The organism is Novosphingobium sp. FG137, from assembly GCF_057809735.1.
Genome location: NZ_JBMDKN010000007.1, coordinates 1 through 112579, shown reverse-complemented (window position 1 = coordinate 112579; position 112579 = coordinate 1). Strand labels below are relative to the sequence as shown.

Here is a 112579-nt window from a genome sequence, read left to right as displayed (position 1 = left end):
CTTGCGGCACCGGCCAAACCATGAAATCTGGCTCCATGAAGTTCGGTATCGATCGCCTGCTCGCCGACCCGGCGCTGCGCGCGCCGCTTGAGGGCAAACGCGTCGCGCTCGTCGCTCATCCTGCCTCGGTGACGGAGGGTCTCACGCATTCGCTCGATGCGCTGGCCGCCTGCCCGGGGATCACATTGTCCGCGGCGTTCGGGCCGCAGCACGGGCTGCGCGGGGACAAGCAGGACAACATGGTCGAGACCGAGGACTTCATTGATCCTGCACTCGGCATCCCGGTGTTCAGCCTCTACGGCGAAGTGCGGCGGCCGACGGCGCGGATGATGGACAGCGCCGATGTGTTCCTGTTCGACCTGCAGGACCTGGGCTGCCGGATCTACACCTTCGTGACGACGCTGCTTTATCTGCTTGAGGCCGCAAGCGGGACCGACAAGGCCGTGTGGGTGCTCGATCGGCCCAATCCGGCGGGCCGACCGGTGGAAGGCACCACGCTGCTGCCCGGCTGGGAAAGCTTCGTCGGCGCAGGGCCGATGCCGATGCGGCATGGGATGACCTTGGGAGAAATGGGCCGCTGGTTCGTGGATCACTTCAAGCTCGATGTGGATTTCCGCGTGGTGGCGATGGAGGGCTGGGAGCCGGAAGGGCCGGGGTTCGGCTGGCCGCAGGACCGGATCTGGATCAATCCGAGCCCGAATGCGGCGAGCCTGAACATGGCGCGGGCTTATGCAGGCACGGTGATGATCGAGGGTGCGACGCTTTCGGAAGGGCGCGGGACGACGCGGCCGCTGGAAGTGCTGTTCGGTGCGCCCGACGTCGATGCCAAGGCGGTGCTGGCCGAAATGCAGGCCTACGCGCCGGAGTGGCTGGCGGGGTGCGCCATCCGGGAGTGCTGGTTCGAGCCGACTTTTCACAAGCATGTCGGCAAGCTCTGCAATGCGCTGATGATCCACGCCGAGGGCGCGTTCTACGATCACCACGCGTTCCGGCCGTGGCGGCTGCAGGCGCTGGCGTTCAAGGCGGTGCGGCGGCTCTATCCGGATTATCCGCTGTGGCGCGATTTTCCGTATGAATATGTCACCGACAAGCTGGCGATCGATGTGATCAACGGCGGGCCGGGCCTGCGGGAGTGGGTAGACGATCCGGCGAGCACGCCCGCCGATCTGGAAGCACTGGCGGGGCCGGACGAGGCTGCGTGGATCGAGACGCGGGCGCCGTTCCTTCTGTACTGAAGCGGGACAGAATCCCGGCAAGTTGACACAGTTGACACAGTCCTAAGAGGAAACTCCGAGGGCTTTTTTCAGACGTTTGACGCACCTGCGCAAGCCGAGCCTGATGCTTCGACAAGCTCAGCATGAGCGGGTTTGGGTCGGGTTCACGAGGTTCAAAGAGCAGGCCTCGATGATACGCGAACCGGTGGGTTGTAGGACAGCGGTTTGTGCTGTCCGGCAGGCAGCCCAACCCCGGGTCAAGCCCGGGGTGACGATGTGGAGGGGCGGCTGAGGTGAGGCGGGTGCCGTCTCAACTCGCATCATGAAAGATGATCCCCAGCGTCTGGCGTTCGCCGGAAAGCACGGTGCTGACGCCGTGGCGCATCGCCGATTTGGACCAGCCGGTCGAGGCAAGGCGGGGTTTGTCGCGGACCGGGATCAGCGCGATCTGGCCTTGCCGGATGGGCACGATTTCGACGCGGCTCTGCAGGCGGGGGCGGTTTTCGACCAAGGTCAGCGCGCCGCCGGTGTAGCTTTCGTCACCGCTTAGCATGACGATGGCTTGCAGGGGGAAGTGGATCGGCCCGTAGAGGTCCTGATGCAGGCAGTTGTAGTCGCCCGCGCGGTAGCGCAGCAGGAGCGGGGTGGGGCGCGGCTGGCCAAAGGCGTGGCAGCGCGCGAGAAGGGCCTCGTGTGTGGTGGGCCAGATGTCCGGCTGGCCGAGGCGCTCTGACCATGTGTTGGCGATGTGCGCAAGCGGGGGATAGAGCGCGGTGCGCAGGGCGGTTACCACATCGGGCAGCGGATAGGCGAAGTAGCGGTATTCGCCCTTGCCGAAGCCGTGGCGGGCCATGGTGACGGTCGAGCGGAAGAGGCTGTCGTCGTGGTAACTGGCGGCGAGGGCGGCGCAGGTTTCGGTGTCCAGCACGCGCGGGGTGAGGGCGTAGCCGAGGTCGTCGAGGCTTTGGGCGAGCGCGGGCCAATCGAGCGCGGCGATCCGGTTTTTCAGGTTTTGCATGGCGGACGACTTAGCCTGACCGACGGGGCGGCACACTCCGGCTATTGCGGTCGAACTCGCCGCGCCGCGCACCCCCACCCGGCCTCCCCCGAACGGGGGAGGGGAAGAAGAGGGGGCGGGGGGGATGAGCCTTCCTTAAGTTTTGTGCAGTAGGTGCCGAGGCTTGGACGACCATCGGGATGACCTGCGTGACCTGCAACAACTGTGGAACGGCCGGCGCGGCGCATCTGTTCCGGGCCAAGGGCTATGATCTGGTGCGCTGCTCCGGCTGCGGGCTGGCCTATATCGCCAACCCGCCAAGCGCGGAGGAACTGAAGGTGCTCTATTCGGCGGGGGCTTCCTATCACGCGGCGCTGTGCGATCCGGCGAGCGAGACCTTTGCGACACAGGACCGGATCGCGGTGCGGCACCTTGCCGAGACGCTGAGGGGCGTGAAGCGGGGGCGGCTGCTCGATGTGGGCTGCTCGATCGGACAGTTTGCCGCGCGGGCCAAGGCGGCGGGTTTTTCTGCAATGGGGCTTGAGATGAACGAGGCGAGCGCGGCATTTGCGCGCTCGCACTTCGGGCTCGAAGTGGCGGAAGGCACGATCCACGATGCACCGCAGGCGGCGGGCTCGCTCGACGTGCTGACGATGTTCGACGTGATCGAGCATGTGCCCGATCCGCTGGGCGATCTGCGCAAGGCGTTCGATCTGCTCGCGCCGGGGGGCACCATCGTGCTGTCTACGCCCAATATCGACGGCCTGTTTCCCAAGGCCTCGCTGCCGCTGGCCAAGAAACTGGACTACTGGCCGCATCCCGAGCCGCCTTATCACCTCTACCAGTTCTCGGTGAAGACGCTGGGGGCGATGCTGGAGAAGGCGGGCTTTGCGGTGGCGGAAACCCGGCATTTTGCCATCGATCTCGCCTATACTTTCGGCCAGATGCAGACCCTGCTCAAGATGCCGAAGCGGCTGGCCTATGCCGGGCTGTTTGCGCCGCTGGCGGCTCTGGGGCCGATGATCGGGCAGGGCGACTGGATCTATGTGACGGCGCGCAAGGCCCCGTGATTGCCCTGTAACCTGATTGCCCTGCTGGCTGGTTGACGGAAGGCAGCCGGAGCCCGACCTTGGCCAGCGAAGGAGATTGGCATGGTCGAGGCAAGGTGGAACGGCGCGGTGATTGCGCGCAGCGATGATACGGTGGTGGTTGAGGGCAACCACTATTTCCCGCTTGAGGCGGTGGACGCGGCGGTGCTGAAGCCCAGCGCGACGACGAGCATGTGCCCGTGGAAGGGGACGGCGCAGTATTATTCGCTGGTGGTGGACGGCGCGGAGAACCGCGACGCGGCGTGGTACTATGCAGAGCCCAAGGATGCCGCGAAACAGATCAAGGGGCGGGTGGCGTTCTGGAAGGGTGTGACGGTGGGGTAGGAGGAAGTACCCCTCCGACCCGCCTGCGGCGGGCCACCTCCCCATTTGTCCCTGCGGGAAAAATGGGGAGGACCTTTTCCGTTCCTCCCCATTTTTGCGAAGCACAAATGGGGAGGTGGCAGCCCGCAGGGCTGACGGAGGGGTTCTTCAGCGCCAGACCGGCGCGCGCTTCTCCAGAAACGCTTCGATCCCCTCCGCCGTGTTCTCGTCCATCATGTTCTGCGCCATGACTTCGGCGGCGAGCGCATAGGCTTCGGCGCGGTGGACTTCGCGCTGGGCGTAGAACAGGGCCTTGCCGCGGCGGATCGCATCGGGGCTCTTGGCGGCGATGGTCTGGGCGAGGGTGTCGATCTCGGCATCGAGCTTGTCAGCCGGGACGGCGTGATTGATGAGGCCCCAGCTTTCGGCGGTCTGTGCGCTGATGAATTCGCCGGTGACCAGCATTTCGAACGCGGGCTTGGCAGGGACATTGCGGGTGAGCGCGACCGCGGGGGTCGAGCAGAACAGGCCGACATTGATGCCCGAGACAGCAAAGCGCGCGTCCTGGCTGGCGATGGCAAGATCGCAGGCGCCGACGAGCTGGCAGCCGGCGGCGGTGGCAATGCCGTGGACGCGGGCGATGACGGGGACGGGCAGCGCGACGATGGCTTCCATCACTTCGGCACAGGCGGCGAACAGTGTGCGGTAATAGTCGAGGCGCCGCTGGCCGTGCATCTGGCGCAGGTCATGCCCGGCGCAAAACGCCTTGCCGGCGCCCGAAAGCACGACGCAGCTGATCGAGGTGTCGCTCGCGAGGCTGGTCAGCTCGGCTTTCAGGGCGGCGAGGAGGTCCTCGCTCAGCGCGTTGTACTGGTTCGGTCGGTTAAGGGTGAGATCGACGCGGGTGCCGGTGCGGGCGCTGGTAAGGATTTCGTTATCGGACATGGCGGCTGCCTCTCTTGTTTTTTCGCAGACTACGCCTGTGTGGGCGGAGATCAAGTCAGGCAGAATACCCCTCCGTCATCGGCTTCGCCGATGCCACCTCCCCATTTGTCCCTGCGGGAAAAATGGGGCGGACCTTCTTGATCCTCCCGATTTTTGCGAAGCACAAATGGGGAGGTGGCTCGCGAAGCGAGACGGAGGGGTTCTTCTTCAGTGCTTCTTGCGCGTCAATTCCCGCATCGCCCCATCGAGGCCCTCAAGGCTGAGGGGGAACATCGAGCCGCCGACGAGATCCTTGATCATCTTGGTCGACTGCGAATAGTTCCACTGCTTTTCGGGCACCGGGTTGAGCCAGACGGTGGCAGGGTAGGTCTGCGCGACGCGGTGGAGCCAGATGGCGCCGGCCTCCTCGTTGAAATGCTCTACCGAGCCGCCGGGGTGGCTGATCTCGTAAGGGCTCATCGCCGCATCGCCGACGAACACGATCTTGTAGTCGTGGCCGTACTTGTGGAGGATGTCCCAGGTGTTGGTGCGCTCGGACCAGCGGCGCTTGTTGTCCTTCCACACGCCTTCGTAGAGGCAGTTGTGGAAATAGAAGAACTCCATGTTCTTGAATTCGGCGGTGGCGGCGCTGAACAGTTCCTCCACCAGCTTGATAAACGGGTCCATCGAACCGCCGACATCGAGGAACAGGAGCAGTTTGACCGCATTGCGCCGTTCGGGGCGCATGCGGATATCGAGCCAGCCCTGCTTGGCGGTACCTTCGATCGTGCCGGGCAGATCAAGCTCGTCGGCATGGCCTTCGCGCGCGAAGCGGCGCAGGCGGCGCAGCGCGATCTTGATGTTGCGGGTGCCGAGTTCCTTGGTGTTATCAAGATTGGCAAACTCGCGCTTTTCCCAGACCTTGATCGCGCGTCCGTGCTTGCCTTCGCCGCCGATGCGCACGCCTTCGGGGTTGTAGCCGCCGTGGCCGAAGGGGCTGGTGCCGCCGGTGCCGATCCACTTGCTGCCGCCCTCGTGGCGCTCTTTCTGTTCTTCGAGCCGCTTCTTGAGCGTCTCCATGATCTCGTCCCACGAGCCGAGGGCCTTGATCTTCTCCATTTCCTCTTCGCTGAGGAACTTTTCGGCGACGGCGCGCAGCCAGTCTTCCGGAATGTCGACCGGGCGCTGGCCGTAGTCGGTGAGGAGGCCCTTGAAGACCTTGTTGAACACCTGATCGAACCGGTCGAGCAGGCCCTCATCCTTCACGAAGGTGGCGCGGGAGAGGTAGTAGAACGCCTCGGGCGTCTGCTCGATCACATCCTTGTCGAGCGCTTCGAGAAGGACGAGGTGTTCCTTGAAACTGGCCTTGATGCCTGCTGCGCGCAGCTCGTCGATGAAGTTGAAGAACATGGTGGCCTCGCTCGCGTCTTAACCGGGTGATTAAGGCGAATGCGGGGCTTGGGCAAGCGCTACGAAGAGGTGGGCGGCGGGGGCGGTTGCTTCGCATGGCGTTCGACGCCCTCGGGGAACACGGCCCAGGCGGGGGCATCGTCGGTCCAGATCACCATCTGCGGGGTGAGATCGTGCGGCGGCTGGATGAAGCCGACGCGCATGGTGCGGAACTGCGGGCGGGCGGAGACTTGCGCCATCACCGGGGTGCCGCAGGCGGGGCAGAAGGATTGGGTGAGGGTGTTGCCGCTGGCGGCGGTGTAGGCGTGGGTGGCGAGCTGGCCGGTGATCGTTACGTCGGTGGTCAGGAACATGGCATTGGTGCTGTGCGATCCGCCGGCGAGCTGCTGGCACTGGCGGCACCAGCACTGGCGCACCGCGATGGGCGCTTCAGCGGCGATTGCGGCGGTGACGGCTCCGCAGGCGCAGGTTCCGGTGTAGGCCATGGCAAGTCCCTCACTTTTGGGCCAAGATTCAGGATTGTTAGTCTTACTTACAATTTGTAGGCTGCGGGCAACCGGAGAGGACGACCACAACCATGCTCAAGCTCTACAGTTTCGGACCTGCCGCCAACTCGCTGAAGCCGCTGCTCACCTTGTATGAGAAGGGTCTGGAGTTCGAGAAGAACCGGCTCGATCCGGCAAAGTTCGAACACCATACCGACTGGTTCAAGGCGATCAACCCGCGGGGCCAGGTGCCTGCGTTGGTCGATGGGGCGCATGTGATCACCGAGAGCACGGTCATCTGCGAGTATCTGGAGGACGAATATCCGACCGAGGTTTCGCTACGGCCCGCGACGTCGGCGGGCAAGGCCGCGATGCGGGTGTGGACCAAGTGGGTGGACGAGTACTTCTGCTGGTGCGTCTCGACCATCGGCTGGCACCGCTATGTGGGGAATATGGTGAAGGGCCTCTCGGACGCCGAGTTCGAGGAGAAGGTGGCCGCGATCCCGGTGGTGGAGCAGCAAGTGAAGTGGCGCCGCGCGCGCGAGGGCTTCCCGCAGGACATGCTGGATGAGGAAATGCGCAAGATCGGCTATTCAGTCGAACGGCTGGATGCGCATTTGCGGGAGCACGAGTGGCTGGTGCCGGGGCAGTATACGCTCGCCGATATCTGCAACTTCGCCATCGCGAACGGGATGCAGCACGGTTTTCCGGAATTCGTCAGCGCGGAGAAGACGCCGGGGCTGGTGCGCTGGATCGAGCAGATCAAGGCGCGCCCGGCGGTGCAGCGGATGTATGCCGAAGTGGAGCTGGAGCTACTCGGGCCTCGGGAGTGAGAGCGCGGGATTGATTGGTTCGCGCAGAGGCGCAGAGGCGCAGAGAGGTTTTGCTCTCGGCGCAGCCGCTGTTCTTTGCAGCCTTCCGCAGTTGAAGGGCCTACGGCCGGGCATGACATCTTCGCGCCTCTGAGCCTCTGCGCGAAAATTCCTCTCTGTCAGACCGGCGGCGGGCCCTTCGGGTGCCGGGTGAAGTGATCGGGGATGGGCGCCCAGCTGGGGGCGCTTTCCGTCCAGATCGCAGCCGTGGGCGCGCAGAGTTCCGGATCATCGAGCGTGCCCGCCCGTACGCGCATCGGCAGGCCCTTCGGCGTGACGGTGCGGCTGTAAATCTGCGCGCCGCAGACCTTGCAGAAGCCGCGCTCCACGGTGTTGCCGCTGTCCGCGATCATCGTGAACAGGCCAAGATCGCCGGTGATCGCAACCGCTTCCTCCGGAAACAGCACGTTGACCGTGGCCGAGCCGCTGGCAATGCGTTGGCAATCGCGGCACCAGCACATGCGCGCGCCGACGGGCTCTGCGGCGATGGTATAGCGCACCGCGCCGCAGAGGCATCCGCCGGGGTGTGACATCAGTTGCTCGGCCGCCGCGCCATGAACGCAAGCCGTTCGAACAGCATCACGTCCTGCTCGTTCTTGAGCAGCGCGCCGTGCAGCGGCGGGATCGCCTTGGTCGGATCGCGGTTCTGGAGGACGTCGAGCGGCATGTCCTCGTTGAGGAGGAGCTTGAGCCAGTCGAGCAGTTCGGACGTGCTCGGCTTCTTCTTGAGGCCGGGGACTTCGCGCACTTCATAGAAGATATCCATCGCCTTGCTGACGAGGGTCTTCTGGATGTTCGGGAAGTGGACGTCGATGATCGACTGCATCGTCGCCCGGTCGGGGAACTTGATGTAGTGGAAGAAGCAGCGGCGCAGGAACGCGTCGGGCAGTTCCTTCTCGTTGTTCGAGGTGATCACGACGATCGGGCGCTCCTTGGCGGCAATCGTCTCGTGCGTTTCGTAGACGTCGAAGCTCATCCGGTCGAGCTCCTGCAGGAGATCGTTCGGGAATTCGATATCCGCCTTGTCGATCTCGTCGATCAGGAGGACGGGGAGCTGCGGCGAGGTGAAGGCCTCCCACAGCTTGCCACGGCGGATGTAGTTCGAAATTTCGTGCACGCGCGGATCGCCGAGCTGGCCATCGCGCAGGCGGGCCACTGCGTCGTATTCATAGAGGCCCTGCTGCGCCTTGGTGGTGGACTTGATGTTCCACTCGATCAGCGGCGCGCCAACGGCCTTGGCGATTTCGTGCGCGAGGACGGTCTTGCCGGTGCCGGGCTCACCCTTCACCAGCAGCGGGCGGCGCAGCAGCACCGCGGCGTTGACTGCCACCTTGAGATCATCGGTGGCGACGTAATTGCTGGTGCCTTCGAAGCGCATGTCCTGTCCCTGTATGGCGTCAAGTTGTTGGGTACGGTCTTAACCGAGCGGTTAGATCGTAGGGGCCTCGCGCAGTGCAGGCAAGAGCTTCAATGGAGAGCGGGCGCGCCCCTCTCAATTCGGACTGCGGCACTTGCCCGTGGTAGTGCGTTCGATGGTGCCATCATCATCATAGCGGATCTGCATGGTAAGCCCGTCGCTCGCCAGCCAGCGTATCCTTGCGCCGTACCAATTCCCGTCCTTCCACTGGCATTCGATCGCGCTGCCCACACGCCAGTCGAACGCACGGACTTCGTCGCTGATCCGGGTTTCGCGGGTCCCATCGTCGAACTGGATTGTCAGCGAGGAGCCGCTTTTGCCCACGACCACACCGGGAAAGGTCTGCGTGCTGTCGCGCCAGGGGGCAAGCACCCAATCGCCGACATCGTGCGCCAGTACCGGCGCGGCAGGGGCGAGGGAGCAGAGGGCAAAGGCTAGGGCCGCTGGCAGCAGCCGGCGCAGTGGCACGTGATCAGACATCGGTTCCCCCCAAGTGAACCACGGGTGGCACCCTCGCACGGACTGCGATGCGCCCCACCAGTGAAACTACGTAAGGTTATGGCACTAGATGGCGCTACGCAACGGCCGTTGCTGATCGCACGTGGCGGTCTGACCGGCTTGTCGCGACATACTGATACAGTGCAGGGCGTTGCCGCACCGGCACCGCACGTGTAGGCGAAGCGCCATGCCGTCCGTTCCAGCTGCCAGCGCCGCGCGCTACGCTCCGTCGCGCCGCGACCGGGTCGTATCTTTCGTGCTGGCGGTGGTGACCGGGTGCTTCCTGATTGCCGTGCTGGTGTTGATGACCGGCGTTGTCGGTGGCGGCGGCCCGGAGGGCGGGCAACTGGTCGCGATCAATATTGCGCCGCCTTCTGCCGAAAAGGAAAAGCAGAAAGCCGCGCCCAAGCAGGACGTTAAGCAGGAGCAGGTGCAGACGGTGACGACCCCGCCGCCCAAGCTGCCGCCCCGCGTCGAAATCCCCAGCAAGAATCAGGTCGAATGGCCGCCGGGCTTCATCAAGCTGAGCCGTGAGGACCTTGCCAAGGCGGATATCAGCCGGATCAAGCCTGCTGGTGGCGGCGGTTCGACCGGAGCTTCGGCCGGCGGGGGCGGCAATGCCGAAGGCACCGGCGACGGCCCCGGCGGCGCGCGCGTCTACAATGCGGAATGGTATCGCGAGCCGACGCGGGCCGAAATGTCGCCCTACATGGGCGCGGCGCGCGGCGGCGGGGCTGGCGATTGGGCGATGATCATCTGCCGTACGGTCGAGCGGTTCCATGTCGAGGATTGCCGCGAGGTGGACGAAAGTCCGCGGGGATCGGGGCTTGCCCGCGCGCTGCGGCAGGCGGCTTGGCAGTTTCTGGTGCGGCCGCCGCGCGTTGACGGCAAACCGCAGCTGGGCACCTGGGTGCGCATCCGTTTCGATTTCAAGGCAGCCAAGGCACCGGATGGTGCGGCCGACCAAGACTGAACCTGGCCGGCCTGAGCCCACGCCTTCGCACAAGGCGTAGGCCCAATTTGGGACCCAATCGAGCAATCAGAATTCCGACCAGTTGTCCTCATGGAGTTCGAGCGCGAGATTGCCGTGCACCGGCGCGGGTGCCGCGGCCGCGATCAGACGCGGGGCTGAAGCCGGTGCCGGGTGGCGCGGGGGCGGCGGGGCCGCGAACGTGGCGGCTGAGGCGCTGATGCCTGCGCCCCGGAAGCGCGCGACGAGATTGGCGAGATTGGCCGCCTGGCCTGAGAGATTGCGCGAGGCGGCCGCGCTTTCCTCGACCATCGCGGCGTTCTGCTGAGTCATCCGGTCGAGCTCGCCCATGGTCACGTTGACCTTGGAAATGCTGGCCGCCTGATCGACGGCGGCGGTTGCGATGCCTTCGACCAACGTGCCGATCTCGGCCACCTGGGTGATGATCGCATCGAGCGCCTCGCCGGTTTCACCAACGAGGTGCACACCCAGCTCGACATGCTGCGCGCTGCCGCTGATCAGGCCCTTGATATCCCGCGCCGCCTCGGCGGAACGCTGGGCGAGGGCGCGCACTTCATTGGCGACGACCGCGAAGCCGCGGCCTGCCTCGCCGGCGCGTGCGGCTTCGACGCCTGCGTTCAGGGCAAGCAGATTGGTCTGGAAGGCGATGCCATCGATCAGGTCGATGATCTGGGTAATCTGCTTCGAGCTGTCGACGATCGAATCCATCGCGCCGACCGCTCGCTTGACCACATCGCCCCCGGCATTGGCGCGATCGGTGGCGCGCACGATGGTTTCGCGCACGGCGCCGGCGTTCTGGGCGCTCTGCTCGACCTTGGCGGTGACTTCGCGCATCGCGTTGGCGGCGGACTCAAGGCTGGCGGCCTGCTGTTCGGTGCGGCTGGCGAGATCGTCGGAGGCGGCGCGGATCTCGGTCGAGCCGGTCTGGACACCGCTGGCAGTGCCCGCGACCGAGCCGATGACTTGCTCCAGTTCGCTCGCCATGGCGTTGAAATCGGTCTTGAGGCGGACGAAGGGGCCTTCGAGTGCGGCGGTGACGCGTGCCGCGAGATCGCCTTCCTTGAGCCGGGCGAGCGCGGCACCCAGTGTGCTGACGATAAGCTCGACCTGTTCGGTCTTGCTCTTTTCTGCGCGGGCGAGCTGATCCTGCAGGGCGCGCATGGCGCGGCCGAGCGCGCCGATTTCGTCCTGCGTATCGGCCACATGGAGCGCGCTATCGAGGTGGCCATCGGCAAGGTCCTGGATGGCATGGGTGATCTGGCCGACGGGACGAGCAACGAGGCGCACCATCATCACATAGATTCCGCCAAGCGTGGCGAGCAGCGCCAGGGTTGTGAAGACGGCGGCCCACAGGGCAAGCGTGTAGCCCGATTGGGACTGCTGAACGGCCACCTCGATATGGTGTTTCTGGTATTCGGCAAGATCGACAAGGGATTTGGCGGTGGCTTCGACGGGTTCGGACGAGGTGGCCAGCCGCGCCAGTGCTTCGGCAGTGCGGCCCTCGCCAGAGAGCTGGAGAATCTGCGTGGTATCCTGGCTCATCTGCTGCCAGCCGGCCTTGAACGCCTTGAGATAGGCCCTTTCCTTGTCGTCGAGGTCGGTCGCCTCGAAAGCTGCGGTCTGGGTGCTGATGATCTTCTGGTTGGTGGCGATGATCTTCTCGGCTTCGGCGCGCTCGTATTCATCTGCCGCAAGCAGATGTTTTCGCAGCCCGTTCTCAAATTCAGCCATGGCAATGTTGATCTTGTCCGCCGAGAGCGCCTGGGGGACGTGATCTTCCGCCACTTCGATTTCGGCGGCGCGCATGGCGCCCATGCGCCAGACCATGGTGCCGATTGCCGCAACGATGACCAGCGAAAGCACGGCGAACATCACCGCGAGCTTGCGTCCGATCGGAGCGTTCCTGAGATAGTCCATGCCGATTGAGCCCGTAACTGCCGCCGCGCGGGACTGCGAAGCGAATGCTGGCCCGTTCTAGACACGCGGTGACTGCGATGGAGTTGGGCCGGGACTAGGGTGAAACCCGGGGGGCGCGGTTAAAATCCGGTGAAGGGCTCAGGCGGCGGGTGCGCCGATCGCATCGAGCGCGGCCATGTCATCGGCAGAGAGCGTGATGCTTGCTGCCGCCAGATTTTCGCGCAGGTGCCCGCGTGAGGACGTGCCGGGGATCAGCAGCACATTGGGCGCGCGGTGGAGCAGCCAGGCGAGCGCCAGCTGCATCGGATTGACACCGAGCCGCGCCGCATGGGCATCGAGCGTGGCGGATTGCAGCGGGGAGAAGCCGCCGAGCGGGAAGAACGGCACATAGGGTATGCCGTCTGCGCCAAGTGCGTCGATCAGGGCATCGTCGGTGCGCTGCACGAGGTTGTAGGCGTTTTGGACGCAGGCGACCTCGCCGATGGCGCGGGCCTCGGCGATCTGGGCGGCGGTGACGTTGCTGAGGCCGATGTGGCGGATCTTGCCTTGCTGCTTGAGGTCCATCAGCGCGCCGAAGCGTTCCGCCAGGCTGGTCTCGTCGGTGCTGAAGGCGTGGCCGATGCGCATGTTGACGACATCGAGCGCCTCCACGCCAAGGTTGCGCAAGTTGCCGTGGACCTGATCGACCAGCGCGGCGGGCTCCGGCGTCATGATCCACGCGGCATCGGGGCCGCGCCGGGCGCCGACCTTGGTGACGAGCACAAGATCAGCGGGATAGGGCGCCAGGGCCTCGCGGATCAGCTTGTTGGTGACTTCGGGGCCGTAGAAATCGCTGGTGTCGATATGATTGACCCCGCTTTCCACCGCCTCGCGCAGCACGGCGATGCACTCGGCCGGATCGCGCGGGGGGCCGAACACGCCGGGGCCGGCAAGCTGCATGGCGCCGTAGCCCATGCGGTTTACGGTGAACTGGCCGAGGGGGTGAGTGGCGGGGTGCATCACGCGTCGATCAGTTCCGGATCGAGTTCGCCCGCGCGGTTCTGGATGAACATGAAGCGCTGGGCGGGATCGCGGCCCATGAGGCGGTCGACGAGGTCCTTCACGGCGGCGCGGCCTTCGTATTCGGGGGGCAGGGTGATGCGGATCAGGCTGCGGGTGGCGGGGCTCATCGTCGTCTCGCGCAGCTGCTGCGGGTTCATTTCGCCGAGGCCTTTGAAGCGGCCGACTTCTACCTTCTTGCCCTTGAACTTCGTGGCCTCCAGCTCGGCCCGGTGCGCCTCGTCCTTGGCATAGACCGAGGTAGCACCGTTGGTGAGGCGGTAGAGCGGGGGCTGGGCGAGGTAGAGGTGCCCGCGCCGGACGATTTCCGGCATTTCCTGGAAGAAGAAGGTCATCAGCAGCGTAGCGATATGCGCGCCGTCGACATCGGCGTCGGTCATGATGATGATCCGGTCATAGCGCAGCGCATCTGCGTTGCAGTCCTTGCGCATGCCGCAGCCCAGGGCGAGCGCGAGGTCGGCGATTTCGGCATTGGCGCGAATCTTGTCGGCGCTGGCGCTGGCGACGTTGAGGATTTTACCACGGATCGGCAGGATCGCCTGCGTTTTCCGGTCGCGCGCGTGCTTCGCGCTGCCGCCGGCCGAATCGCCCTCGACGATGAACAGCTCGGTCTCACCGCTGCCTTCGCCGCTGCAATCGGTGAGCTTGCCGGGGAGGCGCAGCTTGCGCGCGTTGGTCGCGGTCTTGCGCTTGACCTCGCGCTCCGCCTTGCGGCGCAGGCGTTCGTCCATGCGTTCCATGACCGAACCGAGCAGCGCCTTGCCGCGCTCCATGTTGTCGGTGAGGAAGTGGTCGAAGTGATCGCGCATCGCGCTCTCGACCATGCGTGCGGCTTCGGGGCTGGTGAGGCGGTCCTTGGTCTGGCTCTGGAACTGGGGATCGCGGATGAAGATCGAGAGCATGATCTCGCTGCCCGTGAGCATGTCTTCGGGCGCGATGTCCTTGGCCTTCTTCTGGCCGACGAGTTCGCCAAAGGCGCGGATGCCCTTGGTAAGCGCAGCGCGCAGGCCCGCTTCGTGCGTGCCGCCATCGGGGGTGGGGATGGTGTTGCAGTACCAGCTGTACGATCCGTCGGACCACAGCGGCCAGGCGATCGCCCATTCGGCGCGGCCCATTTCCTCGCCGTTTGGCCCTGCCGGAAAGTCCTGGCTGCCAGTGAACGGCACCGTGGTCACGCATTCGCGGCCCGCGACTTGTTCGGCCAGGTGATCGGCAAGGCCGCCGGGGAACTGGAAAACGGCTTCGGCGGGAATGTCCGTCCCAGCGATCAGGGTGGGCGCGCACTTCCAGCGGATTTCTACGCCGGCGAAGAGATAGGCCTTCGAGCGGACGAGGCGGAACAGGCGCGCGGGTTTGAAGCGGGCTTCGGATCCGAAGATCTCGCCGTCGGGGATGAAGGTGACGGATGTGCCGCGCCGATTGGGGGCCGCGCCGACGCGCTGGAGCGCGGTGGTGGGCAGCCCGCGCGAGAATTCCTGCGCGTAGAGCTCCTTGTTCCGCGCCACTTCGACGCGGGTGAGCACCGAGAGCGCATTGACCACCGAAATGCCGACGCCGTGGAGGCCGCCAGAGGTGGCATAGGCCTTGCCGGAGAACTTCCCGCCCGAATGCAGCATGGTGAGGATCACTTCGAGCGCCGACTTGCCCGGATACTTCGGGTGCTCGTCTACCGGCATGCCGCGGCCGTTGTCAGTGATGGTGATCTTGCCCGCGGTGCCGTCCGGGCCTTCCTCGAGCGTGACCTCGATGCGGTTGGCGTGGCCCGCAACGGCCTCGTCCATCGCGTTGTCGAGCACTTCGGCGGCGAGGTGATGAAGCGCGCGCTCGTCGATCCCGCCGATGTACATGCCGGGGCGGCGGCGGACGGGTTCGAGCCCTTCGAGCACCTCGATGGCGCTGCCGTCGTAGCTTTCCTCGGTGCTGCGCGGCGGCAGCTTTTCAAACAGGTCGTCGGCCATGGGAACGGCTATAGAACACGCCGGAATCCGGGGGCAATGGGGGGATGGTGCTTATCCCGGGGTTTTGTGGGCGGACAGCGGGGCGTTCGCCGCAAGATGAAGATGGTTCGCGCAGAGGGCGCAGAGAGCGCAAAGAGGTCTGGAGTTGTGGCCAAGGCTGTGCCCAGCGACCATATCCACCTGCGGCTTCGCCGCCCTGTTCAGTCTTCTCTGCGGTCTCTGCGGCCTCTGCGCGAACCAACTCTTCTTCAGGGCGCAAACTTCGCCGGTGCCGGGCTCGCCGTCACGAAAGTCCCTGCGCCGACTTCGCGCACTTCCATCGCGCGTTCGGCGACGCCATTGGCTTCGAAGCGGAACACGCCGTCGAGCCCGATGAAGCCATCGCGCGTATAGAGCTTGGCGGTGGGGAACAGGGTGCCCGGCTTCCACCCGCGCGCGACATTGAGCGTGAGGAGCACGGAATCGTAGCCCAGCGTGGCAAGGCGCGAGGGCGAGGCGCCGAAGCGGGTGCGGTAGGACTGCTCAAACTGGCCGAAGCGCTTGTCGGAAACGGCGGCGAACCAGGCCCCGCGCATCGAGGGGCTCTTGGCGATCGAGGCATCGCCGTTCCACAGCTCGGTGCCGAGAAGCTGCGTGCCATTGGCAGCCGGCGCGGCCATCAGCGCGATGCGGCCGCTATCGCCGATCAGGAGGGCATCGACCGGCCCCTTGGCAAGCACGCGGCGCACCGCGCTCGAGACCGAAGTGTTGGAGCGGTCGTAGCTTTCGATCGCGGTAACGGTGAGCCCGCGCGAGCGTGCGGCGACCATGAGCGCGGAGGACACGCGCTGGCCGTAGGCGCCGGTGGGAATGATCGCGCCGACCGACTTCAGCCCCTTGTCCTGCGCGAAGCCGATCACGCGGGCGATGGCCTGTGCGGGCACCTGGCCGAGCACGAAGACATCGCGGTCGGCAACGGTCGCATCATTGGAATAGGTGATCATCGGCACCTTGGCGGGCCGCGCAACACTGGCGACCGCGACGACTTCATCGGCGAGCAGGGGGCCGAGGATCAGGCGATTGCCATCGAGGATCGCCTTGTTGGCGGCAAGCCCGGCGCCCAGCGCGGTATCGTAGGTCGTGATGCGCACGTTCTGCGCATTGGTATCGAGCAGCGCCATGGTGGTGGCATTGGCGATGGCCATGCCAACGGGTGCGTTAGGGCCGCTCATCGGCACGAGCAGCGCGACGCGGTGGCGATCGGCGTCTGTCGGCAGGACATTGGCATCGGGCGTCACTTCCACCGGCTTTGGCGGGGGCGGCGGCGCGGCGGGTTTGGGGATCACGGCGCAGCCGGCGAGCAGGGCAAGCGCCCCGCACATGATCCAGCGCCGCAGGTTCCCGCCTGCTGTCCGCCCGCTTCCGATCATCATTGGCTTGCCGCTCCCTGGTAGCCGGTCCATTGGACTGCGTATGGATACGCCCCTGCTCGAACCCGGTCTCTATATAGTCGCGACCCCGATTGGCAATCTCGGTGACGTCACCCGGCGGGCAATCGACGTACTTTCACGCTGCGCCGTTGTTGCCTGCGAGGATACGCGGGTGACAGGCAAGCTCTTGCATCATCTTGGAATCAAGCGGCCGCTGCGGCGCTATGACGATCACGCGAGCGATGCGGCCCGCGAGGCGCTGCTGGGGGAGATGACGCGCGGGGCCGTGGCGCTGGTCTCTGACGCGGGAACGCCGCTGATTTCCGATCCCGGCTACCGGCTGGTGCGCGAGGCGCGCATCCGCGGGATTGCGGTGACGACGATCCCCGGTGCGAGCGCGCTGGTGGCGGCGCTGACGCTGGCGGGGCTGCCGACCGACCGCTTCCTGTTTGCAGGCTTCCTGCCGAGCAAGGACAAGGCGCGCGGCGATGTGCTGGCGGAACTGGCCGCAGTACCGGCGACGCTTGTGTTCTATGAGACGGGGCCAAGGCTGGTTGCCTCGCTGGACGCGATGGCGCGGGTGCTGCCGGGGCGGGAGATCGCGGTCGCGCGCGAGCTGACCAAGCTGCACGAGGAATGCCGGACGGGCACGGCGGCGGAACTTGCCGCGCACTACACCGCGCATCCGCCGAAGGGCGAGATCGTGCTTCTTGCGGGGCCGCCGGGCGCGGCGGAGAAGCCGGGCGAGGCCGATGTGGATGCACTGTTGCTGGCGGCGCTGGCGGACTTGCCGGTTTCCAAGGCAGCGGCGCAGGTGGCCAAGGCGCATGGGCTGGACCGCAAGGCGCTCTATGCACGGGCGTTGGAATTGCGGGGGTGAGCCGCGAGGAGGCCGAGCGGCGTGGGCGGCGCGGGGAGAGCCTTGCAGCGTGGTACTTGTGGCTCTGCGGCTGGCGCATTCTCGCCAGGCGGCAGCGCGTGGGCGCGGGCGAGGTCGACCTTGTGGCGCGCAAGGGGCGCACGGTCGCGTTCATCGAGGTGAAATGGCGCAGCAGCCGGGCTGCGCTGGATCAGGCAATCGATGAAAGGCGGCTGCGGCGCGTGGCGCGTGCGGCGGAGGCGCTGGTGCCGCGCTTTGCTGGGCCGGGCGACGATATAAGGATCGACGTGATCCTCCTTGCGCCGAGGCACTGGCCGCGCCACATGGCCAACGTCTGGCAGCCTTAGGTCCCGATGTCTCGACTTCGCTCGACACGAACGGGAACTGAGAAGCCAATCCGTTCGTGTCGAGCGAAGTCGAGACACAGTGCACAGGAATAGCCGCATGACCCTTCGCGTTGCCGTCCAGATGGACCCGCTGCATTCGATCAATATCAACGGCGACAGCTCGTTCGCGCTGATGCTGGCGGCGCAGGCGCGGGGGCATGAGCTCTATCACTACGACGTCGGCGCGCTCTCGCTCGACGAGAATGACAGGCTGACGGCGCGCGCGGTGCCGGTGACGGTGCAGCACGTGGCGGGCGATCACTACAAGGCGGGCGAGGCGCGGCGGCTCGATCTGGGGCGTGATATCGATGTGGTGCTGATGCGGCAGGATCCGCCGTTCCACATGGGCTATATCACCGCGACGCATCTGCTCGAGCGGATCGAGAGCGAAACCTTGGTGGTGAACAACCCGCGCAGCGTGCGCAATGCGCCCGAGAAGGTGATGGTGCTCGACTACCGGCGCTTCATGCCGCCGACGCTGGTGACGCGTTCGGTGGAAGAAGTGCGCGCGTTCCAGAAGCGCCACGGCGCCATCGTGATCAAGCCGATCCACGGCAACGGCGGCAAGGCGATCTTCCGCGTTTCGGAAGAGGGCGAGAACCTCGGCGCGCTGCTCGAAGTGTTCAACCAGACCTGGCCCGAACCGCACATGGTGCAGGCCTTCCTTCCCGAAGTGACCGAGGGCGACAAGCGCATCGTGCTGGTGGATGGCGAAGTGGCGGGCGCGATCAACCGCAAACCTGGCGAGGGTGAGTTCCGCTCAAACCTTGCGGTGGGCGGCTATGCCGAGAAGACCGCGCTGACCCCGGAAGAGCAGGAAATCTGCGCCGCGCTGGGGCCGGAACTGAAGCGGCTGGGGCTGATCTTCGTCGGCATCGACGTGATTGGCGGCAAGTGGCTCACCGAAATCAACGTGACATCGCCGACGGGGATCGTGGCGATTGATCGGTTCAATGGGACCGATACGGCGGGGATGATCTGGGATGCGATCGAGGGGCGGGTTTGACGGGCGCCTTTATTCCTCACCTGGTTAGCCGTCCTGAAGTCGTAGACCTGCACGCATTGAGGACACGACATGACGGCAATCGGACCTGCGGGCGGCTCCTACGTCTATCCGTCCAACGTCATGCGGTTTAACGATGGTAGCGTAATCGCTACCGCCGAATTGAAGCTGGAAGATAGGAATGCTTGGGCACAGGCCGCAGCCGATTCCTACAATCGATCTGATGATGGCAAGATTCATCCCAAAACCGTCGAAGAGGTTCTGCGCCAGGATGATGAGTCCGAGCGAATGAAGTTGAAAATGGCTCTCGGCATGGAAGCCTTCCTTGCGGGCGAAGGCGTGCCAGTGAATGGCACCACGCAGGAGATGTACGCCCGCGCGATCGAAGAGGTCAGCGCGGCCAGGGGAAAGCCCTACAGGTATCATTCCGGCCCTGTCGTGATCGAAGCCTTGAATGTCAGTTCCGCTGTCAATGCGCAGAAGGCGCTTACTGGCGGTGACCTGAAACTCCTGACGAGGTATGGCCAGTACTTGCGAAACGAAGTGGCTGCTGCGACTAAAGTCCGTTCTGACGTTTCGTTCCGAGGTGTTTGGGGCAAGGACCGCGTCACCAGCGATGTGAACGAATACATCGGCTGGCTGATGCAGGTGATGAAGCAGAGTTCGACGGACGGAGCCGGGGCAAAGGTGGCCCAAGCGTAAGAACATCCTACCTTTTTTCACGAAGTGCAAACGGGGAGGTGGCAGCCCGTAGGGCTGACGGAGGGGTTCTTTGCTGGCGTATTTACCCCTCCGACCCGCCTGCGGCGGGCCACCTCCCCATTTGTGCCTGCGGCAAAAATGGGGAGGATTTTGCCATATCGGCTCTTTCTCCTTCTGGTCCTCCCCGTTTTTGCGCAGCACAAACGGGGAGGTGGCATTGGCGCAGCCAATGACGGAGGGGTTATTGCCAAGGTCGAAACAACCGCGCGATGTATCCTTGGCGCGCAAGCTGCGCGCGGAACTGAGCTTGCCCGAGACGCTGCTTTGGCGGCATTTGCGGCTTCAGCCGGATGGTGTGAAAATCCGGCGGCAGTATCCGATTGATGCTTGGGTGCTGGATTTTTACTGCGCTGCCGCCAAAGTCGCGTTCGAGATTGATGGCATTGCGCATGATATGGGCGACCGGCCGGTGCGGGATGAGCGCCGGGATGAAGCACTCAGGGCGCTGGGTATTGAGGTGGTGCGGATAGCGGCGGCGGATGTGTTGAGGTCGCCGGAGGATGTGGCGGAGGCGGTTGTTCGCTATTGCAAGCGTTGATGACCCCTCCGACCCGCTTCGCGGGCCACCTCCCCATTTGCACTTCGTGAAAATGGGGAGGATCTTAAGGGTTACGCCTGCTCGGAAAGCCACTGCTCCAGATACTTGATCGAGTAGTCCCCATCGAGGACCTTGGGGTCGGTCAGCAACTTCTGGTGGAGCGGGATCGAGGTCTTCACGCCGCCGATGACCATTTCTTCCAGCGCGCGCTTCAGGCGCATGATGCAGCCTTCGCGGGTGCGGCCATAGACGATGAGCTTGGCGATCATCGAATCGTAGTAAGGCGGGATGCGGTAGCCGGCGTAAAGCCCGCTATCGACGCGCACGTGCATCCCGCCTGCCGCGTGGTAGCTGGTGACGAGGCCGGGCGAGGGCGTGAAATTGAACGGGTCTTCCGCGTTGATGCGGCACTCGATGGCGTGGCCGCTGAAGACGATGTCTTCCTGTTTGACCGAGAGCGGCTTGCCATCGGCGATGCGGATCTGCTCGCGCACGAGATCGACGCCGGTGATCGCTTCGGTGACGGGATGCTCCACCTGCAGGCGGGTGTTCATTTCGATGAAGTAGAACTCGCCGTTTTCCCAGAGGAACTCGATCGTGCCCGCACCGCGATAACCCATGTCGGCCATCGCCTTGGAGACGATGCCGCCCATGCGGTCGCGCTCGGCTGCGGAGATGACGGGGGAGGGGGCTTCTTCGAGTACCTTCTGGTGGCGGCGCTGCAAGGAGCAGTCGCGTTCGCCGAGGTGGATGGCGTTGCCGTTGCCATCGCCGAAGATCTGGAATTCGATGTGGCGCGGGTTGCCGAGGTACTTCTCGATATAGACGGTGGCATCGCCGAACGCGGCCTTGGCTTCGCTGCCGGCCTGCTGGATCAGCGTTTCGAGCTCGTCGGGGCCGTTGCAGACCTTCATGCCGCGCCCGCCGCCGCCTGAAGCCGCCTTGATGATCACCGGATAGCCGGCTGCTTCCGCGATGGCCTTGGCTTCCTTGATATCGGAAACCGCGCCGTCCGAGCCCGGAACCAGCGGCAGACCGAGCTTGCCGGCGGTGCGCTTGGCCTCGATCTTGTCGCCCATCGTGCGGATATGTTCGGGCTTGGGGCCGATCCAGGTGATGCCGTGGGCTTCAACGATATCGGCGAACTGGGCGTTCTCCGAGAGGAAGCCGTAGCCGGGGTGGATCGCATCGGCATGGGTGATCTCGGCCGCGGAGATGATCGCGGCCATGTTGAGATAGCTGTCTTTCGCAGCCGGGGGCCCGATGCAGACGGCGTGGTCCGCGAGGCGCACGTGCATGGCATCGGCATCGGCGGTGGAATGCACCGCGACCGTTTCGATCCCCATTTCATGCGCGGCGCGGTGGATGCGCAGCGCAATTTCGCCGCGGTTGGCGATCAGCAGGCGGGAAATGGCCATGGGGCGCGCGGCCTCAGGCGATGACGACGAGCGGCTGGTCGAATTCGACCGGCTGCGCGTTTTCGACCAGGATCGCGGTGATCTTGCCGCCAGTGGGCGCAGTGATGGGGTTCATCACCTTCATCGCCTCAACGATCAGGAGCGTGTCACCGGCCTTGACCGTGGCGCCAACCGTGATGAACGGCGCGGCGCCGGGTTCGGGGGTGAGATAGACCGTGCCGACCATCGGCGAGCGCAGGGCGTTGGCGTGCGTTTCCGCAGCGGGTGCTTCGGCAACTGCCGCCGGAGCCGCCGCGGGGGCCGGTGCAGCGGCGGGCGCGGGCGCATAGTTCATCACCGGAGCGGCGGTGATCGTGCGGGCGACGCGGATCTTGCGCGTGCCGTCCTCGACTTCGATCTCGGTCAGGCCGGTATCGGAAAGCAGTTCGGCCAGTTCGCGCACCAGCGCGCTGTCGATTGCCATTTTGGCGCCCTCGTCGCCGCGGTCATGCCCCATTTTGTTGTCCTTGCGGGTGATCGTGTCGAAAGGCGGTTCCATGCCCGCCGCGCCGCTCCGAGGCAAGAAAAACCGGAATGGGCGGCGTGGAAAAGCCCCGAGTGCCCCTTGGGGCCTAAGCTTCAGAGGCGGCGCGCGCCTTCGAGAGCAAGGAGGTAGCTCAGCGGCCCGAAGCCCGCGATGGTGGCCTTGGCGGCCATGCCGACAAAGGACTTGTGGCGGAAGGCCTCACGCGTGTGCGGGTTCGAAAGGTGGACTTCGATCACCGGGGTGCGAATGGCCAGAATCGCATCGTGCAGCGCCACGCTGGTGTGGGTGAAGGCACCGGCATTGAGCAGCACGGCCTTGGCACCGACGGCCTGCGCTTCATGAAGCCAATCAACGAGATGGCCTTCATGGTTCGACTGGCGCAGATCGATTTCGAGGCCGAGTTCGCGCGCGCGATCTTCGAGCATCCCGGCGATATCGTCCAGCGTGGCGGAGCCATAGATCTCCGGCTCGCGCGTGCCGAGCAGGTTGAGATTGGGGCCGTTGAGGACGAAAACGGTCTCTGGCATGGCGGGCTCCGGCGAAGGCAATGGCAAGGCAAGCGGCTCTGATAGAGCGTGAAGCCAGCCGTGCAAGCCTTGCGCGTATCAGCGCCTGGCCCGATCAGCCCTTCCCATTATCCGCCATCGGCGGCGGTGCGCCCGGTTCGCCGCCATCGTCGATGGACGCGGCGGGGTCGTCACCGTCCGGATTGTCATCGCTTTGCACGACAGGGTCGGGCTGCGAGATGGCTTGCGGCTGGTTGGTTGCGGCCAGTGATTCGGCAGCCTTGGCCTTCTTTTCCGCCGCATCGGCCTTGGCCTCAACCGCCGTCATCCGCTCCTCGAGCGCGCTCACGCGGTCAACGTCGCAGCCGGCCAGCAGCAGCGAAAGCGCGGCCGCCGCGCCGGCGAGGGCGAGGCGGCGCGCGAGTGCCCGATTGGTGGGAAAGAAGCGGTGTGCGTCCATGCTGCCAAGCGTCATAGCAGGCAAAGATTACCCGAAACTAACCAAGCAGGTGCTTTCAGGCAGTAAACTTGCAGACTGCGCCGTCGAGGTTGGAGGCAAAACGGCTCAGTGCAAGGAGGCAGGGCGCAGGGATATGTCGATATCTCAAGGCCTGCCGACGCAGCAATGGGCCGTTTTGGTCCAATCCCTGCGGGACGCCCAAATGGCTTCCATCTCGAACCAACGCGCCCTTGGAAAGGCAACCAGCCTTTCAGGCGGACGCCTTGGCCCGATATGTTCGCCATTTGGGCGCCTCGATGGCGCAGTCTGCAAGTTTACTGCCTACTGATCCGTGCCGCGTGCCTTGCCCCACTGGCGGGCCGCCGTGTAGCCGAGGTAGGCCGCGCCGAAGAGCGCGTAGAGCGGCTCGGGCAGGCCGGCGAAGTAGGCGGTCATCGCCTCGGTCATCGCGCGGGCAGAGGCCGGGCGCACGGCGCCGAGCAGGCCGAGCGGGATCGCCCAGAGGATCATCGCGTACATCACATAGAGGAAGGTCGGGCGGGCGAGCGCCACATAGCGGCGGGAAACGGCGGTAAGGGGCCGGGTGGTCATGGTGGCTGCGTCCTTTCAGGGGGGATGGGGACGCCGGGCCAGATAGCGGCAAAAAGGTGTGTAGGAAAATGGTTTGGAGCAGCGGGCAGTTCCCACCCCCACCCGAATTATCGCTACCCTCTGTCCGGTTTATGGCAATGGACGTGCTGCACTGCGGTAGATAGGGCAGTGGCCTTGCTGTCATGCTGATGTAAACAGATGGTATCGCGCAGGTTCAGGGGCAGGCATTTGGTCGAGGCTTTGCGGCGGATTTCTTTCGGGCGGGGCCTGCTGGCGCTGAGCGCGCTGGTCTCGGGCTCGTGCCTCTATGCCGCGGCGGACGAGACTGCCGCGCCTGCGCCATCGCTGGACGAGCGGCGCGCCGCGCTGATTGAGCCGATGCTCGAGGACTACTGCTCGCGCTGCCACAACGATTTCGATCACGTCGCAGGTCTTTCGGTTGCCGACCTCAAGGCGAGCGACATCGCGGCGGGCCGCAATGCCGAGGCGTGGGAGAAGATCCTGCGGCGCGTGGCGGCGGGCGAGATGCCGCCACATAGCAAGAAGCAGCCCGATCCGGCGATGCGGGCGGACTTCGTATCGTGGCTGGATGAAGGCCGCGCGCAATACGTCGCGGCGCATCCCGATCCGGGCGCGGCCCCGGTGCGGCGGCTCAACCGGCGTGAATATGCCAATGCGGTGCGCGATCTGCTGGGCGTGGAGGGCGATTTCGCCGCCGCGCTGCCGCCCGACAATTCGGGCTTCGGCTTCGACAACATCGCCGATGTGCTCAGCGTCTCGCCCACCTTGATGGAGCGCTATGTCGCAGTCGCGGGCAAGGCGGCGCGGCTGGCGACGGGGCTGGTGCCCAAGCGCGATTTCGTGACGACATGGCAGGTCGCCAAGGATGGCTCGGTGATGAATTCCGGCATCCCCGCCTTCAACGAGCGCGCCGGGGCGGACCTTCCGCTGGGATCGCGCGGGGGGACCGCAGTGCGCTACACGGCGCGCTGGGACGGGGCTTATGACATTGCCGTCTGGCTCAATTCGAACACCAACAACGAAAGCGACCGGCTGCCGGAAGACCGCTTTGCGCTGCGCGTGCCGATGAAGGCGGGCGCGCACCGGATCGCGGTTTCGTTCCGGCGGCAGACCTGGCCGAACGAGGCGGTGCAGGTGCTGCGCAACTCGACCGACTATGTGCCGCTGCCGGTGGACAAGCCGGTCGATCTGCCGCTCGATGTATGGGTGGACGGCCAGCGCGCGGGTACGATGACGGTGCCTTCGTTTCGGGTGCACCCGCGCTATTCGCAAGCCAATTTTCCGCGCGACGTGCTGCAACTGGATGTGGCGGGGCCGTTCGATGCGGCGGGCAATGCCGATCTGCCCAGCCGCAAGGCGGTGTTTGTCTGCCAGCCAAAGCGGGCGGTGGAAGAGGCATCTTGCGCGCGTCGTATCCTTGGCGGCTTGGCAAAGCGCGCGTGGCGCGGGCCGGTGAGCGCGGCAGAGCTGGCACCACTCCTGAAGATCTACGAAGGCGAGCGTGCGGCGGGCGGTTTCGAAAACGGTGTCGAGGCGGGCATCGAGGCGCTGCTGGTTTCGCCGCGCTTCCTCTTCGCGGTGGAGACGCCGCCTCCGGCCGGCAAGGCTGGCAGCGTTATCCCGGTTTCCGACTACGATCTGGCGACCCGGCTTTCGCTGTTCCTGTGGAGCTCGATTCCGGACGAGCGGTTGCTCGCGCTGGCGGGGCAGGGCAAACTGCACCAGCCTGCCGTGCTCAGCGCCGAGACCGCGCGGATGCTGGCGGACCAGCGCGGCGAGGCGCTGACAGAGAATTTCGCCGGGCAGTGGCTCTACTTGCGCAATCTGGATCAGCAGCGGCCTGATATCACCGAATTCCCGCAGTTCGACGTGCCGCTGCGCGCCGCGATGGCGACCGAGACGCGGATGTTCTTCGGCCATGTGCTTTCCGCGAACCGGCCGGTGACGGACTTCATCCGCGCGGACTACACGTTCCTCAACGAGCGGCTGGCGCGGCATTACGGGATCGAGGGGGTGCGCGGTCCGGCGTTCCGCAAGGTCGCGCTGGGGGCGGACCTGCCGCGCGGCGGGCTGCTGGGGCAGGCGAGCATCCTGACCGTGACGAGCTATGGCAACCGCACCTCGGTGGTGAAGCGCGGCAAGTGGATCCTCGACAACATGCTCGCCTCACCGCCGCCGCCGCCGCCGGCGGATGTGCCGGCGCTAAAGGCCGAGCACGACGGCAAGAAGCTGACCGCGCGCGAGCAGCTGGAGCTGCACCGCGCCAATCCGGCCTGCGCATCGTGCCACCAGCGGATGGACCCGCTGGGCTTTGCATTGGAGAACTTCGACGCAGTGGGTGCATGGCGCGCGCAGGATGCGGGGCAAGTGATCGATGCGGGCGCGGTGCTGGCAGACGGGACGGCGTTCAAGGGTTTCAGCGGCTTGCAGCAGATTCTGCTGGATCGGCGCGAGGAATTTGCGCGGGCGTTCACCGAGCGGCTCATGACCTATGCCCTGGGGCGGGGTCTGGGGCCGCAGGACATGCCGGCGGTGCGGGCCATCGCGCGCGACGCGGCCAAGGATGACTGGCGGGTGCAGACGATCATCAAGGGCATCGTGATGAGCCCCGGCTTTACCTTGCGGCGGGTTCCGACGCAGCCGACCAACGTGGCGCTCGCCGCGAGCGGATGGAGACCGCATCGATGATCATCAAACGCGCGAGCCTCAGCCGCCGTACCGTGCTGCGCGGGCTTGGCACCACGCTGGCGCTGCCGTTCCTCGAAGCGATGATCCCGTCTGCCCGTGCGGCGGAGGCGGCGGCTCGGCCCAAGCGGCTTTCGGTGTTCTACACGCCCAACGGCATGACGATGGACGCCTATCGCCCGGTGGCGACGGGTGCGGACTATGCCTTGCCGCCCACGCTCGCGCCGCTGGAGCCCTTCCGCAGCGACGTGGTGGTGGTGAGCGGGTTGGGCCATCCGCAGGCGGCGGCATTCGGGGACCGACCGGCGGGACATGGCCGTTCGTGCCCAGCGTTCCTGACCGGTGCCCATGCGCGGCAGACCGAGGGGCCGGACATTCGCTGCGGCGTTTCGATGGATCAGGTCTTCGCGGCGCATCTGGGCGAGACGACCACGATCCCCAGCCTTGAACTCGGGATCGATCAGGCGAGCCTGCTGGGCAGCTGCGACATCAACTATTCCTGTGCCTATACCAACGGCATTTCGTGGCTGACGCCCACGGTGCCGCTGCCAGTCATGGCCAATCCGCGCGACGTGTTCGAACGCCTTTTCGGCGATGGCGAGGCTCTCGATCCCGCGAGCAGGCTGGCGCAGGCGCGGCGGCAGGCCTCGATCCTCGACTATGTGCGCGAGGATGCGGCGCGGCTTTCGCAGGCGCTGGGTGCGGAGGACAAGCGCAAGCTCGATGAATATCTCGATGCGACACGCAGCATCGAGAAGCGTATCCAGCGCGCCGCGAATGGCCCGCAGGCTGAGGCGGGAAGCTTTGCCGAGCCGGCGGGCATCCCGGCAGACTTTGCCGAGCATGTCCGGCTGATGATTGATCTGCAGGTGCTCGCCATGCAGGCAGACCTCACGCGCGTCTGCACCTTCATGCTGGGGCGCGAGATTTCGAACCGGACCTATCCTGAAATCGGCGTACCGGATTCGCACCATATGCTGAGCCACCATGGCAAGAACGCCGACAAGATGGCCAAGCTCGCGGTGATCAATCGCTATCACATGGAATTCTTCGCCTATGCGCTGAAGCGGCTGAAGGAGACGCGCGACGGGGCGGGATCGCTGCTCGAAACCACGCTTGTAATCCGGGGCTCGGCGTTCGGCGATTCCAACGATCATGACTTCATGGACCTGCCGGTGATCGTGGCGGGCGGGCTGGTGCAGGGTGGGCAGCATCTCGCCTTGGGCAAGGGGACGTCGATGTCGAACCTGCTGCTGACCGGGCTCCAGTTGCTCGATGTACCAGCCGCGAAGTTTGGCGACAGCAGCGGGCCGCTGGCGGGGCTGACGCGTGCGTAGGCTGGCGGCGTTCCTGCTGGCGATGACGCCGCTGCCCGCCATCGCGCATGGAGCGGACGATATCGCCCGCGCGATTGCGGATGATGATCCCGCGGCGCTGGCGGCGGCGCTGGCGCATGGGGCGGATGCCAATGCCGCGCTTGAATATGGCGAGACGCCGCTGGCGCGCGCGGTCGAGACGCAGGATCCGGCGCTGGTCGATGCGCTGCTCAAGGCCGGGGCAAAGACCGATCGCGCCGATGCGCTGGGCGTGACGCCGCTGCTGCTCGCCTGTGAGCGCGGCAATGGCGCAATCGTGGCGGCGCTGGTGGCGGCGGGCGCGCCGGTCGATCAATCCAATGCGGACGCGGTGACGCCGCTGGCGATGTGCGCGCGGTTTTCCGATGCGGAAGGTGTGCGGGCGCTGCTGGCGCGCGGCGCGGCGGCTGAAAGCGCGGATATGCGTGGGCAGACGCCGCTGATGTGGGCGGCTTCCGCAGGGCGGCTCGATGCGGTTTCGGCGCTGCTTGCGGCGGGCGCCCAAGTGAACCGGGAAACGCCGAACGGCTTCACCCCTCTGTTCTTTGCCTTGGCGAGCGGGAAGGCCAATCTGGCGTCCGCGCTGATCGCGGCTGGGGCGGATGTGATGCATCGCGGGCCGGAGAACACCAGCGCGCTGCAGATGGCGCTCTACCAGAAGAACTGGGCGGCGGCGGAGGAGCTGGTGCGGCTGGGCGGCGGCGATGTGTCCGAGCTTGACCGCGAGGGGCGGCGGCCGCTTCATGTGGCGGCGGCAGCGGGGCAAGCTTCGCTGGTGGCGGCGCTGCTCGAGCGCGGGGCCGAGCCTGATGCGCTGTCCGGCCCGTCGAAGATCACCTGGGTGACCGAGGCCAATTTCGGCATGCCGCCCCCGCCGGTGCAGCCGACAACCGCGCTGATGGCCGCGGCCAAGGCGGGACAGGCGGATGTGATGTGGCAGTTGGTGCGGGCGGGCGCGAACGAGCATTTCGTCGATGGCGCCGGGGTCAACCTCGTGCTGGCAGCGGCGCAGGGGCGCGATCCGACCGCACTGACGCTGGCGATCGAGCTGGCAGGGGATGCCAACGTGATGGACAAGGACAAGACAACCGCGCTCCATATGCTGGCAGGCGGACCGTTCTTCCCCACGCTTCCGGCGATGCTGCGCGTGTTGGCGGCGAAAGGCGCGCGGGCGGACCTTCCCAACGCCAAGGGCAAGACCGCGCTGCAAGTGCTCACCGATGGGCTTGCCACGGTGCAGGCCGCGTTTCATGAAGTCTATCCGGACAAGGCGGCTGTCTTGGCCCAGTCGCAATAAGTTGCCCCACTGATTTTCTCTGCAGAAGGACCACTGCCGATGACCCGAGCAAGACCGTTCCTGATCGCCGCCGCACTCACCGCCCTGGTGGCTGGCGGGGCCGCCTCCATCGCTGCCTCGCCTGCCGAGACCATTGCCGCGCGGCAAGCCAACTTCAAGAAGATGGGCGGCGCGATGAAGGCGCTGAAGGATGAGCTGGGCGGCGGGGCGGACAAGGCCAAGCTGCTCGCCGCCGCGCGCACGCTGGCGGCCACGGCGCGGACGCAATGGGTGCTGTTCACGCCGGGGACCGGGCCGTCCTCGGGCGTGAAGACCGATGCGCTGCCGGCGATCTGGACGCAAAAGGGCGCCTTCGATGCCGCCTCTGCCAAGCTGGTGGCCGAGGCAGACAAGCTGGTCGGGATTGCCGGATCGGGCGACACTGCGGCGGTGCTGGCGCAGTTCAAGGCCGTTGGCGGCACGTGCGCAGCCTGCCACAAGCAGTTCCGCGCCGAGGACTGAGGCGAAGAGGCCATTGGGGATGAGCACTGAAGACGAAACCGTGAAGGTGTGGGACCCGTTTGTGCGGGTCTTCCACTGGAGCCTGATCGCGCTGTTCGGCATTGCCTGGTGGAGCGGTGAGAACCACGACATGGAGCGCCACCGGCAGGCGGGCTACGCCATCTTCGCGCTGGTGGTGTTCCGCGTGTTCTGGGGCTTTGCCGGATCGCGCACGGCGCGCTTTGCGCAGTTCCTGAAAGGGCCTGGCGCGATTGCCGCCTATCTGAGGACGCACGACGGCGAGACGCCTTCCGACGGGCACAATCCCTTGGGCGGCTGGAGCGTGGCCGTGCTGCTGGCGGTGATCCTGACGATCACAGTGGCGGGGCTTTTCGCGGTCGATATCGACGGGATCGAATCCGGGCCGCTGGCGGACTGGGTGAGCTTTGATGCAGGCCGCACGGCCTCCGAATGGCACGAAGCCGTGTTCAAGGCGGCGCTAGCGGTGATTGGCCTGCACATCCTCGCTATCGGCTACTATCAGGTGCTCAATGCGCACAACCTGATCGGGCCGATGATCACCGGGCGGCGGGACCGGGCCAAGGGCGAAGCGGTCGAGGATGTGAAGTGGTCGCCGGTCATGGCACTGGTTGGGATTGCCGGGGTCGGCGCGTTGACCTGGCTGGTGATGAACGGGTTCAAGCTGGGCTGAAGCTGCCAAGCCAGGCACAGCCCCACTCCGCTCACCCTGAGCTTGTCGAAGGGTGCTGGCACTACGGCCGAGTGCGATGCTTCGACAAGCTCAGCATGAGCGGTTTTGCTTGAGTTCTGTGGAGCGATTTCAGCCGAGCCGCTCCGGCACGGCCTGGGCTTCTTCCGCCAGCGTTTCGGCGGTCATCACCGCTTCCCACGGGAAGACGAACCAGCGCTTGTCCTCGGCGCGGTCGATCACTTCGGCGGTGTAATCAACGCGGGCCTTGGAGCGGCAATTGTCCTTGAGCACCGCGAAGCGCAGGTTATCGGGGTTGCAGCCGTTTTCCGAAAGCAGGCCCCGGATGTAGGCAATCGTGCCGCCGCTGTCGTTGATATCGTCCACGAAGAGCAGGCGCGTGCCGGTGGTGGACTTGTCCGCCACCTTGCCGAGCAGTTCGTCGGCAAAGCCCGGGACTTTCGAGGAATGATCGATCGAGAGCATCGGCACTTGCAACTCGTGGCTGATGTAGACCGCAGGGACGAGGCCGCCTCTGCCGATGCCGATGATGAAGTCGGGCTTCCAGCTATCGGCTGCCAGCAGCCGCGACAGGCTGCGAACGCTGCGCAGGAAATCCTCGTAGGGGATGTAGTTCAGCACGGGAGCGGCAGCTTCGGTCATGTCCGTTGGGGTCCGTTTGTCGGGCAGCAAAGGAGAGCGGTTACCGATTCCCGCCGCGCGGGGCAATTGCGGCAAGGGCACCTTTTCAACCGGAATTGCGCGCGGTGCCCGCCGGCGGCCAAGCGAGTTCGGCAAACGCGGTCTGGATCTCGCCTAGCACGATATCTGCGGCATAGCTCGGCGGGCGGGCGGCGGCAGTGCACAGCGCGAGGGTCATCGGGCGCAGCACGGGATCGGAAATGCGGGTGAACGAGAGGAGGCCCTCGCGCACCTCCGTCACCACATCGAGCGAGGTGAGGATGCCGATGCCGATGCCCTGCAGCACGAGGCTGGTGATCATCTGGATGTTGTTGCTTGTCGCCTTCCGGTCGAGCGTGATGCGCGTGGTGCCCTCGAGCACGGCGATCTGCTGGTGGACCGCAAGCGGGCTGGAGGGCACGACGACGGGCGAGCCGACGCAGGATGAAAAGCGCGCCTCGGCCTGTTCGCCGAAGGGGTGGCCGGCGGGGGTGATGAAACCGAGGTGCACGTCGACGAAGGCGCGCACGGTGATGTCGCGGTAGGATTCGGGGCCGAAGAACACGCCGAAATCAACTTCTCCGGAGGCGATCATCCGCCGCACAGAATCGTTCGCGGCGACTTTCACTTCGATGGTGATGCCGGGATAGCGGCTCTGGAGCGACTGGATCGCGGCGGGGATCACGCCCTTGGCCAGCGCATCGATGATCGCGATTTCGACATGGCCGCGCTTCAGCCCGCGCAAGTCCTCGATCTGCGCGCGCACTTCGGCAAGGCTCTTCTGCCAGCGCCCGCCCGCCGCCATGAAAATCTCGCCGGCAGCGGTGAGGCGCAGGCCGGTCGGCAGGCGCTCGAACAGCGGCATGCCGATTTCGGCCTCGACATTGAGGATCTGGCGGTCGATCGCCGAGGCCGACACATTGAGCTCGTCCGCCGCCTTGCGGATCGAGCCGAGGCGGCCGACGGCGAGGAAATAGCGCAGGAAGCGGGAGAATGCCGGCACCGATTTTTACCCTACCTAATTTTCGCAACACCTTGCGCGATTCATTGCATTTGCGCGAAACAGGTCAAGGCCATAATCACGCCGCAACGCAACAAACGGGATCGAAACTTGGGTCGCAGGGCAGGGGGCAGTTGGATGATGGCACGGCGCGCGCTGGGCGCGGCGCTGCTCGCCGCTTCCGCCGCTCCGGTGATCGCCGAGCCCGTTTTGAACGATCCCGCGCGCGAGGCCGCGGTTGCCAAGTTGATCGAGGAGGCGCGTGAGAGCCCGCCGGCGCTGCGCGTGCTGCTGCGCGGCATGCCCAAGGGCGGGGACCTTCACAACCACCTTGCCGGCGCGATCTATGCCGAGGATTTCCTGAGTTGGGCCGGAGCCAAGGGCTTCTGTGTCGACGAGGCGGGGCTGAGCGTTGAGCCGCCACCGTGCCCGGCGGAGCGCGCGATCGATCGGTTCGCGGCGACCAACGAATTCGGCATGGACCGGCTGATCGACGCGATGTCGACGCGCGGTTTCCAGCGCGGGGTGGGGCAGAACGACGTTTCCGGCCATACCCAGTTCTTCCGCTCGTTCGACCGCTTCGGGAAAATGGGCGGCGAGACCGCGAAGATGCTCACCGCGACGCGGCGCATCGCGGCGGGGGACCATGTTTCCTATCTCGAGCTTGATCACAACACGAACACCCTCGTTTCGGTGGTGCGCGCAGCGGGCGATGCGCCCATCGCCGCAGCGGACCTTGCTGCCGTCTACGCAAGCGAGGCAAAGGATTTTGCGCCGCTGGTGCCCCGCGCGCGGGCCGAACTCGATGCGGACGAGGCGGCTTCGGCCAAGGCCATGTCCTGCGGCACGGCGGCGGCCGAGCCCGCCTGCAAGGTGGCGGTGCACTACCTGTTCCAGGCGCTGCGCGCGCTGCCGCCGCGGCAGGTTTACCGCTCGCTGATCCTCGGTTTCATGATGGCGGATGCGGATCCGCGCTTCGTTGGCGTCAATATCGTGATGCCCGAGGATGCCTGGCTGGCGCGCCGCGATTACGGCCTGCACATGGCGATGATCCGCTTCCTCGCCGCGAAATATCCGCGCGTTAAGCTGACACTGCATGCCGGCGAGGTAACGCTTGGGCAGGTGCCGCCAGCGGACCTCAAGGACCATATTGCGCAGGCCGTGGCGGTTGGCGCGAAGCGGATCGGGCATGGCACCGGGATCGCTTTCGAGGATCAGGCCGAGGATACCATGGCCCGCATGGCGCGTGAGGGGATTGCGGTCGAGATCAACCTCACCAGCAACGCTGTGATCCTTGGCGTCAAGGGCGCGGACCATCCCTTGCGGCTCTATCGTGCGCACGGCGTGCCGGTGGTGCTCTCGACCGATGACGAGGGTGTGCTGCGCTCCGACATGACGAATGAATATGTCCGTGCCGTGCGCGAGCAGGGGCTGACTTATCCTGAGCTCAAGCAGATCGCGCGGGCGGGCCTTGCTTATTCCTTCGTGCCCGGCGGGCCGCTGTGGAGCGATCCGGTCGCGCTGGTGCCGGTGGCGGCCTGTGCTGATTTTGCCACACCTTCTTGCCGCAAGTATCTGGCGGGCAACGAGAAGGCGCGGCTACAGGCAGATCTTGAACACCAATTTGCAGCATACGAGGGCGCACGTCTGGCGCGGGCCGGAAAGGTGCCTTAAGAGCGTAATACGATTTGCCAAGTCAGTGGCATTATAAAAAACGGGTGCACCCAGCCACGGGGATGCTGCGAAGAGCGGCATGGCGGCAGGGAAGATACCCGAGGGTTTGCGGGAGAGGCGCGGTTTCAACCACGCGCATTGCGGCCTTCACGGCGAGTGAGGGCGGTGCGCCTTTTGCGTCCCAGGGGGTTTCTCAATGCTCTACCCGAATAGTTCCGCGCAAGTTTTTGCGCCGCGCAGCCTTGTGAAAGGTCTTGTTGCGCTTCTTGGTTGCACCGCGCTGACCGCGCCCGCCTTCGCGCAGGAAGCCCCCGCCGATGAGCCGCCCGCCAAGGAAGAAATCGTCGTCGTAGGCTCGCTGAACGCGCTGCCGGTGAAGGACGTCGGCTCGATCTTCGGCTTCGACAAGAACCTGGTTGAAACCCCGCGTTCGGCCTCGACCGTCTCCAAGGAGCAGATCGAGCGTTTCGGCATCACCGAGATCTATGATCTCGTGTCGCAATCGCCGGGCGTGTTCACCAACTCGTTCTTCGGCGTCGGCGGCGCTCTCGACATTCGCGGCACCCCCGGCGAAGTCTATTTCCGCGGGATCCGCCGCCTCGACAACCCGGGCAACTACCCGACCCCGATCGGCGCTTCGGACCGCATCGACATCGTGCGCGGCCCCGCCTCGCCGATCTATGGCCCGTCGAAGACCGGCGGCTACATGAACTTCGTGCCGCTGACCTCGCGCGCGGCGGGCGGCAAGTTCCTCGACAATCCCGAAGGGCAGCTTTCGTACACGGGCGGCAGCTGGGCGCGCAACGTGCTGAGCGCGCAGGTGCGCGGTCCGGGCAAGATCGGCAGCCAGGAATTCGGCTACAGCCTCTATGGCCAGGTTGAGGATTCGGGCAGCTACTACCGCAACATGTCGACCCGGCAGACGATCCTGCAGGCCGCCTTCGATACCGACCTTGCGCCCAACCTGCGGCTCGAGTTCGGCGGCATGCACCACAACTTCAAAGGCCAGCAGAACGGCGGCTGGAACCGCCTGACGCAGGACCTCGTCGACAACGGCAATTACATCACCGGCGCGGCCAAGCCGCTGGACACCAACGGTGACGGCCAGATTTCCCATGCCGAAGCCAAGGTCGCCAACGGCGGTTTCGGGCTCAATCCGTTCGGCAGCGCGTTCTGCTCCAGCCCGCCGTTTGCCAACCCGTTTGGCGGCCTGAACAATGCGTGCCTTGCCACGCTGTATCCCGATTCCGGCCTGACCGGCGTGGGCACGGCCAAGCTGGACCGGCGCAACACGCTGACCGCGAAAGATGACAAGCTGAACAACGTGGCCAATACGGCCTATCTTGATCTCGCCTTCGATGCCGGCAACGACCTCGAGATCAAGAACCAGCTGTTCTACGATGGCTACAGGAACGAGAACGAGAACCAGTACGGCTTCTCGCAGTTCCACAAGTCGTACGTGATCGAAGACCGTATCGTCGTCTCGAAGGTGTTCAAGACCGATATCGGCAAGTTCTCGCTCGAAGTCTCGCCGTCGATCCGTTACACGAACTTCCGCCATGGCGACGACTTCAACTATGAGTACTTCAACCGCGTCGACCTGACCGTGGGGTATAACGCGCTTTCGGATCGTCTGCTTTCGACCGAATGCGACTGCAACTATACCAGCTACAACGTCGGTCACTACACCGACCTCGGCTTTGCCGGTCTGGCCAACCTCGATTTCAACTTCGGCCTCGATCTCACGCTGGGTGCCCGTTACGATCACGTCAAGGTGACGACGGCCGATCTGGCTTCGAAGCTGGAGGATCCCACCAGTGCCGGCTCGGCGAAGAACTCGAAGGGTGGCTGGTCGTGGTCGGCCAGCGCCAATTACAAGTTGCCCCTCGGGCTGATCCCCTATGTCACCATTTCGCGCCAATCGACGATCATCGCCGGGCAGGGCGCGGAAATTACGACGGCTGACGCACTTTCGGGCGCGTTCATCAGCGCCTCGAAGCTTTATGAAGGCGGCATCAAGGGCAGCTTCCTGAACAGCCGGCTCTATGCGGCGGTCTCGGTCTACAAGCAGACCCGCACGGATCGCAATTCGCAGGCGATCGTGACCAACCAGGCGGTGCAGACCAAGGGTATCGAAGCCGAACTGCGCTGGTCGGTCGACAAGCACTTCCTGCTTTCGGCCAACTACACCAAGACCAAGGTCGAGAACCTGACCGCGATCGGCGACGGCGTGCTGTTCAGCTTCTTCGGCATCGAGGATCTGAAGGGCCTGAACCCGGCGCTGTACCTTGGCGGCCAGCCGATCGGTCTCGTGCCGATCCCCAACCGCAATGCCTCGCGCCGCGCGGGCATTCCAGAAGATCTGTACTCGGCAACCGCGACCTACTCGTTCGACAATGGTCTGGCCTTCGCGGGCAGCATTTCGCACGTGCCGTCGGTGTTCTCGGGTCAGTCGCAGACGGTCCGGCTGCCGGCCTACACGCTGGTTGACGTGAGCGCTTCGTTCACCACCGGTCCGTGGCTGTTCCGCGCGGTGGTGAAGAACGCGACCAACGCCTCCTACTTCCGCGCCAACTTTACCGAACTGTTCGGCGCGACGATTGCACTGCCCGAGCGTCCGCGCAACTGGCAGGCTTCGGTCGTCTACAAGTTCTGACGAGCCCATGGGCGAGGGGCGGCAGTGCCGTCCCTCGCAACTTTTCTGAAATGATTTCAGGGTGATCAAACCCATGCGCTTGCTCGCGCGACTTGCGTTTCTTGCCGCCGCCTTGCTGGCACCGGCCGCTGTTTCTGCCGCGCCAGTGGCCGATGCCGCGACGCTGGCTGCGGTCAAGGCCTGCGCCCCGGCGCGGCCCTGCGCGGTCAAACTGCCGGTGCGGGTGGTGGTCGTCACCATGTTCGAGATCGGCGCGGATAGCGGCGACAAGCCGGGCGAGTTCCAGCTCTGGAAAGAGCGCCGCAACCTCACCGAAACGCTGCCGTTCCCGCAAGGGTGGCACGATCTCGCCTATGATCCCGAAACCGGCGTGCTGGCCATCGTAACCGGCATGGGTTCGATCAAATCGGCCACGGCGGCACTGGCGCTGGGGCTGGATGATCGGCTTGATCTGTCCAAGGCCTATTGGCTGGTGGCGGGGATCGCCGGGATCGATCCGGAGGATGCCTCGGTCGGTTCGGCCGCCTGGGCGCGCTATCTGATCGACGGCGATATCGCGCACGAGATCGATGCGCGCGAAATTCCGAAGGGCTGGTCGAGCGGCTACTTTGCGCTCCACAGCAAGGGGCCGATGGACAAGGCCCCGCTCGATCCGGTGAACGGCGAGATGTTCGAGCTTAATCCCGCGCTGCAGGACTGGGCTTATGCGCTTACGAAAGACACGGCGCTGCCCGATGATGCCCGGATTGCCGAGGCCCGCAAGGCGTTCAAGGGCTATCCCAATGCGCAGAAGCCGCCGTTCGTGCTGAAGGGCGATAACCTTGCGGCGATGACGTTCTGGCACGGCGCGAAGATGACGCTGTGGGCCAATGACTGGACGAAATTCTGGACGCGAGGGAAGGGCGAATTCGTCACTTCCGCGATGGAGGAAACGGGCACGTTCCAGTCTATCGAATATCTCACCAAGGTCGGCCGGGCGGACCGGGACCGCGTGCTGGTGCTGCGCGCAGGCAGCAATTTCACGATGCCGCCGCCGGGCCTGGATGCTGCGACCTATCTCCTCAGCGAGAACCAGGGCTATGCCGGGATGACTGCGGCGCTGGAGAGCTTGTACATAGTGGGCGGCAAGGTGGTCGACGAGATCGTGGGCCACTGGGACCGCTATGAAAAGAGCCCGCCGAAATGAGCGGAAGCTCATGACCCTGACGCTGATCCGCAATGCGGCCGTGGTGGCGGCGATGGATGACGCGGGGAGCGAGATTGCGGGCGGCGCGGTGGCCATGCGCGATGGTGTTATCCTCGCGGTGGGAACGACCGCCGAACTGGCGCCGTTGGCCGGGCATGCCGACGAGATTATCGAGGCGGCGGGCTGCGTGGTGACGCCGGGGCTGATCAACACCCACCACCATCTCTACCAGACGCTGACCCGCGCGGTGCCGGGCGCAACCGAGGCTTCGTTGTTCGGCTGGCTCAAGCGGCTCTACCCGATCTGGGCGCGCTATACGCCGGACGACGTGTATGCCGCGACGCAGCTGGGGCTGGCGGAGCTGGCGCTTTCGGGTTGCTCGCTCAGCTCGGATCATCTGTACCTGTTTCCCAATGGCGTGACGCTGGACGATACGATCCATGCCGCCGCCGGGATCGGCGTGCGCTTCCATGCGACGCGCGGCAGCATGAGCGTGGGGGAAAGCGCCGGTGGCCTGCCGCCGGACAGTCTTGTCGAGCGCGAAGATGCGATTCTGGCGGACTGCATCCGCGTGATCGACCGGTTCCACGATGCTTCGGACGGCGCGATGGTGCGTGTGGGCGTGGCGCCGTGTTCGCCCTTTTCGGTGAGCCGCGAGCTGATGCGCGATGCGGCGCTCTTGGCACGCGACAAGGGCGTGATGCTGCACACTCATCTGGCCGAAGATGCCGACGATGTGGCGTTCAGTCTCGAGCGGTTCGGCTGCCGGCCGGGGCAATATGCCGAGGAACTCGGCTGGACCGGGCCTGACGTATGGCATGCGCACTGCGTGCAGCTCGATGCGAAAGAGATCGACCTCTTTGCGCGCACACGGACCGGGGTGGCGCATTGTCCGGGCTCGAACTGCAGGCTGGGCTCGGGCGTCGCGCCGGTGCGGGCGATGGTCGATGCCGGGGTGCCGGTGGGGCTGGGAGTCGATGGCTCGGCCTCGAATGACACGGCGAACCTGCTGGGCGAGACGCGGCAGGCCATGCTGCTCCAGCGGGTGACGCACGGCGCGACAGCATTCGCCGCACGCGAGGCGCTGAAGCTGGCGACACGCGGCGGCGCGGCGGTACTCGGGCGGCCTGATCTGGGCCAGCTGAAACCGGGCATGCGCGGCGATGTGGCGGTGTGGGACATGGCCGAGGTAGCCTCGACCGGGGCGTGGGATCTGGTCGCCGGGCTCATCCTCGCGCCGCCTTCCGGTGTGCGGGACCTGTTTGTGGAAGGCCGCGCGGTCGTGCGCGGCGGCGACCTCGTCCGCACGCCCCGCGCGCACATCCTGGCGGCAGCCCGCCGTTCGCTCGACCGGCTTATCGCCACCGGCTAGGAGACTGCCCGCCGTGCCTCCCTCTGCTGGAAGATTGCCCAACTCGGTCAGCCGCGCGCAGGCCCGTGATCCGGATTTCTTTCCCGGCATGGCCCTCGCGCTTCCCCTGGGCATCCAGCACGTTCTGGCGATGTTTGTTTCGAACCTGACGCCGCCGATCATTGTCGCGGGGGCGGCGGGCTTCGGGTTCGGTTCGGTGGACCCCTCGCAGCTGATCTACATGATCCAGATGGCCATGTTGTTCGCCGGGATCGCGACCCTGATGCAGACTGTCGGCTTTGGCCCGGTGGGCGCGCGGCTGCCGCTGGTGCAGGGGACGAGCTTTGCGTTCATCCCGGTGATGATTCCGATCGTGGCGGGCCGCGGCGTGGGCGCGATGGCGGAGTTGACCACGGCGGCGCTGATCGGCGGGCTGGTGCATGGGGCCCTGAGCGTGTTCGTGGGCCGCGTGCGGTTTGCGCTTCCGCCGCTGATCACGGGGCTGGTGGTGCTGATGATCGGGCTCTCGCTGATGCGGATCGGGGTGCAGTATTCGGCGGGCGGCGTGCCGGCAGTGGGCACACCGGCGTTTGGCGCCGGGAGCAGCTGGCTGCTGGCGGGCGTTGTCGTTTTTGCGACACTCGGCCTCAAGTTCTTCGCGCGCGGGCTGTGGTCGACGGCATCGGTGCTGCTGGGGCTGCTTGCGGGCTATCTGGTGGCGCTGGCGATGGGGCGGATTTCGTTCGAAGCCGTGGGGGCAGCGCCGCTGGTGATGGTGCCACAGCCGTTCCATTTCGGCTTTGCGCTTTCGGCCTCGGCGGTGCTGGGCTTCGTGCTGACGGGGTTTGTTTCCTCCATCGAATCCATCGGCGATGTCGAGGCGATCTGCGAGGGGACGGCGGGGCGGCCCGCAACCGATGCCGAGCTCAAGGGTGCGGTGGCGGCGGATGGGGCGGGCACGGCGCTTGCGGCGATCTTCGGTGCGCTGCCCAACACGACCTTCAGCCAGAACGTCGGCCTGATCGCGATTACCGGCATGATGAGCCGCCATGTCGTGACCTTGGGCGCGCTGTTCCTGATCGTGTGCGGACTGGTGCCCAAGATCGGCGCTGTGATCACCACGATCCCCATCGAAGTGCTGGGCGGCGGGGTGATCGTGATGTTCGGGATGGTCGCCTCGGCCGCGCTTTCGATGCTGGCGGGGGTCGTGTGGAACCAGCGCAACATGCTGGTGTTCGGAGTTAGCCTGTCGCTTGCGCTCGGCTTACAACTGGAACCGACGGCGCTGGCGCATCTACCCGAGACGGCGCGGATGCTGCTCTCTTCCGGCGTGCTGCCGGCGGCGGTGCTGGCGATCCTGCTCAATCTGCTGCTGCCCGAAGAGACTGCCGATGACGAGGAGCCGCAAGGCGCAGTTCTTGCCGGGGATGGGGGGTGAGCACATGGTGACGAGCGCTCTCTTTTTTGCAACAAACCGTCCGGTTCATTGCGTTGGATCGGTAGGGGTCGGCGCGGCATAGGGGCGGCACCATGGCAGCGCGCATCAAACTTCCCACGGTCGATCCGTTCCTGATGTGGCTGGTGGGCTGCGTCGTGGCGGCGAGCGTGCTGCCGGCGCGCGGCGCGGTGCTGACGGGGTTCAACTGGGCTGCGAATGCCGCCATCGTGCTGCTGTTCTTCCTCCACGGCGCCAAGCTTTCGCGCGAGGCGGTGCTGGCGGGGGTCGGGCACTGGCGCCTGCACCTGATGACGCTGGCCTTCACGTTCGTGCTGTTTCCAGTGCTGGGTCTGGCGGCGCAGGCGGTGACGGGGCGGCTGATCGACCCGACTTTGGCGATGGGGCTGCTGTTCCTCGCGCTGCTGCCCTCGACCGTGCAGAGCTCGATCGCGATGACTGCGATGGCGGGCGGCAATGTGGCGGCGGCGGTGTGCAGCGCTTCGCTTTCCAATCTGATCGGGGTGGTGCTGACCCCGCTGCTGGTGACGGTGTTCATCCATTCGAATGGCGGCTCCGGCGGCAGTATGGACGGCCTCGGTTCGGCGCAAAAGATCGCCACGCAGCTGCTGCTGCCGTTTGTGGTGGGGCACTTGCTGCGGCCGGTGATCGGCAAGTGGGTGGATACGCACAAGAAGCTGCTGCAGCCGGTTGACCGGTCATCTGTGCTGCTGGTGGTCTATTCGGCGTTCAGCGCGGCGGTGGTGAATGGGGTGTGGCTGCGCGTCGGGCTGTTTGATCTGGCGGTGCTGCTGGCCGCCTCGGCGGCGATGCTGGCCATCGTGATCGCGGTGAACGGTGTGGTTGCGCGTGCGGTAGGCTTCAGCCGCGAGGATACTATCGTGCTGCTGTTTTGCGGTTCGAAGAAGAGCCTTGTTTCGGGCGTGCCGATGGCGGGGGCGCTGTTTGCCCCGGCGCAAGTCGGCATCGTGATTTTGCCACTGATGGTCTTCCACCAGTTGCAGCTTTTCGTCTGCGCCTGGCTGGCGGGGCGCTGGCGGCGTGAGGGCGAGGCGCTGGCCGCCGCCGCGGCGGCCGCCGTGCTGCCGCCGCAGGACGAGGCCGCGATGTTGGCGCGTGCAGGGGAGATCGGCCTGCCGGTGCCGGAGGAGTGCCGCGCGGGGGTTAGCAGCAACCTCGCCTTGCTGACGCAGCATGCGCGCGTTGCGCTGGGCGAGGGCGGAGCGTGAGGACGGCAAGCGACATTGCTGCCGCCGTGCGCGCGGCGCGCGAGAGCGCGGTATCGGTAACTTCGCTTGCGCTCGATGCCCTGAAAGCGGACCGGCATGTCGCAGTGACGCGGGTGCTGGCCGAACGTGCCATGGCCGAGGCGGCGGCGGTTGATGCCCGGATCGCGCGCGGCGGGGATCCGGGGCCGCTGGCCGGCGTGCCCTTTGCGGTGAAGGACTTGTTCGACGTGGCGGGCCTGCCGACGACGGCGGGCTCTGCGGCGCGCGCCAAAGGCCCTGCGGCGAGCGCGGATGCCGAGGCGATCCGCAGGCTGAACGCAGCAGGCGCGGTGCTGTGTGCGACGCTCAATATGGATGCCTTCGCCTATGGCTTTGCCACGGTGAACGCGGACTATGGCACCACGCGCAATCCGCATGATCCGGCGCGGCTGGCTGGCGGCTCCTCGGGCGGATCGGCGGCGGCGGTGGCGGCGGGGCTGGTTCCGCTGGCGCTGGGATCGGACACCAATGGATCGGTGCGCGTGCCCGCGAGCCTCTGCGGGCTCTATGGCCTGAGGCCCGCGCGGGGTGATCTGCCGCTTGAGGGGACGTTCCCGTTTGCCGAGAGCTTTGACGAGATCGGGCCATTTGCCGCGAGCCTTGAGGACTTGGCGCTAGTCTGGGCGGCGCTGCGGGGCAGTGCGGTTTCGCCGTCTGCCACGGTGCCGAGGATCGCGCGGCTGGGCGGGCGGTTTCGTGAGAATACCGATCCGGTGCAACTCGCCGCCATCGATGCGATTGCACCGGACGCGCCATTGATCGAACTTCCCGATGTGGCGCGGGCGCGCAGCGCGGCCTTTGTCATTACGGCTTTTGAGGGCGGGCGGCTGCACCGGGATGCGCTGGCCGCCGATCCTTTTACATACGATCCCGCGGTGCGCGACCGGCTGATCGCGGGAGCCTTGCTGCCGGATGCGCTTTACGAACGAGCGCTGGCGTTTCGCGCCGAATATGTCGCGCGGATCGAGGCGCTTGCTGCAAGCTACGATGTTCTGCTGGCGCCATCCGCGCCCTGCGCTGCGCCGCTGATTGATGATCCGGTGATCCTGATCGACGGCGAACCGAGCCCGGCGCGGGCTAACCTTGGCATCCATACGCAGCCGATCACCTTCACCGCGCTGCCGGTGCTGGCGGTGCCGATCAAGCGGCCGGGGATGCTGCCGCTGGGGCTGCAACTGATCGGCAAGCGGGGCGGCGAGGGCGCGCTGCTGCGGCTGGCGGCGGAGCTTGAAGACAGGGATTTGACCGGCGTGACCATGCCGGAAAGCGCATTTGCGGGGGAAATGACATGAGCGATGCAGTGGCAGCCGAGCAGGGGATGCTCGAGCGCCAGTTCCAGCTGAGTGCGCGCGGCACCGATGTGCGCACCGAAGTGCTGGCGGGCTTCACCACGTTTCTCACCATGGCCTATATCGTGCTCGTCAATCCGGCGATCCTGGGGCAGGCGGGGCTGCCGGTGGCTTCGGTGGCGGCGGCGACGTGCTTTGCCGCAGCCTTTGCCTCGATCCTGATGGGCATGGTGGCTAACACGCCGCTGGCGCTGGCGCCGGGCATGGGGCTCAACGCCTATTTCAGCTTTACCGTGGTGCAGCAGATGGGCGTGCCCTGGCCCATCGCGCTGGGCTGCGTGTTCATTTCGGGCGTGGCGTTCCTGATCCTGACGCTGACGGGGGTGCGGCAGCTGATCGTCTCGGTCATCCCGCAGCATCTGTTTGCGGCGGTGGCGGGGGGCATCGGCCTGTTTATCGGCTTTATCGGGCTGAAGGATGCGGGCATCGTTGTCGCCAATCCGGCGACCTTCGTGGCGCTGGGCAGCGTGACGCAGCCGGGGCCGGCGCTGGCGCTGTTCGGACTTGTGATCATCGGCACGCTGAGTGTGTGGAACGTGCGCGCCGCCATGCTTATCGGGATCGTGCTGACGACGCTGGCGGGCTGGGTCATGGGGCAGGTCCATGCGCCGACCGAACCCTATAGCCTTGCGGCGCTGACGGGCACCGCGTTCAAGCTCGACATTCCGGGCGTGTTCGGCCTTTCCGGCAAGGCAGGGCTGGGGCTGCTCGAGATCCTGTTCGTGTTCCTCTTCGTCGATCTGTTCGACAATATCGGCACCTTGGTGGCGGTGACCAAGCGCGCGGGGCTGATGGATGCGGCGGGCAAGATCCCGGGCCTCAACCGCATCCTGATGACCGATGCCGTGGCGACCATGGTGGGCGCGGTGGCGGGCACATCGACGGTAACGAGCTATGTCGAGAGCGCAGCGGGCGTGCAGGCGGGCGGGCGCACGGGGCTGACAGCGGTGGTCTGCGGGCTGCTGTTCTTCGCGACCATGTTCGTTGCGCCTTATGCGCAGCTCGTGCCGCTGGCGGCGACCGCGCCCGCGCTCGTCGTGGTCGGCGGGCTGATGCTGCTGCCGCTGACCGAGGTGGACTGGGAGGACCCGATGGCGGCGATCCCGGCTTTCCTGACGGTGGCGATGATCCCGCTGACGTTCTCGATCGCCAATGGCCTCGCCTTCGGCATCACCGCGCATGCCTTGCTCAAGCTGCTCAAAGGGCAGGCGAGCACGAAGGACTGGTTTCTCTACACGCTCGCCGCGCTGTTCGTGGCGCGCTTTGTCTGGATGGCTGCAGCATGATCCGTCTGATTCTTCTGGTTTTCGCCACGCTGTTGGCGGCGCCCGCTTTTGCCCAAAAGCTGGATGACACCCCGCGCACAGTGGTGATGACTGCGTTTTATCCCGAGTGGCATTCGCTCGTGCCCACGATCAAGGATGCCAAGGAGCACACGATTAACGGCAGCTCTTTCCTGACCGGCACGCTGGAAGGCAAGCCGGTCGTGCTGATGCAGAGCGGGGTCAGCGTGGTGAACGCGGCGATGAGCACGCAAATCGTGCTCGACCGGTTCAATGTGAAGCGGATCGTGTTTTCGGGGATAGCGGGCGGAGTCGATCCGGCGCTGTCCATCGGCGATGTGGTGGTGCCGGAGAACTGGGGGCAATATCTCGAAGGGTCTTTTGCGCGCAAGACCAAGAAGGGCTGGATGCCGCCCGATGAGGGCCACCCGGAATCGCCTGCAAACTGGAACTTCATCTTCCCGCGCGGGACGCTGATCACCAGCAAGGACGCGAAGATGCAGCGGGTCTATCGGATTCCGGTGGATGCCGAACTGCTCGCCCTAGCGAAGAAGGTGGTGCCCACGATCACGCTGGAGCGCTGCGTGCCGCCATCTGACAAGATGCGCCCCGGCTCGGCGCTGTGCCTGCCGCGCATGCCCAAGATTCAGGTCGGTGGGACGGGGGTGACGGCGGGCATCTATGCCGACAATGCCGCGTTCCGCATCTACCTCCAGCGCGCGTGGAAAGCGCGGGTGCTCGATATGGAAAGCGCCGCGGTGATGCAGGTGGCGATGAGCAATGGCGTGCCGGCGATCGTGTTCCGCAGCCTCTCCGACCTTGCGGGCGGGGACCAGCACAAGAACATGGAGTACACCTTCGAGCATCTCGCCTCGGCCAATTCGGCGCATGTCGTGCGCGCGTTTGTAGCGGCGCTGGCGGATTGATGGCGCTCACAACCGTCTCTGGTCGTCAGGGCATGATCACCGCGCCGCATTGGTTGGCGGCGGAGGCGGGGCTGTCCGTGCTGCAGGATGGCGGCAATGCGGTGGAAGCGACCGTTGCGGTCGCGGCGTGCCTGGCGGTGGTCTATCCGCATATGACCGGGATCGGCGGCGACGGGTTCTGGGTGATCCACGAGCCGGACGGCGCGGTGCATGGTATCCATGGCTGCGGCGGGGCGGCGGGGGCGGTTTCGCTCGAGATGTATGCCGGGCTGGACGCGGTGCCGTTTCGCGGGCCGCTGGCGGCGAACACGGTGGCGGGGACGATTTCCGGCTGGGCGGCGGCGCTGGGATCAGCGGGCGGTTCGCTTCCGCTGGAGCGGTTGCTGCGTGATGCGATCGGCCACGCCAAGGCAGGCGTGGCGGTGACGGCGGGGCACGCGGCGATTGCTGCTGCCAAGGGGCCGGAACTGCGCGCGCAGCCGGGGGCCTATGCGGCGACCTTCGAGCCGGAAGGGCGACCCTTGCAGGCAGGCGACGCGCTGCGCCAGCCGGTGCTGGCGGAAACCTTGCGGCGGCTATGCGAGGATGGGCTGGAAAGCTTCTACAGCGGTCCGTTGGCAGAGGACATCGCGGCGGATCTGGAGGCGCTGGGCAGCCCGGTTTCAGCAGCCGATCTGGCAGCCCATGCGGCGACGCGGACCGAGCCGCTGACGACGCGGATCAGGGATGCGCAGCTCTGGAACAGCGCGCCGCCGACGCAAGGCTTTGCCTCGCTCCTGATTCTGGCGCTGTTCGATCGTTTGGAAGCCAGCGCGGCGGACGGATTTGACCATGTCCATGGGCTGGTCGAGGCGACGAAGCAGGCATTCCTGCTGCGCGATCGGCACGTGGGCGATCCGGCCTTTACCGGGTTCGATTTTCAGGGGCTGCTCGATGATGCGGCGGCGCTCGATGCGCTGGCGGCGAAGATCGATCCGGCAGGGGCGCTGGCGTGGCCGCAGCCGCCGCAGTGGGGCGATACCTGTTGGTTCGGCGCGGCGGACGGCGAGGGACGCGTGGTCAGCGCGATCCAGTCGACCTATTTCGAGTTCGGTTCGGGCCTCGTGCTGCCGAAGACCGGGATTACCTGGCAGAACCGGGGGAGCAGCTTCCTGCTCGCGGAACATGGCTGGAATGCGCTGAAACCCTATCGCAAGCCGTTCCACACGCTCAATCCGGCGCTCGCGCGTTTCGATGACGGGCGGGTAATGGCCTATGGCACGATGGGCGGCGAGGGGCAGCCGCAGACGCAGGCGGCGCTGTTTACCCGCTACGCGCGGTTCGGGGCGGACTTGCAGGCGGCAATCAGCGCGCCGCGCTGGCTGCTCGGGCGGACCTGGGGGGATCAATCGACAACGCTCAAGCTGGAGGACGGCTTTGCGCCGGACCTCTACGCGGCGTTGGAAGCGGCGGGGCATGCGGTTGAGCGCGTTGGGCCGCTGACAGCGACGATGGGCCACGCCGGGGCAATTGTGCGCCATGCGGACGGGCGGCTCGATGGGGCGAGCGATCCGCGCAGCGATGGCGGGGTAAAGGCATGGTAACCGGCGGCTACAGAGCCGTCGCGCGCTGTGAGGCGCTGGCGCTGGCGCCCTATAGCGACAGCGCCGAGGGGTTGACGCGCACGTATCTTTCGCCCGCCTACGGCGCGACGCAGGAGCGGGTTGCCGGATGGATGGCTGAGGCCGGAATGACCGTCCGCCGCGATGCCGCCGCAAACCTGATCGGGCGCTACGAGGGCCGCGTGGCGGATGCTCCGGCGCTGGTGATCGGCAGCCATATCGACAGCGTACGCAATGCCGGGGCATATGACGGCCCGCTCGGGATCATGCTGGGAATTGAAGCGGTTGCGGCGCTTTCCTCAAGCGGTACGCAACTGCCCTTCGCGGTCGAAATCTACGCCTTTGGCGACGAGGAAGGCAGCCGCTTTCCCGCCGCGATGCTGACCAGCCGCGCGGTGGCGGGCACGCTCGATCCGGCGGCGCTGGATGTGACGGACCGCGAAGGCGTGCGGCTGGGCGATATCGTTAATCTGGCGGCTTATCCTTCGGCGGCGCGCGCGCCGGGTGAGGTGCTGGCCTATCTGGAAGCGCATATCGAGCAGGGGCCGGTGCTGGAGGCCGAAGGGCTGGCGCTGGGCACGGTGACCGGGATTGCGGCGCAGCTGCGCTTCGAGATCGGGCTTTCGGGGACTGCCGGCCATGCCGGGACGACCGCAATGGGCCTGCGCCGCGATGCGGTGGCGGGGATGGCCGAGATGGTGCTGGCCGCCGAAGCTGTGGCGACGGCCGGGCCGCCCGATCTTGTCGCTACGGTGGGCGTGGTCGAGGTGCCTTCGGGCGCGGCCAATGTGATTGCGGGGCGCAGCCGGTTCACGCTCGATGTGCGCGCTGGCGATGCGGGCGTGCGCGACCGGGCAGCCGATGAGGTTCTGCGCCGGTTCCGCGACATTGCCGAACGGCGCGACCTCGGCCTTTCAGTGCGGCAGGTGCATGACTTGCCAGCAAGCCCCTGTGATCCGGCGCTGATGGACCTGCTTGAAGAAGCCACCGTGGTGGCGGGGCAGAGGCCGTTCCGCCTCGTTTCTGGCGCAGGGCACGATGCCATGATCATGGCCGCGCTCTGCCCCACCGCCATGCTGTTTCTGCGCTGCCGCGGCGGCGTTAGCCACAACCCGGCCGAATATGTCGAGCCTGCGGACGCCGAAGCGGCGCTGAAGGTGATGTCCGGCTTTATCAAGAGATTGGGAGCGAAACTTGAACCCGCTTGATCCCACCTTGTTCGGCGAGATCGATCCGCCGCAGCGTCTGCTGATGGGGCCGGGGCCGGTCAATGCCCACCCGCGCGTGCTTCGCGCGATGGCGGCGGACCTGCTCGGCCAGTTCGATCCGGAAATGACCGGGTTCATGAATCAGGTCATGGCGCTTTATCGCCCGGTGTTCGGCACGCAGAACCAGTGGACCATGCTGATCGATGGCACCGCGAGGGCGGCAATCGAGGCTTCGCTGGTGAGCCTCGTGGAGCCGGGCGATACGGTGCTTGTGGTCAATTTCGGGCGCTTCGGGCTGCTGCTGACGGAGATCCTTGGGCGCATCGGCGCGAAGATCGAGACGGTGAGCGCGCCCTGGGGTGAAGTCGTGCCGATGGAGGCCATTGCGGAAGCCATCGAACGCTACGGCCCCAAGGTGGTGGCGACGGTGCACGGCGATACTTCGACGACGATGGCGCAGCCCCTCGAAGGGCTGGGGGCGCTGTGCAAAGCGGCAGGCGCGTATGCCTATGTCGATGCCTGCGCGACCTTGGGCGGGATGGAGATCGCGGCGGACCGGTGGGGTGTCGATGTGGTGACCGCGGGCCTGCAGAAGTGCCTCGGCGGGCCTTCGGGCAGCGCGCCGATCACAATTTCGGACCGGGCGGCGGAGCGCATCTTTGCGCGGAGGCATGTCGAGCAGGGCATCCGCCGCGCGGATATAAGCGATGGCGTGGGCCCGCGCATTCCCTCCAACTACTTCGATCTTGCGATGATCATGGACTACTGGTCGGAGAAGCGGCTCAACCACCATACCGAGGCGACCTCGATGCTCTATGCCGCGCGCGAATGTGCGCGGGTGGCGCTGGGTGAGGGGCTGGACATGCGCTTTGCCCGGCACCGCAAGGCAGGTGCGGCGATGACGGCGGGCGTGCGGGCGATGAGGCTCACGGTGTTTGGCGATGACGCGCACCGGATGACCAACGTGACGGGCGTGTACATCCCCGAAGGCGTGGACGGCGAGACGATCCGCACCGCGATGCGCGCGCACTTCGAGATCGAGATCGGCACCGCCTTTGGGCCGCTGCAAGGCAGGATCTGGCGGCTGGGCGCGATGGGTTACAATGCGATGAAACACAAGGTGCTGCTGACGCTGGGCGCGCTGGAGGCGTGTCTGACGGCGGCGGGACATGCGGTTCCGCTTGGCGCGGCGGTGCCGGCGGCGCTGGCAGCGTGGGAAGCGGCATGACCAGCCCGCGCGATCTGGTTGGCTATGGCGCATCGCCGCCCGAGGCCCGCTGGCCGGGTGGCGCGCGCGTGGCCGTGCAGTTCGTGATCAACTACGAGGAGGGCGCGGAGAACTCGGTCCTTAATGGCGACAAGGGTTCGGAAGCGTTCCTTTCGGACATGGTGGGCGCGGCGAGCCATCCGGCGCGGGCGATGGCGATGGAGAGCCTCTACGAATACGGGAGCCGCGCCGGGTTCTGGCGGCTGCACCGGCTATTCACTGAGCGGGGTGTGCCGGTGACGGTGTTCGGCGTGGCGGCGGCCATGGCGGCCAATCCGGCAGCAGTGGAGGCCATGCTCAAGGCCGAGTGGGAGATCGCAAGCCACGGCTATCGCTGGATCGATTACCAGTATGTGCCCGAAGCGGTTGAGCGCGAGCATATCGCCAAGGCGATTGCATTGCATACCGAGCTGACCGGGGCGCGGCCGCTCGGCTGGTATCAGGGGCGCACCTCTCCCAACACGGCGCGGCTCGTGGCTGAGGAAGGCGGCTTTCTCTATGACGCGGACAGCTATGCCGATGATCTGCCCTATTGGGACAGGCGGCATGGGAAGCCGCAGATGATCGTGCCTTACTCGCTCGATGCCAACGATATGAAGATCGTGTCGCTCAATGGCTTTACCGAGGGCGAGCAGTTTTTCAGGTACTTGCACGATACCTTTGAGCAGCTGCGCGAGGAAGGCGGGCGGATGATGTCCGTGGGCCTCCATGGCCGGATTGCTGGCCGTCCGGGGCGGGCGCGGGCGGTGGCGCGGTTTGTCGATCATGTGCTGGCGAGCGGGGACGCGTGGATCGCGCGGCGCGTGGAAATCGCGCGGCACTGGCTGACGGAGCATCCCGCATGAGGGTGAACGATCCCGCGCTGCTGGCCGAAGTGACGGCAGCCTTCGCCGAGTACGAACGCGCGCTGATGGCGGATGATCTGCCCGCGATGGATGCGCTGTTTCATGATGCGCCTACGACCAACCGCTTTGGCGTGGGTGAGGTGCTGTGGGGCATCGAGGCGATCCGCGAATTTCGCAAAGAGCGCGGCGGTTCGCCGCAGCGGCGGTTGGGGCACGTGGCGATCACCGTTTACGGCGACGGTTTCGCCACAGCGGATGCCGAGTTTTTCCGCGAAGGCAGCGAGCGGCGCGGGCGGCAGAGCCAGAGCTGGGTGAAGTTTGCCGCCGGGTGGAAGGTCGTTTCCGCGCATGTCAGCCTTGAGGGGGCGACCTCGTGACCGCGTTGTTCGAGCATAGCCCCTGGGTCGAGGCACGTGCAGATGCGGCGCCTTCGAGCGGGGATCGCCATGCGGACCTTATGGCGGTGGTCCATGCGGCGAGCCCTGAGGAGCAACTGGCGCTGATCCGTGCGCATCCGGAATTGGCGGGCAAGGCGGCGATTGACCGGACGCTGACCGAGGCATCGGCGGCGGAGCAGGCCAGCGCAGGGCTTGATCGGCTGAGTGCAGAAGAGTTTGCGCGGTTCCATGCGCTCAACGCGGCATACCGCGAGCGCTTCGGTTTTCCCTTCATCATCTGTGTGCGGCTGACCGACAAGGCCGGCATTCTCGCGGCGATGGAGGCGCGGCTGGCGCATGATCCGGATACCGAGATCGCCACGGCGATTGCGCAGATCGGCGAGATCGTGCGGCTCCGGCTGGAGGATGCACGATGAGCATCGACTGGGCCGAATGGCTGAACCTTGCGATCCGCTGGTTCCACCTGACCGCGGGCATCGCGTGGATCGGCTCCTCGTTCTATTTCGTGTGGCTCGACAACCATCTGGTGCCGCCGAAATCAGGCGAGGCTTCGGGCGAGGTCTGGTCGGTCCACGGCGGCGGGTTTTACCACAAGCAGAAGTATCAGGTCGCGCCGAGCCAGATGCCCGAGGACCTGCATTGGTTCAAATGGGAAGCCTATACCACCTGGGTGACGGGCTTCCTGCTGCTGGCGCTGATCTACTGGGTGGGGGCGGCGAGCTTTCTGATCGATCCGGCCAAGGCGGCGCTGACCCCGCTGCAGGCCTCTGGCATCGGGGCGGCGGCGCTGGTGGGCGGGTGGCTGGTCTATGATGGCTTGTGCCGTTCACCGCTGGGGCGCGATGATCGGATGCTGGGCGCGGCCTGGTATGCCGTGCTGGTCGCGGCGGCTTGGGGGCTCTGCCAGATCTTCAGCGCGCGCGGGGCCTATTTGCATGTGGGGGCGATCATCGGCACGGCGATGGTCGGCAACGTGTTCTTCGTGATCATCCCGAACCAGCGCAAGGTGGTGGCGGCGCTGGTAGCGGGGGAAGTGCCCGATCCGGCGCTGGGCAAGGCGGCGAAGAGCCGTTCGCTGCACAACAACTACATGACCTTGCCGGTGCTGTTCGTGATGATCAGCCACCACTACGCGATGACCTTCGGCGCCGCGCGGCCCTGGCTGGTGCTGGCGCTGCTGGGGCTGACGGGCGTGGCAGTGCGGCATGTGTTCAATTTGCGGCATCGGGGCCAGCCAATGGGCCGCGCGATGGCGGTGGCTGCTGTGCTGGCGCTGGTGAGCGTGACTTATGTTTCGGCGGAGAAGGCGACGCTCCCGGCACGCGCCGAGACGGCAGCTGCGGGGCCAGTTGAGTGGGCGAGCGTACAGCCGATCTTCGCGAAGCACTGCACGACCTGCCATGCCGAGAAACCGACCAGCGATCTCGTCACCGCGCCTCCGCTGGGCGTGATGCTCGATAATCATGCGCATGCGCGGATGTTCGCCGCGCGGGTGAAGAAGGTCGCGGTCGATGCCGAGATCATGCCGCTTGGCAACACGACCGGAATGACCCGCGCCGAGCGTGATGCGCTGGGCCGGTGGATCGATGCAGGAGCACCGCAATGACCACGCTTTCGACCCATGTGCTCGATACCATGCACGGCAAGCCCGCGGCGGGCATGCAGCTGTGGCTCGAGGATGCGGGCGGCGAGGCGTTGTTTGCGGGTGAGACGAATGCAGACGGGCGCTGTCCCGGCCTGCCTGAGCTGGTGCCTGGGCGTTACGCGCTGACCTTTGCGGTGGCGGAGTATTTCACGGCCGAGGGCGTGGCGCTGCCCGATCCGCCGTTCCTGGGCGATGTGCGGCTAGCCTTCGGCGTTTCTGAGGATGGGCACTACCATGTGCCGCTGCTCGTCTCGCCTTACGCCTATTCGACTTATCGGGGGAGCTGAGCAGTGGGGGTGCGCTTCCTCCTCGATGGCTCGGTGGTCGAACTGGCGGAGCCCGATCCTACGGCCACGCTGCTGGAGACCTTGCGCGGGCCGCTGCGGCGGACTGGGACCAAGGAAGGCTGCGCGGAAGGGGACTGCGGGGCCTGCACAGTGTTGGTGGGCGAGGCGGTTGGCGCTGCGGTGCAATGGCGCGCGGTGAATGCCTGCATCCTGTTTCTGCCAATGGTGCACGGCAAGGCGGTGATGACGGTGGAGAGCCTCGCGCCGGGGGGCAAGCTCAACCCGTTGCAGGCGTGCATGGCAGCCAATGGCAGCTCGCAATGCGGGTTCTGCACGCCGGGGTTCGTGATGTCGCTCCATGGGCGGGCCATCGGCGCGCTGGGCAGCGAACTGCCGGTGGCGGACGCGATTGCCGGGAACTTGTGTCGCTGCACCGGGTATGGGCCGATCCTTGAAGCCGGGGAGACGGTGCCAAGGCTGGCGCAGAACGACAGCGCGGTGCTGGCGGGGCTTTCCGAGCTTGCGGGCCATGCGATGGCGAGCGGGAGTTTCGAAGGACGGCAGTGGTTTGTGCCGCGTAGTTCGGACGAGCTGGTCGAAGTGCTGGCGGCGTATCCGCAGGCGCGGATCGTGGCCGGGGCGACCGATGTGGGTCTGTGGGTGACCAAGGGGCTGCGCGATCTGGATACGCTGGTGTTCATCGGCGATGTGGCAGACCTCAAGGCCATCGAGGAGACGGCGGAGGGCGTTCGGCTGGGCGCGGGCGTGCGTTATGCCGAGGCGCATGGGGCGCTGGCGCGGCTGCATCCGGATCTGGGCGAGCTGGTGCGGCGCATCGGGGGGCTGCAGGTGCGCTCCTCGGCAACGGTGTGCGGGAATATCGCCAATGGTTCGCCGATCGGGGATGGTCCGCCAGCGTTGATTGCGCTGGGGGCGGAGCTGACGCTGCGGTCAGCGGCGGGGCGGCGGACGATGCCGCTGGAGGCCTTTTTCCTCGATTATGGGAAGCAGGACCGGCGGCCGGGCGAATTTGTCGAGAGCGTCTTCGTCCCGCGTCTGGGGGCGGGAATTGTAGTACATGTTTCCAAGCTTTCGCGGCGGTTTGATAGTGATATCTCGGCGGTTTTGGGGGCCTTTGCGCTGACTGTGGAGGCGGGAACGATCACCGCCGCGCGGGTGGCCTATGGCGGCATGGCGGCGACACCGCGGCGAGCGGCGGGGTGCGAGGCGGCGCTAGTGGGCAAGCCGTTCAGCGAGGCAGCGATTGCGGCGGCGGCTGAGGCGCTCAAGGCTGATTTCAGCCCGCTTTCCGATGTGCGTGGCAGCGCGGCCTATCGGATCGAGGTGGCCTCCGCGCTGCTGTGGCGGTTGTGGCACCGCGAGCAGGGCGTGGCTGTTTCCGTGTTGGATGTGGAGGCCTGCTGATGGCGGACAGCAATCCGCTCTGGCCAGAAGCCGCGATGCCGGCGCTTCCGCACGATAGCGCGCATCTGCATGTGGCTGGGCTGGCGCGCTACGTTGATGATGAGCCGGAACTGCCGGGCACGCTCCATCTCGCCTTCGGGCTTTCGAGCGAGGCGCGGGCGCGGATCGTGGGCATGGAGCTCGATGCCGTGCGCGCGTTTCCGGGGGTGGTGGCGGTCTACACGGCGGCGGATATTCCCGGCGAAAACAATGTCGGCCCGATTGCGCATGACGACCGCGTGTTGGCCGATGGCGAAGTGGTGAGCCATGGCCAGCCGGTGTTTCTGGTGGCGGCGGAAACGCGCCTCGCGGCGCGCAAGGGGGCGCGGCAGGGCAAGGTGAGCTACGAGCCGCAGGAGCCTGCGATCACTGTGGAGCAGGCGCGCGCGGCGGGCTCGCGGATCGAGGCGGATCAGCGCATGGCGCGCGGCGATGCCGATGCGGCGCTGGCGGCGGCGGAGCATCGGCTTTCGGGTTCCTTGCGGATCGGGGCGCAGGATCATTTCTATCTCGAGGGACAGGTAGCCCACGCGCGGCCGGGGGAGGACGGGCAGATCCACGTCGTCTCCTCCAGCCAGCATCCCAGCGAGGTGCAGCATCTGGTGGCCCATCTGCTCGGCAAGGCCAGCGCTGACGTTACCGTGGAAGTGCGGCGTATGGGCGGGGCGTTTGGCGGCAAGGAAAGCCAGGCCGCGCTGTTTGCCGCCGCCGCCGCGCTGGTGGTGCACCACACCGGGCGGCCAGCAAAGTTCCGTTGCGACCGCGATGACGACATGATCGTGACTGGCAAGCGGCATGATTTCGAGGTGAACTATGACGTTGGCCACGATGGCGAGGGGCGGCTTTCTGCCGTGAAGCTGCGCTTTGGCGGGCGCTGCGGGGCGACGATGGATCTCTCACCGGGCATCAACGACCGGACGATGTTCCACGCCGACAACTGCTATTTCCTGCCCGAGGTGGAGATCGTTTCGGAGCGTTTGAAGACAAATACGGTTTCGGCCACGGCGTTCCGAGGCTTTGGCGGGCCGCAGGGGATGCTGGCGATCGAGCGGGTCTGCGATGCGGTCGCGGCGCGGCTGGGGCTTGATCCACTGGAGGTGCGCCAGCGCAATCTCTATGGGCCGGCGCGCGATGTGACGCCTTATGGCATGACAATCGAGGATAACATTGCACCGCAACTGGTTGCGCGGCTTCGGGAAACGTCGCGCTATGATGCGCGGCGTGAAGCGATTGCGGCGTTCAATGCGGCCAGCCCGGTGCTCAAGAAGGGGATTGCGCTCACGCCGGTGAAGTTCGGCATCAGTTTCACGACGACGCACCTCAACCAGGCCGGCGCGCTGGTCCATGTCTATTCTGATGGCTCGATCCAGGCGAACCATGGCGGGACCGAGATGGGGCAGGGCCTCCACATCAAGATCGCGCAGATCGTGGCGGATGTGTTCGGCGTGGGCGTGGACACAGTGCGGATCACTGCGACGCGGACGGACAAGGTGCCCAATACTTCGGCGACGGCGGCGTCCTCTGGCGCGGATCTCAACGGCATGGCGGCGTGGCGCGCGGCCATGGCGATCCGGGCGCGCATGGCGGACTTTCTGGCGCAGGTGTTTGGCTGCGCGGCGGAGGAAGTGCGGTTTACGGCAGAGGGCGTGGTGGCGGGCGAGGCAAGGCTCTCGTTTGCCGAGGCGGCGCGCAAGGCGTGGCTGGGGCGGATTTCGCTGTCCTCGACCGGGTTTTATGCGACGCCCGAGATCGAATACGACCGGGCGGCGCACCGGGGGCGTCCGTTCTACTACTTTGCCTATGGCGCCGCGGTTTCCGAAGTGGTGGTCGATACGCTGACGGGTGAGCACAAGGTGCTGGCCGTCGATATCCTGCACGATGTGGGGCGCTCGCTGAACCCGGCGATCGACCGGGGGCAGATCGAGGGCGGTTTCGTGCAGGGGCAGGGCTGGCTGACGACCGAAGTGGTGGAGTGGGACGCGAAGGGGCGGCTGCTGAATCATTCGCCCGCGACCTATAAGGTGCCCACGGCTTCTGATCGGCCCAAGCGGATGCAGATCGACTTGTGGGACGGGGACAACGTGAAGCCGACGATCCACCGCTCCAAGGCCGTCGGCGAGCCCCCGCTGATGCTGGCCAATTCGGTATTCTGCGCGATTTCGGCGGCGATTGCCGCGACGGCGCCCGAGGTGCGCGAACTGCCGAAGCTCAATGCGCCGGCGACGCCTGAGGCGGTGCTGCGCGCGATTGCCGGGATGCGTGCGTGATGGAGTGGCTGGGCGATCTGGCGCGGTTGGCGGCGGCGGGGCCGGTCGCGATGGTCAGCGTGCTCGCAACCGAAGGCTCTGCACCGCGCGGGGCAGGGACGCGGATGCTGGTGACGGCGGGCGGCCTCACCGGCACCATCGGCGGCGGGGCGCTGGAGTTTCGCGCGGTGGAGCAGGCGCGCGCCGTGCTGGAGCGTGCGCCGGGCACGTGGCGCGTGCAGGACTATCCGCTGGGGCCACTGCTGGGCCAATGCTGCGGTGGGCGGGTGCGGCTGCTGGTCGAGCATGTGGACCGCGATGCGCTTGGCTGGCTGGCCGGGGCGAGCGAGGGCCGCGTGCTGGTGAGTGTGCTGCGGGCCGGTGGAATCGAGCGGCACGTGAGCGATGGTCCGGCGGCGGTGCTTGCCGCGCGGGGCGACAAACCGCGCGAGGGTTCGCGCCTGGCCGAGGTGATCGGGGGCTATCGGCGGCCGCTTTATCTGTTTGGCGCGGGGCATGTGGGACAGGCGATTGCGCGGCATACAGCCGGGCTGCCGATCCGGCTGGCGTGGTTCGATACGCGGCCCGTGTTTGAGTCGATTTCCGGTGTGACGGTGGTGCCCGAGGCGGTGGCTGAGCAATGCGTGGCGGAGGCTCCTGGCGAGGCGGCGCTGGTGATCCTGACGCATGACCATGCGCTCGATTACAGGCTGACTTTGGCGGCGCTGCGCCGCGCGCCGCTGGCGTTTACGGGGCTGATCGGATCGCAGACCAAGCGGGCGCGGTTCCTTTCGCGGCTGGAGCGGGACGGGGTTCCGGCGGAAGCGCGGGGGCGGCTGACCTGCCCGATCGGCCTGCCCGGCGTGACGGGGAAGGAGCCCGACGTGATCGCGGTGGCACTGCTGGCGCAACTGCTCCAATTGCCGCAAGCGCAGGCCGTGCAGGCAGTGGCGGCATGAGTATCAAGGGTTTTCGGGGTGAACTTCTGAGCCTTTCGCACGATCCGGCGGAAGCGCCGGAGGCGGTGCGGTATGAGGCGGACGGGCTGCTGGTAGTCGAAGCCGGGCGCGTGGTGGCGCGCGGGGCCTTTGACGTCGTTAGCCCTCGCTTTCCGGGGCTTGCTGTGGAGCAACTGGACGGGCTGATCGTCCCCGGCCTCATTGACGCGCATGTCCATTATCCGCAGCTTGGCCGGATCGCGAGCCATGGGGCGCAGCTGCTCGACTGGCTTGAGCAGCATATCTTTCCGGCTGAAAAGGCCTTTGCCGATCCGGCCCACGCGGCGGGCGTGGCGGAAGAGTTCCTCGATGAGTTGCTGCGCCATGGGACGACCAGCGCGCTCGTGTTTGCCACTGTGCATGCCGCTTCGGTGGAAGCGTTTTTTGCAGCGGCGGAGGCGCGTGAGCTGCGCATGATCTGCGGCAAGGTGCTGATGGATCTGGGGCCGGAGGGCCTGCGCGATACAGTGGAGGAAGCGCGGGCCGAGAGCGCGGCGCTGATTGCCAAGTGGCATGGGCGTGGGCGGCTGGGCTATGCGGTAACGCCGCGCTATGCGCTGACGTCTAGCGATGCTCAGCTGGCGGTGGCGGGGGAATTGCTGGCCGCGCATCCGGGGGTGCTGCTGCACACGCATCTGGCCGAGAACCACGCGGAGATTGCTGAAGTGGCGGCGCGGTTCACCGAGGCGGTGGACTATCTCGATGCCTATGACCGGTTCGGACTGGTGACACAGCGTTCGGTGTTTGCGCATGGGGTGCATCTGCCGGACCGGTCTTGCGCAAGGCTGGCGGAGACGGGCGCGGGGATCGCGGTGTGCCCGAGTTCGAACTTCTTCCTGGGTTCGGGTATGTTCGATTTCGGGCAGGCCGAACGGAACGGGGTTCGGCTGGGGCTGGGATCGGATATCGGGGCGGGGACTTCGCTTTCGCTGCTCCACAATGGCGGGCTCGCCTATCAGGCGGGGCTACCGGGTGGGTATGTGCTCGATCCCTTCCGCGCCTTGTGGCTGGCAACGGGCGGATCGGCGCGGCTGCTCCATATCGAGGACGAAGTAGGCATGCTGGCCGAGGGGCAGGAGGCGGATTTCGTGGTGCTTGATGATGCCGCAACGCCGTTGATGGCGCGGCGGACGGCGGGGGCATCGCTGGCGGAGCGGTTGTTTGCGCTGCAGGTACTGGGCGATGATCGGGCCGTGCGGCAGACGTATGTGCTGGGGCGCTGCGTGTGGGACCGTGATGGAGGACACAAGTGAAGGATTTCATCGCCAGCCTGCCCAAGGCCGAGCTGCATCTCCACATCGAGGGGAGCCTTGAGCCCGAGCTGATGTTTGCTCTGGCGGAGCGCAACGGGATCGCCATTCCTTATGCCAGCGTGGATGAGGTGCGGGCGGCCTATGCCTTCTCCAACCTGCAGGACTTCCTCGACATCTATTATGCAGGCGCGGGTGTGCTGCAGACCGAGGCGGATTTTCGCGATCTCGCCATGGCCTACTTCGAGCGCGCGGCGGCGGACGGCGTGGTCCATGCCGAGATCATGTTCGATCCGCAGACGCACACCGACCGGGGAATCGCCTTTGCCACGGTGATCGAGGGGCTGCTGACAGGGATGGCAGAGGCGGAGGCGCGGCTGGGGATCACTTCGCTGCTGATCATGAGTTTCCTGCGGCACTTGAGCGAGGAGGCGGCGTTCGAGACACTTGCAATGGCGGAGCCTTGGCTCGACAGGATCACGGCGGTAGGGCTGGATTCGAGCGAGGTGGGGCATCCGCCGAGCAAGTTCGCGCGGGTGTTTGCGGCGGCGCGGGCCAAGGGCCTGCGGCTGACGGCGCATGCGGGCGAGGAGGGGCCTCCGCAATACGTCCATGAGGCGCTCGATGTGCTGGGGGTTGACCGGATCGACCATGGCAACCGGGCGCTGGAAGATGCGGCACTAATGGCGCGGCTCGCGGCTGAGGGGATGACGCTGACGGTTTGTCCGCTTTCCAACCTCAAGCTCTGCGTGGTGGACGATCTGGCAGCGCATCCGATCGACCGAATGCTGGCGGCGGGGCTGAAGGCCACGATCAATTCGGACGATCCCGCCTATTTCGGCGGCTATATTGCCGACAACTACCGCGCGGTCGCGGCTGCGCGAGGGCTTTCGCGCGGTGATCTGGTGCAGCTCGCCAAGAACAGCTTTACCGGCTCGTTCCTGCCGGCGGACGCAGTGGCGCGGCACCTTGCGGCTATCGACGCTGTTGCAGGCGCATAAAACACCTCTTGCGCGGGGGCGGGCGCGCAGGCCAAGGACGGTGCAACGTTCCATCACATGGGAATTTGCCATGCTTCGCCAGACGCTTGCCCTGCTTCTACTTTCGACATCAGTGTCTGCTGCTGCGCAGTCCGCACCAGCGGCGGCGACCGAACAGCCGTCACGCGTGTTCGCCGGGTCCGATCTGTTCGGCCTGGAAATGGCGGATGGCCCCCAGATCAGCCCGGACGGAACCCGCGTCGCCTATGTGCGCAAGTCGGGTGATGTAATGGCCGACAAGATGCGCTCCGCCATCTGGCTGGTCGATGCGAAGACGGGCGAGCAGGTGCCGCTGGCGGGCTCGGGCTCGCAGTTCTCGCCCGTCTGGTCGCCAGATGGCAAGCGGCTGGCCTATGTCGGGATGGAAGAGGGCGGCTCGCCGCAGCTCTACGTCCGCTGGATGGAGGGCGGGGCGACAGCGCGGATCACCGGGCTGCCGGATTCGCCTTCGAGCCTCGCGTGGTCGCCCGATGGCAAGCAGATCGCTTATGTGATGCACGTGCCGGGCGAGGCGACCAAGTTTGGTGAAGCGCCCGCCAAGCCCGAGGGCGCGAAGTGGGCCGAGCCGCTCGAAGTGATCGACCGCGTGACGTACCGCGCCGATGGCGGCGGATATATCAAGCCGGGGTACGATCAGGTGTTTGTCGTTTCTGCCGACGGCGGGGCACCGCGCCAGCTGACCTTCGGCAAATTCGATGTTTCGGGGCCGCTCTCGTTTGCGCCCGATGGCAAGACGCTGGTGCTCTCCTCCAATCGCCGCGCGGACTGGGAACGCGAGCCCAATGACAGCGAGGTCTTTGCGCTGGATGTGGCGGGCGGAGCGCTGACGCAGCTGACCAGGCGCTATGGGCCGGATCACGGCGCCGTGGTTTCGCCCGATGGCAGCCGGATCGCCTACCTCGGCTATGACGACACGCACCTGAGCTACCAGCCGGATGTGCTCTATGTGATGGACCGTGATGGTTCGAACGGACGCGCGCTGACGGCCGGTCTCGATCGCAGCATCGAGGATGTGCAGTGGGCCGCGGACGGACGCTCGGTCTATGTCGCCTATGACGACAAGGCTGTGCGCAAGGTGGCGCGGGTCGATCTGGCGGGCAAACTGACGGTGCTGGCCGAAGGGCTGGCCGGGGACGGCATCGACCGGCCCTATACCGGGGGCAGCTTCAGCGTTTCCAAGGGTGGGGTGATTGCCTGGACCGGCGATGCGAGTGGCGGCGCGCGTCCGGCCAATCTCTTCGTGGGCAAGCGGCAGGTAACGCAGCTGAACGAGACACAGCTCTCGGCCAAGACGCTCGGCAAGGTTGAGCCGCTTGACGTGACGGCGAGCGACGGGCGCAAGATCGGCGCTTGGCTCGTGCTGCCGCCGGGGTATCAGGCGGGCAAGCGCGTGCCCCTGATCCTTGAAATCCATGGCGGGCCGCACAGCGCCTATGGTCAGGTCTTCTCGACCGACGACCAGCTTTATGCGGCGCACGGCTATGCGGTGCTGTTCACCAATCCGCGTGGCTCCACCTCGTATGGCAGCGAGTTCGCCAACCTGATCGACAAGAATTACCCCAGCGATGACTATGGCGATCTGATGAGCGCGGTGGATGCGGCGATCGCGAAGGGCGTGGCCGATCCTGACAATCTGTTCGTGACGGGCGGTTCGGGTGGCGGCGTGCTGACCAGCTGGATCGTGGGCAAGACCGACCGGTTCAAGGCGGCGGCGGCGCAGAAGCCGGTGATCAACTGGATCAGCGAGGCGCTGACCATGGACGGCACCGGTTTTACCTCGCGCTACTGGTTCAAGAAGCAGCCTTGGGAAGACCCGATGAGCTACTGGAACCGCTCGCCGCTTTCGCTGGTCGGCAACGTGAAAACCCCGACGATGGTCGTGGTGGGGAGCGAGGACTTCCGCACGCCGGTGAGCGAATCCGAACAGTACTATGCCGCGCTGCAGATCCGGGGCGTGCCAACCGCGCTGGTCAAGGTGCCGGGGGCCAGCCACGGCGGATTTACCGCGCGGCCTTCGCAATCGGCGGCAAAGGCATCTGCGATCCTTGCGTGGTTCGACAAGTATCGGACCGATGCGGGCAAGGCGAAGTGAGGCGCTGATGCTGCGGCGGGCCCTTCTGGCGCTTCTGCTCTTGTTGGCGGCACCTGCGGAGGCCGCAGAGCCGAAGCGGCAGGTGATCATCGATGACGAGGGTTTTGCGATCCCGCATCTGATGCTGCTGGAGGACCCGCGCTTGGAAGTGCTGGGGATCACCACGGTTTCGGGCAACGTCTGGGCCAACCGCGCAACCGCGATGGTGCTGCGCGGGCTTGAGCTGCTCGGCCGCACCGAGGTTCCGGTGGCCGAGGGCGCGACCTTTCCGCTGCTCAACAGCGAGGCGCGCACCGAGCGGTGGGAAGCGCTTTACGGGAAGCTCGTGTGGAAGGGTGCGTTCATGAAGCAGTGGGCCGAGCCGACTGCGCAATCGGCTCCGCCCTATCACGGGCCGTTCGATCCGGTGGACCTGCCGTGGGGCAACCCCAAGCTCAAGGCGCTGGATGAGCCGGCGGCGCAGTTCCTGATCCGCACGGTGCGGGCGCATCCGCATGCCGTGACAATCTTTGCGACCGGGCCGCTTACCAATCTGGCGCTGGCGCAGCGGCTCGATCCCGAGTTCGCCTCGCTGGTCAAAGAGCTTGTGATCATGGGCGGGAGCCTTGCGCCCAGGCAGGTGCTGGAGGGCAAATCCGCCGCGGATTTCGCGCGCGAGTTTGTCAACACGCCGCGCCGCGAGTTCAATATCCGCTTTGATCCCGAAGCGGCAAGCATGGCGGCGCATGCGCCCTGGCCCAAGGTGACCATCGTGCCCGCCGATCCTTCGACTGCGACGCAGCTTTCGCCGGCGCTGCTGGAGCGGCTGGCGAAGGCCTCGCGCCCGCCAGTGGCGGCGTTCCTGCGGCGGATGGAACCCGGCTTTCCGATGTGGGACGAGATTGCGGTCGCGGTCTGGCTCGATCCCTCGATTGTCACGAAGGCGGAGCGGCTGTGGTATGATTTCGATGTGCAGTTCGGGCCGAGCTATGGCGACATGTTGACCTGGCACGATGCATACCGCCCCGGGCTCGACGAGGGGCAGGCGGATGTGGTGCTCTCGGTCGATGTGCCGCGGATGGAAGCGCTGATGGCGAAAGCGCTGGGGGAAAAGTAGGGATTTGTTCGCGCAGAGGCGCGGAGGCGCAGAGCATCTCTTCGCGCCGCAGGCCATCGCTGTTTCCAACGAGCAATCGGCCAGAAGCGGCTTCGCCGCGAGACGCATGATCTCCGCGCCTCTGCGCGAATCTTGTTGGGACGAGCGGGGTGACAGCAAGGCGGCGCGGGTTCTAAGGACGCGTGAGTCTCCGGGAGCCCTTGCCATGAATGCCAATCTCGTCGCCGTGTTCCTTGCCCGCCATGCGGGGCACGAGGCCAAGCCCGCGTGGTTGTGGCAGGGGGATACGGTCTGCACCTTCGGCGAACTGCCTGCCGCCATCGGCAGGTATCGTGCGGCAATGGCGCAGCTGGGCGTGACGCGCGGCGACCGGGTGATGATCAAGGCGGAAAACTCGTCGGCTTTCGCGCTGACCTATCTGTCGGTGCTTGCCTCCGGCGCGATCGCGGTGCCGGTTAACCCGGCCTATACTGCGAGCGAACTGGCGATGCTGATCGAGGATGCCGCGCCAGTGCTGCTGGTGCATGGCAGCGCGACAGCGGTGCCGGAAGGCGATACGCCGCAGCGCATGACGTTGGAGCCGGACGGTTCGGGCACGCTGCCCGCGCTGGCGGCGGGGTTGGAGCCGGATCTGGCCGTAGAAGTCATGGCCGAGACGGATCTGGCCGCGATTCTGTTTACTTCGGGCACCACCGGGCGGCCCAAGGGCGCGATGCTGATGCACCGCAACCTTTCGTCCAATGTGGCGGCGCTGTTCGGGACCTGGCAGTTTTCGGATGCGGACTCCATCCTGCACAGCCTGCCCTTGTTTCATGCGCACGGGCTGTTCGTGGCGCTGCATCTGGGGCTCTACAGCGCGGCGACGGTGCATCTGCTGGGCAAGTTCGATGCGGCGAAAGTCGTGGCTCTGCTGCCCACGGTCAGCGTGTTCATGGGGGTGCCGACCTTCTACACGCGGCTGCTGGAGCGCTCCGATTTCGGGCACGAGGCGGTGCGCACTATCCGGCTGATGATTTGCGGTTCGGCGCCGCTGCTGCCTTCGGTGTTCGCCGAGATCGAGGCGCGCACCGGGCACCGCATTCTGGAACGCTACGGCATGACCGAGGCGGCGATGATCACCTCGAACCCTTATGCGCCGGAGGGCCGGATTCCGGGGACTGTCGGCTATCCGCTGCCGGGCGTGGAGCTGCGCGTGGTCGGCGGGGAAGGGCGGAGCGAATTGCCGCCGGGCGAAGTTGGCGAGATCGAGATTAGGGGGCCGAACCTGTGCGCCGGGTATTGGCGCCGCCCCGAGGCGACGGCGGAAGCAATCGGGCCGGACGGGTTCTTCGTTACGGGAGACACCGGCTTCAAGGACGAGAACGGGCGCGTGACCATCGCTGGGCGTTCCAAGGACCTGATCATTTCGGGCGGCTTCAACATCTATCCGGCCGAGCTGGAAATGGTGCTCGCCGAAGTGGACGGGGTCAGCGACGTTGCCATCATCGGCGTGCCGCATCCCGATTTCGGCGAAGGCGTGGTTGCGGTGGTGATGGCGGCGCGGCCTGATCTGGAACTCGCTGCGATCGAGGCGGTTGCCCGCGAGAAGCTGGCGCGCTTCAAGCAGCCCAAGGCAATCCGCATCGTGCCGGAGTTTCCTCGCAACGCCATGGGCAAAGTGCTGAAAGCCGAGCTTCGGCGGCAGTTCGCCGGTCTCTTTTCAGAAGAAAACTAACGGCTTTGAACGGCATTGCCCGGAGCTGGGACACCGGAGAAATCGTCACCGCCTAGCGCGCGGTAGAGCGCGACGACGTTGCTTGTGCGCAGCAGCCGGGCGCTGATCAGCGAGCGCTGCGCGGCGTAGAGCGCGCGCTGCGCGTCGAGGCTTTCGAGGAACGAGGCAACGCCGCCACGATACCGCTCGGTGGTCAGAAAAGCGGTATCGCGGGCCGCCGCCTCCAGCGCGGACTGTGCGGCGATCTGATCGGCTATCGTCGCCCGGCGCGCGAGGGCATCGGAGACGTCGCGGAAGGCGACCTGGATCGCGCGCTGGTAAGTGGCCGTCGCCGCCTCGGTCTGTGCACGCGCGGCTGCAAGATTGCCGCTGTTGGCGCCCCCGGCGAAGATCGGGAGGCTGGCCGATGCTCCGGCGTTGTAAGCGAATGCACCGCCGGTGAAGAGCCCGGACAACGCCGAACTCGCAAGGCCGCCCGCGCCGGTGAGCGAGATGCGCGGGAAGAATGCGGCGCGCGCGGCGCCGATGCGGGCATTGGCGGCCCGCAGCTGGTATTCCGCTTCCATCACGTCCGGTCGGCGGAGCAGGATGCTTGAGGCGAGCCCGACCGGAACCGGCCCGACCTGACCGTCAATGCTCTCGATCGCGTCAGGCAGATCGGCATCGCGCACAGGTCCGCCGATGAGCAGTTCGAGCGCGTTGCGATCCTGTTCGACGATTGTCGTCAGGTTCGCCAGGTCCGAGCGCGCCGTTGCCTGAATGGTTTCGGCCTGCCGCAGATCGGTACGCGGCGCGATCCCGCCCGCGAGGCGTGCGCTGGTAAGGCCGACGCTGCGCTGGGCGCTGACCGCAGTCTGCCGTGCGATTGCCAGCAGGCTGCGGTCGGCCGCGAGGGTGAAGTAGACGTCGGCGATATCAGCGGCGAGGGTCAGCCGGGTCGCGCGGGCCGCCTGCTCGGTTGCGAAATAGGCGTTGAGCTGGGCATCGCTGAGGCTGCGCAGCCGCCCGAACAGATCGAGCTCGAACGCGGACGCGCCGATGTTGACACTGTAGTTTTCGCGCAGCCCGCCGCCCGCTGTTCCGTTGCCGACGTTGCCGCTGCCGATGTTGCCTGCGCCGCCATCGTTCAGGGTGGCAGCGGCCGCTGCGTTGATCGCGGGGAGCAGCGCGGCGCGCTGGACGCGGTAGAGCCCGCGTGCGGCGGCGACGTTGGCCACGGCTGCTTTGAGGTCCTGGCTATGTTCCAGCCCGCGCTCGATCAGGGCTTGCAGCCGGATATCGTGAAAGATCGCGCGATAGCCGAGCGCGGCGAGATCGGTCTCGCTCGCCAGTAGGGCCGGATCGGAGATCCGCCAGCCTGTCGGAACCGCCGGCGCGGGTCGCATGTACTTGGGCTGGAGGCTGCATGCACCCAGCAGGCCCGGCAGCGCCGCGATCAGCAGGAGGGACGCTGCGCGCTTCATGCCGGCTTGCTCCTGCGGCTGAACGCGCGGCGCACGAGCACGAAGAACAGCGGTACGAAGAAGATCGCAAGCGCCGTTGCCGTCAGCATGCCGCCGATCACGGCAGTGCCGATCTCGACGCGGCTCTTGGCCCCCGCGCCGGTCGAAAGCGCGAGCGGCAGGACGCCGAAGATGAAGGCAAGGCTGGTCATGACAATCGGGCGCAGCCGCAGCCGGGCTGCCTCCAGCGCGGCTTCCACGGCCGATTTACCCGCCTTTTCGGCCTGCTCGGCAAATTCGATGATAAGGATCGCGTTCTTCGCGGAAAGGCCCATCGTGGTGAGCAGCCCCACCTGGAAGAACACGTCATTGTCCAGCCCGCGCAGCCAGACGGCAAGGGCGGCGCCGAGAAGTCCGATGGGGATCACCAGCATGACCGCAAACGGCACGGACCAGCTTTCATAAAGCGCGGCGAGGCACAGGAACACGACGAGCAGCGAGATCGCGTAGAGAAACGGCGCCTGATTTCCGGACAGGCGTTCCTGAAAGGACAGATCCGACCACGCCACCGAGGTTCCCGGCTGCTTCGCCGCCAGCGCAGCGATTGCGTTCATCGCCTCGCCCGAACTGTGGCCCGGCGCGGCCTGGCCCTGGATCTGGTACGCCGGCGTCGCATTGAAGCGGGACAGGTTCGATGGTGCTTGCCCCCAGCTGACTTTGGCGAACGCTGAGAAGGGCGCCATTTCTCCCGTGTTGCCCCGGACGAACCAGTTCGCAAGATCCTCGGGCCGGCTGCGATAGGGTGCGTCACCCTGAACATAGACGCGCTTGACCCTGCCCCTGTCGATGAAATCGTTCACATACGTGCCGCCCCATGCCGTGGCGAGCGTCTGATCGACTTGCGTGGAAGTCAGCCCCAGCGCGCCGATCTTCTCGTCGTCGATTGTCACCGCAAGCGTGGGATTGTCCTCGAGCGTGCCGAGGCGGATGGCGGCGAGGGCGGGATCGCTTTGCGCATCCTGCAACAGGGCATCGCGCCGGGCCTTGAATTCGGCGCGGCTCAATCCCCCGGTGTTGAGGAATTGCATGGTGAAGCCGTTCGACTGGCCAAGGCCGCGCACGGCAGGCGGGGCCAGCGCGAAGAATTCCGCATCGCGCAGCAGCTTGCCTAGCTCGGCGGTCGCCTTCTTGGTGATCGAGTCCGAACTCAGCGCGCTTCCCGTACGCTCGTCCCACGGCTTCAGCAGGATGAAGCCGCGCCCCGCGTTCTGCCCGCCGCCACCGCCGCCGCCCTGACCCGATACGGTGTAGACCGCCTCGACACCGTCCTGCATCGATGTGCGGAAGTAGTCCTGAATGATCTTCGCGACCGCCTCCGTGCGAGGCTGGGTCGCCCCCGGGGGCAGCGTATACTGAAGCTGGGCGCGGCCCTGATCCTCCACCGGCAGGAAGCTAGAGGGGAGGAAAGTGAAGACGAGCACCAGCAAGCCGACAATCGCGGCATAGGCGGCCATTGCCCCCCTCGCGCCCGCTATCGTTTTCGCCACGCGTTCCCGGTAGCGATCCGATGTGCGGGCGAACCACGCATTGAAACGATCGCCCTGCAGCGCCGCCCATCCGCTCAGGCCCGCCTGCGGCTTTGCCGCGGCATCGGGACGCTTCAGCAAAGTCGAGGTGAGCGCAGGGGTCAGCACCAGCGCGACAATGACTGATAGTGCCATCGAGGCGACAATGGTGATCGAGAACTGCTTGTAGATCACGCCGACCGAGCCGCCGAAGAACGCCATCGGCAGAAACACGGCGGAAAGGACGAGGGCAATCGCGATGAGGGCCGTCTGGATCTCGCCCATCGACTTGATGGTGGCGTCATGGGCCGAGATATCGGGCTCCTCGTCCATCACCCGCTCGACATTCTCGACCACCACGATCGCATCGTCGACAAGCAGGCCGATGGAGAGCACCATGCCGAACAGGGTCAGTGTGTTGATGCTGAACCCGGCGATGGCAAGAACGCCGAAGGTGCCCAGCAGCACCACCGGCACCGCGATTGCGGGTATCAGCGTGGCGCGCCAGCTCTGCAGAAACACGAACATCACGATGACCACCAGAATGATGGCCTCGATCAGGGTCTTGACGACTTCTTCCACCGAGAGGCGGATGAACGTCGTGCTGTCGACCGGATAGGCAAACTTGAAGCCGTCCGGGAAGGTTGCCGATTGGGCCTGGACTTCGGCCTTGACCAGTTCGGCCGTCTTGAGCGCATCTGCACCCGGCGCGAGCTGCACGGCAAGCCCTGCGGCCGGGTGGCCGTTGAACCGGCTCACGATGCTGTAGTTTTCCGCGCCCAGCTCGATCCGCGCCACGTCCTGCAGCAGCACACGGGATCCGTCGCTCTGGGTCTTGAGCACGATCTTGCGGAATTCCTCGGGCGTGGTCAGCCGCGAGCGCGCCGTGACCGTGGCGGTGAGGCGCTGCTCGTCCGAGGAGGGCTGAGCGCCGATCTGGCCCGCTGCGACTTGCGTGTTCTGCGCCTGAATCGCGCTGGTCACGTCCGAGGGCATGAGCTTGACCGCGGCAAGCTTGAAGGGATCGAGCCAGATCCGCATCGCATATTGCGACCCGAACACGCTGACATCGCCCACGCCGTCGATCCGCCCGATCCGGTCCTGCAGGTTCGAGACGAGGAAGTCCGAGACGTCGTTGTTGGTCACCCGGTCGGTCGAATCATAGACCGAGACAATCATCAGGAAGTCGGAGCTGGCCTTGGTGACCGTGAGCCCCTGCTGCTGTACTTGCTGCGGCAACCGCGCCAGAGCCTGCTGAACCTTGTTCTGGACCTGCACTTGCGCGATGTCCGGATTGATCCCCTTGGCGAAGGTGGCGGTGATCGTGGCCGAGCCGGACGAACTGGATGACGCGGTGAAGTAGATCAGGCCGTCGATGCCGGTAAGCTGCTGCTCGATCACCTGCGTGACGCTGGATTCGAGCGTTTCGGCAGACGCGCCGGGATAGTTTGCGCGGATGTTGACCGAAGGGGGAGCGATATCGGGATATTGCTCGATCGGCAGAGTATAGACCGCGCCGAGCCCGCCCAGCATGATGACGATCGCGATGACCCACGCAAAGATCGGGCGATCGATGAAAATGCGGGAAATCATGCCCGGCTCAAGGCTTGCGCTGTTTCGGGCCGGCCGCCGGCTTCGATCCTGCAGGAACCGGGACGATCTTGCCATCCGGCTTGATCTTGCCCAACCCTTCAACGATCACCCGGTCGCCCGGCTTCAGTCCGCCGGTCACCAGCCACTTGTCGCCGATGGTCTGTTCGGCGGTGATGCTGGTGCGCTTCGCCGTGTTTCCCGGGCCGACGAGCATGACCGTGGCGACCCCGCGTGCATCGCGCGAAACGCCTGCTTGCGGCACGAGCATGCCGCGCGCCACGGTTGCCTGTGACAGCACCGCACGGACGTACATGCCGGGAAGCAGGAGGCCATCCGGATTGGGGAAGCGTGCGCGCAAGGTCACGGTTCCGGTGCTGGCATCGACCATCGGCTCGGTAAACTGCAAGGTCCCGGTATGGCTGTAGCGGCTGCCATCCTCGAGCGTGAGGCTGACCGGCGCCGAAGACGGCGAGGTCGAGCCAGACGCCAGCGAGCGGCGCAGCTTGAGCAGATCCACGCTGGATTGCTGGATATCGACGAAGATCGGGTCCAGCCGCTCGATCGTGGTGAGCGGTGCGGCCTGGTTGGCGGTCACCAGCGCTCCGGTGGTCGCGAGCGACCTGCCGATCCGCCCGCTGATGGGGGCAGGAACCCGCGTGAAGCGCAAGTTGATCCGCGCCGTATCGAGCTGCGCGCGCGTCTGGGCCACGCTCGCAGATGCCTGGCGCGATGCCGCAAGCGCGTCGGTATAGTCCTGCTTGCTGACCGCCTCGATCTCGGCCAGCGGACGCAGCCGTTCGGCCTTCTGGGCCACAGAGGCGCGCAGGGCGGTTGCGCTCGCGAGATTTGCCTCAGCCTCTGCGGCGGCTGCGCGGTAGAGGCTGGGATCGATCTGGTAGAGTGTCTGCCCGGCGCTGACCAGCGCGCCCTCGGTAAACTGCCTGGCCCGGATCACGCCTGAAACCTGCGGCCGGACTTCGGACACCTCATAAGCTGCCGTGCGGCCTGCCAGCACGGTGGGGAGCGCAACTTCCTCTTCGCGCATGACCACATACCCCGCCTCGGGCGTCGGCGGCACACGCTTTGCAGGCGCCCCCGAGCATCCGGAGAGGAGCGCGCCCAGACCGGCTGCGGCGCAAAGCGCATGGTGCATGACAGTGCTGCGGCGCGATGGATGGCTGGCCGAAACCCGGGTCCGCCAAAATTCGTGAATCACCTTGGAGGAGCGCCTTTCCTGCTTGCCAACGGACACAGCGCGCACTTCACAATTCGCAGCGGGTCTGCGCAAGCGAAAACCCACCGGCTGGCCCGGCGTTCCTGTTGTACTATCACCTTTTTTTGGCATTCATGCAATCAAGGAACGGGGTTGGTCCACACACACTGCCGACGTTTTCCTTCCGGTTAGCTTCTCACCGGGCGGAGCACATGCAACGCCCTGCTGATCCCGCCGCTTCCAGATCCCGTTCAACCGGCAATCAGCCGATACCCGATTGCCGGTTCGTTGCGGATACAGGAGGATTGCACCTCCTCGCCCAGCTTGCGCCGGATGGCACGGATCGTCACCCGCAAGTATTCCAGATCGGCTTCATGGGCCGGGCCCCAGATCTTGCGCAGGAGATGCGCATGCGTGACGACGCGGCCGGCGTTTCGCGCCAGTTCTGTCAGCACGGCGTACTCCTTCGGTGCGAGGTGTATTTCGGTGCCGCCCTTGGTTACCCGGCGAACGGCGAAGTCGATCTCCAGATCTCCCGTCCTCACGGTCTCCTCGTTGGCGTTCTCGCGGCGGGCCCGGTGGCGCAGGGCGGTGCGGACGCGCGCGGTGACTTCTTCGGTGTCGAATGGCTTGGTGATGTAATCATCGGCGCCGAGGTCGAGCGCGGCGACTTTCTCTTCCGTGGCATCGCGCGCGGATACGACGAGCAGGGCCGTGCCCGTGCGCTTGATGACCGGCACGAGCTCCAGGCCGTCCCGATCGGGGAGGCCAAGATCAAGCAGCACGACTTCGGGGTGATCGATGGCGAGCGCGGCCAATGTCTCGCGGGCGTTGCCGGCCTCGACCACGCGATAGTCCTGCCGCTCGAGCGCCCGCCTCAGCAGGCGGCGGATCGAGGCTTCGTCGTCCACGATAAGAACCACCGTTGTCCCGGTCATGCGAGGCCCTCTGCGGCAATCGGGCTGATGATCGCGGCCGGAAAGCCGATCACGAAGCGGGCGCCGGTGTGGTCTGGCCTGTTCTCTGCCCTGACCTTGAGGCCCATCGCTTCGGCAAAGCCCTTCACGATGGCCAGGCCAAGCCCGGTCCCGCCCTTGCGGTCAGACCCGTCGAGCCGGGTGAAGGAATCGAATATCCGCAGCTCCTCGCCCGCAGGAATGCCGGGGCCGGCATCGCAGATATCCATCTCGATGCCATCGGGCCTGCGCTGTGCGGCGATGCGGATCGGTGTGCCTGCCGGCCCATGCTTGGCCGCGTTGTCGATCAGGTTGATCAGGCAGTGGTGGAAGAGCCGGGGATCGATGCGCACAAGCGGCAGGCTCGGCGGAATGGCGATCTCGACCGGGTGCTCATCGAGCACGCGGCGCAGATCATGGGCGGCGGCCGAGACCGCCTCGGCAAGATCAACCGGCTCGAGCGATTGCTGGAGAGCGCCCGCTTCGATCCGCACCATGTCGAGGAGGTTGGCGACGAAGCGGTTGACCCGCTCGGCCTCACCGCGCGCCTGGGTGATCTGCTCGCGCTGCACGGCGCTTGCGGGTTCGATTTCGGCCAGCAGGCCCACAACGGCGGTAAGGGGCGTGCGCAGATCGTGGCCGACCGAGGAGAGCAAGGCTGCCCGCAGCCGATCACGCTCGCGCATCTGGGCGACGTCCGTCATCTGCTCTTCGAGAGCGATGCGTTCAAGGGTCTGGCCCGCCTGATCGAGGAGGGACAATAGCAGCGGCAACTGGTCTGGCCGGACCGGCCGCCCCGCATCGCGGCGGGCCAGACCGATCACTGCATGGACGCGTTCGCCCGATGCGATCGGATGGAAGCTCCATTCCGAGGCGGTCAGCGTATCGGAGCCGTTGCCGGCCGGGCGGCCCTGGGCGAACGCCCACTGCGCCGCTGCCATTTCGATCGGTGCGATCTGCACGTTACCCGGCAGGGACGCTTCGACCGCGAGCTCGCCCCCTGCCGGGCGCAGCAGCACGGTGTGGGCATCGAACACGCGGGCCGTTTCGCCGCAGAGAAGCATCCCGAGTTCGGTTCGCTGGCTCACCCCGGTCAACTGCCGCGCAAATCCGGCCAGCGTGGAGTTCTGCAGCGCGCTCGCGCGCGCAAGCTCCGCCTGATCGCGCGTCTGCGAGGCAATCTGGCTCGCCACCACGGCAACGCCCAGCAGCACCAGCACGGTAATCAGGTTCTGCGGGTCGGAAATGGTGAATGTGTAGAGCGGCGGAATGAAGAAGAAATTGTAGGCGAGCGAGGAAGCCACCGCGGTTGCCAGGGCCGGCCGCAAGCCGAACCGCGTGGCCGCCGCCATGACCGGCAGCAGATAGAGCAAGGCGACATTGGTGATCGAACCAAGGCTGGCGATGTAGGACCCCAAGGCCGTGACCACACCGGTCAGGGCCAAGGCGATGGCATAGTGGCGCGGCATGCCCCAGTGCGTCGCTGTTTCGGTGCCGGGCCTGCTCACCTCAGGCGTGATGCCAAGCGGGAGGACATGGACCGCAATTCCCGGCATTTCACGCACCAGCCTGTCGACCACGGAACCGTGGCGCAGCTCGAACCAGCGCGAGCGGGCGGTCTTCCCGACAAAGAGCTGCGTCGCCCGCGCTTCGGCGACTGCAAGCTTGAGCCCCTCCGTGACCGAAGCTGCGGGGATCGTCACCACCGCTGCACCAAGCTGGGTTGCGAGATGTAGGACGTCGGCCAGCGTCTTGCGCGCGCCGTCGCCCAGTTGCAGCGAGCGGGGTGTCTCGATGTGGACGGCGGTCCATGGCGCATGAAGCGCATCAGCCATCCGGCGCCCGGCGCGGACGAGTTCCGCCGCCGATTCCTGCTCGCTCAGGGCGACGAGGATGCGTTCACCCGAACCCCAGATCCCGCCAAGCGCCTGCGCGCGAACCAGTTCGAGGATCTGCGTATCGACCACTTGCGCGGCGCGGCGCAGCGCCAGTTCGCGCAAGGCGGAAAGATTGGATTTCGAGAAGAAATGGCCAAGCGCGCGGCTGGCCTCTTCGGGGACATAGACCTTGCCCTCGCGCAGCCGCTCGATCAGCTCATCGGGCGGGATGTCGACAACCTCGATCTCCGCAGAATCGAGCACGCGGTCGGGCACGGTTTCGCGCACGCGGACACGCGTGAAGGAGGCGACCAGATCGTTGAGGCTTTCCAGATGCTGGATATTGAGTGTGCTCCAGACATCGAGCCCGGCGGACCGCAATTCCTCGACATCCTGCCAGCGCTTGTCATGCCGGCTGCCCGGTGCGTTGGTATGCGCCAGTTCGTCGACCAGCACGAGCGCCGGCCGCCGCGCGAGGATGGCATCGATGTCCATTTCCTCAAGCGTCTGGCCGCGATGCTCGAACCGCGCGCGCGGCAGGACTTCGAACCCGCGCAGCCGGGCCGCCGTCTCCGCCCGCCCATGGGTCTCGACCACGCCGACCACCACATCGACGCCGCTGTCGCGCCGTTCGGCGGCGCGGCTCAGCATCTCGAACGTCTTGCCCACGCCGGGAGCCGCCCCGAGGAAAACCTTGAGGCGGCCGCGTCCCTCGCGCTGCGCGGCGCGCAGCAGGGCATCGGGATCCGGGCGCGCTTCGTTCACCGCTTCGATGATGCACCGCGCGCGGGCAGGGAGTCGAGCGCCAGATTGAGTTCCAGCACGTTGACTTCTGGCTCTCCGAACACGCCGAAAAGCGGTTGCTGGGTGTGCGCCGCGACCTGCGCCTCAACCTCCGCCAGGCTCAACTTCCGCGCTGTAGCGACGCGCGAGGCCTGGAACAAAGCCGCCTCGGGGCTGATATGGGGGTCGAGCCCCGAGGCGGAAGTGGTCACCAGATCGGCAGGAACGGGGGAATCTGGTGAGGTCCGGAGCGTGGCAAGATCGGTGCGGACGCGGTCAGCAAGGGCTGCGCTGGCAGGGCCGAGATTCGATCCCGACGACGCGGTGGGATCATACCCTTTGCCCGCTGCCGAGGGACGGCCATGGAAATAGCGATCGCTGGTGAAGGCCTGCCCGATCAGCGAAGAGCCGATCACGCGGTCGCCGCTGCGGATCAGGCTGCCATTGGCCTGCGCGGGGAACAGGGCCTGTCCGATGCCGGTGAGCACCAGCGGGTAGACGAGGCCCAGCAGCACCGCGAACAACGCCGTCATCATGAAGGCCGGCCGCAGGGTGGAAGCAATGTCCTTGAGCATGGAACCAGTACCTCTCAGACGAGATGGAAGGACACGACGGCGAGATCGATCAGCTTGATGCCCGCAAAGGGCGCGACGAGGCCGCCAAGGCCGTAGATGGAAAGGTTGCGCGCCAGCAGGGGGCCTGCGCCCATGGGTGTGTACTTCACGCCCTTGAGCGCCAGCGGCACCAGCGCCGGGATGATGAGCGCATTGAACATGATCGCCGAGAGGATCGCGCTTTGCGGGCTCGCCAGACCCATCACGTTGAGCACGCCGAGACCGGGGTAGAGCGCGACGAAGATGGCCGGGATGATCGCGAAATACTTGGCGACATCGTTGGCGACGGAGAACGTGGTGAGCGCACCGCGGGTCATCAGCAGCTGCTTGCCGAGCCCGACGATCTCGATCAGCTTGGTCGGGTCGCTATCGAGATCAACCATGTTGCCGGCCTCGCGCGCGGCCTGGGTGCCGGTGTTCATGGCTACGCCGACATCGGCCTGCGCAAGCGCGGGCGCATCGTTGGTGCCATCACCGCACATCGCGACCAGCCGTCCGCCCTGCTGCTCCTTGCGGATGAGCGCGAGCTTGTCCTCAGGGGTGGCCTCGGCCAGAAAGTCGTCGACACCGGCCTCCGCCGCGATGGCTGCGGCGGTCAAGGGATTGTCGCCGGTGATCATCACGGTGCGGATGCCCATGCGGCGCAATTCGCCGAACCGTTCGCGCACCCCGGCCTTGATCACGTCCTTCAGTGCAATGACGCCGAGCAGTTCACCGCTATCGGCCACCGCCAGCGGGGTCTGCCCCTGCCGCGCGATCATGTCGGACGCGCGGCGCAGGGCCTCTCCGGCGGGCGTTTCAGCCGCTGCCGGATTGGCGCTCAGCACGGCATCGACCGCGCCCTTCTGCACCAGCCGCGTACCGAGCCGAAGTCCGGACAGACGGGTCTGCGCGGTGAACGGGATGACCTCGGCGCCGGCGGGAAGGGCAATCTCGGCAAGACCGAAGGTATCGCGGGCCAAGCGGACGATCGAGCGGCCTTCGGGCGTCTCGTCGGCAAGGCTTGCGAGCAAAGCGGCTTGGGCGAGGGCATCCGAATGCACTCCGGGCAGCGGCGCGAACTCGCACGCCTGCCGGTCGCCGATGGTGATCGTGCCGGTCTTGTCGAGCAGCAGCACGTCGACATCGCCCGCCGCCTCCACCGCACGGCCCGACTTTGCGAGCACGTTGAAGCGCACCAGCCGGTCCATCCCGGCGATCCCGATCGCGGAGAGCAGCGCGGCAATCGTGGTGGGGATCAGGGTGATGAGCAGTGCCGCCAGCATCGCGACGGGTACGCGTCCCCCGGCAAAGGCGGCGAAGGCCGGAATGGTCGTGACCGCGATCAGGAAGATGATGGTGAGGCCCACCAACAGGATCGTCAGCGCGATCTCGTTGGGAGTCTTCTGCCGCTCCGCCCCTTCGACGAGCGCGATCATGCGGTCGAGGAACCCCTGACCCGGTTCCTGCGTCACCCGTACGACGATGCGGTCGGAAATGACGCGGGTGCCAGCGGTGACGGCCGAGCGGTCGCCGCCCGCCTCGCGGATCACCGGCGCACTTTCGCCGGTGATCGCGGCTTCGTTGACGCTGGCGACGCCTTCGATGACTTCGCCGTCGGCCGGGATGAGATCGCCGGTCTCGACCAGCACGGTGTCGCCGCGCTTGAGCCGGGCTGCAGGAACGCTGGTGCCATCGGGTAGCCGCGCGACGAGATCGGACTTGGTGGCCCGCAGCGAGGCCGCCTGCGCCCGGCCGCGTCCTTCGGCGAGCGCTTCGGCGAATGTGCCGAAAAGCACGGTCAGCCAAAGCCAGACGATCAGCTGGATCTGGAACGCCAGCGAAAGCCCGCTATCGCCGACGGCAAGCAGCACGGTGAGTAGCAGCGCGACCACGGCGGTGGTGAACAGCACCGGATTGCGCACAAGTTGCGCCGGGGCGAGCTTGCGGACGGAATCGCCGAGCGCCGGAGCTATAAGTTCAGCCGAAAACATCGATGTGGGATGGGACACGGGGGTTGGTCCTCAGTAGGTCGTGCCGGCAAGGCCGGTCACGTGATCGGCGACCGGGCCAAGCGCGAGGCTGGGCAGGAAGGTGAGACCGCCGACCAGCAGGATCGTGCCGATCAGCAGCGCGATCCACAGCGGGCCGGTGGTGGGGAATGAGCCAGCGCTGGCGGGCGTGTGCTTCTTGGCTGCGAGGCTGCCGGCAATCGCCAGCACCGGCACGATGACGAAGAAGCGGCCAAGCCACATCGCCGCACCGAGCAGGCCGTTGTAGAACGGCGTCCCCGCCGAGAGGCCCGCAAATGCCGAGCCATTGTTGCCCGTAGCCGAGGTGAAGGCGTAGAGGATCTCGGAGAAGCCGTGCGGCCCCTTGTTGAGCGGCCCGGCGAGGCCTGCGGGAAGCACCGCGGCAATCGCGGTGAAGCCGAGGATGCACAGCGGGAGCACGGCAATCGCCAGCACCGCCAGCTTTACCTCGCGCGCTTCGATCTTCTTGCCGACGTACTCGGGCGTGCGGCCCACCATCAGGCCCGCAATGAACACCGCGAGCAGGGCGAAGAGCAGGAAACCATAGATGCCCGAGCCAACGCCGCCGATGACGATTTCGCCAAGCTGGATGTTAAACAGCGGAACGAGGCCGCCGAGCGCGGTGAAACTGTCGTGCATGGCGTTGACCGCCCCGCAGGATGCCGCGGTGGTGACGGCTGCAAATAGCGCGCTGGCAGCGATGCCGAAGCGCACTTCCTTGCCTTCCATGTTGGCCCCGGCAACGCCGAGGTGGTGGAGCACCGGGCCGCCCACGGCTTCCTGCCAATAGGCGATCGATGCACCCGCAAGGAACAGCGCCAGCATCGCCGCGAGCACCGCCCAACCTTGGCGCGTGTTTCCCACCGCCTTGCCGAAGCACCAGGTGAGGCCCGCGCCCAGCACGAAGATCGACAGCATCTGGACAAGATTGGTCAGCGCACTCGGATTTTCGAAGGGATGCGCGGAGTTCGCATTGAAGAAGCCGCCGCCGTTGGTCCCGAGCATCTTGATGGCTTCCTGCGACGCGACCGGCCCCACGACGATAGTCTGCCGCGCGCCTTCGAGGGTCGCGGCGTCGACCGTGCTCGCCAGAGTCTGCGGCACGCCGCTGGCGATGAGGAACACCGCATAGAGGATGCACGCCGGCAGCAGGATGTAGAGCGTCACGCGCACGAGATCGGCCCAGAAGTTGCCGACAGTGCGGGTTTCAGTGCGCGCAAAGCCGCGGAACAGCGCAAAGGCCACGGCGATGCCGGTAGCTGCCGAAAGGAAGTTGTGTATCGTCAGCCCCAGCATCTGGCTGAGGTTCGAAAGCGCCGCCTCGCCGGAATACCATTGCCAGTTTGTGTTGGTGACGAAGGCAATCGCGGTGTTGAAAGCGCCGTCCGCGCCGAGCCCGGGCAAGGCGCGCGGATTTAGCGGAAGCACGCCCTGAAGGCGCAGCACGGCATATGTGAACAAGGCCGTCACCACCTGGAAGGCGAGCAGGTGGAGCGCGTAGGCGCGCCAACCCTGCTCGCGCTGCGGGTCTACGCCAGACAAGCGGTAGCACCCGTGCTCAAGCGGGCCGAGCACGGGATGCAACACGGTTCGCCGCCCTTCGTAAACGGCATGCAGCCACAGCCCGAAAGGCTTGGCGAGCAGTGCGACTAGCGCGGTGAAGCCGAAGATCAGGAGCCAGCCTGCAAACGTCGTCATGGCCGGTTCCTTCAGAAACGCTCGGGTCGCAGCAGCACGACCACGAGATAGACAAGCAGTCCCGCCGCGGTCAGCGCGGCGACGAGTTCGGGCAAAGGCATTGCGGCGATCCTCAGGCGCGTTCGCAGAGCGCGACAAATGCGGTGGTCAGCAGGGTGAGACCGGCAAGGACGCCGATCCAGAGAAGGTCGGTCATAGGTTCTTTGCTTTCCGAAGGGGGAAACAGGGGGCGCGGAGGCATCGCTTGGGGACGGAACCACTCCGCGCCGCCGACCAGCAGGGCGAGCCCGGTCCAGATCAGCAAGACCGCGAGCGTGGCGAACCCGAAACCGGCCGGGCTTGCCATCTGCTGCTCGGGCACGCGTCCCACGCGTGTCGCGACGAGCCCCAGTAGCGCCAGAACAAGGGCTCCCGCCGCGCGCAGTCCGCAATCCATCCAGCGCGACAAGGGATGATCCCGCGCGACAAGTGGCTGAAAGTTCATGGCATGCTCCGTTCGTTCGGTGCAGCGTTGCGGCGAACGGGCATTAAGTTTCCAGAGCAAGGTCGGATGCGCCGCGTAAAGAATCCATAAGGGCGACCATCGAGGACCCCAGCCGCGCTCTGCCACCCGGCCCGCATCAGGACGTGTTCGCGCTCATCGACCGCTATGCGCCTGTCATTGCGACATGGCCCGCCTACGACCGCTGGCAGGTGCGGCAGATCGCGGTGGATACGCTGCTCCAAGTCGTGCGCAACTGCCCCGAACCCGCCGTGCTCGCCAACGCCTACCTTCCGGCCCGCTACTTTACCGAGCACTTCACCAAGCTCTGGCCGAAGGTGTCAGATGAGACAAAAGACCGCTTCGAGGCTGCAATCAGTCATTTGAACAGCTTGTTGAAGTAGCCCGTTCGCTCATGATGCTCCCACGGGCGGCGCACATACGAAAACGGGCAGCCTTGGCTGCCCGTTTTAAGTGCCTGTATTCTCTGTAGTCCATTGGTCGGGACGAGAGGATTCGAACCTCCGACCCCCACACCCCCAGTTTGAAAATCGGGGCGTTAGTGCAAGCTAGCGCAAGTTGGGACAGGTGCATAAACCCTTGCAAATTAGCCATTTGTTGATGCTATGCAGCTAGTGTAAGTTAGCGCAAGTTTACGCTGCGCTCTTACACTGGTCTTACACGAGGTTTCAATGCCCAAGCTCCACCTTACGAAAGTGAATATCGACAAGGTCGCCAAACCCGGCACGGGGACAGTCATTTATGTCGATACGCGGATTAAGGGGTTCGGCCTCCGCGTCACCAAGTCGGGCGCTGCCAGCTTCATCGTGCAGGGTGTGGTGAGGGGACAGGGCAAGGAGCGGCGCGTCACCATCGGCACCTATGGGGCGTGGACTGTGGACGACGCGCGCCGCCGCGCTGACGAGATAAGGCACAAGCTGGAGGACGGAATAGACCCGGTTGAGGAGCGGAAGCAGAGTGAGGCGGCGAAGGTGACGCTGCGCCAGGTCGCGGACGCATATTTCGCACGGCCCGGTATGTTGAAGGAAAGCACGCGCACTGAAATGGATCGGCACGTGACGCATGTGTTCGCGGCATGGCAAGAGCGCGCTATCGCCAGCATCACTCCTGCGGAATGCCGGAAGCGTTATAGCGAAATGGCGACGAAGGGGTTGCGCGGAAAGGGGCCAGCGCCCGTGCAGGCGCAGGCGTCGATGATTACCTTGCGCACGCTCGTCAATTTCGCGCGGGACGAATATGTGCTGGCGAACGGCAAGCCCATCATCGAGGCTAATCCCACGGCAATCCTCAAGAAGGAGCTGGGCAAGGAACCGACGGAGCGCACCCGCCAGATTGACCGCCGCCAAATTGGTGCGGCTTGGAATGCGCTCACGCTGGCGCAGGAAAACGCCCGGAATGACGATGCGCGTGCCGGTGCTGATCTGGTCGTGTTCCTCCTGTTGACGGGCGCTCGCCGGAACGAGGGCGCGATGCTCACATGGGACCGAGTGAACCTGTCCGACGATCCGACCGACTGCTGGTGGTATCTGCCGAACCCGAAGAACAATAATCCCATCTGGCTCCCCCTCAGCAGTCAGACGGTGGCGCTGCTCCGGTCACGGAAGCCTGCCGACGATGACCACGATGCCAGCCCATATGTCTTCCCGACACGGAGTAAGCTGGGCCATGTAAGGGACACCCGCGCACCTCTCGATCAGGTAAGCACCGCCATCGGGATGGATCGGCTGTCAGCGCACGACCTTCGCCGGACCTTCGTCACCTTGGGCGTGAAAGCCTGCCGCCTCGACCTTGCCAAGCTGGAATTGCTGACGAACCATGTGCCGCAGGGCATCACCGCCAAGCATTATCTCGAAACGTCCGACCTCAAGGATTACTACGCCGAGGTGCAGGCGATCAGCGACTACATCGAGGGCGAAGCGCGGCTGGCGGTTGCCAAGGCGAGCGGCGAGAACGTGGTGGCGCTGCCCCAGCGCGCGTGACGCATGGCGGGGTGCCCAGCGCCGCCGCTACAGCGGTGATCGCGCTGCGCCGCCGGGTTAGGGAGGGCAGCGCGGCGATCGCGCCCCCAGCCGGCCTGTAGCCGAGAGGCGGTTTCGGTCAGTCGAATCGAACTTTTCGGGCAAAATCGGTCGAGAGGCCGACCCTATCAAAATCGCCCCCACCTCGGCTTAGAGATTGAAAAAAATCGACGCCGCTTTGCGACCCGATTGCGATCCCGGTTCGGGACAGCGGACCCAGCATTTTATCCAACATTGGCCTGTTAGCTTGTGCTAACAATGCTTTGCAGTGCCGGGGACAGGGCACTCAAATCTACTGTCCCCGCAGCCGTGGGAGTAAGGCGCAAGCCCCAGGACACGGACATTTTGCCGGAGGGTGTTCCTCTGGTGCTGATGACCACAGCTTAATCCACCCTGATCGACGGTCGAGTGCCGCGCGGGGAAGCTGTGGAGTTATCCGCCATGACCGCATCGGTCAAAGTCCTGAACAATGAAGCCGCCGCCGCGCTAATCGGCGTCACGCCCGGAACGCTTAAGTTCTGGCGCTGCAAGGGCAAAGGCCCGCGCTATATCAAGCTGGGCAGTTCGCCGCGTGCCGGTGTCGCATACGACCCCGCCGATATTGATGCGTGGAAGGCCGCGCGCAAGTTCGACAGCACCAGTGCCGCGACCGTCAGCCACCCCGGCGATGCGTAGTCGCGAAAAGCGGCCGGATGCCTCGTCACACCCGACCGCCTCATCCGAAAGTCCCCAATCCTCGTCCTCAAGGACCAGCCACCATGTGTATTAAACGACAGGCCGCCGGAGGTCCGCAAGCCAGTGCGTTTCCGGCAAATTCAGTGCCGCTTAAATTTTCGCCGAGTGCGGATGGCGGTGCGCGCAGATTGACTGGTAGCCCGACCGGCAGGGAGGCTCATCATGGCTGATCTGAATGAGTTGATCCCGGTTCCGGGTAGCGACCTGCCTATGTCGTCAGAAGAGTGGGCTAACGTCATATCTGGCATGGAGCGTATGCGCGGCGTTGATGATCTGCTCAAGCCGAAGCGCAAGAAGGCGGGCCGTAAGGATGACGAGGGGGAGTTCAGCGATTATGTGCTGAGCCGCCCTGAGTTGCATAACGTGGCCCTGTTCGGCGTCCTGCGCGATATGGTCGATGCGGCGTGCGCCAATTCGGAAGCTGTGCGGCCCACCGTCGCAATCCATATCCTAGCGCGCTTCGCCGCTACTATCGGTCGCAGCGCCTATATCCAGATCGGCGATCAACAACGGCATCTTCGCATGAACGCGCTGATCGTCGGTCCAACCGCTAAGGGCCGCAAAGGCACCAGCGCGGAAATGCCAAACGCGCTGTTCCGACTCACCGAAAACCTGCTCATCGGATGCTGGCCGCTTCGGAAACTGTCGGGATTGGCCACAGGCGAAGGATTGATTTATCTGGTTCGTGATCCGGTTTACGCCGACGATGGCAAGGAGCTTGACCCCGGTGTGCCAGATAAACGCCTGTTCTGCGACATCAGTGAATTTGCGGGGGTGCTGGCACAGGCACGAAAAGAGGGCGCGGTTATCAGCACCGTTCTGCGCGATGCCTTCGATGGTGTCATGCTGGTGACGCCAACTAAGACTTCATTCTGCCAAGCTACCGATACCCATATCGTTGTCGTTGGATCGGTTCCTGAAACGGAAATCGTAAAGACGCTTACCAGCACTGACATAACAAACGGCCTCGCGAACCGCTTCCCTATGTTCTATTCGACGCGCGATAAGATCGTGCCGATGCCGAAGGCAACCGACCCGAAACTGATGGACGGCTTCGCGGAGCATCTTTCATGGGCAATCTACGAGGCGTGCAAGCAGACGCAGATTTCGATGGATGCAGATGCGCTCGAATACTGGTCGGAGATTTACTACGCCCTTGAAGAGAAGGCGCACCCGCCAGCCGTAGCCTCACTCCTCGCCCGCCAGAGCACCTATACGCTGATCTTCTCGGCGCTGCTCGCGCTACTCAACCGGCAGACGGTGGTCGGTCGTGACCATCTCGACGCCGCGTTGGCATGGGTTCAGTATTGGGAGGACACGACGCTGTTCGTCTTCTCGAACGGGGAGCAAAATGAACAGGCTCTAAAACTGAAAGGACTCAAGGACGAGATTGTGCAGGCGATAGCCACGCTGGGCGGGTCGAAGGTGAAGCATAGCGAAGTGGCGGACAAGGTGACGAACAAATACCAAAAAGCATGGCCGCTCGCGAAGGACGTGAAGCTCGCGATGGAACTTCTGGAGCGAGAGTCCCCACCGCGTATCTATTCTGAAACCTTGGCCACAGGTGGACGACCGAGCAATCTCTATAGCTTGACGCCGCAGACCGACGAATAGTGGCACGGGGGATAAGTGGCTCGACCTGACGCCATGCGACGTCACTTATTCCCCCTTGCCCACGAACTTCACCCCCGGCGAGTTTGGCAGGCAAGCTATTGTAAAATAGCTTTTTACCCTTTTCCCCCTTTTCTTTTCTCTCTCCCTATTTCTTCACCTCTTTCACCCCTGTCCCGCACATATAGAGGGTGGCCGGGGGTAAAAGGGGAAATGGGGGTTAAGCGGCTCGCGTATCCGTTCAGGCGTGCCGCCGCGCATTCAACACCGTCGCCATCTGCTCCACCGACATAGCCTTTCCAAAGACCAGCGTCTTACGGATTGGCTCGAACGCGCGATACATCTTCCCGTAGCCTTCGAGCGTCGGGAAGTGTGAATTCATATCGCGATCTTTGAAGCGGCTGAAACGGTTGAGGTCGCGGATTAGGAACATCGCGATTCCCATATGCTCACTTTCGTTGTTCCCATCGAAGCCTGAGAAGGTCACGTGCTTGCCGAACGGCTCGGCCGCGATGGCGAGCCGTTCCTTATCTTCGTCGTTCAGCTTCTCATGCGCCTCTTCCAAGAAGTCCCACATATCGAGCACGTCCACGACGAACGACACGCGGCTGCGCTTATCCCTGTGGCTATGGAAGATACCCGGCATCTCCCAATCCAGCGCCCAGTAGTGCCCGCCGTAAATTACTTCTGCCACCAGATCGACATTCAGGTCCGATTTGATGTTCAGCCCCTTCATGACGTCCCTGAGCATCATAGCGATCAGTTTCTCGCCGTCGCTCAAATGCGTCGGTCGGTATTTGCTCTCCGATTCGAGAGCCATTTCCATCAAACGGCGAACTGCCTCAGCCCGGGATGGAGCATCGTCCTCGCTTATCCGCCATTGGTCCAATCGCTCCAGCAATTCGCTGTCGATCCTCATTTCAAATCGTTCCGTTGCCATATCCGTTATTCCGTATAGTTGTACGTAACATCGTATATGGCGCCGGTTGTTGGATTTGGCAAGCCCTTGTGCGTGGTCATGCTTAGCAGGGCTGGTAGCCGCCGCGCTGGTCGCTGAAACGGTGCTGGCCCGAACAGGGGTAGCGGCAACCCCGTGCCGTGCCCCAGCGCGCCCCACATCGGCCCGCCCGTGCGTGGTCAGCACGCCCAAATCGCCGGCAAGCAAACACCCTGTTTGAACGCCGATAACAACACATGCTGCGGAACTGTTTGTTTTTATTGAGCAACTATTGCGGAGCGAAAGCATGGCTCGCTACGGTGTAAGGGCAGTGTATCTCTTATCCGAAAGTAGGAGCCCCAAATGTCCGACGAAGTTGACACCCGTATTTCGCCAACTCTTCATCCCGGTATCGCGGGAGAGATTGCAGATTACGACGACGATACTCGTCCGCTGCTTGGCACGACCGAGACGGCGGTCAGTGAGGCCTTCAATGCGCTGAAAAGCATTCATGATGCCAAGGCGGCGGCAGCGACCAATCCAACTCTTAACGAGTTCGCCCAGCTCATCGCGGTGGACAATCATGCCACCAAGCTGATGGACAAGGTTTATGCGAAGTGGTCGCGCACCACTGACACGCTGAACGCCAACATCACGGCGATGGAGAAGGATCTCTACGCGCCGGTCGAGAGCAAAGCGTCCCGCACGATGGCGACGGAAATCCGGCAGCACTTCGCCAGCCTCGAAAACGATGGCAAACGGATGGGCGCGCTGCGCAAGGCAATCGAGGCGGGCGACGAAACAACCGCAACCGCCGTGCTGGGTGCGCCCAGCTACCTCTCAGGTCTGTCGGAAGAGCTTCACGCCGAATACCTCCGCGACTGGAACAACGCCCAGCAACCCGTCGAGGCGAAGAAGGTCCGCGCGATGCGCGCGGCGGCGGAGATACTCAACGAGCGGTATAACCTGCTCACGCAGGCGCACCGCGAGGCGGTCGGTGTCATCGAGCAGACCGAGGAAGGCCGACGCGGCGAGAAGATCGTCGTGCGGATTTGGACCCCTGCACAGGTGCGGGAGCGCGTGCGCGCTGCCAACGAACCCTTCGCCGTTCCGGTTTGACCTACTCGACCGAAATGATTTCGACCTGCTCCATCAAATGAGGCGAACGTGACCGAGCCAGAAATGCCGCCGTGGAAAGAGGGCTGGAAGCCGATGATCGGACCCGGCGGCCCCGTCGTCGCTGGCAACCCCAATTGGGTAAAAGGAATGAAAAGTCCAAACCCGGCTGGCCGCCCTCCCGGTCTCAGTCCTCAATCCAAGCTGGTCCAGAAGATGCTGGAGAACGCGGACGGGATTTTGGATGCCATCATTGCCAAGGCGATGGAGGGCGACAGTTCTAGCGCCTCGCTGATCCTCGCCCGCATCGTGCCCGCGCTCAAATCGCAGGCGCAGACCGTCCAGTTCGACTTTGACCACACCGCGTCCGCCAGCGATCAGGCCGCTTCCATTATATCGGCAATCGCTTCCGGCGCAGTGTCGCCCGACATCGGTCGGCAGATTTTGGAGGCGGTGAATGCCCTGAGTCAGATCAAGGCTGCCGAGACCCTCGAAGCCCGGATCGCCGCTCTCGAAGAGAAGCAGTCGTGATCGTGCGTTTGCGGCAAAAAGTGCGCCGCGTCCAAGAAGGCCGAGTGCGTCCGGCCTTCACGCAATTGACCCCATACCCCGACGGAGGCCGACATGGCGATCATTCAGACTGAACGAAACAGCGTCCATGCCCATGCGCGTGGTGATGACGATGTGTTCGTGCGCGTGTCATGGGTTGGATACGACGACGCGGGCGCACGCGTGCTGCGCCACCTGCGCTATGAACCCATCAGCGACTATCAGGCGGCGGTGGATTGGGCGGTCAGCATGGCCGACAAGATGGCGCACCCGCTCCATGTCGTTCCCTTCAATGGCGACGACATGCGCGAGCCGAGCCGCTTCAAGCCCATCTGCAATGCCGTCGCTGGTATGACGGATCAGGAGCGTGGAGCCATGCGCGCCGTTGTGGTCACAACCGCTGCGACCGTGATGCGGGACTGCGACGACTGGCAGGTCCGGGCCGACTGCTACGACATTCTCTCTCAACTGAAGGTGATCCACCATGACTGACAAGAGCGCAGAGTTGGACGGCTATGCTGACATTCCCGTTGCGGAGCGTCGGCGCATCGAGGCCCAGAACGCCGAGGACAACCGCAAGGGTCTGCTCCGCAATCACTTCAAGGTTCTGGACGAGCAGCACGCCATCGAGGGGGTGCAGATCGCGATGGACGTTCACAGCCCGGAGTTTCGGGCGATGGCGGACAAGCTGAAGGGCTGACCACAATGTCGCTCCGAACACTCCAGCGCCGCACGGCGAAGTTGGAGAAGGGTCGGAAGCCGCGACCATCGCCCATCGTGATATGGTTCGGTTCGTGGGATGCCTTTGTCGACGGGGCATATGCGGCGGTGGGCGTGGGCACGCTGGACGCAGAATTCCTCGACGTGGTGGATGCTCTGCGCGCTTGGGAGGCCAGCGGGGTGTGGGCGGTGGCATATGCTCGGTGACGGTGAGCCAGCGTGGCTCCTAGCGTGGCGGCACCAGCAGAGTCAGCCTCAACCCGCACCAGCGCCTCCGCTCGTCGTCGTGAAACCGGCCCCGCGTCCACCAGCCGCACCGCGCGACACCTTCGCTTTCCCGGCGCGGGAGGGGGTGGACTGGCAGGGCATGATTATACCGAAGCGATGGGACTATGACGGTTGCGTGCGCCGCGAGCCGGTGCTGGATGCCGATGCTAACCCGCCGCGCGTGGTCAGAAAGGTTGGCTGGCAGCGGTGCATGAAGTGCCGCCGCCCGTTCTTCTCAGAGGACGTGCTTCGCCTGCGCTTGTGCTGGGGCACGGACGGATGCAGGGGAGACGAAGACAGATTTCGATAGAGGTTGCGGGAGCTTCCAGTTTGACTCCCGCGATGAGGGTTAAGGCCACCGACCCCTCGCCTTCATAACATCGGGGCCACCAGCGGGGACGGGGATTCCTACCTGCCTGACGCTGTGCAACGCCTCGTGCCTTAGGGTGCGGGGCGTTGCTGTTAGGGTTCGAGGTTCTTAACAGCAGACGCCAGTTCAGCCATCTCTATGCCGATTTTCTCAAGCACGCCCGGTGGGGAAGTGGCTGTTTGCCCGAAGCACAGGTCGCCGCGAAGCTTCTCGTGCGTCTCAGCCATGCGGAGCAGAGCGTAGGCGATAGCGAACTGCCCGTCGCCAGCGCGTGCCTTATCCTCAAACTCGTCCAACAGATGCTTCGCCATGCCGTTTCTCCTCGCTCTCACCCTATAGGGCGATTCACCCGCAACTCTTACACGTCTCTTACACGACGCGCGCACAGCAAAACGGGCAGCTTTCGCTGCCCGCATAACCCATTGAAAATGCTTGGTATTTTTGGTCGGGACGAGAGGATTCGAACCTCCGACCCCCACACCCCCAGTGTGATGCGCTACCAGGCTGCGCTACGTCCCGACCGGAAGGCGGGCCTATAGGGAGGGTCTGGGTGGATGGCAAGGCTTCTTGATCACTGATCGTGGCCGCGCAAATTGATTGGGCGAAACGGCTTGGGCGCAAAGTTGCCTAAGCCAAGCCAAACTGCTAGCGCGCCAGCCCATACTGGCCTCACCGGGCTTGCGGCTTGCTGCTTGCCGGGTATCGCTGCGCCAGACCAGCCCTTGCGAAAGTTCCTGACCTGCCATGAACGGTCCTGCTCTTCTTGCCATCCTCGCCGCCGCCGCGCCGGCCGCCACTCCGGCCGAGCCGCCGGCGTACCTCCAGTTTCTGCCGCTCGTCGCGATGGCGGCGATCTTCTACTTCCTGATCCTGCGCCCCCAGATGCGCCGGCAGAAGGAGCAGCAGGTCAAGATCTCGGCGCTCAAGAAGGGCGATCAGGTGGTGACCGCAGGTGGCCTGATCGGCAAGGTGATCAAGGTCGAGGACCAGACGGTCGATCTTGAACTCGGCCCCAATGTCCGCGTTCGCGCGGTGCGGGCGACGATCGGCGACGTGCTTCCGCCCGCAGGGTCTGCTCCCGCCAACGATTGATGCTGCGGCCCGTGTCACCATATGGTGGCCAATGGCCCCATGTGCGCGCGGCCCCCTTCAGGAAGACTTCTCTCGATGCTTGAATTTCCGCGCTGGAAGGTGATCTGGCTCTGGGCGATCACGCTGCTGGCCGCGCTTGCCGCGGCCCCGTCGATCGCCACGGTCATGGGGTTCACGATCCCTGCGGGCATCTATGCGCCCAAGGTCAATCTGGGCCTCGATCTTGCCGGTGGCAGCCACATCCTGCTTGAGGCCGATCCCAGCCAGGTGCGCCAGCAGCGCATTGAGGGCATGGACGAATCGGTCCGCAACAAGCTGAAGCAGGCGAGCCCGGACATCCGCATCAGCGACATCTCCAACCGTGATGGCGCGCTGACGTTCCTCGTCGAGGATCCCGCCAAGGTCGATGCGGTGCGCGAGGCGATCCTGCCGCTGACCAATGGCGCGGGGCTGACCGGCGCGCGCGACTGGAAGATCGAGGTTATCGACGGCAACCGCTTCGTGCTGACGCCGACAGCGGAAGGCATCGATCTTGCGGTCGCGCAGGCGATGGAAACGGCGGTCGAGGTGGTGCGCAAGCGCATCGACGCACTGGGCACGCGCGAGCCGACGATCATCCGTTCGGGTGCCAACCGCATCGTGGTTCAAGTGCCCGGCCTGCAGGATCCGCAGGCGCTCAAGAACCTCCTTGGCCAGACCGCCAAGCTCGAGTTCAAGCTGGTCGATACGACCGCGCTACAGAGCGATATCCAGCGCGGCATCGCGCCTCCGGGCAGCGAGATCGTGCCCTATGCGCCGGGCAAGGACGGCGGGCCGGTCGGCTCGATTGCGGTCAAGCGCCTTGGCGGCATTCGCGGTGATCAGCTGACCAATGCACAAGTCACCAACAACCAGCAGACCAACGAGCCGCAAGTCGCGATCACCTTCAACACCGAAGGCGGCGCGCGGTTTGCCAAGCTGACGACGCAGAACGTCAACAAGCCCTTCGCGATCATCCTCGATGGCAAGGTGCTTTCCGCGCCCAATATCAACGAGCCGATCCTTGGCGGCAGCGCGGTGATTTCGGGCAGCTTCACCACGCAAGCGGCAAGCAACCTCGCGATCTCGCTGCGTTCGGGCGCATTGCCGGTCGACCTCAAGGTGGTGGAAGAGCGCACCGTTGGGCCAGACCTCGGCGCGGACTCGATCCGCAAGGGCATGATCGCTATGGCGGTCGGCACGCTGGCGCTGGTGGCCTTCATCCTCGCCGTCTATGGCCGCTTCGGCATGTATGCCTGCATTGCGCTGGTGTTCAACGTGCTGATGATCCTGGGCATAATGGCGCTGATCGGCACGACGCTGACCCTGCCGGGCATCGCCGGTTTCGTGCTCACGATTGGTGCGGCGGTGGACGCCAACGTGCTGATCAACGAGCGCATCCGCGAGGAGCGGCACCGTGGCCGCCGCGTGTTCCAGGCGGTCGAGACGGGCTACAAGGAAGCCAGCCGCGCGATCTTCGACGCCAATATCACCAACGTGATCGCAGCGATGTCGATGGCCGCGTTCGGCACCGGCCCGGTGCGCGGGTTCGCCATCGTGCTGCTGATAGGCATCGCGACCTCGGTGTTCACCGCGGTGACCATGACCCGCATGTGGGTCGCGCAGTGGCTGCGCAAGGCGCGGCCCACCGAAATCGCGCTTTGAGGGACTGGCAACCATGAAACTTCTCAAGCTCGTTCCCGACAACACGAACATCAAGTTCCTGCGCTGGCGCGTGCCGTTCTACGTGATCAGCCTGCTGCTGATGGCGGCGAGCCTCGGCCTCGTGTTCACCAAGGGGCTCAACCTCGGCGTCGATTTCATTGGCGGGCAGATGATCCGCGTGACCTTCACCGAGAGCGCGGAGGCACCGGTCGGGCCGCTGCGCGGCGAGATCGAGGCGCTGGGCTATGGCGAGCCGATCATCCAGCGCTATGGCAAGCCCAACGAGATCTCGATCCGCATGAAGCTGCCCGAGGGCGCGGACCACGACAGCGGCCTATCGGACAAGATGGCGCGCACGATTACCGCCGATATCAAGGCCAAGCACGCCGATGCGCGCGTCGACGGCGTGGATTCGGTTTCGGGCAAGGTTTCGGGCGAGTTGTGGCACAGCGCGGTGCTGTCGCTCGGCCTCGCGGCGCTGGCGGTGGCGGCCTATATCTGGCTGCGGTTCGAATGGCAGTTCGGTGTGGGCGCGCTGTTCAGCCTTGTCCACGACGTGACGCTGACTTTGGGCCTGTTCGCGGTGACGCAGCTGGAGTTCGATCTGACGATCGTGGCGGCGCTGCTGACGCTGATCGGCTACTCGCTCAACGATACGATCGTGGTCTACGACCGCATCCGCGAGAATCTCAAGAAATACCGCAAGATGCCGATGCCAGAGCTGCTCGATCTCTCGGTGAACGAGACGCTTCATCGCACGCTGGCGACCTCACTTTCGATGCTGATTACGCTGACCGCGCTGCTGCTGCTGGGTCCGGGGGTGATCTTCGGCTTTACCGCCGCGATCACGCTGGGCATCTTCGTCGGCACCTACAGTTCGATCTACATGGCTGCGCCTATCCTGATCTGGCTCAAGGTCACCTCGAAGAGCTTCGTGCCGACCGAGAGCCAGCTCGACAAGCAGGAACGGATGGCGCGCGAGAGGGCTTGAACGCAGGCGAGGCGTAAGCATCCTTCGACAGGCTCAGGATGAGCGGTGTTGACGGTTGCACCGGGCGCAACCTTAGCGGCCTGATACGGCCCTTTCGTAGATTCCCGCAAGCGCTGCCGCATTCGCATCCCAGCTGAACCGGGCGGCGCTCTCGGCGACGTCTGTTTGCGCTGGCGGTGCGGCGAGGATTTCCGAGATGGCGGTGGCGATTGCGGCGGGCGTGCGCTCGGCGAGGCGGCCAGCGGCGGGGCGGTCCAGCACTTCGGGCGCGCCGCCAATCGGCGGGATGACGAGCGGCGTGCCGCAGGCGAGCGCCTCGATCCAGGCATTGGCAAGGCCCTCGCGCTCCGAAGGCAGGACCATGACATCGGCGGCGCTGAGCAGCACGGGCAGCGTATCGTGGCTGACGGCGCCGAGGAAATGCACCCGGCTGGAAACGCCATGCGCGGCGGCGCGGGCGCGCAGCGCGGCCTCGTCTGCGCCGGTGCCGGCGAGCGCGAGTTGGATATCACCAGGCAGGCTGGTGAGCGCTTCGATCGCGAGGGCCTGGCCCTTGATCGCGATCAGCGCGCCGACGCAGACGGCGAGGCGGTCTGTGGAACGCAGCGTTAGGGTGGGGAGGCTGGCCGCAAGCTGCGCGCGCGCCTCGCTGCGGGGCAGCGGCTGGAAGCGTACGCGGTCCAGGCCGGTGTAATGCACCGTGATACCGCCGGGCGGGGCGAGATGCAGCGCGTCCATATCATGCGCGAGAGCGCCGGACACGGCCAGCACGGCCGCAGCGCTGTGGGCGGCGCGGCGCATCTGGAGGAGCGCGGCGGGGCGGTCCCCCCAGAGATGGATATCCGAACCGCGCGCCTTGATCGCGTGGGGGAGGCCAAGCGCGGCAGCGACATCGGCGGCTGCGGGGCCATCGGGGTAGAAGAACTGTGCATCGACAAGGTCGAACGGCGCTTCTCGGTGGAGCTTTCGCGCCAGCGGCAGGACCGCGCGGGTGATGGCCCAGGGATTGAAACGGCCGGAAAGCCCGGGGACCAGCAGGAACCGCGGATAGTGGACGGTGACGCGCCCGCCGGATTCAGCCGGGGGGATCGCCGCGAGCGGCTTGTAGCGGCCCAGCGCGCTGAACGGCGACGGGGGCAGGCCGATCGGGTTAATCACGGTGACATCCCAATCCCCTCGCGCGGCGAGCGCCTCCATCTGGCGCGCGACGAAGCGGCCGAAGCCCGGGCGGGTCGGGGCAGGATACAGCGTCGAAATCGACAGCAGGCGGCGCTTCACCGGCAAATCGCGGAATGTCAGAGCGAGCGGACGAGCAGTTCGGCAACGCCGATCCAGGCGGGATGATCGATCACCACCTGCCGCTGGCCAACACCGGGCGGGAGCAACGCGACACGATCACCATCGCGATCGATCATGCGGCCGAATGCGAAACGGCCGCCGGGGCGGGGGGCGAGCACATCGCGGTTGAGCGCGCGGCCGAATTCATCGGGTACCACTTGCCGCAGCCAGACCTGATCGCCTGCGCGGTATTCGCCGGCGCTCGCTTCCACGGTCATCACGACAAGCTGGGCGGAGCCGGGACCGACCGGGAAAACCGCCGACATGGGCTTGGTCAGCGCCTCAGCACCGGTCGCTGCGAGGCGGGCGATGATCTGAGGTTCGCTCTCCACCTCGGCCTTGACCAGCAACTGCGGATCGACATCGAGCGCGGCGGCGATGCGGTTCATCCAGCCGAGCGACAGCGAGCGCATGCCCGTTTCCAGCCTGCCGATGGTTTGCGCAGTTGTCGGCGGCGCACAGCGCGCGGCGACATCGGCCAAGGTGAGGCCCTTTTGACGGCGGATATCGCGGATGCGGTTGATCATTATCGGGGCACTTTCAGCGGCCTCATGCATGCTTTTACAGCTTTTGTGCGCTGCGGCAAGTTTTGTGCTTTCCTACAGGCATCACTCTCCGGCAAGACAGCGCATGTTCCTATTTTGTTCAAAGGGAGAGGTGGCATGGCGCAGGTTCTGGTCGAGCGTGAACTGACCGAGGAAGGGCCGCGGCGCGTGGACGGGGTGCGGCCCGGTTCCGGGCGCGCGGCGGTGCGCAGTGTGAAGGTCAATCTCGCCGAATCGCCGCTGACCTGGCTTCATGCGCGGGGCCATCTCAATGACCGGCAATTTGCGGCAGGCGAGCGGCTGCGCGCCGACTGGGAGCGCGCCGAACTCGCGCCCTCGGTGACGATGCGCTGGGACCCGGTGCGCATTGCGGGGGGCGAGCCGGGCTTGACCCAGAGCGAGCGGCAGCTCGCCGCACGCCGCCGCTTTGATGGCGCGATCGCGGCAGCGGGACCGGGGCTCTCGGACATTCTCTGGCGCGTGGTCTGCGCGGGCGAGGGCGTGCCTGCTGCGGAAAAGGCGCTGGCCTGGCCTGCGCGCAGCGGCAAGCTGGTTCTGGAGCTGGCGCTCGACCGGGTGGCGGGATTTTACGGTGGGTCGTGAGGATTTCCCCCGCTCGCCCTGGGGGGTGTCTTGCTTCCCTGCGAGGGAATGTGCGAGCGGACAGGCTTTCCGATCTGCGGGAGCCTAGTCCATGGAAAGACGTGAATTTCTCGCCGGTGCAGCGACCGCTGCGTTGACGGCTTGGCTGCCAGCGCAGGCCTTCGCTGCCGCGGGTGCCGCGCCCGGCGATGCCGCCTTTGCGGCGCTGGCTGACCGCCTGTTCTACAACAACCTGCTGCTGACGCCGAACCATGCGACCGGGCTCGGCCTCGATACCGGCGTGCGCGCGGCACTGCGTTCGCGGCTGGATGACAAGAGCGAGGCGGGCCGGGCGGCGACGCAGGCGTTCGACCGCGCCGGGCTTGCCGCGATGCGCGGCGTCGATCCCGCCAGCCTCAGCCCCGCCGTGCAGCGGCAGCGCGATATCCTGGCCTATATGTTCGAGCGGCGGCTGGCCGGTGTGCCCTTCGGGATCGAGAGCGTGCAGCAGCCCTATCCGATCACGCAGCAGCAGGGCATCTACTTCGAAGTGCCGGACATGCTCGACAGCCAGCATCCGGTGGAAACCGCCGCCGATGCCGAGGCCTATCTCGCGCGGCTGCGGGCGTTTGCCTTTGCGCTGGATGAGGACACGCTGGGCCAGAAGCGGCTGGCGGGGCGCGGGGTGATCGCGCCGCGCTGGTCGCTCGATCTGGCGCTGGGCCAGCTCGCCAAGCTGCGCAGCGCTGCGCCGGAGGCGAGCTCGCTGGTGCTTTCCTTGTCGCGCCGTACCACCTCCAAGGCCATGCCCGGCGATTGGGCGGCGCAGGCGGCGAAGATTGTCGGCGGCGACGTTTATCCCGCGCTCGACCGGCAGATTGCGCTGATCAAGGCGCTGCGCCTCAGGACCCCGGCGGGCGACGGCGCGTGGCGCGTGCGCGGCGGCGATGCAATCTATGCGGCGGCGCTGGCGGAGGCGACGACGACCAAGCTGAGCCCGGAGGAAGTCCACAAGATCGGGCTCGAGCAGGTGGCCGATATTACCGGTAAGCTCGATGCGATCCTGAAGGCGGCGGGCTATACCAAGGGCACGGTGGGCGAGCGGCTGACGGCGCTGAACCATGCGCCGGACCAGCTCTATCCCGATAGCGATGCGGGGCGCAGCGACCTGATTGCCTCGCTCAACGCCGGGATTGCGGCAATGGCGAAGAAGCTGCCGCAGGCCTTTGCGAACTATCCTAGCGAGCCGCTCGAAATCCGCCGCGTGCCGGTGGAGATTCAGGACGGGGCTTCGAACGGCTATTACTACAGCGCCAGCCTCGATGGCTCGCGACCGGCGATCTACTGGATCAACCTCAAGTCCGTGGGCGACTGGCCGCGCTATTCGCTGCCTTCGCTGACCTATCACGAGGGCATTCCGGGGCACCACCTGCAGGGCGGCTATGCGCAGAAGGGCGGCGCGCTGCCTTTGTATCTCAAGGACTATTTCCTTTCGGCGCACGGCGAGGGCTGGGCGCTCTATGCCGAGCAGCTGGCGGATGAACTGGGCGGGTATTCGGCGCTGGAGCGCGCCGGGTATCTCCAATCGTTCCTGTTTCGCGCGGCGCGGCTGGTGGTCGATACCGGTATTCACCACTACCGCTGGAGCCGCGAGAAGGCGACCGCCTATATGGTCGCGACCACCGGCTTCGCGCAGGCGCGCAGCCAGCGCGAGGTGGAGCGCTATTGCGTGCTGATCGGGCAGGCGTGCAGCTACAAGATCGGCCATACCGCGTGGGTCGCGGCGCGCACGAAGGCGCAGGCGGCGCTGGGGGACAAGTTCAGCCTGCCGTGGTTCCATGGGATTTTGGAAGAGGGCACGATGCCGCTGTTCATGCTTGAGAAGCGGATTGAGGAGCGGACTGCGGAGCGATTGGCGGCGGGGTGAGGGGGCCTTCAGAAGACGTCATGATCTTCAGGTTGCCGCAGCAGTGAGCGTCCCCATTTGTAAAGGCCGAAGCCTATGGCGAAGGGGACGCCGCCCACTATGAGTGGAAGATAGAGTGCGACGAGGACGGTCGGGTCTCTCGCCACCTCGGACGCACCGATGCCAATCACCACGAGTGTGCACAGCCCGCTGGTGAGCATGATCATGATACCGGCCGCGAGCAGCAGGCCGCCGAACAGGCGCTTCATGATGTCCTCCGGGCGCGGGCAAGCACCGGCGCGCCCTCGGCGCCGGGGCGGTAGAACGTGTTGTAGGTATCGAAGGGGATGATCTGCCGATCGGGCGTGACGAAGTGGACGCAGCTGCGCTTCACCGTTGCCAGATCGAAGTTGTAGCGATCAAGGAACTGCAGGATCACGACGCGGAAGCTGTTGGCATAGCCGAGGTCTTCCGGCACCAGCGCCTGCGGAAGGCAGCATAGCACGCCCGCAAGCTTTTCCTCGGTGTTGCACTGCGTGGTGGCGAGGCTGAACAGGTTCAGCATCGCCTCGCGCAGCGCAGGGTAGGCTTCGTAGCTGATCGTGTTCGGCCCGTTCAGCAGCACTTCGCGCGGCAGCAGCGAGGTGATCGGGGTGACCGAGCGACCGTCGCGCAGGCCGTAGCCGATGCAGATCTGATCGGGATTGCACGGCAGCGGGATCATGTCCTCCGCCGCGAAGACGCCGGCCTTCACCACTTCGCGCCGGATCTGGGTGATCAGCATGCGGTTGGCCTTGCCATCGAAGCCTTCATTGCGCCCGGCATCCTGCACCGGCTGGAACGTGACGCCGCGCACGCATTTCCATTCGAGCGCGTGGTTGACGATGGCCGCGATCTCGCCGTCATTCACCCCGCGCTTCACGACCGCGACGAGCGTGGTCGAAAGGCCGACGCGCTCCAGTGCTTCGAGCGCGGCCTGGCGGACGCGCGAGAGGCGGGCGCCGCGCAAGTTGACCAGCGCCTCGTCGTTCAGGCTGTCGAACTGGAGATAGACTTCGAGGCGGGGCGCGTAGCTGGCGAGGCGTTCCACGAACGCCGGGTCCTGCGCGATGCGCACGCCGTTGGTGTTGATCATCACGTGGCGGATCGGGCGGCGCTTCACCGCATCGAGCACTTCGAAGAACTGCGGGTGGATCGTGGGTTCGCCGCCCGAAAGCTGGACGAGATCGGGCTCGCCCTCGCTTTCGACAAGTGCATCGAGCATGCCCTCGATCACGCTCAGCGGCAGATGCGCGCCATGGACATTCTCGGCATCGGCGAAGCAGACCGGGCAGGCGAGATTGCAGGCCGAATTGATCTCGACGATGGCGAGGCAGCTGTGCTGTTCATGATCGGGGCAGAGGCCGCAATCGAAGGGGCAGCCGGCCTCGGTGCGGGTCTGTGCGGTGAGCGGGCGGTCGCCGGGCTTGAGCCAGTCCTTCTGGCCGCGCCAGTAGGCGAGTTCGTCGCTGATCAGCGTTTTCTGGACGCCATGGGCCGCGCAGCGCTTGAGGTAGTAGACGCGGCCTTCCTCGATAATCACCTTGGCGGGGACGAGTTCGAGGCAGGTCTCGCACAGGCTCGTGGTCTGGCTGTGGAAGATATAGAGTGCCGCCTTGCGCTCAGGCGGTGGCAGGACGGTCGTTTCCACGTGCGATCCAGACGAGGGCATAAAGGATCAGTCCGATCATGGCGAAGTTGAACACGTTCAGCGGGCCGAGCACCTTGGGATAGGGCTTCAGGAACTCCCACGCAAATCGCTGCACGGCATAGAACAGAACAAAGGCGTGGAAGCCGTGCCGCGTTGCCCACACGCGTTCGCGGACGAGGGCGTGCCAGAAGACGATGAGGAAGCCGAGCATCGCCAGCGATTCGTAGACCTGCACTGGATGGCGCGGGATGCCGTCACCCAGATCGACGCCCCAGGGCAGGCTGGTGGGGATGCCATAGGTGTGATCGGCAAGGCCCGCGAACAGGCAGCCGAGGCGCCCGACCATGATGCCGAGCGTGAGCGGAATGACGAAAGGCCCGCCGGTCGATCCGCGCACACCGCGCACCCATTTCCACAACTCGACAGCAATGATGGCCCCCGCGAGCGCTCCGGCGACCGAGTGCGAAAGCGTGGGCCGCGCCTGTTGCAGCGTGTTGATCGAGCCCAGCAGCCACGCTCCTGCCGTCGCGCCAAGTGCGAGGCTGATGAAATAGTCCGGCGCGGTCTGCCGGGCGAGGGTTTCGACACTGGCGCGGCGCCGCCGATAGACCCACCGCGCGCCGAGGAAGGCTATGAGCCAGGCGGATAGATCGCCGAGATAGTGGAACCAGGGGGAGGTGGGGATGTGGATCACATGGGGGGAGGTAACATGGTTTCAGGAGGGGGTGGAGGGCGAGCTTTGGGCGCTCGTTCCGGAGCGACGGGCGCATTGTTGACTTGTTTCTCCGTGCGGCCAATCATCTCGGAATGAGCGAAAAACTCCCCAGTCTGGGCCTTGGCGCTGACGGCGATGAGATTGGCGCGATCACCCACGTCGAGCAGACCTTTGGCGTGAAGCTCGACTATTCGGATGCGGGCAACTGGAACACAGTTGGCGATGTATATGCGGCGCTTCTGCGAGAACTTCCGGCCGAGGAGGCTGCAAGGCCTGATGTTTGGGATCGATTTGCCAAGGCCATTTCCCGTGAGATCGGGGTAAATCCCGCCAACGTTGGGTTTGAAACCGGTATGGTCGCAGAAGACGGGATCTGGATCCACACCGTTAAGTTTACAGCCTTGCACTGGATGGTCGCGGCGCTGTTCGGTTTCGCCATCCTGCATTGGGCGTTTGGCTAACCCTCCACCATCTCCGCCAGTTCGAGCCAGCGCACTTCCGCAGCGTCCTTTTCGGCGCGCGCCTTGTCCAGCGCGGCGGTGAGGGCGGCGAAGCGGGTGGGGTTCTTCGTGTAGAGGTCTGGATCGGCCAGCGTGGCTTCGTCGCGGGCGATGGCCTTTTCCAGTTCGGCGATGCGATCCGGCAGAATTTCGTAGTCGCGCTGGTCCTTGTAGGTGAGCTTGGCCTTTTTGGGCGGCGGGGGGGGCGGCGGCGCAGCGGCGGGTTTGTCGGCCGTTTCGCGCGCCACGGGCTTGCCGGCGAGGCGCTGTTTGCGCTGCTTTTCCCAATCGGCATAGCCGCCCGCGACGACATCGACTTTGCCTGAGCCATCCATGCCAAGCGTGATCGTGACCGTGCGATCAAGGAAATCGCGGTCGTGGCTGACGATGAGGACGGTGCCGTCGTAGTCCGAAATCACTTCCTGCAGGAGGTCGAGCGTTTCGAGATCGAGGTCGTTGGTCGGCTCGTCGAGCACGAGGAGGTTCGAGGGGCGGGCAAATTCGCGCGCGAGGAGGAGCCGCGAGCGTTCGCCGCCCGAGAGCGTGCCGACGCGCGCTTCGACCATGCCGGGATCGAACAGGAAGTCCTTGAGATAGCCGTGGATGTGCTTGCGCACCCCCTGCACTTCGATCCAGTCGCTGCCTTCGGCCACCACATCGCGGATGCGCTTTTCGGGCGACATCAGGCTGCGCTGCTGGTCGATCACGACGGGGGTGAGCGTTTTCGCAAGCGTGACGGTGCCGCTATCGGGCTCCAGTTCGCCGGTGAGGAGCTTCAGGAGCGTGGTTTTCCCTGCGCCGTTCGCGCCGACCAGGCCGATGCGGTCCTTGCGGGTGATCCGCAGGGAGAAGTCCTTGACGATCACCCGGTCGCCAAAGCGCTTGGTGATCTTGTCCGCGACGATGACTGCTTTGCTCTTGGCATCGTCGCTGGCGAGGGTGAGCTTGGCCGCGCCTTGCGGGCTGAGCATCGCGGCGCGGGTGGCCCGCATTTCCCAGAGCTTTTCAAGGCGGCCCATGTTGCGCTTGCGACGCGCGGTGACGCCGCGTTCGAGCCAGTGGGCTTCGATCTTGAGCTTGGCGTCGAGCTTGTCCGCAGCGCGGGCCTCTTCGGCGTAGACGGCTTCCATCCACGCTTCATAGCCGCCGAAGCCGATTTCGCGGCGGCGGAGCGAACCGCGATCGAGCCACAGCGTGGCCTTGGTCAGGCGCTCAAGGAACGTGCGGTCGTGGCTGATGACGACGAAGGCGCCGTTGTAGCGCTGGAGCCAGGATTCGAGCCATTCGATGGCGGCGAGATCGAGGTGGTTGGTCGGCTCGTCCAGCAGCAGCAGATCGGGCTCACTGGCGAGCGCGCGGGCCAGCGCGGCGCGGCGGCGTTCACCGCCCGAGGCGCTGTCGGCCTTGCGGCTGAGATCAATGCCGAGCTGCCCGGCGATGGATTCGACTTCGTGGCGCGGCGGGGCGTCCTTGCCCGAAAGCGCGAAGTCCATGAGGGTTTCATAGCCGGTGAAGAACGGGTCCTGCTCCAGCGTGACGACGCGGGTGCCCGGCTGGACCGAGCGGGTGCCCTTGTCGCCTTCCACTTCGCCCGAAAGCAGCTTGAGCAGCGTGGTTTTCCCCGCGCCGTTGCGGCCGATGAGGGCAAGCCGGTCGCGCGGGCCGATCTGAATATCGAGATCGCGGAACAGCCAGCTTGTGCCCTGGTTGAGACCGAGGCCTTCCCAGCTGAGGATTGGTGCTGCTGCCATGATGGGCCGCGCTTAGCGGCGCGGCGCGGCGCGGTCCAGTATCAGCTTGGCACTCGCTCGCCTGATCTGCCATAGTGACCCTACAGGGAAGCGGTTTGCGGGGTGGGGACCCCGCCCGCGCGTTCACAAGCTATTCAAAGGCCGCAGGTTATGGCGCTTCGCATCATGCGCGCAACTTCAGCAATCTTCGCCCTTGGCCTCCTCGTTTCGCTCGCCCCTGCGGCCGATGCGCAGCAGCGCCGCGCTGACGAACAGCGCGAGGCGCGGCTCGATCTGCGCAACGGCAACGTGCGTTCGCTGCGCGAGATCGAGGCGCGGGTGCTGCCGACCAAGCGGGGCATGCAGTACCTCGGCCCCGAGTACGATCCGACCGCGATGGCCTATCGGCTCAAGTTCATTCAGGACGGGCGGGTCGTGTTTGTGGATGTCGACGCGCGCACGGGGCAGATCCTGGGCGAATCGCACTGATTCCCCCAGCCTTGCGATTCCCCCAGCCTTGCGGCAGGCAAAACGCCCCGTTCCTTGACCGTTCAGGTTTGTCGCTCCATCACATCGGACCAATAGAGGTCCCGCCCGCAGCGGGTACAGCAAGGGGCAAACGATGCGCATTCTGATCGTCGAGGATGAACCGACCCTCGGCAAGCAGCTCAAGTCCACGCTCGAAGCCAACGGCTATGCAGTCGATCTTTCGGTCGATGGCGAGGACGGCCATTTCATGGGCTCGACCGAGGACTATGACGCGGTAATTCTCGATCTGGGCCTGCCGGAGATCGACGGGCTGACGGTGCTGGGCATGTGGCGCAAGGAGGGGCGCAAGTTCCCCGTGCTGGTGCTGACCGCGCGCGACAGCTGGTCCGACAAGGTGGCGGGTCTCGATGCCGGAGCAGACGACTATCTCGCCAAGCCGTTCCAGAGCGAGGAACTGATCGCCCGCCTGCGCGCGCTGATCCGCCGCGCTTCGGGCAATTCCTCGTCGGAACTGATCGCTGGCGGCGTGCGGCTCGATACGCGTTCGGGCCGGGTGACGCTGGATGGCGAGCCGGTGAAGCTGACGGCGCAGGAATACAAGCTGCTCTCCTACCTGCTCCACCACAAGGGCAAGGTGGTAAGCCGCACCGAGCTGATCGAACATATCTACGATCAGGATTTCGACCGCGATTCCAACACGATCGAAGTGTTCGTGACGCGCATCCGCAAGAAGCTGGGGCCTGATGTGATCACCACCATCCGCGGGCTTGGCTACAGCCTCGACGATCCGGCGCACGGCGGGCGCGGCTGAAAGACCAAGGGGCGCACGGCGTGGAACACAGCGTGATTGCCCCCGGGGAAACTGCTGCTGCGGCGCCTGAGGTGCAGACTGCCACGGCGCCCCACACGGGATCGCTTTCGCGGCGCATGCTGCTGATCGCGGTCGCGTGGATTTCGGTGCTGCTGCTTGGCGGCGGTCTGGCGCTCGACCGGACGATGACCGGGCTTGCCACCCGCAATTTCGACGACCAGCTGGGCTATATGCTCACTGCCATGGTGGGCTCGGCGGAGATCGGGCCGGACGGCGAAGTGTTTTTCAACCGGGCACTGGGTGACCAGCGCTTCCTCGAGCCCAACAGCGGCCTTTACTGGCAGATCAGCGGCAAGGGGCACGAGGATTTCCCCTCGCGCTCGCTGTGGGACCGCACGCTCAAGCTCAAGGGCGATCACTTCGACGGCAATCCGCATGTCTATGATAGTGAGCAGTTCGGCGAGGAACGGCTGCGCATCATCGAACGCTCGGTCATCCTGCCGGGTAGCCAGATCAACTGGCAGTTTGCCGTGGCGGCCAGCCGCAGCGATCTCGACGCGCAGATTCGGCGGATCAGGGCGATCCTGATCTGGTCGTTCGTGGTGCTGGGGCTGGGGCTGATCGCCATGGCGGCGCTGCAGACCTATTACGGCCTTGGCCCGCTGCGCCGGGTTCGCCGTGCGATTGCCGACATGCGCGAGGGACAGGCGCGGCGGGTGGATGAGCCGTTGCCGCTGGAAGTCCAGCCGCTGGTGGAGGAAATCAACGCGCTGCTCGCGCATTCCGAGCGTCAGGCGGAAGAGGCACGCACCCATGCCGGCAACCTCGCGCATGCACTCAAGACCCCGCTGACGGTGGTGATGAACGCGGCGACGGCGAAGGCGGATGACCTTTCGGACACGGTGATCCGCGAGGCGGCGGTGATGCGCCGGCAGGTCGATCACCACCTCGCCCGCGCTCGTGCCGTGGGCCGCCGCGCGACGGGGCTTTCGCGCGCCAGCGTGGGTGAGAGTGCCGAAGCGGTGGAGCGCGCGGTCGTGCGGCTCTATCCGCAGGTGCGCTTCGATATGGACGGCAACCGCGAGGCCAGCGTCGCGATCGAGCGGCAGGACCTCGACGAAATCCTCGGCAACCTGATCGAGAACGCGGCCAAGTATGGCGGCGGCTCGGTCTTCGTGACGATCGATGCGGTGCCGGATGATCCCAAGACTTGCGAGATCTGGATCGAGGACGACGGGATGGGCATCCCGGATGAGGCCAAGGACAAGCTGTTTGCGCGCGGCGCGCGGCTCGATACCGGCAAGCCCGGCACCGGGCTCGGCCTTGCGATCGTGCGCGATGTGGCCGAGCTTTATGGCGGATCGATCACGCTGGGCGAGAGCGAGGATCTCGGCGGGTTGATGGCGGTGCTGCGGCTGCCAAGATCGGGTGGGAAGTAGGCGGCAGGCTCAGGCCCGCGGATGCGCATTTCGGTAGACGTCGAGTAGCGTTGCCGCATCGACCTTGGTGTAGATCTGCGTCGAGGACAGGCTGGCGTGGCCGAGGAGTTCCTGCAGGCTTCTGAGGTCCGCGCCCGCGCCAAGGAGATGCGTCGCGAAGCTGTGGCGCAGGGCATGAGGGGTGGCCGTGGCGGGCAGGCCTAGCACGGTGCGTGCGCGGGCGACGGCGCGCTGGATCATGGCCTGGGCGAGCGGGCCGCCCTTGGCACCCCGGAACAGCGGCTCGCTACGCGCGAGCGGGAAGGGGACCTTGGCCGCATAGTCCTCCACCGCCGCTTTCACGATGGGCAGGATGGGGACGACGCGCTGGCGGCCGCCCTTGCCCGTCACGGTCAGTACATCGGCCAGCGGCAGCGCGGCGGCGGTGAGCGACAGCGCTTCCGCAATGCGCAGGCCTGCGCCGTAGAGCAGGAGGAGAACCGCGCGGTCGCGCGCGCCGATCCACGGTTCGCTGCCTTCGCCTTCGACCATCGCGGCGAGATTCACTGCGTCATCCGGGGTGACGGGGCGGGGCAGGCCCTTCTTGATCCGGGGGCCGCGCAGGCGTGGCGGCGGGGCATCCGCGCCGCCGACTTGCGTCCGGGCGAAGGCGAGGAAGGCCTTGAGGGCGGATAGCTCGCGTGCGGCAGACACGTTGCCGATGCCATCGGCGCGGCGGGCCGCCAGTTGTGTGCGCACATCGCCGACTTCGAGCCTTGCCAGCGTTGGCCAGTCATGCGGCGTGGGCAATGTGGCAAGCAAGCGCGCGGCGGTCGCGACATAGGCGCGCACGGTGTGCGGCGAGCGGCGGCGGGCGAGCGCGAGGTGATCGCGCCAGGCTTCGAGCAGATCGGGGGCGCTCATGCTGCCACGAGTCCGGCGGGGACAAGTTCCGCCAGCAGGCCATCGAGCAGCGGCATGCCCGCATCGGTCACGATCAGGCGGTCGGCCCGTTCGTTGAGCAGGCCTTGCGCGGTGTAGAATGCGCGCTTGGCAGGATCGATCAGATCGGTTTCGGGAAGGCCGAAGCGCTGGGCCAGCGCGGCTGGCGCGATGCCTTCGTCGAGGCGCAGGCCCATAAGGAGCGCTTCGGCGGCCTGCTCGCGGATGCCAAGTTCGCGAATTTCGGAGATGCCGTGGTGCTGGGCGCTGACGGCCTTGAGGAAGTTTTCAGGCTTACGGTGGCGCACCGTGGCGAAGCCGCCGCGCCGGCCATGTGCGCCGGGGCCGATCCCCGCATAGTCCTGATAGCGCCAGTAGACGAGGTTATGGCGGCTTTCCTCACCCGGGCGGGCGTGGTTGCTGATCTCGTAGGCCGGAAGGCCGGCGGCCAGCGTGCGCTCGCGGGTCAGGGCGAAGAGATCGCCCGCCATGTCATCATCCAGCGGGGTGAAGCGCCCCTCGCGCACCAGCGTGGCGAAGCGCGTGCCGGGCTCGATCGTGAGCTGGTAGAGCGAGAGATGACCCGTGCCGAAGGACAGCGCGCGGGCAAGTTCGGCCTCCCACAGCGCGGGCGTGTGATCGGGCCGGGCATAGATCAGATCGAAGCTCACGCGGCGGAAATGGCGCTGCGCCACATCGAGAGCGGCGAGGCCTTCGGCGGCATTGTGGAGCCGGCCGAGGAACACCAGCGCGGCATCGTCCAGCGCCTGCAGGCCGAGCGAGACGCGGTTGATCCCGGCCTCGGCCAGCCCGGCGAACCTGGCCGCCTCGACCGAGGAGGGATTGGCCTCCAGCGTGATCTCGATGTCCTCGGCAAAGCGCCAGTGGCGGCCTGCGGCCTCGATCAGTGTGGCCACCAGCGCAGGGGGCATGAGCGACGGGGTGCCGCCGCCGAAGAAGATCGAGGTAAGATCGCGGCCACCCGTCAGCGCCGCCTCATGGGCCATGTCGGCAAGCAACGCGCGCTGCCATTCCTCGACGTCGATGCCCTCTCGTACATGGCTATTGAAGTCGCAGTATGGGCACTTGGCGAGGCAGAATGGCCAGTGGATATAAAGGGCGAAGGCCATGCATCTTTCCAGCCTGAGTCGGGCGGGTAAAGTCAAGGGCCAAAGCCTTGGGGAAAGCGCATATGTGGGGCAGTCGAGCACTTGCGATCACTATTCTTGCTGCCGTGATGGCCGTGCAGCCGGCAGCGGCGCAGGTGACCGTGACGCCTGTCGAGACGGTGGGGCCGCGGCTGCTTGCTGTGCAGAATGCCGAGCGACTGCGGCTGCGGGTGAAGCCGCTCGTCTGGAGCGCCAAGCTGGCAGAGCATGCGAAAAAGTGGGCGCAGACGCTCGCCGTGTCCGACATGTTCGAGCACGCGCCGGTCGGTGCCGATGGCGGGGAGGGGGAAAACCTCTGGACCGGCACGAAGGATGATTACACCCCGGAAGAAATGATCGGCTTCTTCATCGACGAGGGAAAGCTCTTCAAGCGGCGCAAGTTTCCCGATGTCTCGACCACAGGACGCTGGGAAGATGTGGGGCACTATACGCAGATCGTGTGGAAGGATACGCGCGAAGTGGGCTGTGCGATCGCCAGCAACCGGCAGAACGACTATCTGGTGTGCCGCTATTTCCCTGCTGGGAATGTCATTGGGCAGCAAGCCTATGACTACAAGGCTGCTGCTGCCCCCGCTACCGCTCCCGTCACTGCCGCGCCGGTCGCTCCGGCGGCCGTCAGTCCGTCAAAGCCGACGAAACCAGCTTCGAAAAAGCGTCGGCGCGGTGGCTGATACGGTGCTTTTCGGCCGGATCGAGCTCGGCGAAAGTGCGCGTATCGCCAGTGGGCACGAACACCGGATCGTAGCCGAAGCCCATCGTGCCGCGCGGAGGCCAGGTGAGCGTGCCTGTGGCGCGGCCTTCGAACACCGCCTCGCGGCCATCGGGCCAGGCGAGCGCGAGGACGCAGGCAAACCAGCAATCGCGCGGGGTATCGGGGCCGAGCTCTGCAAGTTTGCCCTCGACCTTGCCCATCGCCATGTACCAATCGCGGCCCGGACCGCCTTCGTAGGGCGCGGCTTCGGCCCAATCGGCGGTGTAGACGCCGGGAGCGCCGCCGAGCGCAGCGACGCAGAGGCCGGAATCATCGGCCAATGCAGGCAGGCCCGAGGCGCTGGCAGAGGCGTGGGCCTTGATCAGCGCGTTTTCGGCGAAGGTGGTGCCGGTTTCGGCGGGTTCGGGCAGGCCGAGTTCGCCCGCCGAGAGGCAGTCCATGCCATAGGGTTCCAGCAGCGCCCGGATCTCGCGCAGCTTGCCCGCGTTGTGGGTGGCGATGACGAGTTTTCCGGGCGCTAGCAGGCGGGTCATGGTCTTGCCCCCAACTTTTCGTCATTCCCGCGCAGGCGGGAATCCAGAGCGGCTGACGCTGCGCCTTGGGCTCTGGATCCCCGCCTGCGCGGGGATGACGAGGGTAGGTGGGGGTAGAATGTCATTGGCCGACGGCGCGGGCCTGGGCGGCGAAGATTTCCGTGCAGCCGATGCGGGCGAGGCGCAGGAGGCGCAGCAGGCCTTCCTCGTCATAGGTCGCGCCTTCGGCAGTGGCCTGGACTTCGGCGATATGGCCGCCCTCGATCAGCACGAAGTTGGCGTCGGCATCGGCAGAGCTGTCCTCGATATAATCGAGATCGAGCACCGGTGTGCCCTGATGGATGCCGCAGGAGATCGCGGCGACCTTGCGGGTCAGCGGGTCTTCCTTGATCGCGCCGCTGTCCATCAGCCCCTGCACGGCAAGGCGCAGCGCGATCCACGCGCCGGAGATCGAGGCTGTGCGGGTGCCGCCATCGGCCTGGATCACGTCGCAATCCAAGGTGATCTGGCGTTCGCCCAGCTTCTTCATATCGGTGACGGCGCGCAAGGAACGCCCGATCAGGCGCTGGATTTCCTGCGTGCGGCCCGATTGCTTGCCCTTCGCTGCCTCGCGGCTGCCGCGGGTGTGGGTGGCGCGGGGGAGCATCGAGTATTCCGCCGTGACCCAGCCTTCGCCCTTGCCGCGCATGAACGGCGGCACGCGTTCTTCGACCGAGGCGGTGACCAGCACCTTGGTATCGCCGAAGCCGATCAGCACCGAACCTTCGGCGTGCTTGGTGAAACCGGTTTCGATCGTGATGGCGCGCATTTCGTCTGCGGCGCGGCCTGAGGGACGCATGGGAATTCCTTTGGTTGAAGTTTGCGCTGCCTTTAGCCCGCGCGCGGCGGAATGAAAGGCCCCGCGGCACGAAAAGACGGGGGATGCGATGCCTTTCACGGTGGGATGAACTGTCCTAGATAGGGGCCATGGCAGGACCCGGACTTTCTGAACTCTCGCTCCGCGCCCGTGAAATCTTCCGGCTGGTGGTCGAGGGCTATATCGCCAGCGGGCTTCCCGTCGGCTCGCGCACCCTCGCGGGGAGCGGAGCGGTGGGGCTTTCTTCTGCCTCGATCCGATCGGTTCTGCAGGAATTGCAGGATGCAGGGCTCCTCGCGGCGCCGCACACCAGCGCGGGGCGGATGCCGACCGAGGTGGGCCTCAGGCTCTTCGTTGATGGCATCATGCAGGCGGCTGAGCCTTCGGCGGCGGAGCGCGCGCAGATCGAGCGGGGGCTGGCCGAGGGCGGCACGATCGAGGCGGCGCTGGCGGCGGCGAGCTTGGCCTTGTCCGATCTCTCGGCCGGGGCAGGCGTGGTGATGGTGCCGCACCGGGAAATGCGGCTGGCGCAGATTTCCTTCGTGCCGCTGGGGCCGGCGCGGGCGCTGGTGGTGCTGGTGGGGGATGACGGCGCTGTCGAGAACCGGGTGATCGATCTGCCGGGGATGACGAGTGCCTCGACGCTGGAGCAGGCGGGCAATTACCTGACGGCGCGCATGGCCGGGCGGACGCTGGCCGATGCCTTGAACGCGATCCGCGCGGAAATCGCGGGTGGGCGCTCGGCGCTCGATGCGGCGAGCGCGGCGCTAGTTGAGCGGGGGCTGGCGGTGTGGAGCCGCGATGCGGCGCAGCGGCCTGTGCTGGTGGTGCGCGGGCAGGCCAATCTGCTCGACGAAGCGGCACTGGGCGATATCGAGCGGGTGCGGCAACTCCTCGATGAATTGGAAAGCGCGGAGGCGATTGCGGGCGTGCTCGATGCCGCGCGCGAGGCGGACAGTGCACGCATTTTCATCGGCAGCGAGAACCGGCTGTTCTCGCTTTCGGGCTCTTCGGTGATTGCCGCGCCATGGCGTGACGGGGAGGGGCGCGTCGTCGGTGTGGTGGGAGTTATCGGGCCGACGCGGTTGAATTATGCGCGGGTTGTCCCCATGGTTGATTTCACGGCTCAATCTCTGAGCAGGATCATCACGCAGGACGGATTTACGCGAAAATGACTGACAACGACACGCGCCCGACGGATGCAGAAGTGGCAGCTGAACTTGAAGGCGTGCCTTCCGAACTGACCGAAGGCGGCGATGGCCTGGGCGAACTCGTGGAAGCGCTGAAGGGCGATCTCGAGGCGGCGAAGCAGGACGTGCTCTATGCCAAGGCCGAGACGCAGAACGTGCGCCGCCGCATGGAAAAGGAAATGGCTGACGCGCGCGCCTATGCTGCAACGGCCTTTGCGCGCGACATCCTTTCGGTGGCGGACAACCTTTCGCGCGCGCTCGAATCGATCCCTGCAGAACTGCGCGCGGACGACAAGATGAAGAACCTTGTCGCCGGGCTCGAGGCCACGGGGCGCGAGATCGAGAAGGTCTTTGCCAGCCACGGGATCAGCCGCATCGCCGCCAAGGGCCTGCCGCTCGATCCGCACCAGCATCAGGCCATGCTGGAAATCCCCTCTGCTGATGTGGAGCCGGGCACCGTGCTGCAGGAACTGCAGGCCGGCTACATGATCAAGGACCGCCTGCTGCGCGCGGCGATGGTTGCGGTGGCGAAGAAGCCGGATTGAGGGGTTTCGCATCCGACAATGCCGCCCACATCCGCTCACCCTGAGCTTGTCGAAGGGTACTTGCGCAGCCGTCGTGCATGATGCTTCGACAAGCTCAGCATGAGCGGGTTTGGGTGCAGGGATAGGGGGCAAATTCAGCCCAGCAGCGCCACCACCTCATCCGTATCGTAAAGATCGGCGAACACGAACGCCATGCTGTGGAGCGTGGCGGCGTGTTCGGTGTCGGTCAGCGCGGCGTTGGCATCGCCAGCGAACAGCACGCGGTAGTTGAACTGCATGGCATCGCGCGCGGTGCTTTCGCAGCAGCAGTTGGTGAGCGTGCCGGTAATCAGCACGGTATCGATGCCGCGCGCCTTGAGCACGGCGTCCAGATCGCTGGTGCCGGGGGTGAAGCCACTGAAGCGGTGCTTGTCGACCACGGCGTCACCGGGCTCAACATCGAGCGTGGGCCAGAAATCGTGATAGTGCGCGCCCGGCGTGAAGGCGGCGCGGTGGGCCGCTGCGCCTGAACCCAGACGGCGGACGAAGACCGACCAGCTCGCTGCATCGGGCGTGGTGAAGCGCAGGAACACGTTGAGCCCGCCGCCCGCGCGGACGGCGGCGCTGATCCGGTTCACGTTGCCGACGATCTCTCGGGCCATCGGCACTTCGACCGGTGAACCTTCTTCCAGAAAGCCGTTCTGCATATCGACGCAGATGTGGGCGAGGCGCTTCGGGTCGATATCATCGAACACATTGCGCACGCCACCGCGCGCAGCGGCGACGGCATCGAGGATGGCGTGGGTGTCTACGGCATGCGGCATCGGCGCGGTCCTTTTTCTGCTCGGCAAACGTGCCATGGCGGCGCGGGTTTGCGCCAGAGCGGGGCAGCGGACCTTTCGCGTGGCGGAACCCGGCGGCGGGATGCGCGTTTGTGCCTGAGCAGGGACAAGCATCCGGGGGCCACAAGGAGTCTGGACGATGAAACGCAAGATCATGCTTCCCATAGTGGCCGTGGCGGCACTCTCGCTTGTCGGCTGTGCAAGGAATTACGGCGCCGAAGGGGCGCTGCTGGGCGCTGCGGGCGGTGCTGTTATCGGCGGCGCAACAGGCGGCGATGTCGGCACCGGCGCGGCGATCGGTGCGGCGGCTGGCGCGGTAGGCGGTTCGCTGATCAAGAAGCACGGCCGCTGCTATCGCCGCGATCGCGATGGCTATGAATACCAGGTTCGCTGCTGACGGGCTGCTGCCGTTCCCGGTCAGGCAGACCTGACCGCGAACGGCAGCACGGTTTGCAGCGCGGCAAGCGAAGGGGCCGCTGCATGGGGCGCGCCCCTCGCTGCGAGGAAGGCGTGGGCGACAAGCTCGGCCTGCTGCTCGATGCCGTAGGCTGTGAAGGGCCGCGCCGGATCGAAGCGGTAGCCATAGCGGCAGAACGGGTGGCGCATCAGCGGCAGGTAGAACCGGCCGCGCTGCTGCGTCTGCCAGACATGCACGAGTTCGTGGATGAAGAGGCCCTGCAGACCGAGCGGGGCCTGCGCGAAATCGTCGCGGTAGTGCGGGCTTGCCGGGTGGAAATGGACGTGCCCCATCGGTGCCATCACGGTGCCGCGCGGCTGGAACGGGAAAAACCGGCGGCGCCGGATCCGCACGGGTGCGAGATCCAAGGCGCTGCCGAAAACGCTTTCCGCCATGGCCCGTTCGCCCGGCGTGAGCGGACGTTCGCCGCCGGGAGGAACCCTGTGCGGCAGGGTCACATGTGATCCATCATGCCTTCCATCGCGCCGGTTTCCTCAACTTTCGCGAAAGTGCTCACCTTGTCGCCATTGGCGAGCGTGAAGGTGACTTCCACGTCCTTGCCCGCCTTCACGGTGCTGGCGAGATCGAACAGCATCACATGATAGCCGCCAGCCTTGAATTCGGCGGGCTGCTTTTCGCTGAAGCTGACCGAGCTGACAGGGGCCATCGACGATACGCCGTTCTCGGTCTTGCTTTCGTGCATTTCGGCGCGCCCGGCACCGTCGACATGGACGGCCACGAGCGTGTTGGCCTTGCCCGCAGTTTGCTGGATCGTGAAATAAAGCACCCCGGGATTGCCGGGCACGGCGGGCAGCTTGATGACCGGTTCGATCACGCTGACGTTTGGCGCATTGTCGGGCGCCAAGGGGTCCGGCGCGGAGCCGGGAGCGGCGCTAGCCGAAGCCGTTGCGGCAGCATCGGGCGCATTGCCGCTGCAGGCTGCCAGCGCTAGCAGGCTCGCGGCGGCGGCAGCGGCAAGGGCGGCGGAACGGATAGGGGGCATCGAAGCTCTCTCCAGTCTTGAAACGAGATGGTACATAGGCGCGCTGCTGGGCCTTGTCCCGGGACGAAGGCGACCTATATCGCCCTCTGTCAGAGCTGCATAGACGAAGGCTCGCCCGGTTCGGGGGGCGCTTCAAGCGCGGCGTCTAGTGGGCAAGGAAACAGGAACACCATGGCTAAAGTTATCGGTATCGACCTCGGCACGACCAACAGCTGCGTTGCGGTGATGGACGGCGGCACATCGAAGGTGATCGAGAATTCGGAAGGCGCGCGCACGACGCCCTCGATCGTTGCTTTCACCAAGGATGGTGAGCGCCTGATCGGGCAGCCGGCCAAGCGCCAGGCCGTGACCAATCCTGACAACACCATTTTCGCGGTGAAGCGCCTGATCGGCCGCCGCTTCGAAGATCCCATGACCCAGAAGGACATGGCGCTGGTTCCCTATGGCATCGTCAAGGGCAAGAACGGCGACGCGTGGGTCAAGGCGGGCGGTGAGGACTACAGCCCCTCGCAGATTTCGGCCTTCATCCTGCAGAAGATGAAGGAAACTGCCGAGAGCTATCTTGGCGAGACCGTGACGCAGGCAGTCATCACCGTGCCGGCCTACTTCAACGACGCGCAGCGCCAGGCGACCAAGGACGCCGGCCAGATTGCGGGCCTTGAAGTGCTGCGCATCATCAACGAGCCGACTGCGGCCGCGCTGGCCTATGGCCTCGACAAGCAGGACGGCAAGACCATCGCGGTCTACGACCTTGGCGGCGGCACGTTCGACATCTCCGTGCTGGAAATCGGCGACGGCGTGTTCGAGGTGAAGTCCACCAACGGTGACACGTTCCTCGGCGGTGAAGACTTCGACAACGTGCTGGTCGAGTACCTTGCGGATAAGTTCAAGGCCAAGGAGAACATGGATCTCCGCACCGACAAGCTTGCGCTGCAGCGGCTCAAGGAAGCGGCCGAAAAGGCCAAGATCGAGCTTTCGAGCGCGCAGACGACCGAGATCAACCTGCCCTTCATCACCGCGCGCATGGAAGGTGGCAGCACCACCCCGCTGCATCTGGTGGAAAACGTCACGCGGTCTGACCTTGAAAAGCTTGTCTCGGGCCTGATCCAGCGCACGCTGGAGCCGTGCCGCAAGGCGATTGCCGATGCCGGCCTCACCGCCAAGGACATCGACGATGTCGTGCTCGTCGGCGGCATGACCCGCATGCCGCGCGTGCGTGAAATCGTGAAGGAGTTCTTCGGCAAGGATCCGCACACCGGCGTGAACCCGGACGAAGTCGTCGCCATGGGCGCGGCGATCCAGGCCGGCGTGCTGCAGGGCGATGTGAAGGACGTGCTGCTGCTCGACGTGACCCCGCTTTCGTTGGGGATCGAAACGCTGGGCGGCATCATGACCAAGATGATCGACCGCAACACCACGATCCCGACCAAGAAGAGCCAGGTCTACTCGACTGCCGAGGACAACCAGCAGGCGGTGACGATCCGCGTGTTCCAGGGCGAGCGCGAGATGGCGCAGGACAACAAGCTGCTCGGCCAGTTCGACCTCGTCGGCATTCCGCCGGCGCGGCGCGGTGTGCCGCAGATCGAGGTGACGTTCGACATCGACGCCAACGGTATCGTGAACGTCAGCGCCAAGGACAAGGGCACCGGCAAGGAACAGCAGATCCGCATCCAGGCCTCGGGCGGGCTTTCGGACAACGACATCGAGCAGATGGTGCGCGATGCCGAAAAGTTTGCCGAAGAGGACAAGAAGCGCCGCGAGGCGGCCGAGGCGCGCAACAACGCTGACAGCCTTGTCCACGCGACCGAGCGGCAGCTTGAGGAGAATGGCGACAAGATCGACGCGGCGCTGAAGGCCGAGATCGAGGCCGCGATTGCGGAAACCAAGACGGCGATCGAAGGCGGCGATCCGGCCGACATGAACGCCAAGACCCAGGCGCTCACCGATAAGGCGATGAAGATGGGCCAGGCGATCTACGAGAAGGAGCAGGCCGCTGCTTCTTCGCCTTCGGCCGAGGCTCCGAAGGACGCTGAGGACGTGGTGGACGCCGAGTTCTCGGAAGTCGACGACACCAAGTGATGTTGCGTTAAGTCGGCCCGCCGCCTGCCTTTCGGGTGCAGGC

General features: G+C 65.6%; 107 protein-coding genes and 1 tRNA gene (1 of these 108 cut by a window edge). 64 read left to right on the top strand and 44 right to left on the bottom strand.

What is annotated here, in order from left to right:
• Both ACODS2_RS18665 and ACODS2_RS18660 read left to right on the top strand, forming a co-directional pair.
• Positions 1-24 carry the 3' portion of a DOMON-like domain-containing protein gene (locus tag ACODS2_RS18665; RefSeq protein WP_489000168.1) on the top strand. Its footprint begins 519 nt before the window's first position, so only the last 24 of its 543 coding nucleotides appear in the window; the start codon falls outside the window, past its left edge; it ends in the stop codon at positions 22-24.
• A gap of 11 nt (positions 25-35) precedes the next feature.
• Positions 36-1235: an exo-beta-N-acetylmuramidase NamZ family protein gene (locus tag ACODS2_RS18660; RefSeq protein ID WP_489000270.1), complete on the top strand. Its 1200-nt coding sequence runs from the start codon at positions 36-38 to the stop codon at positions 1233-1235.
• A gap of 289 nt (positions 1236-1524) precedes the next feature.
• On the opposite strand, the gene ACODS2_RS18655 is transcribed toward ACODS2_RS18660, so the two are convergent.
• The gene (locus tag ACODS2_RS18655) at positions 1525-2232 is read right to left on the bottom strand and encodes a 2OG-Fe(II) oxygenase (RefSeq protein ID WP_489000167.1); all 708 of its coding nucleotides are present in this window, start codon (positions 2230-2232) and stop codon (positions 1525-1527) included.
• A gap of 188 nt (positions 2233-2420) precedes the next feature.
• Here ACODS2_RS18655 and ACODS2_RS18650 point away from each other — a divergent pair, with 188 nt between their 5' ends.
• Together ACODS2_RS18650 and ACODS2_RS18645 are read left to right on the top strand one after the other, a co-directional pair.
• Positions 2421-3281, top strand: coding sequence for a methyltransferase domain-containing protein (locus tag ACODS2_RS18650; protein ID WP_489000166.1), 861 nt, complete (start codon positions 2421-2423; stop codon positions 3279-3281).
• Positions 3282-3362: 81 nt separating this feature from the next.
• Complete coding sequence (locus ACODS2_RS18645; protein ID WP_489000165.1) at positions 3363-3644, top strand: DUF427 domain-containing protein; 282 nt, start codon at positions 3363-3365, stop codon at positions 3642-3644.
• Between the two features lie 147 nt (positions 3645-3791).
• On the opposite strand, the gene ACODS2_RS18640 is transcribed toward ACODS2_RS18645, so the two are convergent.
• The 3 genes from ACODS2_RS18640 to ACODS2_RS18630 form a co-directional block, all read right to left on the bottom strand.
• Complete coding sequence (locus ACODS2_RS18640) at positions 3792-4568, bottom strand: enoyl-CoA hydratase (RefSeq protein ID WP_489000164.1); 777 nt, start codon at positions 4566-4568, stop codon at positions 3792-3794.
• Positions 4569-4775: 207 nt separating this feature from the next.
• Entirely contained in the window at positions 4776-5957 is a 1182-nt protein-coding gene (locus ACODS2_RS18635) for a vWA domain-containing protein (RefSeq protein ID WP_298169163.1), read from the bottom strand.
• Positions 5958-6016: 59 nt separating this feature from the next.
• Positions 6017-6442, bottom strand: coding sequence for a GFA family protein (locus ACODS2_RS18630; RefSeq protein WP_489000163.1), 426 nt, complete (start codon positions 6440-6442; stop codon positions 6017-6019).
• Between the two features lie 92 nt (positions 6443-6534).
• On the opposite strand from ACODS2_RS18630, the gene ACODS2_RS18625 reads away from it, so the two are divergent.
• Positions 6535-7275, top strand: a complete 741-nt coding sequence (locus ACODS2_RS18625; RefSeq protein WP_489000162.1) for a glutathione S-transferase family protein — start codon at positions 6535-6537, stop codon at positions 7273-7275.
• 158 nt (positions 7276-7433) lie between these two features.
• Here ACODS2_RS18625 and ACODS2_RS18620 read toward each other — a convergent pair whose 3' ends face one another.
• The 3 genes from ACODS2_RS18620 to ACODS2_RS18610 form a co-directional block, all read right to left on the bottom strand.
• On the bottom strand, positions 7434-7847 hold the full coding sequence (locus ACODS2_RS18620; protein ID WP_489000161.1) for a GFA family protein: 414 nt from the start codon (positions 7845-7847) through the stop codon (positions 7434-7436).
• The gene (locus ACODS2_RS18615) at positions 7847-8692 is read right to left on the bottom strand and encodes an AAA family ATPase (RefSeq protein ID WP_298169175.1); all 846 of its coding nucleotides are present in this window, start codon (positions 8690-8692) and stop codon (positions 7847-7849) included. The genes ACODS2_RS18620 and ACODS2_RS18615 overlap by 1 nt, the downstream gene beginning before the upstream one ends.
• A 114-nt stretch (positions 8693-8806) precedes the next feature.
• On the bottom strand, positions 8807-9211 hold the full coding sequence (locus ACODS2_RS18610) for a hypothetical protein (RefSeq protein ID WP_489000160.1): 405 nt from the start codon (positions 9209-9211) through the stop codon (positions 8807-8809).
• Between the two features lie 205 nt (positions 9212-9416).
• On the opposite strand from ACODS2_RS18610, the gene ACODS2_RS18605 reads away from it, so the two are divergent.
• Positions 9417-10202 (top strand): hypothetical protein, encoded by a 786-nt coding sequence (locus tag ACODS2_RS18605; RefSeq protein WP_489000159.1) that lies wholly within the window; start codon positions 9417-9419, stop codon positions 10200-10202.
• Positions 10203-10268: 66 nt separating this feature from the next.
• Here the strand turns inward: ACODS2_RS18605 and ACODS2_RS18600 are convergent, their stop codons facing one another.
• From ACODS2_RS18600 to ACODS2_RS18585, 4 genes are all read right to left on the bottom strand, one after another.
• A complete protein-coding gene (locus tag ACODS2_RS18600; RefSeq protein ID WP_489000158.1) occupies positions 10269-12137 on the bottom strand; it encodes a methyl-accepting chemotaxis protein in 1869 nt (622 codons plus the stop codon).
• Positions 12138-12275: 138 nt separating this feature from the next.
• Positions 12276-13136, bottom strand: a complete 861-nt coding sequence (locus tag ACODS2_RS18595) for an oxidoreductase (protein WP_489000157.1) — start codon at positions 13134-13136, stop codon at positions 12276-12278.
• Positions 13136-15154 carry a DNA topoisomerase IV subunit B gene (locus tag ACODS2_RS18590; protein ID WP_489000156.1) on the bottom strand — a complete coding sequence of 673 codons (2019 nt, stop codon included), beginning with the start codon at positions 15152-15154 and terminating at the stop codon, positions 13136-13138. The genes ACODS2_RS18595 and ACODS2_RS18590 overlap by 1 nt, the downstream gene beginning before the upstream one ends.
• A 248-nt stretch (positions 15155-15402) precedes the next feature.
• The gene (locus ACODS2_RS18585) at positions 15403-16566 is read right to left on the bottom strand and encodes a penicillin-binding protein activator (protein WP_489000155.1); all 1164 of its coding nucleotides are present in this window, start codon (positions 16564-16566) and stop codon (positions 15403-15405) included.
• 40 nt (positions 16567-16606) lie between these two features.
• Between ACODS2_RS18585 and rsmI the strand changes: the two genes are divergently transcribed.
• From rsmI to ACODS2_RS18560, 5 genes are all read left to right on the top strand, one after another.
• Positions 16607-17443, top strand: a complete 837-nt coding sequence (gene rsmI / locus ACODS2_RS18580) for a 16S rRNA (cytidine(1402)-2'-O)-methyltransferase (protein ID WP_489000154.1) — start codon at positions 16607-16609, stop codon at positions 17441-17443.
• On the top strand, positions 17440-17790 hold the full coding sequence (locus tag ACODS2_RS18575) for a YraN family protein (RefSeq protein WP_489000153.1): 351 nt from the start codon (positions 17440-17442) through the stop codon (positions 17788-17790). The genes rsmI and ACODS2_RS18575 overlap by 4 nt, the downstream gene beginning before the upstream one ends.
• 97 nt (positions 17791-17887) lie before the next feature.
• Positions 17888-18835: a glutathione synthase gene (gene gshB, locus ACODS2_RS18570; RefSeq protein ID WP_489000152.1), complete on the top strand. Its 948-nt coding sequence runs from the start codon at positions 17888-17890 to the stop codon at positions 18833-18835.
• A 69-nt stretch (positions 18836-18904) separates the two neighbouring features.
• Positions 18905-19534, top strand: coding sequence for a hypothetical protein (locus tag ACODS2_RS18565; RefSeq protein ID WP_489000151.1), 630 nt, complete (start codon positions 18905-18907; stop codon positions 19532-19534).
• A gap of 277 nt (positions 19535-19811) precedes the next feature.
• On the top strand, positions 19812-20132 hold the full coding sequence (locus ACODS2_RS18560; protein WP_489000150.1) for an endonuclease domain-containing protein: 321 nt from the start codon (positions 19812-19814) through the stop codon (positions 20130-20132).
• Positions 20133-20203: 71 nt separating this feature from the next.
• Here the strand turns inward: ACODS2_RS18560 and accC are convergent, their stop codons facing one another.
• From accC to ACODS2_RS18535, 5 genes are all read right to left on the bottom strand, one after another.
• Positions 20204-21550 carry an acetyl-CoA carboxylase biotin carboxylase subunit gene (gene accC, locus ACODS2_RS18555; protein ID WP_489000149.1) on the bottom strand — a complete coding sequence of 449 codons (1347 nt, stop codon included), beginning with the start codon at positions 21548-21550 and terminating at the stop codon, positions 20204-20206.
• Between the two features lie 13 nt (positions 21551-21563).
• The gene (accB, locus tag ACODS2_RS18550; RefSeq protein ID WP_421839849.1) at positions 21564-22013 is read right to left on the bottom strand and encodes an acetyl-CoA carboxylase biotin carboxyl carrier protein; all 450 of its coding nucleotides are present in this window, start codon (positions 22011-22013) and stop codon (positions 21564-21566) included.
• 155 nt (positions 22014-22168) lie between these two features.
• Positions 22169-22603 carry a type II 3-dehydroquinate dehydratase gene (aroQ, locus tag ACODS2_RS18545; RefSeq protein ID WP_298167686.1) on the bottom strand — a complete coding sequence of 145 codons (435 nt, stop codon included), beginning with the start codon at positions 22601-22603 and terminating at the stop codon, positions 22169-22171.
• Between the two features lie 94 nt (positions 22604-22697).
• Positions 22698-23042 carry a hypothetical protein gene (locus ACODS2_RS18540; RefSeq protein WP_489000148.1) on the bottom strand — a complete coding sequence of 115 codons (345 nt, stop codon included), beginning with the start codon at positions 23040-23042 and terminating at the stop codon, positions 22698-22700.
• A gap of 321 nt (positions 23043-23363) precedes the next feature.
• The gene (locus ACODS2_RS18535) at positions 23364-23633 is read right to left on the bottom strand and encodes a 3TM-type holin (RefSeq protein ID WP_489000147.1); all 270 of its coding nucleotides are present in this window, start codon (positions 23631-23633) and stop codon (positions 23364-23366) included.
• A gap of 228 nt (positions 23634-23861) precedes the next feature.
• Here ACODS2_RS18535 and ACODS2_RS18530 point away from each other — a divergent pair, with 228 nt between their 5' ends.
• Genes ACODS2_RS18530 through ACODS2_RS18510 form a run of 5 tightly spaced genes read left to right on the top strand, consistent with a single transcriptional unit; the run spans position 23862 to position 30183 of the window.
• The gene (locus ACODS2_RS18530; protein WP_489000146.1) at positions 23862-26342 is read left to right on the top strand and encodes a DUF1592 domain-containing protein; all 2481 of its coding nucleotides are present in this window, start codon (positions 23862-23864) and stop codon (positions 26340-26342) included.
• The gene (locus ACODS2_RS18525) at positions 26339-27676 is read left to right on the top strand and encodes a DUF1552 domain-containing protein (protein WP_489000145.1); all 1338 of its coding nucleotides are present in this window, start codon (positions 26339-26341) and stop codon (positions 27674-27676) included. The genes ACODS2_RS18530 and ACODS2_RS18525 overlap by 4 nt, the downstream gene beginning before the upstream one ends.
• Entirely contained in the window at positions 27669-28991 is a 1323-nt protein-coding gene (locus ACODS2_RS18520) for an ankyrin repeat domain-containing protein (RefSeq protein WP_489000144.1), read from the top strand. The genes ACODS2_RS18525 and ACODS2_RS18520 overlap by 8 nt, the downstream gene beginning before the upstream one ends.
• Positions 28992-29030: 39 nt before the next feature.
• On the top strand, positions 29031-29492 hold the full coding sequence (locus ACODS2_RS18515) for a c-type cytochrome (protein WP_298167703.1): 462 nt from the start codon (positions 29031-29033) through the stop codon (positions 29490-29492).
• Positions 29493-29511: 19 nt separating this feature from the next.
• The gene (locus ACODS2_RS18510; protein ID WP_489000143.1) at positions 29512-30183 is read left to right on the top strand and encodes a cytochrome b/b6 domain-containing protein; all 672 of its coding nucleotides are present in this window, start codon (positions 29512-29514) and stop codon (positions 30181-30183) included.
• A 129-nt stretch (positions 30184-30312) separates the two neighbouring features.
• On the opposite strand, the gene ACODS2_RS18505 is transcribed toward ACODS2_RS18510, so the two are convergent.
• Both ACODS2_RS18505 and ACODS2_RS18500 read right to left on the bottom strand, forming a co-directional pair.
• Entirely contained in the window at positions 30313-30843 is a 531-nt protein-coding gene (locus tag ACODS2_RS18505; protein WP_489000142.1) for a phosphoribosyltransferase, read from the bottom strand.
• Between the two features lie 85 nt (positions 30844-30928).
• On the bottom strand, positions 30929-31864 hold the full coding sequence (locus ACODS2_RS18500; RefSeq protein ID WP_489000141.1) for a LysR family transcriptional regulator: 936 nt from the start codon (positions 31862-31864) through the stop codon (positions 30929-30931).
• 135 nt (positions 31865-31999) lie between these two features.
• On the opposite strand from ACODS2_RS18500, the gene ACODS2_RS18495 reads away from it, so the two are divergent.
• The 25 genes from ACODS2_RS18495 (at position 32000) to ACODS2_RS18375 (ending at position 64161) form a co-directional block, all read left to right on the top strand.
• Positions 32000-33535, top strand: coding sequence for an adenosine deaminase family protein (locus ACODS2_RS18495; protein ID WP_489000140.1), 1536 nt, complete (start codon positions 32000-32002; stop codon positions 33533-33535).
• A 244-nt stretch (positions 33536-33779) separates the two neighbouring features.
• Entirely contained in the window at positions 33780-36191 is a 2412-nt protein-coding gene (locus tag ACODS2_RS18490; protein WP_489000139.1) for a TonB-dependent siderophore receptor, read from the top strand.
• 73 nt (positions 36192-36264) lie between these two features.
• Complete coding sequence (locus ACODS2_RS18485) at positions 36265-37377, top strand: purine nucleoside permease (RefSeq protein WP_489000138.1); 1113 nt, start codon at positions 36265-36267, stop codon at positions 37375-37377.
• A 10-nt stretch (positions 37378-37387) separates the two neighbouring features.
• Positions 37388-38749, top strand: coding sequence for an 8-oxoguanine deaminase (locus tag ACODS2_RS18480; protein WP_489000137.1), 1362 nt, complete (start codon positions 37388-37390; stop codon positions 38747-38749).
• A 13-nt stretch (positions 38750-38762) separates the two neighbouring features.
• Positions 38763-40166 carry a uracil-xanthine permease family protein gene (locus ACODS2_RS18475; protein WP_489000136.1) on the top strand — a complete coding sequence of 468 codons (1404 nt, stop codon included), beginning with the start codon at positions 38763-38765 and terminating at the stop codon, positions 40164-40166.
• A gap of 92 nt (positions 40167-40258) precedes the next feature.
• Positions 40259-41413, top strand: coding sequence for a bile acid:sodium symporter family protein (locus ACODS2_RS18470; protein ID WP_489000135.1), 1155 nt, complete (start codon positions 40259-40261; stop codon positions 41411-41413).
• A complete protein-coding gene (locus tag ACODS2_RS18465; protein ID WP_489000134.1) occupies positions 41410-42744 on the top strand; it encodes an AtzE family amidohydrolase in 1335 nt (444 codons plus the stop codon). The genes ACODS2_RS18470 and ACODS2_RS18465 overlap by 4 nt, the downstream gene beginning before the upstream one ends.
• Positions 42741-44087 (top strand): NCS2 family permease, encoded by a 1347-nt coding sequence (locus ACODS2_RS18460; protein ID WP_298167738.1) that lies wholly within the window; start codon positions 42741-42743, stop codon positions 44085-44087. The genes ACODS2_RS18465 and ACODS2_RS18460 overlap by 4 nt, the downstream gene beginning before the upstream one ends.
• Positions 44084-45010: a 5'-methylthioadenosine/S-adenosylhomocysteine nucleosidase gene (locus ACODS2_RS18455; RefSeq protein WP_489000133.1), complete on the top strand. Its 927-nt coding sequence runs from the start codon at positions 44084-44086 to the stop codon at positions 45008-45010. The genes ACODS2_RS18460 and ACODS2_RS18455 overlap by 4 nt, the downstream gene beginning before the upstream one ends.
• The gene (locus tag ACODS2_RS18450; protein WP_489000132.1) at positions 45010-46593 is read left to right on the top strand and encodes a gamma-glutamyltransferase family protein; all 1584 of its coding nucleotides are present in this window, start codon (positions 45010-45012) and stop codon (positions 46591-46593) included. Before ACODS2_RS18455 ends, ACODS2_RS18450 begins: the two co-directional genes overlap by 1 nt.
• Complete coding sequence (locus tag ACODS2_RS18445; RefSeq protein WP_489000131.1) at positions 46587-47819, top strand: allantoate amidohydrolase; 1233 nt, start codon at positions 46587-46589, stop codon at positions 47817-47819. The genes ACODS2_RS18450 and ACODS2_RS18445 overlap by 7 nt, the downstream gene beginning before the upstream one ends.
• A 43-nt stretch (positions 47820-47862) precedes the next feature.
• A complete protein-coding gene (locus ACODS2_RS18440) occupies positions 47863-49047 on the top strand; it encodes a pyridoxal-phosphate-dependent aminotransferase family protein (protein ID WP_489000269.1) in 1185 nt (394 codons plus the stop codon).
• On the top strand, positions 49044-49931 hold the full coding sequence (puuE, locus tag ACODS2_RS18435) for an allantoinase PuuE (RefSeq protein WP_489000130.1): 888 nt from the start codon (positions 49044-49046) through the stop codon (positions 49929-49931). The genes ACODS2_RS18440 and puuE overlap by 4 nt, the downstream gene beginning before the upstream one ends.
• The gene (hpxZ, locus tag ACODS2_RS18430) at positions 49928-50308 is read left to right on the top strand and encodes an oxalurate catabolism protein HpxZ (RefSeq protein WP_489000129.1); all 381 of its coding nucleotides are present in this window, start codon (positions 49928-49930) and stop codon (positions 50306-50308) included. Before puuE ends, hpxZ begins: the two co-directional genes overlap by 4 nt.
• Entirely contained in the window at positions 50305-50745 is a 441-nt protein-coding gene (uraD, locus tag ACODS2_RS18425; protein WP_489000128.1) for a 2-oxo-4-hydroxy-4-carboxy-5-ureidoimidazoline decarboxylase, read from the top strand. The genes hpxZ and uraD overlap by 4 nt, the downstream gene beginning before the upstream one ends.
• Positions 50742-51935: a urate hydroxylase PuuD gene (locus ACODS2_RS18420; protein WP_489000127.1), complete on the top strand. Its 1194-nt coding sequence runs from the start codon at positions 50742-50744 to the stop codon at positions 51933-51935. Before uraD ends, ACODS2_RS18420 begins: the two co-directional genes overlap by 4 nt.
• Complete coding sequence (uraH, locus tag ACODS2_RS18415) at positions 51932-52261, top strand: hydroxyisourate hydrolase (protein WP_489000126.1); 330 nt, start codon at positions 51932-51934, stop codon at positions 52259-52261. The genes ACODS2_RS18420 and uraH overlap by 4 nt, the downstream gene beginning before the upstream one ends.
• 3 nt (positions 52262-52264) lie before the next feature.
• Positions 52265-53686 carry a xanthine dehydrogenase small subunit gene (gene xdhA / locus ACODS2_RS18410; protein ID WP_489000125.1) on the top strand — a complete coding sequence of 474 codons (1422 nt, stop codon included), beginning with the start codon at positions 52265-52267 and terminating at the stop codon, positions 53684-53686.
• Positions 53686-55992: a xanthine dehydrogenase molybdopterin binding subunit gene (gene xdhB, locus ACODS2_RS18405; protein ID WP_489000124.1), complete on the top strand. Its 2307-nt coding sequence runs from the start codon at positions 53686-53688 to the stop codon at positions 55990-55992. The genes xdhA and xdhB overlap by 1 nt, the downstream gene beginning before the upstream one ends.
• Entirely contained in the window at positions 55992-56930 is a 939-nt protein-coding gene (gene xdhC, locus ACODS2_RS18400) for a xanthine dehydrogenase accessory protein XdhC (RefSeq protein WP_489000268.1), read from the top strand. The genes xdhB and xdhC overlap by 1 nt, the downstream gene beginning before the upstream one ends.
• Positions 56927-58222: a guanine deaminase gene (guaD, locus tag ACODS2_RS18395; protein ID WP_489000123.1), complete on the top strand. Its 1296-nt coding sequence runs from the start codon at positions 56927-56929 to the stop codon at positions 58220-58222. Before xdhC ends, guaD begins: the two co-directional genes overlap by 4 nt.
• A complete protein-coding gene (locus ACODS2_RS18390; RefSeq protein ID WP_489000122.1) occupies positions 58219-59220 on the top strand; it encodes an adenosine deaminase in 1002 nt (333 codons plus the stop codon). Before guaD ends, ACODS2_RS18390 begins: the two co-directional genes overlap by 4 nt.
• 70 nt (positions 59221-59290) lie before the next feature.
• The gene (locus tag ACODS2_RS18385) at positions 59291-61351 is read left to right on the top strand and encodes a S9 family peptidase (protein ID WP_489000121.1); all 2061 of its coding nucleotides are present in this window, start codon (positions 59291-59293) and stop codon (positions 61349-61351) included.
• A gap of 43 nt (positions 61352-61394) precedes the next feature.
• On the top strand, positions 61395-62447 hold the full coding sequence (locus tag ACODS2_RS18380) for a nucleoside hydrolase (RefSeq protein ID WP_489000120.1): 1053 nt from the start codon (positions 61395-61397) through the stop codon (positions 62445-62447).
• Between the two features lie 205 nt (positions 62448-62652).
• Positions 62653-64161, top strand: coding sequence for an AMP-binding protein (locus ACODS2_RS18375; protein ID WP_489000119.1), 1509 nt, complete (start codon positions 62653-62655; stop codon positions 64159-64161).
• On the opposite strand, the gene ACODS2_RS18370 is transcribed toward ACODS2_RS18375, so the two are convergent.
• From ACODS2_RS18370 to ACODS2_RS18325, 10 genes are all read right to left on the bottom strand, one after another.
• Complete coding sequence (locus tag ACODS2_RS18370; RefSeq protein ID WP_489000118.1) at positions 64158-65624, bottom strand: efflux transporter outer membrane subunit; 1467 nt, start codon at positions 65622-65624, stop codon at positions 64158-64160. The two genes, ACODS2_RS18375 and ACODS2_RS18370, sit on opposite strands and share 4 nt — an antisense overlap.
• Positions 65621-68761 (bottom strand): multidrug efflux RND transporter permease subunit, encoded by a 3141-nt coding sequence (locus ACODS2_RS18365; protein ID WP_489000117.1) that lies wholly within the window; start codon positions 68759-68761, stop codon positions 65621-65623. Before ACODS2_RS18365 ends, ACODS2_RS18370 begins: the two co-directional genes overlap by 4 nt.
• 7 nt (positions 68762-68768) lie before the next feature.
• The gene (locus ACODS2_RS18360; RefSeq protein ID WP_489000267.1) at positions 68769-69914 is read right to left on the bottom strand and encodes an efflux RND transporter periplasmic adaptor subunit; all 1146 of its coding nucleotides are present in this window, start codon (positions 69912-69914) and stop codon (positions 68769-68771) included.
• A 311-nt stretch (positions 69915-70225) separates the two neighbouring features.
• On the bottom strand, positions 70226-70912 hold the full coding sequence (locus tag ACODS2_RS18355; RefSeq protein ID WP_489000116.1) for a response regulator transcription factor: 687 nt from the start codon (positions 70910-70912) through the stop codon (positions 70226-70228).
• Entirely contained in the window at positions 70909-73572 is a 2664-nt protein-coding gene (locus tag ACODS2_RS18350; RefSeq protein WP_489000115.1) for a DUF4118 domain-containing protein, read from the bottom strand. Before ACODS2_RS18350 ends, ACODS2_RS18355 begins: the two co-directional genes overlap by 4 nt.
• The gene (kdpC, locus tag ACODS2_RS18345) at positions 73569-74165 is read right to left on the bottom strand and encodes a potassium-transporting ATPase subunit KdpC (protein WP_489000114.1); all 597 of its coding nucleotides are present in this window, start codon (positions 74163-74165) and stop codon (positions 73569-73571) included. The genes ACODS2_RS18350 and kdpC overlap by 4 nt, the downstream gene beginning before the upstream one ends.
• 14 nt (positions 74166-74179) lie before the next feature.
• On the bottom strand, positions 74180-76177 hold the full coding sequence (gene kdpB / locus ACODS2_RS18340) for a potassium-transporting ATPase subunit KdpB (RefSeq protein ID WP_489000266.1): 1998 nt from the start codon (positions 76175-76177) through the stop codon (positions 74180-74182).
• Positions 76178-76207: 30 nt separating this feature from the next.
• Complete coding sequence (gene kdpA / locus ACODS2_RS18335; RefSeq protein ID WP_489000113.1) at positions 76208-77914, bottom strand: potassium-transporting ATPase subunit KdpA; 1707 nt, start codon at positions 77912-77914, stop codon at positions 76208-76210.
• A gap of 11 nt (positions 77915-77925) precedes the next feature.
• Positions 77926-78015: a K(+)-transporting ATPase subunit F gene (kdpF, locus tag ACODS2_RS18330; RefSeq protein WP_489000112.1), complete on the bottom strand. Its 90-nt coding sequence runs from the start codon at positions 78013-78015 to the stop codon at positions 77926-77928.
• An 11-nt stretch (positions 78016-78026) separates the two neighbouring features.
• On the bottom strand, positions 78027-78398 hold the full coding sequence (locus ACODS2_RS18325; protein WP_489000111.1) for a hypothetical protein: 372 nt from the start codon (positions 78396-78398) through the stop codon (positions 78027-78029).
• Between the two features lie 143 nt (positions 78399-78541).
• Here ACODS2_RS18325 and ACODS2_RS18320 point away from each other — a divergent pair, with 143 nt between their 5' ends.
• The 4 genes from ACODS2_RS18320 to ACODS2_RS18305 all read left to right on the top strand — a co-directional run bounded on the left by ACODS2_RS18320 (position 78542) and on the right by ACODS2_RS18305 (position 82783).
• Positions 78542-78799 (top strand): hypothetical protein, encoded by a 258-nt coding sequence (locus tag ACODS2_RS18320; RefSeq protein ID WP_489000110.1) that lies wholly within the window; start codon positions 78542-78544, stop codon positions 78797-78799.
• Positions 78800-79111: 312 nt separating this feature from the next.
• Positions 79112-80395, top strand: a complete 1284-nt coding sequence (locus ACODS2_RS18315; protein ID WP_489000109.1) for a tyrosine-type recombinase/integrase — start codon at positions 79112-79114, stop codon at positions 80393-80395.
• Positions 80396-80875: 480 nt separating this feature from the next.
• A complete protein-coding gene (locus ACODS2_RS18310; protein WP_489000108.1) occupies positions 80876-81109 on the top strand; it encodes a helix-turn-helix transcriptional regulator in 234 nt (77 codons plus the stop codon).
• 222 nt (positions 81110-81331) lie between these two features.
• Positions 81332-82783, top strand: a complete 1452-nt coding sequence (locus ACODS2_RS18305) for a hypothetical protein (protein ID WP_489000107.1) — start codon at positions 81332-81334, stop codon at positions 82781-82783.
• A gap of 238 nt (positions 82784-83021) precedes the next feature.
• Here ACODS2_RS18305 and ACODS2_RS18300 read toward each other — a convergent pair whose 3' ends face one another.
• Positions 83022-83720 carry a YfbU family protein gene (locus ACODS2_RS18300; protein ID WP_489000106.1) on the bottom strand — a complete coding sequence of 233 codons (699 nt, stop codon included), beginning with the start codon at positions 83718-83720 and terminating at the stop codon, positions 83022-83024.
• Positions 83721-84080: 360 nt separating this feature from the next.
• On the opposite strand from ACODS2_RS18300, the gene ACODS2_RS18295 reads away from it, so the two are divergent.
• The 5 genes from ACODS2_RS18295 (at position 84081) to ACODS2_RS18275 (ending at position 86309) form a co-directional block, all read left to right on the top strand.
• Positions 84081-84836: a hypothetical protein gene (locus tag ACODS2_RS18295; protein WP_489000105.1), complete on the top strand. Its 756-nt coding sequence runs from the start codon at positions 84081-84083 to the stop codon at positions 84834-84836.
• Between the two features lie 48 nt (positions 84837-84884).
• Positions 84885-85364: a hypothetical protein gene (locus ACODS2_RS18290; protein ID WP_489000104.1), complete on the top strand. Its 480-nt coding sequence runs from the start codon at positions 84885-84887 to the stop codon at positions 85362-85364.
• A gap of 93 nt (positions 85365-85457) precedes the next feature.
• Positions 85458-85874: a hypothetical protein gene (locus tag ACODS2_RS18285; RefSeq protein WP_489000103.1), complete on the top strand. Its 417-nt coding sequence runs from the start codon at positions 85458-85460 to the stop codon at positions 85872-85874.
• Positions 85867-86082 (top strand): hypothetical protein, encoded by a 216-nt coding sequence (locus ACODS2_RS18280; RefSeq protein WP_489000102.1) that lies wholly within the window; start codon positions 85867-85869, stop codon positions 86080-86082. Before ACODS2_RS18285 ends, ACODS2_RS18280 begins: the two co-directional genes overlap by 8 nt.
• 5 nt (positions 86083-86087) lie before the next feature.
• A complete protein-coding gene (locus ACODS2_RS18275; RefSeq protein WP_489000101.1) occupies positions 86088-86309 on the top strand; it encodes a hypothetical protein in 222 nt (73 codons plus the stop codon).
• A 522-nt stretch (positions 86310-86831) separates the two neighbouring features.
• Here the strand turns inward: ACODS2_RS18275 and ACODS2_RS18270 are convergent.
• A complete protein-coding gene (locus ACODS2_RS18270; protein WP_489000100.1) occupies positions 86832-87050 on the bottom strand; it encodes a hypothetical protein in 219 nt (72 codons plus the stop codon).
• A gap of 131 nt (positions 87051-87181) precedes the next feature.
• A tRNA-Pro gene (locus tag ACODS2_RS18265) sits at positions 87182-87258 on the bottom strand.
• A 225-nt stretch (positions 87259-87483) separates the two neighbouring features.
• Between ACODS2_RS18265 and yajC the strand changes: the two genes are divergently transcribed.
• The 3 genes from yajC to secF all read left to right on the top strand — a co-directional run bounded on the left by yajC (position 87484) and on the right by secF (position 90505).
• Positions 87484-87831, top strand: coding sequence for a preprotein translocase subunit YajC (yajC, locus tag ACODS2_RS18260; protein WP_421838613.1), 348 nt, complete (start codon positions 87484-87486; stop codon positions 87829-87831).
• Positions 87832-87906: 75 nt separating this feature from the next.
• The gene (gene secD, locus ACODS2_RS18255; protein ID WP_298168288.1) at positions 87907-89514 is read left to right on the top strand and encodes a protein translocase subunit SecD; all 1608 of its coding nucleotides are present in this window, start codon (positions 87907-87909) and stop codon (positions 89512-89514) included.
• Positions 89515-89527: 13 nt separating this feature from the next.
• Complete coding sequence (gene secF / locus ACODS2_RS18250) at positions 89528-90505, top strand: protein translocase subunit SecF (RefSeq protein WP_489000099.1); 978 nt, start codon at positions 89528-89530, stop codon at positions 90503-90505.
• 72 nt (positions 90506-90577) lie between these two features.
• Here the strand turns inward: secF and ACODS2_RS18245 are convergent, their stop codons facing one another.
• Together ACODS2_RS18245 and ACODS2_RS18240 are read right to left on the bottom strand one after the other, a co-directional pair.
• Entirely contained in the window at positions 90578-91783 is a 1206-nt protein-coding gene (locus ACODS2_RS18245) for a glycosyltransferase (RefSeq protein ID WP_489000098.1), read from the bottom strand.
• A gap of 17 nt (positions 91784-91800) precedes the next feature.
• Entirely contained in the window at positions 91801-92370 is a 570-nt protein-coding gene (locus tag ACODS2_RS18240; RefSeq protein ID WP_489000097.1) for a helix-turn-helix domain-containing protein, read from the bottom strand.
• Positions 92371-92505: 135 nt separating this feature from the next.
• On the opposite strand from ACODS2_RS18240, the gene ACODS2_RS18235 reads away from it, so the two are divergent.
• Positions 92506-92991: a DUF6456 domain-containing protein gene (locus tag ACODS2_RS18235; RefSeq protein WP_489000096.1), complete on the top strand. Its 486-nt coding sequence runs from the start codon at positions 92506-92508 to the stop codon at positions 92989-92991.
• Between the two features lie 91 nt (positions 92992-93082).
• Positions 93083-94897, top strand: coding sequence for a DUF885 domain-containing protein (locus ACODS2_RS18230; protein WP_489000095.1), 1815 nt, complete (start codon positions 93083-93085; stop codon positions 94895-94897).
• An 8-nt stretch (positions 94898-94905) separates the two neighbouring features.
• Here ACODS2_RS18230 and ACODS2_RS18225 read toward each other — a convergent pair whose 3' ends face one another.
• The 3 genes from ACODS2_RS18225 to ACODS2_RS18215 are packed head-to-tail and all read right to left on the bottom strand — an operon-like array spanning position 94906 to position 97260.
• Positions 94906-95145 (bottom strand): hypothetical protein, encoded by a 240-nt coding sequence (locus tag ACODS2_RS18225; protein ID WP_489000094.1) that lies wholly within the window; start codon positions 95143-95145, stop codon positions 94906-94908.
• Positions 95142-96566, bottom strand: a complete 1425-nt coding sequence (locus ACODS2_RS18220) for a radical SAM protein (RefSeq protein WP_489000093.1) — start codon at positions 96564-96566, stop codon at positions 95142-95144. The genes ACODS2_RS18225 and ACODS2_RS18220 overlap by 4 nt, the downstream gene beginning before the upstream one ends.
• Positions 96538-97260, bottom strand: a complete 723-nt coding sequence (locus tag ACODS2_RS18215; RefSeq protein WP_489000092.1) for a prolipoprotein diacylglyceryl transferase family protein — start codon at positions 97258-97260, stop codon at positions 96538-96540. Before ACODS2_RS18215 ends, ACODS2_RS18220 begins: the two co-directional genes overlap by 29 nt.
• Before the next feature lie 113 nt (positions 97261-97373).
• Between ACODS2_RS18215 and ACODS2_RS18210 the strand changes: the two genes are divergently transcribed.
• Positions 97374-97742 carry a hypothetical protein gene (locus tag ACODS2_RS18210; protein WP_489000091.1) on the top strand — a complete coding sequence of 123 codons (369 nt, stop codon included), beginning with the start codon at positions 97374-97376 and terminating at the stop codon, positions 97740-97742.
• Here ACODS2_RS18210 and ACODS2_RS18205 read toward each other — a convergent pair.
• Positions 97739-99532, bottom strand: coding sequence for an ABC-F family ATP-binding cassette domain-containing protein (locus ACODS2_RS18205; protein WP_489000090.1), 1794 nt, complete (start codon positions 99530-99532; stop codon positions 97739-97741). The two genes, ACODS2_RS18210 and ACODS2_RS18205, sit on opposite strands and share 4 nt — an antisense overlap.
• A 165-nt stretch (positions 99533-99697) precedes the next feature.
• Between ACODS2_RS18205 and ACODS2_RS18200 the strand changes: the two genes are divergently transcribed.
• The 3 genes from ACODS2_RS18200 (at position 99698) to ACODS2_RS18190 (ending at position 102250) form a co-directional block, all read left to right on the top strand.
• Positions 99698-100000 (top strand): PepSY domain-containing protein, encoded by a 303-nt coding sequence (locus ACODS2_RS18200; protein ID WP_421838601.1) that lies wholly within the window; start codon positions 99698-99700, stop codon positions 99998-100000.
• 133 nt (positions 100001-100133) lie between these two features.
• Positions 100134-100811, top strand: coding sequence for a response regulator transcription factor (locus ACODS2_RS18195; RefSeq protein ID WP_147160025.1), 678 nt, complete (start codon positions 100134-100136; stop codon positions 100809-100811).
• A gap of 116 nt (positions 100812-100927) precedes the next feature.
• Positions 100928-102250, top strand: a complete 1323-nt coding sequence (locus tag ACODS2_RS18190; RefSeq protein ID WP_489000265.1) for a sensor histidine kinase — start codon at positions 100928-100930, stop codon at positions 102248-102250.
• A 9-nt stretch (positions 102251-102259) separates the two neighbouring features.
• Here the strand turns inward: ACODS2_RS18190 and ACODS2_RS18185 are convergent, their stop codons facing one another.
• Positions 102260-103153 carry a tyrosine recombinase XerC gene (locus ACODS2_RS18185; protein WP_489000089.1) on the bottom strand — a complete coding sequence of 298 codons (894 nt, stop codon included), beginning with the start codon at positions 103151-103153 and terminating at the stop codon, positions 102260-102262.
• The gene (hemW, locus tag ACODS2_RS18180) at positions 103150-104301 is read right to left on the bottom strand and encodes a radical SAM family heme chaperone HemW (RefSeq protein WP_489000088.1); all 1152 of its coding nucleotides are present in this window, start codon (positions 104299-104301) and stop codon (positions 103150-103152) included. The genes ACODS2_RS18185 and hemW overlap by 4 nt, the downstream gene beginning before the upstream one ends.
• Positions 104302-104408: 107 nt before the next feature.
• Here hemW and ACODS2_RS18175 point away from each other — a divergent pair, with 107 nt between their 5' ends.
• Positions 104409-105011, top strand: coding sequence for a CAP domain-containing protein (locus ACODS2_RS18175; RefSeq protein ID WP_489000087.1), 603 nt, complete (start codon positions 104409-104411; stop codon positions 105009-105011).
• Here the strand turns inward: ACODS2_RS18175 and rdgB are convergent.
• Both rdgB and rph read right to left on the bottom strand, forming a co-directional pair.
• Positions 104956-105585, bottom strand: coding sequence for an RdgB/HAM1 family non-canonical purine NTP pyrophosphatase (rdgB, locus tag ACODS2_RS18170; RefSeq protein WP_489000086.1), 630 nt, complete (start codon positions 105583-105585; stop codon positions 104956-104958). The genes ACODS2_RS18175 and rdgB overlap by 56 nt on opposite strands.
• A 121-nt stretch (positions 105586-105706) precedes the next feature.
• Positions 105707-106423, bottom strand: a complete 717-nt coding sequence (rph, locus tag ACODS2_RS18165; RefSeq protein ID WP_489000085.1) for a ribonuclease PH — start codon at positions 106421-106423, stop codon at positions 105707-105709.
• A 128-nt stretch (positions 106424-106551) separates the two neighbouring features.
• Here rph and hrcA point away from each other — a divergent pair, with 128 nt between their 5' ends.
• A complete protein-coding gene (hrcA, locus tag ACODS2_RS18160) occupies positions 106552-107616 on the top strand; it encodes a heat-inducible transcriptional repressor HrcA (protein WP_489000084.1) in 1065 nt (354 codons plus the stop codon).
• Positions 107613-108176 (top strand): nucleotide exchange factor GrpE, encoded by a 564-nt coding sequence (locus ACODS2_RS18155; RefSeq protein WP_489000083.1) that lies wholly within the window; start codon positions 107613-107615, stop codon positions 108174-108176. Before hrcA ends, ACODS2_RS18155 begins: the two co-directional genes overlap by 4 nt.
• 134 nt (positions 108177-108310) lie before the next feature.
• On the opposite strand, the gene ACODS2_RS18150 is transcribed toward ACODS2_RS18155, so the two are convergent.
• On the bottom strand, positions 108311-108979 hold the full coding sequence (locus ACODS2_RS18150; protein ID WP_489000082.1) for a cysteine hydrolase family protein: 669 nt from the start codon (positions 108977-108979) through the stop codon (positions 108311-108313).
• 157 nt (positions 108980-109136) lie between these two features.
• Between ACODS2_RS18150 and ACODS2_RS18145 the strand changes: the two genes are divergently transcribed.
• A complete protein-coding gene (locus ACODS2_RS18145) occupies positions 109137-109394 on the top strand; it encodes a YMGG-like glycine zipper-containing protein (protein WP_489000081.1) in 258 nt (85 codons plus the stop codon).
• Positions 109395-109414: 20 nt separating this feature from the next.
• Here the strand turns inward: ACODS2_RS18145 and ACODS2_RS18140 are convergent, their stop codons facing one another.
• Positions 109415-109849, bottom strand: a complete 435-nt coding sequence (locus ACODS2_RS18140; RefSeq protein ID WP_489000264.1) for a vgr related protein — start codon at positions 109847-109849, stop codon at positions 109415-109417.
• Between the two features lie 59 nt (positions 109850-109908).
• Positions 109909-110457: a copper chaperone PCu(A)C gene (locus ACODS2_RS18135; RefSeq protein WP_489000080.1), complete on the bottom strand. Its 549-nt coding sequence runs from the start codon at positions 110455-110457 to the stop codon at positions 109909-109911.
• A 171-nt stretch (positions 110458-110628) separates the two neighbouring features.
• On the opposite strand from ACODS2_RS18135, the gene dnaK reads away from it, so the two are divergent.
• Positions 110629-112536 carry a molecular chaperone DnaK gene (dnaK, locus tag ACODS2_RS18130; RefSeq protein ID WP_421838585.1) on the top strand — a complete coding sequence of 636 codons (1908 nt, stop codon included), beginning with the start codon at positions 110629-110631 and terminating at the stop codon, positions 112534-112536.
• The last annotated feature ends 43 nt before the right edge of the window (positions 112537-112579 follow it).

Coding starts and splice junctions, on each gene's coding strand:
- accC (WP_489000149.1), bottom strand. CDS start 21,550: ATGGCCATTTCCCGCCTGCTGATCGCCAACCGCGGCGAAATTGCGCTG.
- ACODS2_RS18640 (WP_489000164.1), bottom strand. CDS start 4,568: ATGTCCGATAACGAAATCCTTACCAGCGCCCGCACCGGCACCCGCGTC.
- puuE (WP_489000130.1), top strand. CDS start 49,044: ATGACCAGCCCGCGCGATCTGGTTGGCTATGGCGCATCGCCGCCCGAG.
- ACODS2_RS18535 (WP_489000147.1), bottom strand. CDS start 23,633: ATGACCACCCGGCCCCTTACCGCCGTTTCCCGCCGCTATGTGGCGCTC.
- ACODS2_RS18285 (WP_489000103.1), top strand. CDS start 85,458: ATGGCGATCATTCAGACTGAACGAAACAGCGTCCATGCCCATGCGCGT.
- ACODS2_RS18585 (WP_489000155.1), bottom strand. CDS start 16,566: ATGATGATCGGAAGCGGGCGGACAGCAGGCGGGAACCTGCGGCGCTGG.
- ACODS2_RS18225 (WP_489000094.1), bottom strand. CDS start 95,145: ATGAAGCGCCTGTTCGGCGGCCTGCTGCTCGCGGCCGGTATCATGATC.
- ACODS2_RS18525 (WP_489000145.1), top strand. CDS start 26,339: ATGATCATCAAACGCGCGAGCCTCAGCCGCCGTACCGTGCTGCGCGGG.
- hpxZ (WP_489000129.1), top strand. CDS start 49,928: ATGAGGGTGAACGATCCCGCGCTGCTGGCCGAAGTGACGGCAGCCTTC.
- ACODS2_RS18375 (WP_489000119.1), top strand. CDS start 62,653: ATGAATGCCAATCTCGTCGCCGTGTTCCTTGCCCGCCATGCGGGGCAC.
- ACODS2_RS18495 (WP_489000140.1), top strand. CDS start 32,000: ATGATGGCACGGCGCGCGCTGGGCGCGGCGCTGCTCGCCGCTTCCGCC.
- rsmI (WP_489000154.1), top strand. CDS start 16,607: ATGGATACGCCCCTGCTCGAACCCGGTCTCTATATAGTCGCGACCCCG.
- ACODS2_RS18355 (WP_489000116.1), bottom strand. CDS start 70,912: ATGACCGGGACAACGGTGGTTCTTATCGTGGACGACGAAGCCTCGATC.
- ACODS2_RS18445 (WP_489000131.1), top strand. CDS start 46,587: ATGGTAACCGGCGGCTACAGAGCCGTCGCGCGCTGTGAGGCGCTGGCG.
- ACODS2_RS18240 (WP_489000097.1), bottom strand. CDS start 92,370: ATGATCAACCGCATCCGCGATATCCGCCGTCAAAAGGGCCTCACCTTG.
- uraH (WP_489000126.1), top strand. CDS start 51,932: ATGACCACGCTTTCGACCCATGTGCTCGATACCATGCACGGCAAGCCC.
- ACODS2_RS18600 (WP_489000158.1), bottom strand. CDS start 12,137: ATGGACTATCTCAGGAACGCTCCGATCGGACGCAAGCTCGCGGTGATG.
- ACODS2_RS18300 (WP_489000106.1), bottom strand. CDS start 83,720: ATGGCAACGGAACGATTTGAAATGAGGATCGACAGCGAATTGCTGGAG.
- kdpF (WP_489000112.1), bottom strand. CDS start 78,015: ATGCCTTTGCCCGAACTCGTCGCCGCGCTGACCGCGGCGGGACTGCTT.
- ACODS2_RS18195 (WP_147160025.1), top strand. CDS start 100,134: ATGCGCATTCTGATCGTCGAGGATGAACCGACCCTCGGCAAGCAGCTC.
- ACODS2_RS18230 (WP_489000095.1), top strand. CDS start 93,083: ATGGAAAGACGTGAATTTCTCGCCGGTGCAGCGACCGCTGCGTTGACG.
- ACODS2_RS18270 (WP_489000100.1), bottom strand. CDS start 87,050: ATGGCGAAGCATCTGTTGGACGAGTTTGAGGATAAGGCACGCGCTGGC.
- ACODS2_RS18140 (WP_489000264.1), bottom strand. CDS start 109,849: ATGGCGGAAAGCGTTTTCGGCAGCGCCTTGGATCTCGCACCCGTGCGG.
- ACODS2_RS18365 (WP_489000117.1), bottom strand. CDS start 68,761: ATGATTTCCCGCATTTTCATCGATCGCCCGATCTTTGCGTGGGTCATC.
- ACODS2_RS18135 (WP_489000080.1), bottom strand. CDS start 110,457: ATGCCCCCTATCCGTTCCGCCGCCCTTGCCGCTGCCGCCGCCGCGAGC.
- gshB (WP_489000152.1), top strand. CDS start 17,888: ATGACCCTTCGCGTTGCCGTCCAGATGGACCCGCTGCATTCGATCAAT.
- ACODS2_RS18150 (WP_489000082.1), bottom strand. CDS start 108,979: ATGCCGCATGCCGTAGACACCCACGCCATCCTCGATGCCGTCGCCGCT.
- secD (WP_298168288.1), top strand. CDS start 87,907: ATGCTTGAATTTCCGCGCTGGAAGGTGATCTGGCTCTGGGCGATCACG.
- ACODS2_RS18200 (WP_421838601.1), top strand. CDS start 99,698: ATGCGCGCAACTTCAGCAATCTTCGCCCTTGGCCTCCTCGTTTCGCTC.
- kdpC (WP_489000114.1), bottom strand. CDS start 74,165: ATGCTCAAGGACATTGCTTCCACCCTGCGGCCGGCCTTCATGATGACG.
- ACODS2_RS18480 (WP_489000137.1), top strand. CDS start 37,388: ATGACCCTGACGCTGATCCGCAATGCGGCCGTGGTGGCGGCGATGGAT.
- ACODS2_RS18595 (WP_489000157.1), bottom strand. CDS start 13,136: ATGCACCCCGCCACTCACCCCCTCGGCCAGTTCACCGTAAACCGCATG.
- secF (WP_489000099.1), top strand. CDS start 89,528: ATGAAACTTCTCAAGCTCGTTCCCGACAACACGAACATCAAGTTCCTG.
- ACODS2_RS18370 (WP_489000118.1), bottom strand. CDS start 65,624: ATGAAGCGCGCAGCGTCCCTCCTGCTGATCGCGGCGCTGCCGGGCCTG.
- ACODS2_RS18505 (WP_489000142.1), bottom strand. CDS start 30,843: ATGACCGAAGCTGCCGCTCCCGTGCTGAACTACATCCCCTACGAGGAT.
- ACODS2_RS18280 (WP_489000102.1), top strand. CDS start 85,867: ATGACTGACAAGAGCGCAGAGTTGGACGGCTATGCTGACATTCCCGTT.
- rdgB (WP_489000086.1), bottom strand. CDS start 105,585: ATGACCCGCCTGCTAGCGCCCGGAAAACTCGTCATCGCCACCCACAAC.
- ACODS2_RS18540 (WP_489000148.1), bottom strand. CDS start 23,042: ATGGACGCACACCGCTTCTTTCCCACCAATCGGGCACTCGCGCGCCGC.
- ACODS2_RS18485 (WP_489000138.1), top strand. CDS start 36,265: ATGCGCTTGCTCGCGCGACTTGCGTTTCTTGCCGCCGCCTTGCTGGCA.
- hrcA (WP_489000084.1), top strand. CDS start 106,552: ATGGCAGGACCCGGACTTTCTGAACTCTCGCTCCGCGCCCGTGAAATC.
- ACODS2_RS18620 (WP_489000161.1), bottom strand. CDS start 7,847: ATGTCACACCCCGGCGGATGCCTCTGCGGCGCGGTGCGCTATACCATC.
- ACODS2_RS18625 (WP_489000162.1), top strand. CDS start 6,535: ATGCTCAAGCTCTACAGTTTCGGACCTGCCGCCAACTCGCTGAAGCCG.
- ACODS2_RS18305 (WP_489000107.1), top strand. CDS start 81,332: ATGGCTGATCTGAATGAGTTGATCCCGGTTCCGGGTAGCGACCTGCCT.
- ACODS2_RS18605 (WP_489000159.1), top strand. CDS start 9,417: ATGCCGTCCGTTCCAGCTGCCAGCGCCGCGCGCTACGCTCCGTCGCGC.
- ACODS2_RS18440 (WP_489000269.1), top strand. CDS start 47,863: ATGGGGCCGGGGCCGGTCAATGCCCACCCGCGCGTGCTTCGCGCGATG.
- ACODS2_RS18470 (WP_489000135.1), top strand. CDS start 40,259: ATGGCAGCGCGCATCAAACTTCCCACGGTCGATCCGTTCCTGATGTGG.
- dnaK (WP_421838585.1), top strand. CDS start 110,629: ATGGCTAAAGTTATCGGTATCGACCTCGGCACGACCAACAGCTGCGTT.
- ACODS2_RS18185 (WP_489000089.1), bottom strand. CDS start 103,153: ATGAGCGCCCCCGATCTGCTCGAAGCCTGGCGCGATCACCTCGCGCTC.
- ACODS2_RS18385 (WP_489000121.1), top strand. CDS start 59,291: ATGCTTCGCCAGACGCTTGCCCTGCTTCTACTTTCGACATCAGTGTCT.
- ACODS2_RS18610 (WP_489000160.1), bottom strand. CDS start 9,211: ATGTCTGATCACGTGCCACTGCGCCGGCTGCTGCCAGCGGCCCTAGCC.
- ACODS2_RS18420 (WP_489000127.1), top strand. CDS start 50,742: ATGAGCATCGACTGGGCCGAATGGCTGAACCTTGCGATCCGCTGGTTC.
- guaD (WP_489000123.1), top strand. CDS start 56,927: ATGAGTATCAAGGGTTTTCGGGGTGAACTTCTGAGCCTTTCGCACGAT.
- ACODS2_RS18325 (WP_489000111.1), bottom strand. CDS start 78,398: ATGAACTTTCAGCCACTTGTCGCGCGGGATCATCCCTTGTCGCGCTGG.
- kdpB (WP_489000266.1), bottom strand. CDS start 76,177: ATGTTTTCGGCTGAACTTATAGCTCCGGCGCTCGGCGATTCCGTCCGC.
- xdhC (WP_489000268.1), top strand. CDS start 55,992: ATGGAGTGGCTGGGCGATCTGGCGCGGTTGGCGGCGGCGGGGCCGGTC.
- ACODS2_RS18295 (WP_489000105.1), top strand. CDS start 84,081: ATGTCCGACGAAGTTGACACCCGTATTTCGCCAACTCTTCATCCCGGT.
- ACODS2_RS18630 (WP_489000163.1), bottom strand. CDS start 6,442: ATGGCCTACACCGGAACCTGCGCCTGCGGAGCCGTCACCGCCGCAATC.
- ACODS2_RS18615 (WP_298169175.1), bottom strand. CDS start 8,692: ATGCGCTTCGAAGGCACCAGCAATTACGTCGCCACCGATGATCTCAAG.
- hemW (WP_489000088.1), bottom strand. CDS start 104,301: ATGGCCTTCGCCCTTTATATCCACTGGCCATTCTGCCTCGCCAAGTGC.
- ACODS2_RS18655 (WP_489000167.1), bottom strand. CDS start 2,232: ATGCAAAACCTGAAAAACCGGATCGCCGCGCTCGATTGGCCCGCGCTC.
- ACODS2_RS18510 (WP_489000143.1), top strand. CDS start 29,512: ATGAGCACTGAAGACGAAACCGTGAAGGTGTGGGACCCGTTTGTGCGG.
- ACODS2_RS18235 (WP_489000096.1), top strand. CDS start 92,506: ATGGCGCAGGTTCTGGTCGAGCGTGAACTGACCGAGGAAGGGCCGCGG.
- ACODS2_RS18175 (WP_489000087.1), top strand. CDS start 104,409: ATGGCCGTGCAGCCGGCAGCGGCGCAGGTGACCGTGACGCCTGTCGAG.
- ACODS2_RS18310 (WP_489000108.1), top strand. CDS start 80,876: ATGACCGCATCGGTCAAAGTCCTGAACAATGAAGCCGCCGCCGCGCTA.
- xdhB (WP_489000124.1), top strand. CDS start 53,686: ATGGCGGACAGCAATCCGCTCTGGCCAGAAGCCGCGATGCCGGCGCTT.
- ACODS2_RS18205 (WP_489000090.1), bottom strand. CDS start 99,532: ATGGCAGCAGCACCAATCCTCAGCTGGGAAGGCCTCGGTCTCAACCAG.
- ACODS2_RS18275 (WP_489000101.1), top strand. CDS start 86,088: ATGTCGCTCCGAACACTCCAGCGCCGCACGGCGAAGTTGGAGAAGGGT.
- ACODS2_RS18515 (WP_298167703.1), top strand. CDS start 29,031: ATGACCCGAGCAAGACCGTTCCTGATCGCCGCCGCACTCACCGCCCTG.
- ACODS2_RS18210 (WP_489000091.1), top strand. CDS start 97,374: ATGAGCGAAAAACTCCCCAGTCTGGGCCTTGGCGCTGACGGCGATGAG.
- rph (WP_489000085.1), bottom strand. CDS start 106,423: ATGCGTCCCTCAGGCCGCGCCGCAGACGAAATGCGCGCCATCACGATC.
- aroQ (WP_298167686.1), bottom strand. CDS start 22,603: ATGCCAGAGACCGTTTTCGTCCTCAACGGCCCCAATCTCAACCTGCTC.
- ACODS2_RS18645 (WP_489000165.1), top strand. CDS start 3,363: ATGGTCGAGGCAAGGTGGAACGGCGCGGTGATTGCGCGCAGCGATGAT.
- ACODS2_RS18155 (WP_489000083.1), top strand. CDS start 107,613: ATGACTGACAACGACACGCGCCCGACGGATGCAGAAGTGGCAGCTGAA.
- ACODS2_RS18590 (WP_489000156.1), bottom strand. CDS start 15,154: ATGGCCGACGACCTGTTTGAAAAGCTGCCGCCGCGCAGCACCGAGGAA.
- accB (WP_421839849.1), bottom strand. CDS start 22,013: ATGGCAATCGACAGCGCGCTGGTGCGCGAACTGGCCGAACTGCTTTCC.
- yajC (WP_421838613.1), top strand. CDS start 87,484: ATGAACGGTCCTGCTCTTCTTGCCATCCTCGCCGCCGCCGCGCCGGCC.
- ACODS2_RS18660 (WP_489000270.1), top strand. CDS start 36: ATGAAGTTCGGTATCGATCGCCTGCTCGCCGACCCGGCGCTGCGCGCG.
- ACODS2_RS18565 (WP_489000151.1), top strand. CDS start 18,905: ATGACGGCAATCGGACCTGCGGGCGGCTCCTACGTCTATCCGTCCAAC.
- ACODS2_RS18450 (WP_489000132.1), top strand. CDS start 45,010: ATGGCGCTCACAACCGTCTCTGGTCGTCAGGGCATGATCACCGCGCCG.
- kdpA (WP_489000113.1), bottom strand. CDS start 77,914: ATGACGACGTTTGCAGGCTGGCTCCTGATCTTCGGCTTCACCGCGCTA.
- ACODS2_RS18635 (WP_298169163.1), bottom strand. CDS start 5,957: ATGTTCTTCAACTTCATCGACGAGCTGCGCGCAGCAGGCATCAAGGCC.
- ACODS2_RS18145 (WP_489000081.1), top strand. CDS start 109,137: ATGAAACGCAAGATCATGCTTCCCATAGTGGCCGTGGCGGCACTCTCG.
- ACODS2_RS18455 (WP_489000133.1), top strand. CDS start 44,084: ATGATCCGTCTGATTCTTCTGGTTTTCGCCACGCTGTTGGCGGCGCCC.
- ACODS2_RS18360 (WP_489000267.1), bottom strand. CDS start 69,914: ATGCACCATGCGCTTTGCGCCGCAGCCGGTCTGGGCGCGCTCCTCTCC.
- ACODS2_RS18190 (WP_489000265.1), top strand. CDS start 100,928: ATGCTGCTGATCGCGGTCGCGTGGATTTCGGTGCTGCTGCTTGGCGGC.
- ACODS2_RS18460 (WP_298167738.1), top strand. CDS start 42,741: ATGAGCGATGCAGTGGCAGCCGAGCAGGGGATGCTCGAGCGCCAGTTC.